Here is a 113,683-nt window from a genome sequence, read left to right on the forward strand (position 1 = left end):
TCGTCCATCGACAAGGCATAGCCGGTCAGGTGCAACAGCGAATAGTGCAGCATCGAGCCATGGCCGTTGGACAGCAGGAAACGGTCGCGGTTCGGCCATTTCGGATTGGTCGGATTGTGGCGGTAATGCCCACTCCACAGGGCAACTGCGATCTCGGCCATGCCCATCGGCATGCCAGGATGGCCGGAGTTAGCCTTTTGTACAGCGTCCATTGCCAGTGCGCGGATCGCATTGGCCATTTTGGTAGTCGGGAGCGTAGTTGTCATGGTGGTGTGGGTCAGTCGCGAGTTTGGGATTCGTGTGCAGCAGCGCGGACAGGCGGCCGGCCGCTTTTGTAGTCAACTATTTTACCAGACTGGGGGGCCGCAATTTAGAATTGCAGCGTACTGCCACGCCAACTCGCTATACTTTAGTGTCTGTTTATTCATTTTTTGCCCGTTCAGGAATTGCATGCCACGTTTTTACTGCCCCCAGCCGCTCGTCCCCGGCACCACCATCGCCCTGCCGGAAGCCGTCGCCCACCATATCGCCGTGGTGCGCCTGGCGCCGGGCGAACTGATTACGCTATTCAATGGCGAGGGCGGCGAAGTGCAGGCCAGCATCGTCTCGGTCGCCAAGCGCAGCGTGACCGCCGCCGTCCAGGCGCACATCGCGCGCGAGGTCGAACTGCCGTATGCCGTGACCCTGGCGCAGGCGTTGCCGGAAGCGTCGAAAATGGACTGGATCGTCGAAAAGGCAATCGAGCTGGGCGCCGCCGGCATCGTGCCGCTGGCGGCCCAGCGCTGCGTGGTGCGCCTGTCCGCCGAGCGGGCCGAAAAGAAACTGGCGCACTGGCAGGGCATCATCGTCTCGGCCTCGGAGCAAAGCGGACGCAACCGCCTGGCGCAGCTGGCGCCGCTGCAGGAGTTCAATCAGTGGAGCCGCCAGCAGGATCTGCACAAGCGCATCATATTGACGCCGCGCGCAACGCAGTCGCTGGCCGACTGGGCGCGCCACCAGCCGCCGAAGGCCGTCACGCTGATGGTGGGACCGGAAGGCGGCTTTACGGAGGCGGAAGAACAGGCGGCCATCGCGGCCGGCGCGATTGGCTTGGCCATGGGACCGCGCATCCTGCGCACGGAGACGGCGGGCTTGACGGCGCTGGCGACCCTGGGCGCTTTGTGGGGCGGCCTGTAAGCTTTCCTTGATTCAGATAAAAAAAACCGCCGGCTTGCACCGGCGGTTTGTCGATCAACTTGCACATTTGCATGTGCAAGCCTATTTCAAGTCGGATTAGAACTTGTAGTTGTACTCAGCAGTGAACTTCACGGCACGTGGCGACGTGTAGCTGATAACGCGACCGTAAGTTGGGCTCACGTTATAGTTACCACGAGCAACGTTGTAGGTTTCGTCGATGGTCTGTGCGGTTTGTTTGTTAAACAGGTTGAACACATCCATTTTCAACGCCAGGCCATTGACTTGCTGTGGACGGAACGTCACGTTGGCATCGAAACGGATATCCCATGGCAACTTGCCCGAGGTACCGCGTGGTGCTTCCTTGCCGTCGCAGTAGAAGTAAACCGAACCGTAGTTAGCAGCATCAGCTGGCAGGTCAGGACGGTTACCGAAGCAGCTGCGTGGACGACCCGATGCCAGCAAGGCATTGCCGCCAACACTCCACTGGTTGTTCAGCTCATAGTAACCGAATGCTTTGATCTGATGGGTGCGGTTGTTTGGCAGCAAGCCATCCGCGCCGTACATCAGCTCCATGTTATCCCAGGTCGAGGTCGCTGCAACGTCGGTCTGTGCATTGTCCGAACGGGTCTGACCTTCAGTATTACCGGTGCTACGCGACCACGTGTAGTTGACACGGCCATACCAGCCATTGCGCAGCGGATGTTCCGCAAACAGATCGATTGCCGTGTACGTACGCTTGGCCTTTTCGAAGCCCAGATCGGCAGCTTTCAGATCCACACGGGTGTAGTTCGATTGCGTACCTGCGAAATCGACCCAGAAGCTGTTATCGATACCAGGGTTGAACGAGGCGCAGTTAAAGCCGCCGTAGTTCGAGGTGTCGATCCCTTTGGCATCGGCGAAAGCATAGATCTGGCGATCATCGCAGAAGTCATCGATGGTTTGACGCAGCTTGCGATAAGTGACTTTCGCACCAAAGTTCAGATCTGGAGAGAACGCTTTTTCGAAACCGACCGTCAACTCATCCTGGTAGGTTGGCTTGAGGTCGATGGCGCTCAGGGTTTTGGCATCTTTTGCCTGGCCCAGCTCATTGTTCGTCGAAAATTCAGGCGTCAGGGCGGTCAGGCCCGTCGGACGACCGTACTGATCAGTACCGGTGTAGGTGAAGTACTGATTGGTGAACAGCGAACGGCTGGCGCCACGCACGGCCAGGTGAGTCGGAATCTGTACCGCATAACGGCCTGCGCTGCCGAATACTTTCAGCGTTGCATCGCCATTCACGTCCCAGGCAGCAGCAAAACGCGGCGACAACTGGTTCTTGATTTCCAGGAAGGTTTCACCGTCACCGTTTTTATTTTTAAACGATTCGCTACGCAGACCGACCGTCAGCAACAAATTCTTCGTTGCCTGGTAACGATCTTCCAGGTATTGGGCCGACTGATCCGAGTACGCGTTGGTCAGCGTGTTGTACAGTTGATTACCAACATAGTAACCTTGGGTACCATATCCGCCGCCGCTCGCTACCGGTACGCGATAGCCGCCACCGAAGTTGGTTGCCACCAGTGGATTGGCCACTTTGCCGTAGGTCCACTGACCGCCACCTGCCTGGACATCACCAGCATTCACGGACGACAGTTTGTTATTGTCAAAACCGCCGCGCAGCGTATGGTTGCCAAGTTTGTATTCCAAGTCGAAGCGACCGGACTTGATCTTGCTCTGCGCATCGTCGCCTGGTATGGTACCGAGCAACACTTGTGGGCTCGAATAGTTCAGTCCTGGCACCTGGTTGTTACTTGCCGCGACCACGCCAAAGATATCTGCTGGCGCGGTACCGACTGCGTCATAGCGATTCTTGTTTTTGGTGGTGCTTTCGCCATACACAGCCGTCACCGTCAGGTCATCGGTCAGATTGCCCGTGTAGCGCAAGATTTTCGATTCTGCGCCGACGTTTGGCGAGAAGGCAGCATCATTGCTGTAGTGCTGCGATGCCGTTTGCGCGCCGCGCACGCCGGTGCCGTAATTGTACGCATACAATTGACGATCCGATTTTCCTTCGTCACCGAGGAAGGTTGCTTCCACGCGGTGATTGTCGGTGATATTCCAGTCGAACTTGGCGATGTAGCGATCGATCGTGTCTTGATTCGATGCAAAGCCGGTAGCCGCGTTGGAAGCCGAGGTACGGGTGCCGTTGATGCGATCCCAGTCGGTTTTCTTGGTTTCAACCGCAGCGAACATGAACAGCTTGTCCTTGATGATCGGACCACCGACGTAAGCGCCGTAGGTCTTTTCAGTCTTGCTGTTTTCCGAGTTGCGACGGTACAGAGTGCCGTCGGTGGTAGCATTTTCCGTACGACCCGTTGTTGGGTAGTAGCTGTCGCGATATTTCGCACGCAGGCTGTCTGGTTCGATACTGACGCTGGCGCCAAATTCCCAGTTGTTAGTACCGCTCTTGGTCGTAATATTGACCACGCCACCGACCGAACGGCCGAACTCGGCGCCGAAGCCGCCGGTCAGAATTTGTGCCTGGGCGATTGCGCCGAATGGCAGCTCGGAAGCACCCAACTGCGTCAGCGGATTGGTAACAGGAAAACCATTGATGTAGTACGCGTTCTCGGAAGCACCGCCACCACCGAACGATGCACCGGCCGCATAGCGGGAATCGGCACGGGTCGTATTCGGGGCAAGCTGGATGATCGCGGCAACGTTCTGGGCGATCGGCAGACGCGCCAATTCACGCGCGGTGAACGTCGCGCCATTGTTCGAGCTCGATACGTCGATACGATTGCGGCGGCCGGTCACCTGCACCGCTTGCACGCCAGGAGCTGCCGCGCTGGCGAACGATGCATCCACGCCCTGGCCAACCAGGACATCTACTTCAACCGTTTTGCTGACCTGGCCATCACGGACCAGTTCCACGCGATAGTGGCCTGGTGGCAATGCGGTGGCGAAATAACGACCTGACGCATCCGGTACGACGGTACGCTTGGCGCCTGTATCGGTGTTCAACAGCACCACGGTACTGCCTGCTGCGGCCTCGACGTTACCGTAAATGTTACCGGCAGCGTTCGATTGCGCCATGGCGGCGGGAACTACCGCTGCGGTCAGCGTAGCAGCACCAAACGCGATCGACAGCGCGCGTACTAAAACAGTTTTTTTAAACATGGGTTTTCCTGATTATTATATTAAGTGTTATTGAGTGTCTCTGATAGAGAACTCTGGATAGTTAAGCACTAAATCATGTTCAATACGTTTTTATTTCCGGCTTTAGTTTTAAGTAAATTACATTCTCAATCCACACTCATAGTGCAGATCCCCAACCGAATAGGAACTAAAAATCCATTCGTTTAAGCAATACATAAAACCATATTCCCGGCAATAGTGTCAATACAAGTTAGGCCAAGCAGGCGCATAAACAACACAATTTTTTCGCAGATTTGAAAGTGAAAAACGGTCAGATTTGTTGCACCATTGCACTACTTTGGTGCGGTGCAAAAAACGAATAAGGATATCCAGAAACTAACCGATGCAAATAGGGCGCACCACAATAGGGAGCATGACTGCTGATCGTTAGAAATATCCTCGATGAGCAATGCAACATTTCCGTCATGCCAGAGCGCGGGAGGAAAGTTCGAAGCTGGGAGTCAGAGGGCGCCGGCGAGGCCATGCAGAGAGAAAGCAGACACGGAAGCAGAGAGGATGGTGTCGCATTTATACAACATTTGACTACTCTCATGCTTCCGTCTGGAGGCATTAATCCAACAAAAAATTATTATGCCGTTAGCGCGGCTTGATAATTGCGGCACTCGACATGCTATCTTCCAAGGCTCGCCTGGTCATTTTCAATACCCTGATTTCATTATCAGAGTTGATTTTTTCTAAGGCTAATTTCTGATTATTCTTTCTTGCAAAATCTTCCGTGGCATTTTTCCAGGCGATACTTTCTCCTTCTACGCCGCGCGCCAGTTCATCAGTTTCCGCCGCCATTCCCGCATAGACTTTTCCAATCAATAATGTCGCCCGATTGAATTCATCGTTATTCATTAATCGGAGTATTTCAGGCCTGATTGTTTTCTCCGGAGTTATGACATTGCGGAAATTGACAATATAACGACCGTAACACTCTGTCCAGGCATTAATACCTGAATTAACCTCGGCAACTTCTTCATTGGTGGTGGAGCGCGCAGGAATTTGCGGACGCGCGCAGTTGAATTTGGCATAGACAGCATTGCCGCCATCAAAGCTGTTGACGTAGTAAGCGATATCCGACCGATGCTTCTGACGCTCTTGCACCAGAGACAATGACTCAGCCGCCTCTGGATGCCCCTTTGCAACGGCTTGCTGAAGCCAGTAGGCCGCCTTGGTGATATCCTCTTGCGTGCCTTCACCGAATCCGTACATTTCACCGAGCTGAACCTGAGCATTAACATTGCCGGATTCCGCTAATTTGGTAAATATCTGAAAAGATTTGTAAAACTCCTTGTTTTCCCATAGCCTTTGCGCATCACTTAATTCATCTGCACTTGCTGCTCCAAAAGCGCCCAATAGCATCAACATTACCGTTATTTTTCTCATGTCGTTTCCCCGTAAAAATTATGATCAAACTCTAGTCAGCAGCCAGAAGCGATCGCCATTTTTGTCCATCAGACAGATGCTTCGTCACCGATCCTAAGACACAAATTTATTTTTTGCAATTTATAAATTTTGCCCAAAACACACACTTTCTCACTTCCCTCATGTCACGGCGGTCGATGACAATATTTCTTCGGCGAAATTTATAAATGGTAACGCTCGCTGTCGCAAAAAAACTGCAGGGCAGCGCCACGCTGGCTCATCCATCATCCTGCGGCAAGCTGTCAACCTGCGGCATTGACAGTACAGGTAAAATAGACGGTTGTCGTTGGTTGACGAATGCGATACGTCAGCAGGACGCGCTTTAACCATGGGGCCTAGATAGCCCCCTTACTCTGGAATGCATACCATGTTGCGACTCAACGAAGTAAAACTCCCCCTCGAACACGACGACGCGGCCCTGCCCGCCGCCATCCTGGCGCGCCTGGACATTCCGGCAGCCGACCTGATCGGCTACACCGTCTTCAAGCGCAGCTATGACGCCCGCAAGCGCAGCGCCGTGGTGCTGATCTATTCGCTGCATGTGGAAGTACGCGATGAAGCGTTTGTCCTGGCGCGCCTGGCGCATGACATCCACCTGATGCCGGCGCCCGACACCGACTACAAATTCGTCGCCGGCGGCCAGCAGCTGGCCGGCCACACCAGCGAACCGCGCCCGATCGTGATCGGCACCGGCCCGTGCGGCCTGTTCGTGGCGCTGATCCTGGCGCAGATGGGCTTGCGCCCGCTGATTCTCGAGCGCGGCAAGCAGGTGCGCGAACGCACCGTGGACACGTTTGGTTTCTGGCGCAAGCGCGAACTGAACCCGGAATCGAACGTGCAGTTCGGCGAGGGCGGCGCCGGCACCTTTTCGGACGGCAAGCTGTACAGCCAGATCAAGGATCCGAAACATTATGGCCGCAAGGTGCTGACGGAATTCGTCAAGGCCGGCGCGCCCGAAGAGATCATGTATGTGAGCAAGCCGCATATCGGCACCTTCCGCCTGGTCAAGATGGTGGAAGAGATGCGCGCCGAAATCGAGCGCCTGGGTGGCGAATACCGTTTTGGAAGCAAGGTGGTCGATATCGATATCGTGCCGGGTCCGGACGGCGGCCAGGTACGCGGCGTGGTGCTGGCCAGTGGCGAGACCATTGCCAGCAACCACGTGGCGCTGGCGATCGGCCACAGCGCGCGCGACACGTTTGAAATGCTGCACCGGCGCGGCGTGTATATCGAGGCAAAACCGTTTTCGATCGGTTTCCGCGTCGAGCACCCGCAGTCGCTGATCGACAGCTGCCGCTTCGGTCCCAGCGCCGGCCACCCGATCCTGGGCGCGGCCGACTACAAGCTGGTGCATCACGCCAGCAATGGCCGCTCGGTGTACAGCTTCTGCATGTGCCCAGGCGGCACGGTGGTGGCGGCGGCCTCGGAGCCGGGCCGCCTGGTGACCAACGGCATGAGCCAGTATTCGCGCAACGAGCGCAACGCCAACAGCGCCATCGTGGTCGGCATTACGCCCGCCGACTATCCCGGCGACCCGCTGGCCGGCATCGCGCTGCAGCGCGAGCTGGAAGAACGCGCGTTTGCCTTGGGCGGCGGCAACTACGATGCGCCGGGCCAGCTGGTGGGCGACTTCGTGGCCGGCCGCGCCTCGACCGAGTTCGGCAGCGTGGTGCCGTCGTACAAGCCGGCCGTGCACCTGACTGACCTGGCCAGCGCCCTGCCCGAGTATGCGATCACGGCCTTGCGCGAAGCGTTTCCCGCCTTTAACAAGCAGATCAAGGGCTATTACAAGGCCGACGCCGTGCTGACCGGGGTGGAAACGCGCACCTCGTCGCCGATCCGCATCAAGCGCCGCGACGACGACCTGCAAAGCCTGAACACGCGCGGCCTGTTCCCGGCCGGCGAAGGCGCCGGCTATGCCGGCGGCATCCTGTCGGCAGCCGTCGATGGCATCAAGGTGGCCGAAGCGGTGGCGCTGTCCATCGCGGCCGCCAAATAAAGCCGGCCGTCAGGCTGCCAACGGCAGCCTGACATGAATGTGGCAGCCGCTGGCGCGGTCGATGGCGCGCACCTGGCCGCCCAGCTGCTGCACGATGGTATGCACGATATGCATGCCCAGGCCAGAGCCGCCCTGGCCGCGCTTGGTGGTGAAGAATGGTTCGAACATGTGCTCGCGCACGGCGGGCGCCAGGCCGATGCCGTCATCGCAAAATTCCAGCGACAGCCACTGCCTGACACCCTCCGCTTCGACACCGGCGCGGATGGTAATCTGGCCCGGACCGCCGTGCGGATAACCGTGGCGGGCGCTGTTCATCAGCAGGTTCGACAGGATTTGCGACAATTTTCCGGACGCCAGGCGCACCCGGCAGGCGGGGTCGATGTCGAGTTGTACCCGCAAAGCCGATTTGCGCAGCTCGGGACTGTGCGCCGACACCAGGCCATGCACATAGTCGTACAGCACCAGGTCGGCCACATATTCGCTGGCCTGGTCCACCGCCAGTTGCTTGAAATTGCCGATCAGTTCGGCCGCCCGCGTCAGGTTGCGTTCGACCAGCGCGGCGGCGCCCGTCAGGGCCTGGGCGATGTCGATCAGCTCGGTACGGCTGACCTTCGGCGCCGACAGCATGCACACCAGCTGATCGGCATAGCTGCCCATGCTCGACGCCGCCGTCAGCGCCACGCCGATCGGTGTATTGACTTCGTGCGAGACGCCGGCCACCAGCGAACCGAGCGCCGCCATCTGTTCCTGCTCCAGCAGGCTGGCCTGGGCCGCCATCAGCGAGTCCGTACGCTGGCGCACGATGTCTTCCAGCTGGCGTGTGCGTTCCTGGTGCTGCAGCTCGGCCGCGCCACGGGCCGAAAAAATCGACAGCAGCAGCAGGGCCAGCAGCCGCTTGTCTTCATCGATGGGCCGCGTGTCGATGGCCGACAGGATGCCCAGCGTGCGTCCTTCCGTGTCGATCAGAGGCATGCCGACATAGCTCTCGGCGCCCATGTCGACCAGCATGGTATCGAGCGGAAAGCGGCGCTGGATGCCGTTGCCGTGAAAACACATGTCCTGGCAGGTCACGTCCTGGCAAGGCGTGTGCCGCAGGCTGTATTCGATATTGTCCTGGTAGCCATCGCCGCCCCACAGCGCCAGGGTGCGGATGGCTTCGCCGCCATCTTCCTGCCGGATCAGGCGGCCGGCGATCACATAGCGCACATCGAGCGCTTCGGCCAGCTCGCGCACCAGGATGCGCAGGAAATCGTCGCCGCGCGCATGCGCCGTCGAAGCGGTAATCGAGCGCAGCGCCGCTTCGGCCAGGGTGCGCCGCTGCGCCTGGTCAAACAGGGGTTCTTGCGAATTGACATCAAACAGCGGAATACTCATGCATGCTCCTGCACAGCCCGGCAAGCGACTCCTCCTCGCGGGCCAGCGAAGGCGGACCCTCGCTGATTGTACCTCCGGAAATTATCGAATAATACAGATCGCCGGAAATTTTTATAGCCAGCCGGAGCGCTTGAACAGGTAATACATATAGCCGCAGGCGCCGCACATCACGGCCACGGCGGCCGGATAGCCATAGTGCCAGTCCAGTTCCGGCATGTATTTGAAGTTCATGCCCCAGATGCCGGCAAAGGCGGTAAACACGGCAAAGATGGCCGCCCAGGCCGCCAGCTGCTTGTTCACTTCGCTCTCGTCGATGGCCACCATCGACAGGTTCACCTGAATCGCCGTGCTGATGGTGTCGCGGATCGAGTCGAGCGTGCCGTTGATGCGCGCCAGGTGGTCATGCACGTCGCGGAAATATTCCTGCGTGTCATGCGCCAGCGGCGGCACCCTGCCGCCGTGCAGCTTGCCGACCGCCTCCATCAGCGGCGCCACCACATGACGCAGCACCATCACCTTGCGTTTCAACTGGTACAGCCGTTCGATATTGACTCGTTCGGTGCCGGAATCGAACATGCGGTCTTCGATCGCCTCCAGCTCCGATTCGAGCGCATCGAGCACCGGAAAGTAACGGTCGACCACCGCATCCATCAGTGCATACAGCACGAAGGCCGAGCCCTGGCGCAGCAGGTGCGGTTCGCGCTCGGCGCGCGCGCGCACGCCGAGGAAACCCTGCGAGCTGTTGCTGCGCGACGACAGCACGTAATTGGCGCCAACAAAGATATCGACTTCGCCCAGCACCAGCTCGTCGCCGACCATTTCCACGGTTTTGACGACCGCAAACAGCGAATCGCCATATTCCTCGATCTTCGGGCGCTGGTGGCCGCGCTGCGCGTCTTCCACCGCCAGTTCGTGCAGGCAGAATTCGTGCTGCATCTGCTTCAGTTCGTCGGGCGTGGCGTCGAGCAGCGCGACCCACACGAAGCAATCGGGACGTTCCACGTAATCGCTGATATCGTCGATCGGCAAGTCGGCCAGTTTCTTGCCATCCTGGTAGGCCACACAGTTAATCAGCATACAATTCCACAGTTCAAGTTGACGCCGGACGACACAGTCCGGCAGGCGCCAGCTTACCCTATCGTTCGCCTGATTTGTGGGGTGTGGCGTGCAAAGTCGCCGAGGGGGGAGGGAAAGCGGACGCGGCGGAAGGCCGCGCCCGATGTACCGAGGTCAGTCTTCCTTGGCGCCGTCGATGCCCAGTTCCGAGATCTTGCGGGTGATGGTGTTGCGGCCGATGCCCAGGCGCACGGCGGCGTCGTTCTTGCGCCCATGCGTATGCTTGAGCGCCGTCTTGATCAGGGCCGACTCGAACTGGCGCCCCAGCACCGCCATCACTTCCTGCTGCCCTGCCCCCAGCATGCCGGCCGCCTGCAGTTCCAGCAAGCCGATCCAGCCTGGTGGCGCGCCATTGACCGGTGCCGCGGCGTCGAAGACCTGGCCGCCATGCGGCGCGCTGGCGGCCTGCGGCTCGCCGTGCGATTGCAGCGGCGCCGGCGGGTTGATCATGCCGGTCGACTCGCCCTGCCCTTGCGTCAGCTCCAGCGGCAGGTCCTTGATTTCCACCGTCTGGCCCGGCGCCATCACGGTGATCCAGTTGCACAGGTTTTCCAGCTGGCGCACGTTGCCGGGCAAGTCGAGACTGCTGAGGAACTGCATGGTCGGCTCGCTCATGCGCTTCGCTTCCACGCCCAGCTGGCGCGCGCTCTGCACCAGGAAGTGGCGCACCAGAATGGGGATATCTTCGCGCCGCTCCCTCAAACTGGGCAGGCGCAGGCGGATCACGTTCAGGCGGTGATACAAGTCTTCGCGGAACAGGCCGTCGCGCACGCGCTGCTCGAGGTTCTGGTGCGTGGCGGTAATCACGCGCACATTGGCCTTCATCGGCTGATGGCCGCCGACCCGGTAGAAATGCCCGTCCGACAGCACCCGCAGCAAGCGCGTCTGCAGGTCGAATGGCATGTCCCCGATTTCGTCCAAAAACAGAGTGCCGTTCTCGGCCTGCTCGAAGCGGCCGCGCCGTGTCGTCTGCGCGCCCGTAAACGCGCCCCGTTCGTGGCCGAACAGTTCCGATTCCAGCAAATCCTTCGGGATCGCCGCCGTGTTCAGGGCAATGAACGGCTGGGCCGCGCGCGGGCTGTGCTTGTGCAGCGCGCGCGCCACCAGTTCCTTGCCGGAACCGGACTCGCCGGTGATCAGCACCGTCACGTTCGATTGCGACAAACGGCCGATGGCGCGAAACACTTCCTGCATGGCCGGCGCCTGGCCGAGGATTTCCGGCGTTTCCGACGGCCCCGACTCGACGCTGGTCTCGCGCAGGCTTTCTTCCAGCGCGCGGCGTATCAGTTCGACGGCCTTGTCGATATCGAAAGGCTTGGCCAGGTATTCGAAGGCGCCGCCCTGGAAGGCCGCGACGGCCGAATCGAGGTCGGAAAAGGCGGTAATGATAATGACGGGCAATCCGGGAAAGCGCGTCTTGACCATTTGCAGCAGGTCGAGCCCTGACGCGCCCGGCATGCGGATGTCGGACACCAGCACTTGCGGCGTGTCGAACTCGAGCGCGGCAATGGCGTCGCGCGCATTGGCAAAGCTCTTGGTGGCCAGGTTTTCACGGGCCAGGGCTTTTTCCAGCACCCAGCGGATTGATTCGTCGTCGTCAACTATCCAGATTGGCTTCATTAGTGTGTGCGTCCCGCAATGGATTTCATGAGTGGGATACGACGGCAGGTGCTTCCCACGCTTATGGCAAAGGTAAAACGATCCTGAAATCGGTATATCCAGGCCGGCTTTCGCATTCGATCACGCCCAGGTGCTGTTGCACGAAGGTCTGTGCCAAGGTCAGTCCCAATCCGCTGCCGCCTTCCCGTCCCGATACCAGCGGGTAGAAAATCCGGTCACGGATCTGGGGTGCGATGCCCGGTCCATTGTCAATGATATGCAAGTCTAATGCCAGGCCGTAGCGGACCTTGGCCAACGTCACCTGGCGCGCCACGCGGGTCTTGAAAATCAGCTCCGCATCGCCCGCTTCGATCCGCTCGGACAAGGCTTGCGCCGCGTTATGGGCGATGTTCAGCACGGTCTGGATCAGCTGCTCCTTGTCGCCACGGAACTCGGGAATCGAGGCGTCATAGTCGCGCGAGATGGTCAGGCCGCTGGGAAACTCGGCCAGGATCAGGCTGCGCACGCGCTCGCACACTTCGTGGATATTCACGTCGCCGACGATGTGCGGCCGGCGGTGCGGCGCCAGCAGGCGGTCGACCAGGGTCTGCAGCCGGTCCGCTTCCTTGATGATCACCTGCGTGTATTCGCGCAATTCGAGCAGGTGCAGCGCCGGCAATTCGAGTTCGAGCAGCTGCGCCGCGCCGCGGATGCCGCCCAGCGGGTTCTTGATTTCATGCGCCAGGTTGCGGATCAGCTCCTTGTTGACCTGGCTCTGGTCGAGGATGCGCTCTTCGCGGTCCAGCTTGAGTTGCTGCACGTTTTCGCGCAGCTCGATCAGGATGCTGTCCTCGGGGCCGTCCAGCGCGCTGATGATGCTGTGCACGCGCAAGGGGTCGCGCCCCAGGCGCTCCAGGCTCAGGTCCTGGCGCAGGTCGGAAAACTTGTGTTCGCGGGCCTGGGCGCAGATGCCGGCCAGCTCCTCGGGATTGACGAACAACGCCGTCAGCTTTTGCCGCGACAGCGCCTTCAAGGAACTTTCCAGCAGGTTTTCCGCCGCCGCATTGGCGTAGCTGATGCGCCCGTCCATGTCGAGCACGATCACGGCCGAGGCCAGCAGGTCGAGTCCGGCCAGGTGCGGCGCACGGCGCGGGGGGGTATGGGCTTCGGTCATCGGATATTCGCAATCTCACGTTTGAGGGCCTCGACGTTTTGCTGCGTCCGGCCGAGGTTGTCTTTCAATTGGGCCACCCGTTCCTGGTACTTGGCATAGTTGCGCTCGTTGCCCTGGCGTTCAGGCTGGCCCTGGTTGAACTCTTGGCGTTGCGCGGCCAGCTTCTGCTCTTCGCTGCGCAGCTCGTCCTGCAGGATCTGGCGCCGGTCCAGGTCGCGCGCGCGTTGTTCGGCGCCATCGACGCGGGGAAAGTTGCCCGCGCCAGTGGCGGCAGCCGGATTGGCGGCCGGCGCGGAGGGCCTGGCGTTTGCTGCGGCCAGCGGCGCGCTCCTGCGCGGCGGCTCCGTCATGGCGCCGGGCAAATCGAGCAGCTTGCAGGCCGCGCTGTCGCGCTTGTCGGTATAGGTTTTATGGCCCTGGGCATCACTGCAGACATACAATTGCCCATGCGCCAAGCCGGCGGCGCCCAGCAGGGCCGCCGCCAGCGCCATCCTGTAATGCTTGTTCACTTTCCACTCCTGTCAGCTCTCACGGTACCGGGCGACTATACAACATCATGCCCGCGTGCCCATGAAAAAACGCGGGGAAGACCGAAAGCCTCACCCCGCGTTTTGATTGCTTGCCGGCAGTGTTGCCGGCATCACGCCATTACAGCGAGTAGTACATGTCGAACTCGGCAGGATGCGTGGTCATGCGCATGCGCTGTACGTCCTGCATTTTCAGTTCCAGGTAGGCATCGATCATCGAATCGCTGAACACGCCGCCACGGGTCAGGAACTCGCGGTCCTTGTCCAGTGCATCCAGGGCTTCTTCCAGCGAAGCGCAGACGGTAGGGATCAGTGCATCTTCCTCAGGCGGCAGATGGTACAGATCTTTCGAGGCGGCTTCGCCCGGATGGATCTTGTTGGCAACACCGTCCAGGCCGGCCATCAGCAACGCGGCGAAGCACAGGTATGGGTTGGCCAGTGGATCCGGGAAACGTGCTTCCACGCGGCGGCCTTTTGGATTGGCAACGTGTGGAATACGGATCGAAGCGGAACGGTTTTTCGCCGAGTACGCCAGTTTCACCGGTGCTTCGTAGCCTGGTACCAGGCGCTTGTACGAGTTGGTGCCCGGGTTGGTGATCGCGTTCAGTGCCTTGGCGTGCTTGATGATGCCGCCGATGTAGTACAGGGCGAAATCGGACAGGCCGGCATAGCCGTCGCCGGCGAACAGGTTCTTGCCATCTTTCCATACGGACTGGTGCACGTGCATGCCCGAACCGTTGTCGCCAACGATAGGTTTCGGCATGAAGGTGGCGGTCTTGCCGTAGCTGTGGGCCACGTTCCAGACCACGTATTTCAGGTTCTGCGTCCAGTCGGCGCGCTCGACCAGGGTCGAGAACTTGGTGCCGATTTCATTCTGGCCGGCGCCAGCGACTTCATGGTGGTGCACTTCGACCGGGATGCCCAGCGATTCGAGAATCAGGCACATTTCCGAACGCATGTCCTGGAAGCTGTCCACTGGTGGCACCGGGAAGTAGCCGCCCTTGACGGTAGGACGGTGGCCGCTGTTGCCGCCTTCGATGTCCTTGCCGGTCGACCACGAACCTTCGTCCGAACCGATCTTGACGAAGCAGCCCGACATGTCGATCTTCCAGCGCACGCTGTCGAAGATGAAGAATTCCGGCTCAGGGCCGAAGTAGGCGGTGTCGCCCATGCCCGACGATTTCAGGTAGGCCTCGGCGCGTTTCGCGATCGAGCGCGGGTCGCGGTCATAGCCCTTGCCATCCGACGGTTCGATCACGTCGCACTGCATGAACAGGGTGGTTTCTTCCATGAACGGGTCGATATTGGCGGTGCTTGGATCCGGCAGCAAAATCATGTCGGACGCTTCAATGCCCTTCCAGCCAGCGATCGAGGAGCCGTCAAAGGCGTGGCCCGATTCGAATTTGTCCATGTCGAAGTGCGACACGGGCACCGTTACGTGCTGCTCTTTACCACGGGTGTCGGCAAAGCGGAAATCAACGAATTTGACTTCGTTCTCTTCTACCATCTTCAAGACTTCTGCGGCTGTCATTGCCATGCGTATCTCCTAAATGAATGTGGGGTGAGCCGACCTGAATGCGTCTGGGCTGATGATGCTAAGCAAAGATTGCGTGCCACCAAAACTCACAGGAATCATAGCAGATTCCATGCCAGCTTTTAAGTCCCCAGGGCCGGCACGGGCAAACCATGGCTATCCCTGTGAAAGTTTGATCGACGTTAATTTATCGACATGTATTGCGCTAAATCAAAAATGCACTATGCAAGTGCGAAAAACAAATAATGCACCAATTTGTAGCGTTTACAACGAAAAATCTGAAAATGCCCGATTCTGGTGCAGTACGCAGGGTCGTTTGCGGTGCGCGTCCGGCGCACTATAATCATTTCCACCATTCCCTTACCTGGAGCCTGTCATGAGTACCCCCGCCGACATTCTGACTATTGCCCGCAGCCGCGCCAACGAGGGCACACCGTATGCCGGCGCCGTCACGCCGCAGGAAGCCTATGAGCTGCTGCAGCTCGACCCTGCCATCAAGCTGATCGACGTGCGCACCAATGCCGAGCGCGACTGGGTCGGCCGGGTCGATATCGCCGACACCCAGCACGGCGCGGTACAGTGGGCCACCTATCCGGGCGGCGTGCCCAATCCCGACTTCGTGCGGCAACTGGCCAACCAGGCCGGCCAGGACGACATCTTGCTGTTCCTGTGCCGTTCAGGCGTGCGCTCGCGCCACGCGGCCAAGCTGGCCACCGAACACGGCTACCCCAACAGCTACGACATCCTGGAAGGCTTTGAAGGCGACAAGGACGCCGATGGCCACCGCAAGGAAATCGGCGGCTGGTGCAAGGCCGGCCTGCCGTGGCTGGGCGCATAAAGACACACGCTGTTTGACATGACAGGCCACGCGCCGGCCTGAGACCGGTTACAACCATCCATGGCCGTTTGCAAAAGCGGCGCAAATTCTCCTTGCGAAATAGTACCTTATATAGTACAACGTAGAGGTGCGTCATGGATGCTTCCCACTTGCGGCAGATTAGCCTGCTGTTCTATGCGAACGGCAACGGCGGCGAACCGGTGCGCGACTGGCTCAAGAGCCTGCCCGCCCTTGAACGCCATGTGATCGGGCAAGACCTGATGCATGCACAGTGGCGCTGGCCGGTCGGCATGCCGCTGTGCCGGCACCTCGGCCAGGGATTGTGTGAAATTCGCAGCAGCCTGTCCGGCAACCGCATCGCCCGTGTATTGATCTGCCAGCATGGCGACTGCCTGGTGGCGCTGCACGGCTTTATCAAGAAAACCCGCACCACGCCCGACGACGACCTGGCGCTGGCCCGCAAACGATTGAAGGAACTGTGATGAACCACGCGCATCCCCATCTGGGCAGCAGCCTCGACGACTTCCTGAAAGAAGAAGGCATCTTCGAGCAGACGCAGACCCAGGCCATCAAGGAAGTCATCGCCTGGCAATTGACGCAGGCGATGCAGGAGCAATCGCTGTCGAAAACCCGCATGGCGGCCATGCTGCAGACCAGCCGTTCGCAGCTCGACCGCTTGCTCGACCCCACCAGCGACGTGACCCTGTCCACGCTGGAGCGGGCCGCCACGCTGGTCGGACGCAAGCTGTCGATTACTCTGGTATAGCCGCCACCGTCTGCTCGCCCATCAGGGTCAGGATACGCTTGCGCACGAAATTGATATGGCTGCGCAGGCCATACAAGCCATCGGCAAACGACAGCGGTATCGAGATCTGGTTGACCATTTCCTCGATCTCGTCGAGCCGTTGCAATTGCTCCGCATACACCTGCGCGCGGCGTGCTTCCGGCACATCTTCCAGCGCCTGCTCCACCGTGCGCAACTGCCCGTACCAGCGGTACACGCGCGAGCGGATGCGCCAGACATACAGCGGCGGCACCACGCGCGACAGCGGCAATATCAGCGCACCGAGCGCCACCACCAGCACCCACATGCGGTCGAAGAAATTGGCCAGCCAGAAGCTCATGTAGCGCTGCAACACCGGTGCGCCGTCCTTGTAGAATTTCAGCGCTTCCGGCGCCACCGGAATTTCCGTATAGCGCGCCGACGGAAACTGCCCCTGCTGCTGGAACCAGCCGGTGCCGCCATGGATGCTGGCTGCCGCCTGCACGAACAGGTCCACCAGCGCCGGATGCAGGTCCTCGCGCGCCACCAGCGTAGCGGTGGGCGCGATCAGATGATAGTCCTGCGCCGGGATATTGCGCCCCAGGTCGACAATGCCGCGCGGCAGCACCACATGGGTCAGGAAGGGCAAACGCCGCGTATAGGCTTCCGCCTGGGAAAAGTCGAACAGACGGATGCCTGGTGTCTGCAACAGCATCTGGATCAGCGGCGCTTCCGGCGCCGAGCTGAACACCAGCCCATCGATACGTCCTTCCAGCAGTTCCACCGTGGCCGGCGTGTTTTGCAGCGCACCCACCGTCAGTTCGTTCGGCTCGACGCCATTGACGGCCAGCAACTGGCGAAACAGGCCCGGCACACCCGTGCCTTCCGGCCCCAGGTTGATCTTCATCCCTTTAAGCTGCGTCAGCTCGGTGACCGCCTTGTCTTCGCGCAGGAACAGCCAGACCGGTTCCGTAAACAGGCTGCCGAGGGAAATCAGGCCATGGCGCTCGGCGTCCGCATGTTCGGTCGAGCCGCTTTGCACGAAGGCGATGTCGGTCGTGCCGGCGTTCAGGCGCTGCAGGTTTTCCTGCGAGCCCAGCGAGGGCTGCAAGCTGACCTTGATGCCGTGCTTGGCCAGGGTGGCCGCGTACTGCTTGCCGAACTCTTCGTAGGCGCTGTTGTCCTGTCCGGTCGACAGCCTGACCTGGCGCGGCGGCGCCGGATCGACCAGCCAGTAGGCCAGCGCGCAGACGGCCGCGATCAGCAACAAGGTGGGGCCGGCGGTGGCGAGAAAGTCGCGTACGGAAAAACGGCTGAACGCGAGGATTTTGGACATATGGTGGCGCATGGGTTTCATGGGGGGCTACCTTGCCAAGAAATGGGCAACTATGCAAGCTGCTTTCGCCTGCGCTACATTAGCAGTCTTGCCACTCACACGGAGCCATGCATGTTGAAAATCCTGGGAAAAGCCGCATCGATCAATGTCCGCAAAGTATTGTGGACCTGCGAGGAACTGAATCTGCCGTATGAACGCGAGGACTGGGGCAGCGGCTTCAAGGCGACCAGCGAGCCGGCCTTCCTGGCGCTCAATCCCAACGCGATGGTGCCGGTGCTGGTCGATGACGAGCTGGTGCTGTGGGAATCGAACGCCATCTGCCGCTATCTGTGTGCGAAGGAAAGTCGCGAGGACCTGCTGCCGGCGGCACCACGCGCGCGCGCCGAGGTGGAAAAATGGATGGACTGGCAGATGGGCGAGCTGAACAACTCCTGGCGCTATGCCTTCATGTCGCTGGTGCGGCACAGCCCCGCGCACCAGGATGCGGCGCTGCTGGCGGCCGGCATCGCCGGCTGGAACGCCATGATGGGTATCCTGGAACAGCAGTTGCAGCGCACCGGTGCATACGTATGCGGCGAGCGCTTCACCTTGGCCGATATCGTGCTGGGCCTGTCCGTCAAGCGCTGGCGGATGGCGCCGCTGCAGCATCCCGATTATCCGGCAATCGCCGCCTACCATGCGCGCCTGGCGCACAAGACGGCGGCGTTTGCGGGCTAATTGAACGACTGCTTGACCGGCAGTTTGTCTTCAGGTTTGTCTGCCTGATTGACCGGCGGCTTGTCTGCCTGCTTGACTGGCGGTTTCTCCGCCTGTTTGGCTGGCTGCTTGACTGGCGGTTTCTCCGCCTGTTTGATCGCCTGCTTGTCCACCGGCTTGGCCGCCGGTTTCTCCGCCTGTTTGACCGGCTGCTTGACCGGCGGTTTCTCCGCCTGCTTGGCTGGCTGCTTGACCGGCGGTTTGGCCGCCGGCGCCACCGGCTGTACGACCGGCGGTTTGACCACTGCATGGACCGGCGCGTCCGGGTCGATCAGCGGCATCAGGCTGGGCGCCAGCGAAACGAGCAACTGCACCGGCAAGGCGCTGGTGAAGTCGTAGTTTTTCGACTCCGGCCCGCGCACATAGGCTGTCATGCTGCCATAGAAACGCTCGCCGATATTGAAGACAAACGTGGCCGAGCGGTTCACATAGCGCGACTCGATCAGGCGGCCACCGGCGCCATACACGTCGAAGCGCTGGTCGCCGGTCCCCGTCTTGCCGCCGACCGGGATCGGCAGGCCGTCGGCGCCAACAAACGCGGTTTTCGCGCGCTTGGCGGTACCGTCCGAGCCCACCGCGCGGATCGCCCTGGCCACCGCGCGCGCCACGTCCGGCGACAGCACCTGCTCGGCCTTGACATTGGCGGCGCGCTTGACCATGGTGTCATAAGGCGTGTTGGCGGCAAAGTGCATGGAGTCGATGCGCACGCTCGGTTTGCGCACGCCGTCATTGATGATAATGCCCATCAATTCGGCCAGCGAAGCGGGACGATCGGCCGAGGCGCCCAGGGTGGTGGCAAACGACGGCACCAGGGAATCGAAGGGATAGCCCATCTTTTTCCACTGGCGATGGATCTCCAGGAAGCCTTCAACCTCCAGCAAGTCGGCGATGCGGCGGTCCTGGGCATGCTTGCGGTGCGTATTGAACAGCCATTTGTACACTTCCTGGCGCTGCTTTTCGCTGGCCGCCACCATCTGCGACAAGGTCGCGCCCTCGTTCTGGCGCAGGAAAGCCACCATCCACAATTCCAGCGGATGCACATTGGCCAGGTAGCCGCGGTCGGCCAGAGACCAGTTTTCCATCGCATACTGATCGTACATCTTCGCCACGCGCTCGGGCGGCACTTCGTTCTGCGACGGCAGGTTGACGTTCAGGAAGTCGGCGAACTCGGCACGCGTGCCTTTCGGATTGATGGTGCGGTAGATATTGGCCAGGCGCACCGGTGTCGGCCGTATGCTGGCCAGCAACACTTTTTCCTGCTCGTCGACGCTCTTGCCGCGGTACTTCTGGTAGAAGCGGTGCAGGAATTCGCGTCCTTCCTTGTCGGCAAAACGGCTCAGGTACTGGGCCCGGCGCGGATCGTCCGCGTCGGCCAGCAAGGAAGCCGAGGAATCGGGGCGCGAGAACATGTAATAGCGCGCCACGTCGCGCATCAGGCGCACGAACACCAGGTTGGTCGACTGTTGCAAGGCATGCTGCACCGTCATGATGCGGCTGTCGTCAAGCTTGGAGAAATTGCCGAAGTGATGCAGGCCGCCGCCCGTGAAGAAACCTTCGCCGGGGTTGCCCGAGTACTTGCGCTCCATCGCCGCTGCCAGCATGTCCGGCAGGTTGCGTGCTTCGCCCAACGGTTTTGACGACAGGTAAGCGATCCCCCACTGCGTCAGCATGTCCTTCGGATCGACGGCGATTTTCGACAGTTCGGCCGCCGGCAATTCCCTGTAGCGCTGCTGCAGCTGGTCGACGATGTCGAGGTAGCTGACCAGCGTGCGCAGCTTGGCGGTGGAGCCGAGATCGAGCTTGGCGCCTTCGTTGATGTCGAGCGGCTGGTCGAAGTTATCGGTCTGCACGCGCAGCAGGTTGGCCTGGTCGCCTTTTTGCAGCAAGGTAAAGCTGTACACCACATTGGCCGGGTCGCCATTGCCCAGCATGCCCTTGCCGGTCAGGCCGGCCGCTTTCGCCACTGCCGGATCGCGCAATTCGCGCAGCACTTTCGTCACCGCATTTTGCGCCTGCGCATCGAGCGTGCTGACCACTTTCAAATCGAGACGGTCGAGGTTGTACAGGCGCGGGTCGCCCAGCATGCCGGCCAGGTGATTGCGCACGGCATTCGAGGCCTTGCGCGTGACGAACGAGGTGGCCGCTTCGGACTGCACGCCGGACGCCGTCGACGGCCGCAATGGCTGGGCCATGGCGGCGTCGCGCAGCTGCGGCGTGATTACGCCGGCTTGCGCCAGCAGGCGCAAGTGGCTGTTGGTCAGCGCTTCGAGGTCGGCGCCGCCAGCCACCAGGTAATGCGAGGGACGGCGCTGCGCGATCAAGAGACTCAGCGCCTGCTTGTAGGCCAGCGCACTGCCCGGCTGGTCCAGTTTGGGATTGAGTTGCTGCTTGACCTCGTCGAAGTTGCGGCCATACCAGACCCACATGCCGTCGCCGATGCCGTTGACTTCGCCAAAGCCGCTTTTTGCCGACAGCGGCACGGTATTGAGGTAATTGACGACGATCTTGCGCCGCACGGCCATGGTGTTTTCGCCATCCTGGTACGAGCGCAGGCTGGCCGACAGCATCTGGAACAGCTTGTCCTTCATGGAGCTGGTGCGGCCGTCTTCCGAATGGCGGTATTTTTCGATCTGCGTGGCCAGGGTGCTGCCGCCGCCGCCGCGATGGCCGCCGACCATGTTCAGGCCCTTGTCCAGCACGGCCTTGCTCAGGCGATCCCACTCGATGGCAGGATTGCGCTCGGGCGTGCCCGGGTCGAGCAATTCGCGGTTCTCGATGAACAGCAGGCTTTGCACCAGCGCCGGCGGCGCTTCGGCAAAGCCATTGAAGGCGCGCTCGGGGTAGACGGCCGAAAACAGCGGCGCGGCGCGCCAGTCGAGAATGGTCAGGCCGGCGCGGCTTTTTTCGTGATAGGTGGCGAACACGCCCATGTCGGCCAGTTCCACCATCTTCGGCGACATGCGCGCCTGCGCCGTGACGGTATAGTCGCGCGCATTGAGCTTGCCGATAAAGTCGGGCAGGCTGGCGTAACCGAGCCGCTCGTCATAGGGTCCGTGCTGCGGATAACGTATCGCGCCGGCGGGGCTGGGGCCAGGCTCGACCTTGTAGGTCAGCTGGCGGCTCAGGCGGCTGAAAAATTCCGCCTGCAGTGCCGAGGTACGCACTTCGCGCACGACAAACCAGGCGATGCCGGCAATCAGGGCCAGCACGATCAGCAGGAAGATCGGCCACACGCGCGAACGGCGTTTCTTGCGCGGCGCGGCCGGCGGCGGCAGGTCGGCACCGGCTGCGGTTGCCGGGATCGTTTCCGGATCGGATGGAGGCCGTACTTGCGCATGGGCCAGGTTGTCGCCTGTGTCTTTCATGGGATGCTGGGGGTAGGTTGGGTAAGAGTGACGCGGATCAGGCGGCTACGGCAGATGCGGCCGGCGTGCTCTGCGCAAGATAAGACGGTGGCCAGGCGAGGCCGGTAACGATGCAGCTTGCTTGACATGATATCCAGACCGGTAAATCAACAATACGCCACAAAACGCCGCTTGCTTGGGTACGGTGGCGATGACGCGTAGTCCTGATCACCATTGCACCACATCGGCATGGCAAGGATGGACGAGCGCGCACAAAAATCTTTCTACGCTGAAGATTTTCGCAAAAAAACAACGACCGGACTGTACGCTTGCATACATAGCTGCAAGGCGGGCTGAACGCCGGCTGATGAAACGCCGGCGCCGGGCTGGCAGGGTTCAGATGGCGTGGTATTCGGCTTGCATGGTGTCGAGCGCCGCGCGCATCTCGGCAAAGGCGGCCAGCGCCTGCGCCGGCTCGCCTTTCACGCCCAGTTCGATATGGCGGCGCGTCTGCGCGTCGCCCACGCTGGGCAGGCTGAATACCTTGATCTGGGGATACTTCGCTTCCAGTTCCACCATCAGCGGCGTCAGCAAGGATTCGGCCGTTTCATACACCAGCAGCGCATGTTCCGCATGCGGCACCTGGTTGAACAGGTGGGCGTAATGCGTATCGAGCACCCATTCGATCATCGGCCACGACATGACGGGAAAACCGGGCACGAAATAATGCTCGCGCACGGCAAAGCCGGCAATCTTGTTGTACGGGTTCGGAATCAGCTCGGCGCCTTCGGCAAACTCGGCCATTTTCAAACGATGCAGGTTTTCCGGCGAGTCCAGGTCGACCGCCACGCCCGCTTCCGCGCCCATTTCCGTGATGCGCTGCTGGATGTTGCGCTTGCCTTGCGGATGCAATACCAGCGGCAGGCCCAGGGCGGTGGCCGCCGCCTGGCGCGTATGGTCGTCCGGGGTCGCGCCGATGCCGCCAAAGCACAGCACGATGTCGCCGCTGGCAAAAGTACGCTGGAGCAAGGCGACGATGCGCTCCGGCTCGTCACCCACATATTCCGCCCAGCTCAGCTGCAAGCCGCGCGCCTTGAGCAATTGCACCACTTTCGGGAAATGCTGGTCCGTGCGCTTGCCCGACAGGATTTCGTCGCCAATGATGATCAGTCCGATAGCCATGTCACTCCCTTGTTCGATTCGATATGATAATTGGTGTATCAGGCATCTGCCGCCGGCACGTCCTTCATGCCGCGCACGCCACGCAGCGCCGCCAGCGCCTCCAGGCAGTAGTACTGGAACCACAGGCCCGTGAAGATAAAGATCAGCACATACAGCCAGATGGCGAATCCCGCCAGGAACGGGAAGAACACCACCGACATCACGCCGCCCATCCACAGCATGCCGGGCACGGCGCCGGCCACGCCGGACACCAGGCCAATCACGAACAGCTGCGTGCGGCGGTCGCGCATGATGGCCTGGCGTTCTTCCACGCTGGCGTAGTCGGCCATGGCGTCATACGCCATCACGCGGTAGGTCAGCCAGCCCCACAGCACGGCCTGCCCCACCAGCGCCGCCGGCGGAAACGCATACAGCGGCAACATCACCAGCCAGGCGAGAATGAACAGCAAAAACGTGGCCAGCGAGGTGCCCACGCTGCCCAGCACGCTGCCGCCATGCTTGTGTTCCAGCTGCGGAAAATGCCGGCCGCCCACGTGGCGCGCAATCGCCGGCATGGCGAACAGGCCCATGAAGATCAGCGCCGTCAATATCATCAGCGGCAACAGCAGGAACATGGCGATCAGCGGCACGATCACCGATTTCAGCATGCCCAGGCCAAACGTGGCCAGCACGGCGCCGCTGGTGCGGAAGAAATCGTATTCGGCAAACCAGGCGTGCAGGCTGTCGATCAGCGGCTGCAGGCCGAACCACAGCAAGGCGCCCCACAACAGCAGCGACAGCACAAACGGCAGCGCGCTCAGCAACAGCATCTTGCCGTGCAACTGGGACAGCAGCGCGCGGCCATAGGAATTGATTACATTGCGCATCAGGGCGTCCCTTCATGTACGTCGTCAAACAAATCGGTGCGAGGCGCGATGATAGCAATAATCGACGACACACTGATGACAAAATGGTCGAGCGCGGTGGCGGCCGGCACGATAACGCGCCCCGTGGCGCATTCGCGGCCCATGCTCTACAATCTGTAGCTTTCATCGTCTTCATAAGGAAAGTCATGTCCATCACCACCACCGCCTCCGGCCTGCAATACACCGACACCGTGATCGGCGACGGCGCCGAAGCCAAGGCAGGCAACAATGTTGTCGTGCATTACACGGGCTGGCTGCAAAACGACGACGGCAGCGCCGGCGCGAAATTTGATTCCAGCAAGGACCGCAATGATCCATTCGAATTCCCGCTGGGCGCAGGCCGCGTCATCCAGGGCTGGGACGAAGGCGTGCAAGGCATGAAAATCGGCGGCAAGCGCCAGCTGATCATTCCTGCGGCACTGGGCTATGGCGCGCGCGGCGCCGGCGGCGTGATTCCACCGAACGCCACCCTGATTTTCGACGTCGAACTGCTGGGCGTGTAATTCCCCCCTTCAGCCGCACCCTGCGCCGCCTCTTCAGGCGGCGTTTTTTTTGAGGCGGCCCTCTAATGCGCCGCGCGGTTTTTTCACTATGATGTCAGGCACCGCGGCAGGCACGGTGGCCACTCCGCCGCAGCCGCCGCTTGACCGTTACCGTGATCCACCCAGCATTGAGGAGCCAACATGAGTTTACAAGAGCAATTCGACCAAGCCCAGCTCGATTCCAAGACCCTGTCCGAACGTCCGGACAATATGACCTTGCTGAAAATCTATGCCCTGTTCAAGCAGGCATCCAGCGGCGACGCCACCGGTGATCGCCCTGGCATGACCGATTTCGTCGGCCGCGCCAAGTTCGACGCCTGGGCCGCCCTGGCCGGCACCTCGAAAGAAGAGGCGCAACAGCAATATATCGACCTGATCGACGATTTGAAGGATTAAACCGGTCAAAAATGAGTGTAGAGCTCGCTTTTGGCGCCCAAATCGTCAAAAACTGCTGAAAAACTCTCGAATAACCACCAAAACAGGCGGTTAACGCAAAAGTGGCTACCAAATCGGTAGCCACTTTTTTATTGTTCAAATACTTAGTTTTTGGCCGCCGCCAGCGCCTGCGCGATCCAGCCATCGAACTCCTGCTGGTGGAACTTGATCCAGCCGGCCGTATGGCGGGCGATATCGGCCTGGGTGTTGGCACCGGTACGCATGCGCTCGTTTTGCGCATTGATGTCGGCGATCGGCAAGCGCATGATTTCAAACAGTTTCACGGCCGCCGGGTTTTTCTCGGCCCAGGCGCGGTTCACGACGATGCGCGTGGTGTTGACGGCAAAGCCATAATCGCTGCCATCGTCGAGACGGGTATTGGTCTTGTCCGGATTCGACGAGAACGGCACTTTCAGCCACACGACATCCTTGCCCGGCACCAGCACGCCACTGACCCAGTACGGCGTCCAGGTGTAGTACAGGATAGGCTCGCCACGCTTGTAGCGGCCGATGGTGTCGGCGATCAGCGCCGAATAACTGCCCTGCACATGCTGCACGGTCTCGCGCAGCTTGTAGGCGTCCATGTGGTTTTCAATCATCGCCTCGCAGCCCCAGCCCGGATTGCAACCGGTGAGGTCCGCCTTGCCGTCGCCGTCGTGGTCGAACAGCTTGGCCAGGGTCGGGTCGCGCAGCTGGTCGATATTGGTGATGTTGTACTTCTCGGCCGTCGCCTTGTCGATCAGATAGCCTTGCGCGGCCGGGCCCGCATACTGGCCGGTGCGCAGCAGCTTGGCGTCGCCACCCGCATTTTCGTAGTAATCCTTGTGCAGCGGGTCCCAGTGCACCGCCAGAAACGTCGCGTCGCCATTGGCGATCGCGATGTGCGCGGTCGGATATTCCACTTCCTTGATCGGCTGCATTTCGTAGCCCAGCTTTTCCAGCGCGCGCTCGACCAGCATGGTCTGGAAAGTTTCTTCCGCGATCGAGCTTTGCAAGGCTTGCACCTTGATGCCCTTGCCGGGCAGGCCGGCATCCGGCGTTTGCGCCATGGCCAGGCTGGTGCTCAGGGCCAGCGCGGCGATGCCGAGGAACGACAGCCACTGGAACTTGCGTTGCGATTTTTGCGTGATTTTGAAATGTTCAGTCTGATGCATGTAAATCCTTTCTTGTTATTGTTATTGAGTAGCGGTAGCCAGCGGGGCGGGTGCGGCGTCTTCCTTGCGCGCCGCATTGCCGCGCACCAGGCGCATCACGAAACCGGCCGGGCCCGTCTGGTACCAGTGGCGCACGCCGCGGCGGGGCTGGCCCATCGCTTGCGTCAAACGGTCCAGGGTGATGGCCAGCAACACGATGCCCAGGCCACCGACGGTCGCCAGGCCCATGTCCAGGCGGCCAATGCCGCGCAACACCATCTGGCCCAGGCCACCAACGGCAATCATCGAGGCGATCACCACCATCGACAGCGACAGCATCAGCGACTGGTTGATACCGGCCATGATGTTCGGCATGGCCAGCGGGAACTGCACGCGGGTCAGCAGTTGCCATGGCGAAGCGCCATAGGCGCGCGCCGCTTCGATCAGGTCGGGACGCACCTGGCGGATACCGAGATTGGTCAGGCGCACCAGCGGCGGCAAGGCGAAGATGATGGTGACGATCACGCCAGGCGCATTGCCGATACCAAACAGCATCACCACCGGCACCAGATACACAAAGGCGGGCGTGGTCTGCATAGCGTCCAGCAGCGGGCGCAGGATGTTTTGCGCGCGGTCGCTGCTGGCCAGGAAGATGCCCAGCGGCAAACCGATGATCATGCAGAACACCAGCGAGGTCAGCACCAGCGACAAGGTGATCATGGCTTCCGGCCAGATGCCCAGCATAGCCACCACCAGCAGCGCCAGCACGGTGCCGATCGCCAGGGTACGGCTGGTAAATTGCCACGCCAGCAGGCCGATGATGGCGATCACCGTCAGCGATGGCGCGGCCAGCAGCACGTCGCTGACACCAGTCAGGGTGGCGTCGATCGGCGCGCGCACGGCCTGGAAAAACGGACGGAAATTGGCCACCACCCAGCCCAGGCCCTGGTTGATCCAGGCTTCCAGCGGCAGCGAGCCATCAACAATCTGTGTCAGGTGAAAGCCGCCGGCGGCGTGCTCGGGCGTGACGGCCGGTGCGGCGGCGTCCAGCCACGAGGTATCGGTCGGCGCGGACGGCAGCCACGGATTGATCTGGGCCGCCTGTTCTACGACGGGTTCTACGGCAGTAACGTTAGCTGGATTCATGCTTGTCCTTTCTGTAATTGTGGCTCGGCAATGGCTGGCGTATCGCGGTCGAGGAACTTCAGCAAGGTGGTCTTGCTGATGGCGCCGCGGAAGCTGCCGTCGTTGGCCACCACAGGGACGGCGTAAGGCAGTTGCGCCACCTGGCCGAACAGGCCGGCGACGGGTTCATCGGCATTGATGGTCTGCACCTCGGGCAAATAGGCATGCGCCAGGCCCAGCGGGCCGACATGGCCGTCGAGCGCCGTGCGCAGCGAATCGGCCGACACCACGCCGAGAAACTTGCGCTGCGGGCTGACGACATAGGCGTAGGCGCGATCCTGCTCTTCCAGCATCGACAGCGCGGCGCGCGAACCGCGGGTGGGCGACTCGGACACCACGATCTGGCTCTTGCGGGCAATATCGCTGGCCTTGAAGACGGCCGCCGCATCGACGCCGCGCACGAAATTACGCACGTAATCGTTGGCGGGTTTACGCAGGATTTCTTCCGGCGTGCCCACTTGCACCACATGGCCATCCTTCATGATGGCGATGCGGTCGCCGATGCGCATCGCTTCGTCGAGATCATGCGAGATGAAGACGATGGTGCGGCGCTTGATCTGTTGCAGGCGCAGCAGTTCCGATTGCATTTCCGTGCGCATGATCGGATCGAGCGCGGAAAACGCCTCGTCCATCAGCAGAATGGAGGGATCGCAAGCCAGCGCGCGCGCCAGGCCCACGCGCTGCTGCATGCCGCCCGACAATTCGTCAGGGTAGCTGGCGCCGTAGCCGTCCAGGCCCACCTGTTCCAGTGCTTGCTGGGCCAGCGCATGGCGCTCGGCCTTGGGCATGCCGGCCAGTTCCATGCCGAAGGCGGTATTGTCGAGCACGGTAATTTGCGGCAGCAGCGCGAACGACTGGAACACCATGCTGATGTCCTTGCGGCGCAGCGCGCGCAACTGGGCGTCGGGCAAGGTATTGATGTCATTGCCGTCGATCAGGATGCGGCCGTCGGTCGGCTCGATCAGGCGGTTGAGCATGCGCACCAGGGTCGACTTGCCGGAACCGGACAGGCCCATGATGACGAAGATCTCGCCCGCTTCGATCGTAAAGGTGGCGTCGAATACGCCGATGGTGCAGTCGGTCTGGGCCAGGATATCCTGCTTGCTGGCGCCTTGACGGACCAGTGCCAGTGCTTCTTTCGGCTGGTCGCCGAACACTTTGAATACATGGTCGATGATGATTTGTTTTGCCACGTTGTGGTTCTCCCTCGATTTGACGAATGGAATGAAACCCTGCAGGCCACTAGCCTGCGGCGGGAATCAGCAAACCTTTTTACGTCGGCTAGGCACAGGCGCAAAAAGCGCACGGGAGCGACTGGAAAAAGGGGTGACACGTGTATGACCGGTGCATGGCGCTAGCCATGCCGGAGTGCCGTCTGCGCGCTGAAAGAGGCTGGGGTTCAGGACTGTCAGCGACGCGGGCGCCATGCAAAAACATGGCACCAAATGTATTTGATCCAAACAATCCGGATCAAACTTCTACTGGATGCGGGCGCCAGGCCCAAGGATTGTTTTACTGCCGAAGTGACTGCAGAATTTACTACCGAACATGCGGAGTTGACTGCGTTGCAGCCGGTATGACTGGGGGTTAGCTGTTGTAAATATGCGTCAAGTATAGCGCAAAAAGAGGCAAAAGTCCAATAGCTTTCCAAATTGAAATATGTTAGCAATGTTCGCCAACACACATAAGACGATGGAATGCGGGGAAAACCGGCGGCAAGACAGGGCTAACCGCCAGGCAACAAGTGTACTGTCTTTATCATCAAAAGCCAGCACCGGCAAGCATCAGGCCGCTTCAGTAAACACCTTGCGCATCTTGTCGGCGATCTTGCCTTCGATCATGGGCGCAAAGGCGCTGAGCATGAAACCGAGCTTCAGCGTGAGCTGGGCCTGGTCTTGCTCCAGGGTCAGCGCGCCATCGACGCCGCTGCGCTCGAAGCGCAACACATCGCCATCCCAGGCGCACGACAAATCATATTCCTGGGCCAGCTTGTCGGCCACCTGCTGCGCCGCCGCACGGGCTTTTTCCGCTGTCAGCTTATGTTGCTGAACTATATTTATATCCGCCATCAAACCTTCCTTTTCGTCAAAACGGGTAGTAGCAAGGCCGCCATGATACCAGCCGTCCCCCTTCTCTCACATCGTTTGCGCCGTATCAAACCCCGCAGCGCCGCGCAGGCCGACTATTCCAGTTCCAGCCGCCCCTGTCGTGGAGAGCCATCATGGACCAGAAAGTCATCGTGCCGGTCGAAGCCGTGCTGACCCAATGCGTTTCGCTGCCGGTCGGCTATGTGCCGACGCCGTCGGCGCCCTACCGCCAGCACCGCAAGCAGGCGCAACTGACCCTGCAGCCGGGGCCGCCGCGCCTGAATGAGCCCAGCGTGCGCAAAACCGCCGCCATCGCCGCCGGCGCGCGCGTGCTGATCTGGAAGCAGGACCCCTCGGTCAGCGAACTGGGCACGCGCAAGGCTTTCCTGCCGGGCCTGATCCTGGAAGGGCCGCACGATGCGCGCATCACGTTCGGCACCCCCGGCATCGCCCAGGTCAGCCCGAACGCCTTTGGCGACTTCATCGTCTCGCCCAATACCGACCAGTTCGACGCCGTGCATACCTTTGCCATCGTGCGCATGACCCTGACCATGTTCCAGCGCGCACTGGCGCTGGACGGCACGGCCGCGCCGCTGCCCTGGCAATGGAACAGCGCCAGCAATACCGATCCGCTGCGCGTGTTTCCGCACGGCTTGCCCAATGTCATGAACGCCTATTACAGCCGCCGGGAACAGGCGCTGAAATTCGGCGACTTCATTCCCAGCGGCGCCACCGAACGCGTGTACACCTGCCGTTCGCTCGATATTGTGTCGCATGAAACCGGCCACGCAGTGCTTGATGGCTTGAAACCGAACTGGCTGCTCAACAGCAACCCGCCGCAAACGGGGGGGCTGCATGAATCGTTCGGCGACCTGACGGCCATCTTCCTGGCCTTGTCGCAACTGGACCAGGTCGAAGCGGTGATCACGCAAACCAAGGCCGACCTGCACGACAAGACCTTCCTGGCCGACCTGGCCGAACAGTTCGGCCTGGCATTGGGCCGGCCCAACGGCTTGCGCAACGCCGACAACGACATCAAACTGTCGCAGGCGGGCACCGAGGTGCACGCCATCTCGCAGGTATTTACCGGCGCCATCTACGACATCCTGGCCGACATCTTCGACCATGAACGCCGGCCACAGCTGAAAGACGACGCGGCCGTGCTGCTGGCCTGCGGCGACTACCTGTGCAGCCTGGTGCTGCGCGCCCTGCTGGCCGCTCCCGGCCGCGCGGCCACCTACGCCGACGTGGCCAACCACATGCTGTCGCTGGCCCGGGCCGATGGCAAGGACGCCTACCTGGACTTTATCCGCAACAGTTTTACGGTGCGTGAAGTGCTCGGTGCGCAGCTCGATGGCGGCGAAAATGAGCTGCCGGGGTTTGCGCCAGCCGCCGAGGATGAAGACGGCGCCGTGCAGGACCGCCGCGCCTGCTGCGGCACCATGAACAACGCCCAGTACAGCGCGGCCGACCAGGCATTCGATGCGGAACGCGAGGCGCTGGCCGCATGGTGCCGCGACTATGGCCCGCGCCACGCTTGAGCCGGCAATCCGACCAACCACCACAGGAAACGACATGAAAATATCAGCAACCAGCAGCGGCGGCTTTGCCGGCCTGCGCGAGCACTACGAAATCGACACGCGCTCCCATCCCGCCGGCCAGGCGCTGGAGGCGGCGCTGGCCGGCTGCGGCTTTTTCACGGCGGCGCCCGCCAGCGACATGGCGCACGACAGCGAACCGCTGGGCGCCGATATTGCGCAATGGCGCATTACCGTCGAGGCCCCCGACAGCCAGCACACGATCACGTTTGCCGAAGATGGCGGTGCGGACAGTGCGCGCTGGCAAAACCTGGTGGCAAAAATCCGCGCCAGCACCTGAATTCATGTAAATCGTTGATCTCAATAAACACACGGCGCGATGGGTGTGGTTTTTTTGCCCATCTTCGCCGGCGCGTTTCCTGAACACGGCAACACTCCCCCTTGCAGAGCGTGGCGCGGCCAAAAAAATGAATTTGCTTATATGTATTGTATATAAAGCGGATTTGTGAGAAGTAGCGAATTGCCTTAAAATACGGTGCTTTGCTTTAGTATGCGCCGTTGAAGTTCCTGCAGGCGCTACAGCACCTCCCCATTTGATAGGACTGTTATGACCCACGTTGTCACCGAATCCTGCGTCGCCTGTCGTTACACCGATTGCGTCGATGTCTGCCCGGTAGATTGTTTCCGGGAAGGCCCGAATTTCCTGGCGATCGATCCGGACGAATGTATTGACTGCGCAGTGTGCGTGGCCGAATGCCCGGTGAACGCGATTTTCGCGGAAGAAGACGTGCCGGGCGACCAGCAGGCCTTCATCAAGATTAACGTCGACCTGGCGCGCAACTGGCCGTCGATCACCAAGACCAAGGCGGCCTTGCCGGAAGCCGAGGCCATGAAAGACGTCAAGGACAAGCTGCACCTGCTGGTCAAGTAACGGCAGCAGGCAAGCCCCAGGAAAAGCAGCGGAAACGCTGCTTTTTTTATTTTAAAAACATGGTTGCAGGACTGCCATGCAAGTGTGGCGCGATTGCAGACAGAAAGCCGCAAAGTGTGGCCCTGTGCGTGTTAAAGCACATTTTGCCCTCAACAAATGTCATAGAATTGGATTATGATATTTGAGCCGCATTGGCGCTTGGAATAAAACAAGGACTCTATATGCTTTACCAACTGCACGAACTGCAACGCTCTTTCCTCACTCCGGTGATGCAATGGGCAGACATGTCCTCCAAGTTATTTACCAACCCGGTTTCCCCTCTGGCCCATACCCCGTTTTCGCAACGCATCGCAGCCGGCTACGAGCTGATGTACCGCCTTGGCAAAGACTACGAAAAACCCCGTTTTGACATCAAATCCGTGCTCGTCAAAGGCGAGAGCGTCGACATCCACGAACACGTTGTCGTGACAAAGCCATTTTGTCGCCTGATCCACTTCAAAAAAGAGTCACCCGGTGTGCAACAGCCCAAAGTGCTGCTGGTTGCCCCCCTGTCCGGTCATCACTCGACCCTGCTGCGCGACACCGTGCGCGGCTTGCTGGCCGAACATGATGTCTACATCACCGACTGGACCGACGCGCGCATGGTGCCGTTGACCGAAGGCCCGTTCCACCTCGATGACTACATTTACTATGTGCAGGAATTCATCCGCCTGCTGGCGCCCGACCTGCACGTGATCTCGGTCTGTCAGCCGACCGTGCCGGTGCTGGCCGCCATCTCGCTGATGGCGACGGCAAAAGATCCGCACATGCCGAAAACCATGACCATGATGGGCGGCCCGATCGATCCGCGCCGCTCGCCGACGCAAGTGAACAACCTGGCGACTGAAAAGAAATTCTCGTGGTTTGAAAACACCGTGATCTACGCGGTGCCGCCGAACTACCCGGGCTTTGGCCGCAAGGTCTATCCGGGCTTCCTGCAGCACGCCGGCTTTATCGCCATGAACCCGGGCCGTCACGCGCAAAGCCACCGCGAGTTCTACATGCACCTGGTGACCGGCGACGACGAGCCGGCGGAAGGCCACCGCCAGTTCTACAACGAGTACAACGCGGTGCTGGACATGCCGGCCGAGTACTACCTGGAAACGATCAAAACCGTCTTCCAGGAATTCAGCCTGCCGATGGGCACATGGAAAGTGGGCGGCCAGCTGGTGCGTCCGCAAGACATCACCAACGTGGCGCTGTTTACCGTCGAAGGCGAGCTGGACGATATTTCCGGCGCCGGCCAGACGCAGGCCGCGCATGACCTGTGCAGCGGTATTCCGGCCGACATGCAGCAAGACTTCGTGGCGCCGAAATGCGGCCACTACGGCATTTTCTCGGGCCGCCGCTGGCGCGAGATCATTTGCCCGAAAATCGGCGAATTCATCCAGAAGCACGGCTGATCAGCCATGCCTCCTGAAAACGGCACGCCGGCGCACGCCAGCGTGCCGTTTTTTCATGCGCGCGCGGTTTCCAGCTTTACCGTCGGGTGCGTATTGACATAAATCTGCTCCACCCGCGGCTCGCCCGGCCCCGGCTTTTTCATCGCATAGCCGTTCACGGGTTGAGAGCGGTTCACCCACAGCGCGTAATACAGGTGGTCGGCGCGCGGATCGTCCGTATTCGGGTGGATCAATATCGTCAGGCCAAGGCTGTTCAATTGCAGCCACGGCACGATCACCGGCAACAGCTCATTGGTAAAGCCGAAGTAGAACGAGGGAGTGACATGCGGACCGCGCGGCTCGGTATTCCAGTCGCCCAGCTCGACGCTGAAGCGCTCGGCCGCCCATTTGCGTATCAGGGCCGCCTTCTGGAAACTGTCTTCATCGAAATAGATATGCGCGTGATAGCTCTCGATATCGGTGTACGCGCGCGGCGCGGCAGGCAAGTGCTCTTCGCCGGGGCGCACATTGGCCGGGCGCGGCGTGGGCGCCGTGTCTGTATGCTCGCCCCATGGACTCTTGCCGGACGCCGCTTTCAAGCGCGGCGCCTGGCGCGCATCCTGCGCCAGCGCCGTGCCCGCGAGGCCGGATGCGGCCAGTGCCGCCAGCAGGCCGCCACGGCGCAGCAGGCCACGCCGTTGCGGCGACAACAGATTGGCCCATTCCAGGTCGATGGTGTCGCGGCTGGCATTTGGCGCCGCGGCCTGATTCAGTTCTTGCATACGTCCACATCCTTTCAATCGCCATCAGCACAAGCAGCTCAGATTAAGGGATGGTCAAACAAACAAGAACGAATCGTTAAGCATGAGCTTATGCCAATTCTGAAGAGATGCCGCAGGGTCGTCTTCAGGGCGCGGGCGGCACGCCAGCCAGCGACTGGTCCAGGCGTTTCCAGTAATCGCGTTCCAGCCTGGCCAGGTCGACTTCGCGCGCGGCCTCGTTGAAGCGTTTTTGCTGCAGCGCGCCGCCCGCATCGCGCTTGAAGCAGACATGCACTGGGCGTTCCTTGAACACCGTATCGACAAAGGCGATGCGCTCGCGTTCGGCCTTGCTGAATTCCGGCCCCATCAGCAAGTGCTGCAGCACGTGGCGCTCGATGACGATCACGCGGTAACGCTTGATCAGCAGTTTTTTCAGATTGGTCGCATCGTTCAAGCCCTCTTCGGTGCTCAACTCGCCGCGCGCCACCATGGCGTCGAACTGCTCGCCATTCGCATAGCCGGCCACCGTGCCGACGCGCAACTTGCCCAGTTCCTGCAGGCTGGCGCCGGGCGGCCCATCCTCCTTCAGATAGGCCAGTACGCCGAGGGTATTGCCAACCGGGACAGAGAAGTGACAGAGCTTTTCCCGCTCGGGCGTGCGCCACACCGCCATGAAACCGGCGTAGCGCGGATTGCCGAGGCCAAACTGCATGGTCCGTTTCCAGGGAAAGTATTCGTATTTGACCAGGTAACCCATGCGCTCGAACACGGCGCTGACCATGGCGGCCGACATGCCGTCGGCCGGCAGCCTGGGCGACACGAACGGCGGCCAGTCATCGGCGGCAAAACGCACGATGCCGGTGGTCGGCGCCACCTGCGCCTGCAGGACAGGCGCGGCGCAGAAAGTGAGCAAGGACAAAACCACTGTCCGGAGAAAAGACATGTACTGCTCCTGTCACCCGGCGTATCAGTGGAAACGTGATGGCGTCAGGCAATACGGTCGGTTTTTGACGATAAACCATCGTCCCATACAATAACAATTTTTCAAAGTTGTTTATCGATAGTCATTAATTCCTGTTGGAAATAAAATACACGGTGAGTGCCGGCTATCCCTTGCGTCAGGCAGGTTTTTCACTTGTGCCGAGGCCAGATGGCCGATAATACGGTTTTACCGTATTGAAGATCGCCGTGCCGCACCCAGCTCCCACCTCCCTTGCCGACCAGATAGAAGACTTGCTGCCGCAAACGCAATGCACCAAATGCGGCTACAACGGCTGCCGACCGTATGCGGAAGCGATTGCCGCAGGCAGCGCCGACATCAACCAGTGCCCGCCCGGCGGCGCGCAAGGCATCGCGCTGCTGGCCAATTTACTGGGCAAAAAGGTCATTCCGCTCAATCCGGTCAACGGCCTGGAACGCCCCCGTTCGGTCGCCTACATCGATGAATCGCTGTGTATCGGCTGTACCCTGTGCATCCAGGCTTGCCCGGTCGACGCCATCGCCGGCGCGGCCAAGCAGATGCACACGGTGGTGACCAGCCTGTGCACCGGCTGCGACCTGTGCGTGGCACCCTGCCCGGTCGACTGCATCGTCATGTATCCGGTCAGCGGTGACGCCACCGGCTGGGATGCCTGGAGCCAGCTTGATGCCGATGACGCCCGCGCACGCCACGATGGGCGCACCGAACGGCTGCGCCGCGAAGCCGAGGAGAACGACGCGCGCCTGGCCGCCAAGGCCGTCTCGAAGATGCAGGAACTCAAGCAGGAAGTGCCCGTGACGACAGCCGAAATGGCAGAAAAAGAACGCAAGCGCGCCATTATCGCCGCCGCCATGGAACGGGCGCGCGCCAAGGCCGCCGCCGCCAGCGCCCCTCCCACCCCCGACACGCCGGAAAAAGACGCATGAACGCCGCCAAACGCCTGGAAATCTTCACGCGCTTTCGCGCCGCCAACCCTTCCCCGAAGACCGAACTCGAGTACACCACGCCGTTCGAGCTGCTGATCGCCGTGCTGTTGTCGGCGCAGGCGACCGATGTCTCGGTCAACAAGGCCACCCGCTTGCTGTATCCGGTCGCCAATACACCGGCTACGATACTGGCGCTGGGGGTCGATGAGCTGGCCAGTTATATCCGCACCATCGGCCTGTTCCGCACAAAAGCAAAAAACGTCATCGCCACCTGCCAGATCCTGCTCGAGCAGCATGGCGGCGAGGTGCCGCGCGACCGCGCCTCGCTGGAAGCCTTGCCCGGCGTGGGCCGCAAGACGGCCAATGTGGTGATGAATACGGCATTTGGCGAACTGACGATGGCGGTCGACACGCATATCTTCCGCGTCTCGAACCGCACCGGCATTGCACCGGGCAAGAATGTCGAGATCGTCGAGCAAAAATTGCTCAAATTCGTGCCCAGGGAATTTTTGCTCGATGCCCATCACTGGCTGATACTGCACGGCCGCTACACCTGCATCGCGCGCAAGCCGCAATGCTGGAATTGCATGATCGCCGACCTGTGCGATTACAAGGAAAAAACGGCCATGCCGGCGCTGACCTGAAAAAAACGGCCCATCGGGCCGCCTTGCGCATTACAGCAATACCATATTGTCGCGATGGATCAGCTCGTGGCCTTCGATAAAGCCGAGGATCGCCTCGATCTCATTGGACGGCTTGCGCATGATGCGGCGCGCTTCGCCGCTGGTGTAATTCGACAGGCCGCGCGCCACCGCCACGCCGGCCTCGTCGAGGCAGGTGATCACGGCGCCGCGGCCGAACTCGCCCTGCACCGCCACCACGCCGATCGGCAGCAGGGACTTGCCTTCCCGGCTCAGCTTTTGCACGGCGCCAGCATCGAGCACCACCGCGCCGGCCGTCTGCAGATGGTCGGCCATCCATTGCTTGCGCGCCGTCAATTGGCCCGTCTGCGCGCGCAATTCTGTGCCGATCGCTTCGCCTTGCGCCAGGCGGCTCAGCACGTCGCTGTCGCGGCCCCAAGCGATGATGGTGTGCGCGCCCGACTTGGCGGCGCGCTTGGCGGCCAGGATCTTGGTCAGCATGCCACCACGGCCCAGGCTGCTACCGGCGCCGCCGGCCATCGCCTCCAGGGCCGGGTCGCCCGCCACGCCCTGCGTGATCAGATAGGCGTTCGGGTCCTTGCGCGGATCGGCCGAGAACAGGCCGTGCTGGTCCGTCAAAATCACCAGCGCATCGGCTTCGATCAGGTTGGCCACCAAGGCACCGAGGGTGTCGTTGTCGCCGAACTTGATTTCATCGGTGACCACCGTGTCGTTTTCATTGATGATCGGCACCACGCCCAGGCGCAGCAAGGTGGTCAATGTCGAACGGGCGTTCAGGTAGCGTTCGCGGTCTGCCAGGTCGGCATGCGTCAGCAGCACTTGCGCCGTGCCCAGGCTGTGCGCGCGAAAACTGCTTTCGTAGATTTGCGCCAGGCCCATCTGGCCGACGGCGGCGCAGGCCTGCAATTCGTGGATATCGGTGGGGCGGCGCTCGAACCCCAGGCGCAACATGCCTTCGGCGATGGCGCCGGAGCTGACCAGCACCACTTCCTTGCCGAGGGCGCGCAAGCCGGCGATCTGCGCGGCCCAGCGCGCGATGGCGGCGTGGTCGAGGCCACGGCCGTCGTTGGTGACCAGCGAGGAGCCGACCTTGATGATGATGCGGGTAGCTTTTTGAATCACGGAATCCATGGAGGCTCTTATCTGTCAGCGCGCCGGACGCAGCAGCAGCAACACCAGCCCCGCCGCCAGTTCCATCGCGCACATGTACAACACCAAACCCTGGGGCAAGCCGAAGCTGATGGCCGCGAACAGGCGGCCGGCCGGCTGCGCCAGGACCAACATTGCAGTGATATCGCTGAAGACGGGCGTTTCGCCCTGCCGTGCCGCGAACAGCGCCAGGAACGCGGTAGCGCCCCACAGGCCGACATGCGTGGCGTAGAACTGGCTGTAGCCGTTCACGCCATTGAGAAAGATGCCCATGCCGGCCGCCATCTCATCGGCGAACAGCAGGCAGGCAAATACACCCAGCCCGTAGGCAGCGGTGATCAGCTGCAACACACGGCGCTGCCAGCCCAGCTTGCGCAGGGATGCCGCAGCGCCGGCCTGTACCGGCATCAAATGCTTAGTCCAGGATCTTGAAACGCGGATCGTCCGGGTCGATCGACGAGATGCCGCGTGCTTCTTCGGTCATCTGCGTTTCTTCGGCACGGCTTTCGCTGTGTTTCTTCTCTTCCAGGTGCTGGTAGATGGCATTGACCAGTTCCGGGCAACCCTGGTGGTTCAGCGCGGAGATCTCGAACACGGGACCTTTCCAGGCGAAACGCTTGAGGAAGTCCTTGACCAGCTTTTTACGGTCTTCTTCCGGCACCATGTCGAGCTTGTTCAGCACCAGCCAGCGCGGCTTGTCGACCAGCGACTCGTCGTACTTCTTCAGTTCCTTGACCAGCGCCTTGGCTTCCTTGACAGGATCGACATTGGTCTCGAACGGCGCCAGGTCGACGATGTGCAGCAGCAGACCGGTGCGTTGCAGATGGCGCAGGAATTGATGGCCCAGGCCCGCACCTTCGGAAGCACCTTCGATCAAGCCCGGAATATCGGCGATCACAAAGCTCTTCTCGTGCGACACGCGCACCACGCCCAGGTTCGGGTGCAGGGTGGTAAATGGGTAATCGGCAATTTTCGGGCGCGCGTTCGAGACGGCCGAAATAAAGGTCGACTTGCCGGCGTTTGGCATGCCCAGCAGGCCCACGTCGGCCAGCACCTTCAGTTCCAGGCGCAGTTCGCGGCGTTCGCCTTCCTTGCCCTCGCCCTTCTGGCGTGGGGCGCGGTTGGTCGAGGACTTGAAGTGGATATTGCCCCAGCCGCCTTCGCCGCCCTTGGCCAGCATTTCAATTTGACCGTGTTCGGTCAGGTCGGCCAGGATTTCACCGCTGGCGTGGTCGACGATCAGGGTGCCGACCGGCATGCGCAGGTGAATATCGTCAGCGCCCTTGCCATAGCAATCGGCGCCGCGGCCAGGCTCGCCATTGCGCGCCTTGTGCATTTTGGAGAAACGGAAATCGACGAGCGTATTGATATTGCGGTCGGCGACTGCCCAGATGGTGCCGCCCTTTCCGCCATCGCCGCCATCGGGACCGCCAAAAGGTCGGAATTTTTCACGGCAGAAAGAGGCACAGCCGTTGCCGCCATCGCCCGCGATGACTTCGATTTTTGCTTCGTCGATAAACTTCATAATTTTGCCGCCATAAAACTAAAAAGGCTCTACCTTGGGCAGAGCCTTTCGATTGAAGGCTTGCGCCTTACATCATGCGATTCCAGCGGGGCGAACTGGCGCCCCGGGCCGGAATTACGCTGGTACTGCTTCGTTTGCTACAACGGTCACGAATTGCTTCGAGCCAGCACCTTTGACAACGAACTTCACTTTGCCAGCGATCAACGCGAACAGAGTGTGGTCCTTGCCCATGCCTACGCCTTCGCCGGCGCGCACTGGGGTGCCGCGTTGACGAATGATGATGCCGCCGGCATTGATGGTTTGACCGCCGTAGACTTTGACGCCCAGACGTTTTGATTCTGAATCACGGCCATTTCGCGTTGTGCCGCCGCCTTTTTTGTGTGCCATTTAAGACTCCTTGATAGCTGATTAATTCAAACAGCGGCGATTAGCCGTTGATCGAAACGATTTGGATTTCGGTAAAATTCTGGCGATGGCCTTGATGCTTCTGGTAGTGCTTACGACGACGCATCTTGAAAATTTTGACCTTATCATGGCGACCATGCGCCACAACCGTAACCAGTACCGTTGCACCTTCGACCAATGGCGCACCAAATTTAATGGTGTCGCCCGCGCCTACTGCGAGAACTTGATCGATGGTGAGTTCGGAACCAATGTCTGCCGGTATCTGTTCTACTTTAAGTTTTTCGCCAGCGACAACTTTGTATTGTTTGCCACCGGTTTTTATGACCGCGTACATGATTTGAAACCTCATCAAATGTTGAAAGAATTTATCCCGCTGCCATGAAAAGCAAGCCGTGCACAACAGGGGGAACCAGCGATTATACACGGCCTGAGAAATCGCGTCAAAAACTATTCACAAAGCTTGATGATCGTGGTATGTCGACAACCTGGACACGATGTCAGGCCCGCGTTTCGATGATCGGAAAGTCAATCATTGTTCTGTTGCCATAGGCAAACGGCACGCAGGCGCAAGCCATGTCGTATAATCGCCGCACCCACAATCTATTGCAGGTTCGCCTTGTCTGACGCTCACAAACACGTTAACCAAAACACCATCGTGGAAACGATTGCCGCCGATATGGACGCAGTCAACACGGTGATCCGCCAAAAACTGCATTCCGATGTCATTCTGATCAACCAGATTGCCGAATACATCATCAGCGCAGGCGGAAAACGCATCCGCCCCGTGTTGATCTTGCTGGTCGCCAATGCCCATGCTTATCGCGGCACGGCGCACCATGAACTGGCGGCCGTGGTCGAATTCATCCATACCGCCACCCTGCTGCACGACGACGTGGTCGATGAATCGTCGATGCGCCGTGGCCGCCAGACGGCCAATGCGCTGTTCGGCAATGCCGCGTCGGTGCTGGTGGGCGACTTCCTGCACTCGCGCTCGTTCCAGCTGATGGTTGCACTGGACAATATGCGCGTGATGCAAATCCTGTCGGACGCCACCAACGTGATCGCCGAAGGCGAAGTGCTGCAGTTGCTCAACATGCACGATCCGGACGTCACGCAGGAAAGCTATCTGACCGTGATCCGCTCGAAGACGGCCAAGCTGTTCGAAGCCTCGGCCCAGCTGGGCGCCCTCATCGCCGGCGCCAGCGAAGCCGATATCGAAGCGGCCGCCGAATACGGCCGCTCGCTGGGCACCGCCTTCCAGCTGATCGACGACGTGCTCGACTATGCAGGCGACGCCGCCGAAATCGGCAAGAACGTGGGTGACGACTTGCGCGAAGGCAAACCGACCCTGCCGCTGATCTATCTGATGGAAAACGGCACGCCGGAACAGCGCGCGCTGGTACGCAGCTGCATCGAGCAGGGTGACGAACAGCATTTCGACGCCATCCTGGCGGCCGTCACCAGCAGTGGCGCGCTCGACTACACGCGCACGCAGGCGGAAATCGCGGCCCAGCGCGCCGCCGACGCCATCGCCGGCTGGCCCGACAGCGTGTACAAGCAATCGATGCTGCAACTGTGCTCGTTTGCCGTGGCCCGCAATCACTGATCGCGGTACGGCAGTCACTTGCAGAAACGGCGCCGATGGCGCCGTTTTTCATGCTGGCGGCAAAATCTCCCTGACCTTGTCGGCTGGCCGGCACAGGCGCACGCCCAGGTCCGTCACCACGAACGGACGGTTGATCAGTATCGGATGGGCCTGCATGGCGTCGAACAGCGCGTCGTCGCTCAACGTGCTATCGGCCAGTCCCAGCTCGTCATACAGGTTCCCCTTGTCGCGCATGGCGGCGCGCACACTCAAACCGGCGCGCGCGATCAGGTCGACCAGCTCGGCGCGCGCCGGTGGCTGTTTTACATAGTCAATAATGACCGGTTCGATGCCCGCATCGCGGATCAGCTGCAAGGTGGTGCGCGAAGTGCCGCAGGCGGTGTTGTGATAGATGGTGACGCTCATTTGTGCTCCTGTATGCCGATGCCGCCGATTATAAGTGAAGCGGCCACGCCGCCATGGCCTGCCAGCTTACGTAAGCTACCGTACCGACCAGCATGGGCAAATTCTCTACATTGATTTAAAAATCATGATGATCGGGATCCTATGGCACGCTCAAAACCTTTGAAAATCTTCGGCTGGACCCTGGCCACCCTGCTGGCGCTGATTCTTCTTGTCATCATTTTCATCCTCACCTTCGACTGGAACCGCTCCCGTCCCTATATCAACCGCAAGGTCTCGGAAAGCACGGGCCGCGAATTTGTCATCGGCGGCGACCTGCAAGTCAAATTCCACCAGGGACTCAAAACCGAAGCCGGCTGGCGCCGCTACGTGCCGCGCCCGACCATTACCGCCAACGATGTGCGCATGAGCAATCCGGACTGGGCCACGGCCGGTCCGCAGATGGCCAGTGCGCAGCGCATCGTCGTCTCGACCCATTTGCTGCCCTTGCTCGATCACCGCGTCGTGCTGACCGACCTGGCGCTGGACGCGCCGCAGATCGCCCTGCAGCGCCGCGCCGACGGCAGCAACAGCTGGACCCTGAAAGACAATGGTCCGTCGCAATGGGACGTGGAAATCCAGCGCATGGCGTTTGCCGCCGGCACCATCCGCTACCTGGACCAGGCCATCGCCCTGGACCTGAACGCCAAGGTCAGCTCGACCGCGCCGGACGCCACGCCAAATGATGCTCCGGCAGGTGACAAGGTGGAAAAATTCGGCATCGCATTCACCCTCGGCGGCACGTACAGAAAAGCGCCGGTCACCGGTGGCGGCAAGGCCGGCGCCGTGCTGTCGCTGACGGGCGACCATACCGTGTATCCGGTACAGGCCAACGCCGCCTCCGGCAAGAACAAGATCAGCGTCGACGGCACGCTGACCGACCCGCGCACCCTGTCCGGCATCGATTTACAGCTGAGCCTGGCCGGCGCCAGCATGGCCGACCTGTATCCGCTGACAGGCGTGCTGCTGCCGGAGACACCCGAGTACGCCACCAAGGGCCGGCTGCTGGGCAAGAAGGATGGCGAGACCTGGAACTGGACCTATGAAAAATTCAAGGGCAAGGTGGGCCAGAGCGACCTGGCCGGCACCCTGCAATACCTGCCGCGCAAGCCGCGCCCGCTGCTGCGCGGCGAACTGACCTCGCAGCAGTTGCGCCTGGAAGACCTGGGCCCGACCATCGGCGCGGAAAGCAACGCCAAGAAACAGGCACGCGGCAAGGTGGCCAACCAGCCGGCCGACAAGGCCTTGCCGGTGGAACAGTTCAACACGGCCAAATGGGATGCGCTCGATGCCGACGTGAAATTCACCGGCAAGAAACTGGTGCGCACGCACGATATCCCGTTCAACGATATCGTCGCGGAAATCCACATGAAAGATAAAGTGCTGAGCCTGACGCCGCTGAACTTCGGCATGGCCGGCGGCGACATCACCTCGAATATCACGCTGGACGGCCGCCAGAAAATCATCGCCGCGCAAGCCAAGGTGGCGGCCCGCCATCTGAAGATCCGCGAACTGTTCCCGAAACTGCAATCGATGCAGGCCAGCTTTGGTGAAGTCTATGCCGACGCGGCCCTGACCGGCCACGGCAATTCAGTGTCGTCCATGCTGGCCAGCGCCAACGGCGAACTGGCGGCCACTGTCAGCGAAGGCTCGGTCAGCCAGTTCATTCTGGAACTGGCCGGCCTGAACCTGGCCAACGCCGTGTTCGTGAAAGTGTTCGGCGACAAGCAGGTGCAGCTGAACTGCCTGGCCAGCGATTTCGCCGTCAGGAACGGCGTGGCCGACGTGCGCCGCTTCGTGCTCGACACCGACAATGCGGTGGTCAACGTGACCGGCAACGTCAGCCTGGCCAACGAAACCCTGGACCTCGACATCCGTCCGAAAACCAAGGGCGCCCGCGTGTTCTCGCTGCGCACGCCGCTGTACGCGCAAGGAACGTTCAAGGAACCGAAGGTCGGCCCGCAAAAAGGCCCGCTGGCCCTGAAAGCGGGCGCCGCCGTGGCCCTGGCCACCGTGGTCGCGCCGGTCGCCGCCATCCTGCCCCTGATCAACGTCGACCGCGCCCCCGACACCGACTGCGGCGCCGTGATGGCAGAAGCGAAGGCCGTGCGCAAGACGGCAAAGTCGCCGGCCACCAATGCGCCGGCGAAAAAAGTGACGGAAGCGGAAATCAAGAAGGCGCAACAGGAGAAAAAATAAGCTGCTTGACGCAGTCGCTTGAAACCCGCCCCCTCACCTGCTGTAATGAGCAAAGCAGGTCACGGGGTGTGGCTCAGCCTGGTAGAGCGCTGCGTTCGGGACGCAGAGGCCGGAGGTTCGAATCCTCTCACCCCGACCAATAACGTCTTTAAAAACAAATACTTAAAATATATTGCGGATGGTCGAGTACTACACTAACATGTGTAGTACAACAGTTAGGTTTAAGGCTTGGGAATTCTTACATTCCGGCGCGCCTTGGCCTAGCACTAGACCAATAAGAACAAGAATGACGTCTGCAAAGCAATCCCCTACTCCGCATCCATCTCGTACCGTCCCGATCGCTCACACGCTCGAATCTATCAAGGGCTACCCGGACAAGCTCAAGATCTACCTCATGGCCGCCAGCTCGTTCTGGCAGGTCAGGTTCTTCGACGGCAAAAGCACGATCAAACGCAGCACCAGTCAGACCGAAAAACGGGAGGCCATCAAGTACGCGATTTCGTTTTACGAGAGGCTTCTGATCAACAAGCACAACGGCGTTGCCGTCACCAAGAACACGCGCTTTGATGCGTGCGCTAAAAGCTTCATGGGCGCACAGGCCGCCCGCGTAACGCGCAAGGAAATGTCCGCTGAATGCCATCGCAACGATCAGTACTTCCTTGATGGCAAGGTTCTGCCAGAGTTTCGTGAACTGAACGTCGCGGATATCAACTACGACCGCTTACAAAAGTTTGTCGACAAGATCGGTGTAAGCCTTTCCGCTTCGTCAATCCAGCGCTATCTGGGCCTGATTCGGAAGATCCTCGATCATGCACAAAATCGCGACCTCCTCAAGTCGATCCCGAAGTTCCCCAAAATTCCAAAACGAGACGAACCTCGCGGCTGGTTTAATGCAAAGGAGTACGCCGCGCTCTTGGCAAGAGCTAAACAATTCATCGGGCATGAGGACGTTATCCGCGCTGCGCCAAAGCCCGGTCAAGCGCAAGGCACTGTTATTCGCAACTTGACGTTTACGGCGGAGCTGCCGCGCATGATCGAATTCATCGCGAACAGCTTTATCCGCCCTACCGACATTAAGAACATGCAGCACAAGCACGTGGAAGTCATCCGGGGCGATAATACATATCTGCGCCTGTCTCTGCCGGAAAGTAAAAAGCACAGCGATCCTATCGTCACCATGGAGCAGGCTGTACACGTTTACGAAGAACTGAAGGCGGACCGTGCCGAGTCCGAGCAAGCCGAGCCTGATGACTACGTCTTTATGCCGGAGCACGCCAACCGCGACACCGCATTGCGGCGTCTGCAGCAGCAGTTCAACTATCTGCTTGACGACCTGGGCTTCAAGACTGGCCCACGCGGCGAGGAACGCACGATCTATAGCCTGCGCCATACCTGCATCATGCACCGGCTTCTGGAAGGCGATAAGATCGATGTGCTGACGCTGGCCCGCAATGCGCGGACTTCCGTTGAGATGATCGAACGCTTTTACGCCAGCAAGCTTAACGGCGAAATGAACATCGAAGCCATTCAGTCCAAGCGTGAGAAAAGCAAGGGCCTGAAAATCGGCGATGGTAGTAAGGGGAATGTTCAGCTTCAAGTGCAAGGTAATAGCTTGGTGATGAATCTGCCGACCGCTAAGAACGCGCCGCTGAACTTGGGCTAGCCACAGACACACGGGGCGGCGCGGTTCGAGCTTTACACCTGGGTGCTGTCCGCACCTAGCTGCCCGCATCACCGAAGCCAGCAATTTGCAATGGTCGGACGTCGATTTCGACCGCAACACGATCTTGGTGCGTCGTCTCAAAAACGGCAACAACACACTTGCTTTGATGTCTAACGCATTGCGGGCCGTCATGGAACGTCGCTACACAACACGAACTAACAACTTCGTATTCCCGATGAAATGCGGCGACAAAAACGGCCTGTCGTCTTGGCTGAGAGATTTGGTAAAGCGTGCGGGCATATCGGAAGAAGGTGGCAAAATCACCAACCATACATTTCGGCATACAGCTGCGACTCGCCTACTCCGCTCAGGCATGGACATCACCATGGTGCAAAAATTCCTAGGCCATAAGCAAATCAGCGGCACGATGGTCTACCTGCACTCGCTACCGAGCGAAGTCGCAAAGCAAGCAAAAGCGGTATTCAACGGCAGTTAGCTATCGACAATGCGAACATATCCCTTTAATGCCGATCTACCCATAACGCTGAATAGCGTTATCGGTTTAGAGTTCATTAAAGCAAGGTTAGCTCGAATAGAGCACTCATCTTCATACCCCTTTATCGACGCTAGGTGCAACTTTGATCTTGCATTAACTGCTCAGGCTATCGCCCGGGAAAGGCAAGTACACCTTTTAGCCGCGAACAGGCGATCAGGGGTATTTCCGTTTTTTGACTCCACAGTTTTTACTCCGCCAAATACCATTCTGGATTAGCCCTAAACCGGGATAGCGTCGATGCTACAATCTCACGCTTGGTAGTCCGTACATGACGGCAACCAGGCTTTGGCAAGCCATCAAATTCCTCGATACCGTCATGTACCAGTCCCAAGATGCGCGCTGCCTCTTCGCTGTCGCTTACCGCCATCGCCCATGCCTCATAGGCTTCTGCAATGTGGTGATCAGCCCGTCGACCATTACGATTCTGGTAGGCTCTTTTCCACGTTTTGAAATATCTTGTTACTTCCGGAGGGTCAATTAATGGATTGGGCTTCGCATATTCGCGCCGCCACTTTTCAGCTTGCCAAGCATTGTCGATATCTTCCTCTATTTGTGTCCGCACAGAGGAGCTAAATCCCTCGTACGGACCTACTGCTTTTTTGAGCGACGATTCCGGCGTTTGATACCATTAAAGGCATTCTGGTTGGCAATACGCATTCCATCCTTTTCCTCTTCAGTCGCGTCACGACAATCATCGGGCGTAGGCAAACGACCATAAGCTTCAACAAAATCTTTCACCCAACCCGTTACCGGCTTGATTCCATAGCGTTTGTAATAACCTTTTTTCAAGTCCGGCTGTTCCGTTCCCGTAAATTCATTTTTCAATAGACGATCATAAGGATCGTCAGCCTTCTTATTAGTAAGCTTATCTTGCGATACTGATGGAATATTCTCGCTAGTATATTTTACATCGCCTGCTTTTTCATTCTTCATGTAATCATACTCCTCCAAGAAGGCATCCAGATTCTTATAGCCACGCTCTTTTGCTGCCGCCTCCATCGCATCAACATCCTCCACCAACCGCTCTTTCGAGACCAATTCAATTCCCTTCTTAACAGCATTAACTGCGTTTTCAAGAATGGCAAGAATTTCCCTTAGTATTGGTTCTTTATTCGTTACAAGATCGTCACCATCAACAAACGGGCCAATCAACTCGCTAGCTTGGCCCATAAAATCTTCGACAAGGCTTAATGCTTCTTCACAATCAGTAATATCCGACAACTTGTCAGCTTGCATATTATCTACTGAATTTTCAGTATCTTGAAGCTTGACCTCGATACCGTCATCATTACCTTCGAAGGTAGTGCTATTCACTACTGGAGTAGCATCTAACTCCTTAGCTGTATCTTCACTTGAAGCCGAACTAGTAGGTGCGGGAATGGTTGCATTATTGACATTTTTCGAGACATCCACTTCCATACTAGGTACTAGCGCGTCTAGTTCTGCTTGCCCGCTAATTGCGCCGACTGAATGTATTAAATTGTTACTCATATAGTATCTTTTAGTGTTTTAGAACTCCACTTAGGAGTCGTACAGCGGCCACTGATGGAACACATTCTATCGACAATATTTACCTTGTGAAATTGCCATAAATGCAAATTTTTAAAGTTGATTTTGGAATATTATTCTAATTAATTTTAAATTTATGAAATTAATCACTAGTGCTAACAAAATTATTGAAGCTTTCCACCCAAAAACTCTCATTTTAGTTTAGATTAATTAAGCTCAACGGTTATCCCTTTAAAATCAACAACTTAATTAACCAACCAATTTTGTCAGGTAGTCTCTTATTTGCAACACTTGATAGATGGAAGAGATTTCTTATCGAAAATCTATGCCATCGAATGGGCTTGATCCATCCAAAATGATCGCCCGACCTAACCGAACAAGTGAAGTCCAGGTGTTGAAATTCGTTACGAAAATTACCATATAGGAAGGCTTTTTCGTATGACATCCCACATCAACTATTTCAATTGCCAACTGACAAATCCCCTTTGCAAGGCCATATCAGGTCCAATTTGGTTTGTCGAATTATTTCTTTGCAAAAAAAACAAAAATACATTTTCTTCTTTACTGGCAATCTGTGTAACATTCCTTTTATCGGCATGTGGATATGCCGACATACCGGAATTAACTGCCGCGTAAATAGGTAGTCATAAAACCTGGCTGGTAACTGGGCGATCAGGGATAGTAAATATGTGGGTCAATTAAATTTGACTTAACTTCATGCTTACGGATTCCTGATCGAATCAAAACCGGCCTCAAGTGTTACCAGCGCTTGGGGCCACTTTATGGGAAAGTAAACGTGAAGATTTACACCATTAATGGCGTCTGTGGATCTGGTAAATCGCAGGCCGCAATAAATTACATAACAAGCAACTTACCTGCTGGACACAAGTACATCATCGCGCAGCCGACTATTCGGCTATGTCGAGAAACGGCAAATTTTTTTGTTGAACGTGGAATTGAATCCCACCTAATCACCAGTGAAGATCAACCGGGGTCAGCACAAAAAGCCTATAAACGAGCCATATCACGCGCAATACAGAACGATAAGGGATGCGTGATTATCACGACCCATCGCACATTTCTTGATGCCGAGATCGAACCGGAAAAACGCAAGCGCTTCAATATTTTTTTCGACGAGGTGCCGCAGGTAGACTCGACCACGTACCTAAATCTCAAGCATTCACACACGTCGTTCCTCGACAATTACGAAGTTACTCCGTGTGATGATAATGCTGAGCTTATGAACATCGGCATCAAGCCAGGCCATGCAACCATTGTCGATGGATACTTGGCTGCGGGACGCCAACGCAAGGACTTGCTGTATACGAACCCTGACCTTATTCGGTTTATGGAGACTAGCATGGACCGTAACCACGCAAACTACGTCAATCGGGCAAAGTGGATGCGTCGTGTCTCGCAAGAACATCAGTTGATCACGCACTCGATTTTGAAACCCGATGCTTTCCGCGACTGGAATAGCTGCCGCATTATGGGAGCTAACATCCAAGACTCGATGATGTACCAAATTTGGCCGACATACGGCGTGAACTTCAAGCCAGACCCTACTCACGAATTTCAGTTGAAGACAGACCACAATGACCTGCAAAACCGTCGGATCAGCATCCACTACTTCTGTGGCCGGTCTTGGTCGAAGTACACGCGTAATGAAGGCGGCCAAGCTGCACTTGATACATTGAACAAGGCCGTCAACGACCTGTTCGGGCAGCAGCCTAGCCTGCTGGTGGCCAACAACGACATTGACGACTTTGTCCTGCACAACAGCACACGCATCAGCAACATCTGTCACGGCATTAACGAGCATCGCGACAAGCACAACATCCTGTTCATGTCTGCACTGAATGATCTGCCCGCGCATTATGGTTTTCTGTCCAGGTGGCAAGGCATCGACACGACCATGCTTAAGAAGGCCAAGGGCATGGAAACGATGTATCAGGCGATTATGCGCACATCGCTACGCGACCAGACATCGACAGCAGCAGTCAAAATTGTCGTGCCCGACATCGACACAGCGAACTTCCTGGCCGATATGTTGCCGGGGGCTAAGGTCCATGCCATGGACGATATCTGCGATGCATGGGGACAGCCGCAGAAGACTCGCGGCCGCCCCAGAAAGGCACGGACGCTTACCAGCAAGGAACGCAACAGCAAATGCAGGGAACGAAAGAAGGCTCTCAAAAAGGCTCAGGCAGACTTATTGAGCAAGATAACGACGCAGTACCCAGATGGCGCTAACATTCCCGTTACGTGGCAAGAGTCGGTCTTTTCGATCAAGCACAACCTGACCAGCGGCATGACAGACTCGTGGGATGACATTCGCGACCTGATGCAAACGGCCAGCGAACAGCGTTATAACGATAAAGCTGACAACTCGCTAATCAACTTTGTGCGCTTCAAGGCAGATTCAGCTACTAAGGGTAAGGACGATATCGAATATGTGCATGGCATACAACTGGACTTTGACGGCGGCGCATTGGCGTGGATCGATGCGTCACAACTGTTCAGCGACATCAAGCACTTGACCTACAACTCGTTCAACAACGGTAAGAACGGCGACGTCAAGTTCCGCATTATGGTCCCGTTCGACGCGCCGGTCACATGCCAGCATGCCGAGTTGCTGTGGGACGTGTTCAAGGCCCGCATAGAGTCGGACGGCTACTATGTGGGCAACGATGCCAATAAAAGCAAGGGTAGAAATTCGGGGCTGGACATTAGCAAGCGGCCAGCCAATTCGTTTTACTACGCGCCGAGCAAAGCCGGTAAAAAGGAGCTGAGCTTTTTTGACACATCGCACTGGGATGGCCCGCTGCTTGATGTCGCCCATGCGCTTGAAAACTGGGTTCCCAAGCAGTCTGCCGAGTATCACGAAGTCGCGCCAGTAAGTAATGCTGGGCCAGCTTTACAAGGCATGCTAGCGGCCCTGAACAAGCGATGCGATTATGATGGAGAAGCCGAAGCGCAGAAGCGGCGAGAAATAAGAATCGAGAAAGCTGAACAAGAATGGCGTCTATCGCAGCAGCAAGCAGGTCAAGGCCACAGTGGCTTGTTTATATTTGCGTGGAGCTTGCTGAAAGCTGGACTGGACAAGTACGAAACCAAGCAGATCATGCTCCAGAATATGATTTACGCTAGGAGTCAAGCCGAACGCATGAGAGAGCTTGATGCGCAGATCGCATCGGCTATGAAATGGTATTAAACCAGTCGTAGTCTCCGGAGATTGAACTGAACACAAAAGGTCCGCATGGGCCTTTCTAATACTCCAAAATCGGGGCTGTGGCAAAACGCATTACCGCAGCCCGTATCACACGACTGCCGGAATTAACCCGGCAGTTCAAAAACCGCGTAGGCGACACGAGATCGATGCCTGGCTGCAAAAACAGGTCAGGCTAGTAGCACACCTCGCCCAAGCTAGAAAAAGCGCTGGTGTGACGAACTCGTCAATCCTTGGCGTGGCTCAACACAAGCCAGCTAGCCCATCGCTGTTGTGACTACATAGACAACAAAAATCCAGTTAAACAACGTTTTTATTGCCATTTGGAAATTTCTGACGCCCATTCTGCTATAATTTTTATAGCGATTTATGCTAGGCAAATTTTCTGCCTCGAAGCAAGCGCGCCAACGATTGTACCTACATAAGGGTGGCAATCTCCACTTCTAACAATTCGGAGCACAAATGAAATTCAAGCATGGAATCGGTCTATTTTTTGGAACAATCGTTACACTGGCAATTGCCGCTTGTGGTGGTGGTGCTGGAGGAGGACCGTCTGATCCAGTGGCGGTTTCGCCTGCCCCATCTGCACCAACAATCACACTGGCCTTGAGCCAATCAAAGATCAGCCTCGGTTCGACATCGACACTGACTTGGTCATCCACGAATGCGACATCATGTAGTGCATCAGGCGCATGGGTAGGGACCCAAACTGTCTCCGGCACCTCCGCGCAGACTCCGGCCTCATCAGGTACGACAACATATACATTGACATGCACTGGCGCTGGCGGTACTTCATATCAGTCGGTAGCATTGACCGTGCCAATCCCTGTGCAAAAATCGTCCTATGAAAACAAGATTGTTGCAGCAACATCACTCGGTCCTCAAACAATAGCATCGGGCGACGCCGTCGCGTTTGCGGATTTCTTTCAAGATGGTACGTACTCCATGATCACGCATACTTTGATATACAACAGTCAAGACCCGACTTCAGCAAATAAACTTGGCAGTATTCATTTCTGGAAAAAAATAAATGGAGTCTGGACCGATAATACGGCCTCTCTTCTTGCCGACACAACTGGCTGCTTGCATCCACGAAAGGCCATTGTTGCTGACTTTAATGGCGACGGAGCGCCTGATGTGTTCTTTGCCTGTCATGGCTTCGACGCACAGCCTTTCCTTGGTGAAAAACAACATATTCTGTTAAGTCAGCACGACGGAACGTATAAAAATAACACTCTACCTATTGTTTGCTTTTGCCACGGAGCCTCTGCCGCCGATGTGAATGGTGATGGATACCCCGACATTGCGGTTGTTGATCAATTCGTTGCTCGAACTCCAAATTTCTTGATAAACAATAAGGATGGTACATTCAAGCAGGATTTGACTCGTTTGCCGACTTCACTAATGGATCGTCAGATCTATTCTGCTGAACTCATCGATTTTGATAAAAGTGGAAAATTTGATCTCTGGCTTGCTGGCAATGAACCAAACGCGACGAAATTTCCGGTTAGCCCACTCTACACACAACTTCCGACTATCTATAAAAATGATGGCGCAGGTAGCTACATATCCAAAACTCCGGTAATTCTGCCAGGTGACACGCAAAATGGAGTTGCATTGGACATAAATTATATTAATGGGAACATATATCTCTTACGCACAAGCATTTATGATGCAGACACTACTTACAATACCACCGCGATACAAAAAATCTCCTACCCGTCCTTGGCATCGAGCACAATTTACACCCATTCTGGCCCATATCAAAAAAATGGAAATGCAAATTTGAGCGGCTGGGTGAATTGGATCATTCCATACCAAGGCAATATTATGAGCCTCAATGCAATGTACGATGTGTCGGTTCCTCAGTAACGAAGATGTTCCCGTAAAATATTTTTGCGGGAACTAACATGATTAATTGACGGTAGTTGCGACGCAAGATAGCGAGATCGATCACGAGTTATTCGATTTAATCTTTGCGGTGCCTGCGTCCAACACTTTTTTAGACTCACGATGCATCCTTGCATCGTCGATGCCACGCTCTTCTACCGATGGTGAACGTGCTAGCGCAAGCCGTTAGCCGCCTGTATCAAGCACTTCGAAAGCTTGTCGAAGTGCAGCAGCGCAGCCTGAGTAAGCTCAATTTGCTTACGGCGCGTGTCTTCCGTGTCGGACAGCATAATCCAGCCCTTCTCACGCATGGACTTGAGCCGACTGTGAACCGTAGCTGGTGAGCCAAATTCGTCTTTGGCCATCATGTCGCGGACAGACAGCCGCTGCTCATCCTGTCCAGCACGAGCAACGATAGCAAGAATACGTTCTTCTAGGGGATCAAGCGAAGGCAAGGACGGCAAACCACGTAACGCTTCAGCCAGTTGCAAGAAACGCATGTAGATGTCGGCAGGTCGTTTCGGGGTAGTCATTACTTCAGTCATTAAGTGGGGTTACTGCTACAAATTTTAGCACATCCCTCGTTTGTCGACGAACTCCAGCAGAAGTTGGCAAGAACGTTAACAGTCCCTTGGCCGTGTACACCACGATTAATGTCCCAACAAGATCACCGATGAACATTACGGCTAAGCCACTCGCTATGTACGGGTCGCCATGCATGGCAAACCATATATGGTGAAACATCGGACTGGCTATGGAGCAACCGGCAGCGCAAATGAGTAGGCGCTTTGGGGTGAGATTCGTCAACGAAGCGCGTAGGCCCAGTTTCTGCTGCGCGATTACGTAGACCAAGTACGGGCCTACTGCGCCCGCTATCGCGCCCATGGTGGCACGTAATGGATCACCTGGGAAATAGTACCAATAACATGCAAACCAGCCCGTAATGAGAAGCCCGACAGCACCCGCCCGACCGAACAGCAAGGTGCACACTAGTCGAGTGCCAGCGGGTAGGTAAATCCACCCTATGCCATTCAGGAACTCCGCTCTCATGAAGAACAGCTCGTTAGCGAGCATCATTAGCCCATGAATGGCAATTGTGCCAAGAATCAGGTAGAGATTCAGACGGAAAGGCGAAATATGCTGATTCATGTTCGATATGCCGGATGTCGCAAGAAAGGACATTGTAAGTGAGAAACACTTGGCACAACGAGGCGATGATTATTGTTCTGCAAGAAAGCTGCGTCGTACGCTAGTCATCAGGGTTGCGTGCGTCGCTCTAGCGGCTCTGAAGAAATGACGAAGATTTTGCCGTCACGGACGTATACTTGAACTGGTCCTGTACCCGCTGGAATTTTGATCATCTTCGTCTTGTTCGGCTTGCTCGCACCAACCTTACTGAAAGACGCGGTTTCAAGTTGCTTTTGTTGAATAATTTCGAAATATCGCATGGTTACTACTCCTTGTGGTATTTATTGAAAAACATTCGATAGCATCAACTATGATTCCTAAAGCCAACGATTTGTGCTATCGTTTCGAATTAATCATTTATCGGTTAATTGATATTCAAAAAAAGGGAATTTAGAATGCAAGTTGATATTTGGATATCTGAAAATGCTTATTCAATCCAATCGATTACAAAGTGGAGTGAAGCAGATCGTATTGACTACAAAGGACGTATCACTTCGCAGATTAACGCCGAATTGCTCAGGCCAGAAAACCTCGCGTTGATGAATGCTGGCCTCTTGCCATGCAAAGATCAAGCCATTGAATTACGATTTGATTGGTTTGTGGCTGACACGAATTTATCTCCCGAAAAATTGATGCGCCCATACATCTATGAGCACTTGAATGTTGCCGACCTCGACAACGCTGCCAAGTTCCTCATAGATCAACTACAAGGGGTAGTAATTGGGAACGATCGGCAAATTGTACGTCTTTTGATCGAAAAGCGAAGCATAGCCGACATAGACATGTTAGATAAGCGCCATCAGCCGACTAGACTTCGTCAAAAAATTCTTAACAATAAAGGAATCGATTTACTCCTGCTTCGAGTCAGAACAATGTTAAGCGCTCTCTAGTAGATCGAAACAACAAAGGCTAAAATAACAATGTGAGCAAGAAATTTTGCATTTCGCTGAGAGTTATGGGTAACTATCGGTGTGTATTGTAATAGTCAGCGAATGCCAAACTAGCCAGCATCGTTTGCGATTTAGATCGATTAATAGTTTCTATGCCAGTTCCACTGCAACTCGCTGCATATCATCATTGACATCAATGTAGCGCTGCGTAGTCGTAATATTTTGATGTCCTGCCAAAGCCATCAGCACTCGTACGCCGACGCCCTTACTAGCGAGATTTGTGATGAAAGTTCGGCGACCTGAATGACTGCTAGCGCCATCGATCCCTGCTTCCTTGTACAGGAAATAAAAATGTTGACACAGAGTATTGGCGCTAAAGGCCAGACGCTTCTGTGTGTAGAACAGAGGCATATCCCCTTCCACCCGCTTAAGCGTAGCGAGGTAGGTGGTAACTTCTTTTTGCAGACGTTCGTTTAAAAAGACTGTGCGCGCTCTGCTCCCTTTGGTCTGTTCTGGCAGCAAGCGAATTTCCGATCTAACGCGTCCATCCTCCGAGAGCACATCACCGATCAGCAGGGCTGCTACTTCGCCAACGCGCATACCGGCTAAATGCGTCATCAACAGCATTGCGCGATTTCTTGCTGCGTGCCGTTTAATTGCAATGAAAGCGAGAACACGTTTAAGCTCTTTCTCAGTGAGCGTTTTTGCTTGTGACATATTAAAATCTAATAATTTAATACTTCCAAGGATGCAGTCTTTGCTTTAAGAAATCAACCGAAACTCGATAACAAAAAAATATCTTTAATTTCAACAAGTTAGCCAGCAATGTAAGAATTTAGCAATTTTATTACATTTCAGAAAATTAACCAACTAAGATCAGTTAAAATAGATCTATGGTAGTCAAGAATGAATAACCGCCTTGCATCACTAAAAATCTCGGAGTGAAATTTAAAATTCCTGCGACCCACATTGATAATTTTTTTACCAATTCCCTTTGTCACCCTCGTTAACCTTGACCAGCATTCCAATTCCCGCAATTCTATTGGACTATACGAAAATATATCCGGTGAAGGCGGGAGCATGGCAATTGGCACGCACACACCGCCCTCCCATTTTCCCATTTTTCAGCGACGCAAGTCGCCACCGACTTGAAGGACTTGATCGTCGACATTTTACGTACAGGTACGGATTGGAGTGTTGGTGGCGATATGGAGAAGCTGGTGGAATCCGAGACTTACAAACTAAGCACCTAAAATCTCGCGCATTGCCGCAAAACTTGCGTAAACTTCGCCGTATCCACGATCATCAATAAGCTGCTTAATGTCGTGATCGTTGTTGTGGCGTATTAAATGTGCATGGGTAAATGCACTCTTAATATTTTTAATCTGCGTTGATTTACCTACTAAGATACCGGACCATTCAATTTTATCGTAAAACTTGTCAAACAGAATCTCATAGTCACCCCAATTCAAGGAATCAAGCACTGCACCAACACCTGCGATGTTGCCCAAATCAATAAGCTCTTTTCGTCCTCGGGTACGGTTCTTTGCATCAGAAGGAATAGCGCTGACGACACGGGCAACAGCTTCATCTGGCGCAGTGTCTCGTTCTAGATCCACACGCAACCGTATTCTTACTGCCTGCTCAATAACTTCAACAATATCCTTCAATTGTTTTTTCTGTTCGACAAATTCACTCGCAATTGGCCTCTTCAATGCTTCACGTATTAAATCAAGAGCAACAATAGGTAGGTCATTCTCAAAGCGTAACAATCCGTACTGCTCTAAATGGTGCGCATAAGTTTCTCTAAAATCGTCATTACACCAAAGATCAGCGTACGCTTGTGCCCCACCATTAGCAATATCTCTTAACATACGCTCCTCATCCGGAGAGACGCGCGCAAGATGCTCTAAGAACCAAGCCACTTGATTAAAAAGGTCTCTTTTCTTTTCCTTAAATGCTTTTTCAACGTCTTGTGCATTAATGGATTTACGATCAGTTCGATGGAGCGTGCTTTCATGTACTGCCGAACCTAAGCGCCTAAGAAGCAATGGATGTCCACCTACCAATTCGAATGCACGTGCGAGAGCAGGCTCTTGAAAGAGAAGTCCCATTCTCTCTCCGAGGCTGGAAAGAAGTGAATGTGCTTCTGGTGCTGGCATGGGACCTAGATATAGGCGTTGCGTCTCGTAAAGGGGGTTAGCTTGGCTAAGCAGTGAGCCTTGCTCCACTCCGGATGGATTGACTCCTCCAAGCACGTAAACAAATTCTTCAGGTGATTCTAAGCTACGTTTGATCCCCTGAAGAGCATTCCAAAAAACAAAAAAGTCTGTGCGCCAGTGACCGGAATCAATTAAATGTGGGTAAAAATGGTCACATTCGTCCAGGATAAGAACCAATCTGACATCGTCACGCCCGGCCTCTTTAGCCAACGCTTTAGCTGCCTTAAGCAGTGATCCAATGTCCTTTTCAAGTGCGACTGCTAATCGACGACTATCAGATTCCTTTTTTTGTATTGCGTCTGTAAGTCGCTCTGCTTTCGCATGCACTTTCGAACCACGTTTTGTTGCAAATCGCTGTAATTTTCCTTGCCATGCTGCAATTGCGTCTGCAGCTGCATCCCACCACCGACCACCCTTCAGCCGAGTAGAGTTGCCAATAAGAAACGCCGTAACGCCGATCGCTGACTCATCCTGTTCAATCAGGTCTTCAAGTCGCCCGAGGAGAGAGCTCTTGCCGATTTTTCGAAGTCCAAAAATGGCAAACGGATTACCAAGGAGAATTTTAGTAAATAGTTCATTTACTACAACTTCCCTGCCGAAAAATTCACTAGGCTCTCGAACTGGTTCGGCCTCTGCAAAATAATCACGGCGCCACAGTGAAGCACTGAGCAATTGGTACATCAGATCAACTGACGGTATTTTCGACACGTTTTCCGTATGAATGACGATGGCGGTCGCCTTATTTTTCTGGGCCCAGGCTGCACAAAATGCCTCTGCACGTGGGGCATTTGCGGCGACAAAACGAATCGTCATATCAAGCCGGTCAACCAGCTTTACTGGAGGCTCTGCTTTGAGTGTGCGTTGGTGGAAATCATCCGGATATCCATTCCCAATTACGAAATATTCATGCCCAAGCCCAAAATGCTCAGCGGTCGCTGCGAACGGCTTGACAACAGCTACCCAGAGGTTCGGACCGGTTTCGCGGAACCAATTGATTTGAAAGCATGAGGAAAATAACTCTAAAGCCGCGGTAGCGGAGTCTTTCGTAACTTGCGTGGCGGAGTCAAAAGCCGACTGCGCTTCGTGATGCAAAATTATCGCCATGGCAAAAATATATGAGTTGGATCAGACTGTCACTCTACACGATACGGTAACGCCGCAGTGCTTTCAATTCAGAAATTGTTAGCCATTTTTTTGAGGGGGGGCGATGACGCGCAAGAGAATACATATTAACTGCTCGTAAATTTCCATAGCTGTAAGGAGCGGTGAGTGTCGGACCTAATTAGTCGCAGCCAGAAATGGCTACCTGGAACGCGTACCGGAAATGGATTGGAGCCGAGGACTACGCAGCCCGGAAACGACTACGCCCAATCGCATGAGCGGGCGTTGCGTGACGATGTTCTTTGTAGTCTAGGGCGGAATCGAACCACCGACACAAGGATTTTCAATCCTATTGTCGGTTCAACCGACAAGTATCTTGGTGAGAATTTTTCATTGCAAAACAATCATTAAATTGTTGATTTTATATCAACAAAAGCGCATTATCCTTTCCGTGAACAACTACTAAGGATGGCAAATATGTCCCTGCTGAACAGCTTGAAAATCGTTACCGCAAAACGCCCTGCCCCTGTCTCGCCAATCGCACGTCGCCGCGATATGCTGATCGCGAAACTGAATGAACAGGTCGCTTACGCCCAAGCCCAGCAAGACGGCGGCGTGTACGCGCCAACGCGTAGTCGCAAAGTCACCGATCAGGAATCGGGAGAAAGCAAGCGCCTTGAGATGCCAAAGCGTGTCAAGCCTTGGTGGTTTACCGATGACAACGGCAAGCTGTGCCTGGTCGTCAAGTATGGCACTAAGCCGCTGGAACTGGCGAAGGGTAAAGTGGCTATCGAGCTGTCCGCGCAAGCTGACCTGATTCCGACGCTGGAAACGCTGAAAGCTGCTGTAACTGCTGGCGAGTTGGACGCCCATATCGAATTGATGAGCGGCGCGCTGCGCAAAGGCTTCGTGAAGAAGTGATCGACCGTCAGCTGCTGTAGTGTTACATTTTCAGCAGCCGGTCAGTGTAGTACAGCAGTGTAGTACTCGACCATAAGAGCCAGTGTTTATGCGGTATCCGTATTAAATCCGCATTCTTCGGGACGCAGAGGCCGGAGGTTCGAATCCTCTCACCCCGACCACGTCAATTTGCACGTCCCTATTGCAAAGCTGCGTGTACATTACAGTTAAGCAAGGTTTATCGAATCGCCTTGCTCACGTCAAAATCCCCGCTAACATGAGTCCAGTCCTTACTAAAACCCTGCCATGACCATCCGCCTGAAACTGTTGAACCTGCTTTTCTTCAGCCTGTTTTGCTCGGCAGCCAATGCCGCCGATTGCCTGAAATATGAACCCGATACCGTGGCCATGAGCGGCACCTTGCATAGGGCAACGTTTCCTGGCCGCCCCAACTTTGAAAGTATCGCCGACGGCGATGAAGCTGAAACCGGCTTTTACCTGACGCTCAAGCAGGCTATCTGCACGCAAGGCAATGGCGACCCGGAGCGTGAGCCGCACAAGGACGTGCGGGAAATCCAGCTGGTGCTGACGCCGGCGCAGTACGCCACGCTCAGGCCGCAATTGGGCAGGCAGGTCCAGTTGCGCGGCAAGTTGTTCTCCGGTTTTACCGGCCATCATCACGCTGACGTCTTGCTTCGGGTAGCGCAGTAATCAAGCACCTCAGCGGCCTCATGGTCGAGCACGCGCACATACATCAGTCCAGCGATATATGACGCGGCTCAGGAGTGGTTCGTGGTAAGCGGGCTCAGGTAATCGTCATCGCCGACCTTCTCCAGCCACACCACGTTCACGCCATCAAGCGCCTCCTGGATCGCCATATGCGTCATGGCGGTGCTGGCCGTGGCGCCGTGCCAGTGCTTGTGGCCGGGCGGGCACCAGATCACGTCGCCGGCGCGAATTTCCACCTTGGCCTCGCCTTCACACTGGGTCCAGCCGCAACCCGAGGTAACGATCAGGGTCTGGCCCAGCGGATGCGTATGCCAGGCCGAGCGCGCGCCCGGCTCGAAGGTGACGCTGGCCACCGACACGCGCGACGGCGCGGGGGCGCTGTTGAGCATGTCGATCCGCACAGTGCCGGTGAAAAACTGCTCGGGTCCTTTGCTTGACGGCTGCGAGCCGACTCTTTTGAGTTGCATGGCTATTCCTTGAACGTGGTGAATGACGCAGCCACTATAGGCGCGCCACGCTCATGCGCATACCCGTGCATGAATCAATAGCGACATGAGCTGCCGTCATGAATCATGACCTCACACGCGCAGCGCATCGAGCACCACGGTGAACACCAGCGAGGGTTGCCGGCGGCTAGAGTAGTACAGATGGTAGCCGGGAAAGGTAGGGCTCCAGTCCTGCAGGACCGGCAGCAAGCGCCCCGCCGCGACATGCGCGACCACCAGGTCTTCCGGCACCCAGGCCAGGCCGTGGCCTTCCAATGCGGCTTGCACTTTTTGCGGCGTGGTATTGAAAATGCACTGGCCATCGACGCGCACGTCCAGCCGCTGGCCCTCCTTCATGAATTCCCAGGACGACAGATTGTCATAGGTGGGCAGGCGCAGATTGATGCAGCGGTGTGCCGCCAGGTCGTGCGGCACGCGTGGCGCTGCGCGCTGCGCCAGGTAAGCGGGCGAGCCGACCACCACCATGCGCAAATCGTCCGAGATGCGCACGGCGATCATGTCCTGCGCCACCTGGTCGCCCAGGCGCACGCCGGCGTCATAGCGCTGCGCGACGATATCGATCAGGCCATACTCGATATTGAGCTCCACTTTGATATCGGGATAGCGCGCCAGCAGCGGCGAAATCTTCGGCCACACGACCGTGCTGGCGGCATGGTCGTGGGTCGTGATGCGGATCGTGCCGGCCGGCTTTTCACGGGTTTCCGTCAGGCGCGTGACGCTGGCCGCGATGCCCTCGTAGTGCGACTCGATCGACGCAAACAGGCGCTCGCCCGCCTCGGTCGGCGACACGCCGCGCGTGCTGCGTGACAGCAGCCGCACGTTCAACTGCGTTTCGAGCCGGCGGATGGTGTGGCTGAGCGCCGATTGCGACACCCCCAGCTGCAGCGCGGCGCGCGTAAAACTGCGCTCGCGCGCGACCATCACAAACGCCTGCAGGTAATTGAAGTCGATTTTATCCATGACGGTGACGGCCCCTTGATTGCGTTGCGACGCTGCCCTGCATCGGATCGATAAAGGTACGCAACTTCGGCGTGACGGAATATAGCGTGCAACGAGCGAGCGTGGCAATTGAAACGCTCACTGCGGTGAACATCAAGACCGCGCAACAAGCAAGCTCGTGAACTGATCCTTACCTTGACGTGGCTGCTTGAAGCGCTTCCCGCCGCCTGTTGTAATGAACTCAGCCGGAACGAACTGCACGCGGAGAGCAACATCAAGCACGGCTCTCTCCAGCTCGCTACGGTTATCACCCTATTGCCTACAACATTCAGAGAAGGTATCCAGGCCATGATCAATCCTCCGCCAAGACAAGCCAGCAGTAAAAAGAAATTCTATGTCCAAGGTCTGTTCATCGGCTTTCTGCCGGCTCTGACTTTTTTGTTGCTTCTCTTTGATAAACCGACTGAACTATTGGAGATATTCACGGGTATTTCGTTGCCTGATTTTAATGACAGGCCCCTGAAATTCCCGCTTGCATTTCTCGCCTTGAGTCTCTTTTTCTGGGCATCATTCAAACTGTACAAATCAGGCAGAATCACGATCGGTGAGCAGTGCGGACTGGTATTTATTGCGACAATCATTTTCGCGGTGTGGTTCTGGATTTTTTTAATACAGCTGGGAAAAGCCATGAGAGGCATGGTCTGGTAATAGCGTGAAAGAAGGGCTGAGATGATTACTTTCATGATCTCATCGCACCGAAAGCGTACTGGCAAGGAGAACAGCAATGCGACCAGGGATTCAGGTGGATCAAAGCATAAGGGCCACATCCAGCGCCAAACGAACAAGGGGCCGGCGCCAACAAAACAAGGTCGATGAAAAGACCATCAGCAGTCTGACATGGGGACTGACGATCATCTCATCCATAAGTCTTATGTTGACGCTGCTTGGTTATGGCGTCGCGATGGCTGTTGAAACAACGTTTGGCCTGCCACACCAGGCAGTCTACTCGTCCGTACTGGATCTGATCGGCCTATCGGTCTATGCCCTGATTTCCCTGATTCTGGAAATCGACAAGATCCGATGGTGGTCCATATTTGAACAGTTTTGGAAACACAGTCTTTTCGTGGCGGCATGCATCTTCTTTTTCGTTTGCTGCGTGATTTATCTAAGAACACGCCAAGCTCGAACACTTGCCCGCATCCACCGTTTTTGGCACTCTTTCAAACCTACGATACAGGGTGACTCCATCAGCAAGTCATTGGCAAAAGGGGCAATCGGCTCAATCCTGTTCGGTGGATTCATGTTATTTCTTCCATCCCTGATAGTAGGCGCGCTCCTGTTCATCGTGATGTTGATTTCAATAGTCCCCATCTTTGGATCACAACTGGGGACACTATACTTCTTGAAATTTGTAATTACTCCAACCACTTGTGAACCTGTCAGGTCGAGTACAGCCCTGCAGCCGTTGCTATCGGCACCACGTAAAAAGAATGCGCCGACGGTGTCAACCGCCAATTGCGTAGCGCTTTTCAAGGATAAGACCAGGGTAGCAATTGGCCGGGTGGTGGTCTCGACACCTGCTGCAATCGTATTGTTCGAGCCGGTCAGCGGTTCGACTTGGCGGGTACCGATCGGTGAGCTGACTATATTGCCTGTCGCTCATGTCCCACCGCTCAACAAACCTTAGATAAACGTTAGCAAGCAAAGGCTGGCAATACCCTGCCCCTTGCCGTTCGGGGCTTACCCGCTTACACCAGCCCGGTCAGATAATACGTGGCAATCACCAAAAACACGATCGCCGTCTTGATCAGGGTAATGCCGAAAATATCGCGGTACGACTGCCGGTGCGTCAGCCCCGTCACGGCCAGCAGGGTGATCACGGCGCCGTTGTGCGGCAGGGTGTCCATGCCGCCGCTGGCCATGGCCACCACGCGGTGCATCACTTCGAGCGGAATGTTGGCTTGCTGGGCGGCGGCGATAAAGCTGTCGGACATGGCGGCCAGGGCGATGCTCATGCCGCCCGAGGCGGAACCGGTGATGCCGGCCAGGGTGGTCACGGAGACGGCCGCGTTGACCAGCGGGTCGGGCACGCTGCGCAGGGCGTCGCGCACCACGATAAAGCCGGGCAGCGCGGCGATCACGCCGCCGAAACCGTATTCGGAAGCCGTGTTCATGGCCGCGAGCAAGGCGCCACCGACCGCGCCCTTGGTGCCTTCGGCAAAGCCGTCCTTGATGCGCTTGAAGGCGGTGGCACAGACCAGCAAGATCCCCAGCAACAAGGCGCCCTCCACTGCCCAGATGCCGACCACGGCATTGATCGAGGTCGTCACGGGCGCGTGCAGGCCCGGCAGCTCGCTGCTGGTGATGACGTGGCTGGCGCCATACCAGAGCGGAATCCAGTGGCTCAGCAAAAAGTTCGCCACGCCGACCAGCACCAGCGGCGCCACCGACAGCAGCGGCGACGGCAGGCTGGCCGGGTCGGCCGAAGCCACTGGCTGGGTATCGGTGCCATAGCCTTCGCCGCTGGCCATCACCGAGCGGCGCCGCCATTCCAGGTAAGCCAGGCCGGCCACCACCGTCAGCACGGCGCCGATGGTGCCCAGCCACGGTGCTGCCCAGCCGGTGGTTTGAAAGAAAGTGGTGGGGATGATGTTCTGGATCTGCGGCGTGCCGGGCAAGGTATCCATGGTGAAGGTAAATGCGCCCAGGGCGATGGCGCCCGGCATCAGGCGCTTGGGGATATTGCTCTGGCGGTAGAGCTCGGCCGCGAACGGATAGACGGCGAACACCACCACGAACAGCGACACGCCGCCATAGGTCAGCGCGCCGCACACAGCGACGATCACGGCATTGGCGCGCGAGCGGCCGATATAGCGGATGGCGGCCACCACGATGGACTGCGAAAAGCCCGACATTTCGATCAGCTTGCCGAACACGGCGCCCAGCAGGAAGACGGGGAAATACAGCTTGATAAAGCCCACCATCTTTTCCATGAAGATGCCGCTGAACACGGGCGCCACCGCCGACGCATCGGTCAGCAGCACGGCGCCCAGGGCGGCCACGGGGGCAAACAGGATCACGCTGTAGCCGCGGTAGGCTGCCAGCATCAGAAAGGCCAGGGCGGCCAGGACGATCAGGAAAGACATGTCGGTCGGACCTTTAGCAAAAGTAATCGATTCATAAACATGCCAAAACTATCATGACTTGGATCAATTTCCTATTGGCAATGTCAATTTATCCGCGCCTGCCACTTTTTTTCACGGCGGACGTCAGGTTTTGCGCGCCTGATGCGTCTTCCTTCCATGGGCGCCGATCCGGGCGCCAGCCACCTCTGGAGAACCACGCCATGCACCAGCCCACTCTTCCCTCCACCCCGCCGGCTGACCCCGCATGAAGGACGGCTTGCGCCAGTCGATGGCCTGGCTGCACACCTGGGTCGGGCTGAGCTGCGGCTGGCTGCTGTGCGCGATTTTCTTTACCGGCACGGTCAGCGTGTTTCGCGAACCGATCACGCGCTGGATGGAAGCGCGGCCCTTGCTGTCCGATACCACCACCGGCGCGCCGCTGGCGCTGGACGCGGCCATCCGGCATTTATCAGCCACCGCGCCCAAGGCCAGCTTCTGGCGCCTGGACCTGCCCAGGCAGCCGGGCGACGCGCTGCAGCTGGTGTCAAGAGGCGGCAAGGGCAACCAGCAGGCGGCGCTGCACCCGCAGACCGGCGAACTGCTGCCCGGACCCTGGGGCCGCAAGACCGAAGGCGGCCGGCACTTCATGAGCTTTCACTACACCTTGCATGGGGGCGTGCCGGGCTACTGGCTGGTGGGCTGGATCGCCATGTGCGCGCTGGCGGCGCTGGTGTCGGGCGTGATCGTACACCGGCGCATCTTTGCCGACTTCTTTACGTTTCGCCCGCGCAAAGGGCAACGCTCCTGGCTCGACGCGCATAACGCCAGCGCCGTGTTTACCTTGCCCTTTTTGCTGATGATCGTCTACACGGGAGTGGCGTTTTTCTACAGCAGCTACATGCCCTGGCCGCTGCAAACGGCCTATGGCGGCGATGAACCCTACGCCCGCTACCAGCAGGAACTGGCGCACGACACGGCGCCGCCGGTTGCCAGGAAACGCTCGGGCACGCCGGCGCAACTGCTGCCGCTGGCGCCCATGCTGGCTTCGGCGCAGCTGCTGCTGGGCAAGCCAGTGACCATGGTGCTGGTGCAGCAGCCGGGCGACCTGCAAGCGACGGTGCGCGTGTTCGCGAACGCCGAGGTGGGCAGCCATGGCGGCACCATCCTGCAGGCGCCCGGCATCGTCACGTTCGATGGCGTCAGCGGCGCCGTGCTGCAGGTGCAGCGGCCCGAGCCGCCCGCCGGTTTTGCCAGCGAACAGGTGCATCACGTGATGGAAGCGCTGCACGTGGCGCGCTTCGGCGGCTGGCCGATCAAATGGCTGTACTTTATCAGCGGCCTGCTGGGCACCGTGATGGTGGCGACCGGCGCCAATCTGTTCATGGTCAAGCGGCGCCGCAAAAGCGCACTGGAATTCGGCGCCGCCACCGGCGCCGTGTATCGCGTGATCGAAGCGTTCAGCGTGGCGGCCATGGCCGGCATCTGCATCGCCTCGATCGGCTATTTGTGGGGCAACCGTTTGCTGCCGGCCGAACTGGCGCAGCGCGACATATGGGAAATCCGCGTCTTCCTGTGGCTATGGGCGGCCACCCTGCTGCATGCGCTGCTGCGCTCGCCTGGGCGCGCCTGGGTCGAGCAATTTGCCGCGGCGGCCGCGCTATGCCTGGCGCTGCCGCTGCTGAACCAGGCCACCACCGGCCAGCAGCTGTGGCGCTATGCGCTGGCCGGCGACGCCATGCGCTTTGGCGTGGAACTGACGGCGCTGGCGCTGGGGGTGGCCTTCGCCGGCTGCGCCTGGCGCATTCACCGAGTCTGGCAAGACAAGGCGGCTGTGAAACCGGTGCCGAGGGAGGCTCGCGCATGAGCAAACCGGCCAAAGGCAAGATGGGCGCCGCCTGGCGCTGGAGCATCGCCAGCCGCGTGCTGGCCGCCGCGCTGGGCGGCTATGCGCTGGCAGCCTTGCTGTCGTCCGCGCTGGCGCTGCTGCTGCCGCGCGTCTCGAACGCCTCGCGCGCCGACTCGGTCTTGATCGCCAGCCTGCTCAGTTTTGCGGTGTACACGGTGGCGGCGCTGTGGGTGTTTCACGCGCGCAGCGCCAGCCGGGCGTGGGCCGGACTGGGACTGTGGGCGCTGGCGTCGGGGATGATGATACTGGCCCTGCGAGCGGGGAGTTAGGACCGCAAAAACTCGCGCAGCGCGGCGCCAAATGCCGCAGGCGCTTCGACGTTCGACAGATGCGAAGCGTCCAGGGTGGCCAGGCGGGCACCCGCGATCGCCTGCCGCAGCTCGTGCGCGTCGTTGACGGTGGTGACGGGGTCATGCTCGCCGGCGATGACCAGTGTGGGCACCGTGATGGCCGCTACTTGCGCACGCAGGTCGGCCTGCGCCAGCGCCTCGCAGCAGGCGGCGTAGCCACCCGCATCCTGCCGGCGCAATGTATCGACCATGCGCGCCACGGTGGCCGTTTCGCGCGCGATAAACGGCGCGGTAAACCAGCGCCCGGCCGCGCCATCGGCCACCGCATCCATGCCTTCGCTGCGCACCAGCGCGGCGCGCCCCTGCCAGCCCTCGACGCTGCCGATGCGCGCCGCCGTATTGGCCAGCACCAGGGCAGTCAGGCGCTGCGGATGGTGGATGGCCAGCCATTGCCCGACCAGCCCGCCCATCGAGATGCCGCAGAAAGCGGCGCGTTCGATCTGCAGATGGTCCAGCAGCGCGATCACGTCGAGTCCCAGCCGGTCGATGCCGAACGGTGCATCGCTGGTGCCGGACAGGCCATGGCCACGCGTATCGTGGCGCACCACAAAAAAGTCCCCGGCCAGCGCATCGGCCTGGGCATCCCACATGCTCAAGTCCGTGCCCAGCGAATTGCACAGCACCACGCAAGGACGCGCGCGATCGCCATCCAGGCGGTAATGCAGGGAGCTTCCGTCGACGATCAAGGGCGGCTGCATGGGTTCTCCTTACGCCGTCGCGCGGGGACGCTCGACCAGCGCCGTGGGCAGCGCGGCGCTGTCGCGGCTCAGGTGGAAATCGAAGTCGATCGAGGCATACGGCTGGTCCAGGCGCAGTGCGTCGAGTTGGGCAGGATCACCGATGCGGGTGATGGCCGGCACCAGGCCGTCACGGGTGGCAAACGCGAAGTCGTCCCACAGATAGGCGTCGCCATCGATATTGATCTGCGTGGTGAGCTTGCGGTGACCGTCGGCACTGATAAAGAAATGGATGTGCGCGGGGCGCTGGCCGTGGCGGCCCAGCAGATTCAATAACTGCTGAGTGGTGCCGTCCGGCGGGCAGCCATAGCCGACCGGCAGGATGCTGCGGAACTGGTAGCGGCCCTGTTCGTCGGCGACGATGGTGCGGCGCAGGTTGAAATGCGATTGGCTTTGGTCGAAGAACGAGTAATTGCCCATCAGGTTCGCATGCCACACTTCGACCTGGGCGCCCGGCGCCGGCCGGCCGTCGGCGTCGAACACGGTGCCTTGCATGAACAGCACTTCGGCGCGGTCGCTTTCGCTGCCGTCATCGAGGCGCGCGAAGCCCACGCTCTCCGGTGCGCCGGCCACATACAGCGGCCCTTCGATGGTGCGCGGCGTGGCGCCTGACAGGCCAGCCTTCGCTTCCGCCTCGTCGGCGCGCAGGTCGAGAAAATGTTCGAGTCCCATGCCCGCCGCCAGCAGGCCCAGTTCATTCGCAGCGCCTGCGGCTGCCATATACGAGATGCCGCTCCACACTTCGTTCGGCGTCAGGTCCAGGTCTTCGATGGTCTTGCACAAGTCGCCCAGCAGGCGCACCACCACCTGCTGCACGCGCGGATTGGCCGGCTTGTCGGCCGCTTCCACGATCCACTTCTTGACGAGGGTATCGATTTCGGTATGGTTCATTTGATGTCTCCGTTGATGGTGATGATGGTGATAAAAGGCCTGCGAAAAAAATCAGGAATCGTCGTCGCGGATCGCGGACGGATGGCGGCACAGCGGCATCACTTCGATCTGCATGTAGGGGAACAGCGGCAGCGATGTGAGCAGGGTGTGCAGTTCGTCCACGCTGGCCACGTCGAAGATGCTGACGTTGGCGTAGTGGCCGGCGATGCGCCACAGGTGGCGCCATTTGCCCTCCTGCTGCAGGCGCTGCGCCAGTTCTCTTTCGGTCTGTTTCAGTTGCGTCGCCCGCGCCTCGGGCATCTCCAGCGGCAGGTTTACGGTCATGCGTACATGGAATAACATGGATTCTCCTTATTTGCGCCGCATTGCCTGCAGCTTGTCGGTGTCGATCTCCACGCCCAGCCCCGGCCCGGTCGGCACCTGCAGCATGAAGTCGCGGTAGACCAGCGGCTCGCGCAGCAGTTCCTGGGTCAGCAGCAAGGGGCCGAACAATTCGGTGCCCCAGGCCAGTTCGGCAAAAGTGGAACACACATGCGCGGTGGCGGCCGTGCCGATGCCGCCTTCGAGCATGGTGCCGCCGTACAGGCCCACGCCGGCCAGGCGCGCCACGGTGGCCACTTCCAGCGCCGGCAGCAGGCCGCCGGACTGGGTGATTTTTACCGCATACACGTCGGCGGCGTCCGCACGCGCCAGCGCCAGCGCATCGTCGGGGCCATGCAAGGCTTCGTCGGCCATGATGGCCACGTCGAAGCGCTGTTTCAGGCGCGCCAGGGCGCCATGGTTGCCGGCCTTGACGGGCTGCTCGATCAGGTCGACGCCGCCCGCTTCCAGCGCCGCGATGCCGCGCACGGCGTCCATCTCGCTCCAGGCCTGGTTGACGTCGACCCGCACGCTGGCCCGTTCGCCCAGCGCCCGCTTGATTTCCAGTACATGGGCCACGTCGTCCATCACGCCACGCAGGCCGATCTTCAATTTGAAGATGCGGTGGCGGCGCAGTTCCAGCATCTGCTCGGCTTCGGCGATGTCTTTCGCCGTATCGCCGCTGGCCAGGGTCCAGGCCACCGGCAGTTCGTCGCGCACCCGGCCGCCCAGCAATTCGGACAGCGGCACGCCCAGCCTGCGCGCCTGGGCGTCGAGCAAGGCGGTTTCGATCGCACACTTGGCGAAGCGGTTGCCCTGTATCGCCTTGCGTATCTTGGCCATCGCGCGCGCCACCTGGCTCGCCTCCATGCCCAGCAGCAGCGGCGCGAAATAGGTATCGATATTGGTCTTGATGCTCTCCGGGCTTTCCTCGCCATAGGCCAGGCCGCCGATGGTGGTCGCCTCGCCCCAGCCTTCGATGCCGTCGGCGCAGCGCACGCGCACCAGCACCAGGGTTTGCGTATGCATGGTGGCGACCGACAATTTGTGGGGCCGGATGGTCGGCACATCCACCAGGAAGGTCTCGATATATTGAATCATATTTATTCCGTATAATTTTGAGCAGCCATGCCACGATATTCCCCGGCATCTGCCGTGTCCAACACTGTTTTGGTATGAAATCGATACCTGGAAGGTATGAAAAGGAAAAAACATGGAACTACGTCATTTGCGCTACTTCGTCGCGGTGGCCGAAGAAAGGAATGTCACGCGCGCCGCCGCGCGCCTGCACATGGCGCAGCCGCCATTGAGCCGGCAAATGCAGCAGCTGGAGGAAATGCTGGGCGTGGCGCTGTTTGAAAAAGGGTCGCGCCCGCTGGCGCTGACCGAAGCCGGCAGCTTCTTCCTGGCCCATGCGCGGCCCCTGCTGGACCAGGTGCGCGACCTGAAAGCCATGACGCAGCGTATCGGCAAGCTCGAACGCACGCTGGCGATCGGTTTTGTCGCGTCCACCTTGTACGGCCAGCTGCCCGATATCGTGCACCACTACAGCGAACTGCATCCCGAGGTGGACGTCAGCCTGCACGAGATGACCACCATGGAACAGCTGGCGGCGCTCAAAGATGGCCGCATCGACGTGGGTTTCGGCCGACTGACGGGCGAAGACGCCAGCATCCGCCGCATCCTGCTGCGCGAAGAGCGGCTGGTGGTGGCGCTGCCGCCCGGCCACCGGCTGGCCGCCAGCGGCGCCGGCCTGCGCCTGACCGACCTGCTGCACGACACGCTGCTGGTCTATCCGAAGGCGCCCCGGCCCAGCTTTGCCGACCAGGTGCTGGCCATGTTCAGCGCCGGCCATTTGACGCCGGGCCGCGTGACGGAGGTGCGCGAACTGCAGATTTCACTGGGCCTGGTGGCGGCCGGCCAGGGCATTGCCATCGTGCCGGAAAGCGTGCAGGCCATGCACCACCGCAGCGTGGTCTATCGCCCGCTGGAGGACACGCATGCGTATTCGCCCATCCTGTTCAGCGTGCGCCAGATGGACCACTCACCGGAACTGGCAGACATGCTGGCCGCCGTGTACGCGATCTACGACGAGCAGGGCGTCGCGCATGTGAAGGAAAGCCTACGCGGCGTCGACCAGTAATTCCGGCCGCAACGCGCGGATGCGCAACTCGGTGAAATAGCCGCCGGCCTCGTTGTAGCGCAGGTAGTGGCGGCCGCAATTCAGGCAGCGCGCCACCTGGCTGCGGTTGGCCGGATAGTAGCGCGGCGCGATCGGCGCATCGGGACTGTCGTCGCGCGTGCCCTGCGGGTGATATTCCTTGAAACTCGGCTCGTCGTAGGCGTCAACGACCAGCGTACCCACTTCCTCGAAGCGGTCCAGCTCCAGCGAGGTGGGCAAACGCTGCCAGGCGTCGAGCGGCACGGCGCAGCAGCTGCACGGTTGCGTGATGCCGGCCGAGGTGGCGGCCAGTGTGGACAAGGTAGCAAAATCAATCAGTGACATGTATTTTCTTTCAAATGGCGGGACAAACGGCATTGCCCGCGCCGAAACCGCGCACCACATCGGCCATCTGTTTCGATATCGATTGCACGGCGCGGCGGTGGCCCTGCACCAGCTCGTCGTAGCCGGCACCCGTCTTTTCATTGGCCACCGTGCGACAGGTGACGACCTTGTTGCTGGCCAGCTCGCGCACGCTCCAGACGGCGTCGATCAGCGCATACTGGTTCATCACCGATTCGAAGCGCTGCACATTGGTGCTGATGCGGTACACCGGCAGCTTGTCCGGATACGGCGTGCGGAACACGTCGATCGCGCCCAGGTCAGCCGTGACGGCGGTCGACAGCGCCTGGCCGATCTCGCCGGCCAGCGGACCGGCCCAGCGCTGCTGCTCCAGCAGTTCGATGCGGCCCGACGGCGCCGTCACCACGAACTGGTTGCGGCTGACCTGCTGCGGCACGCTGACGGCCAGCATCTCGACATAGTATTGAACCGGCTTGGCCGGCTGCAGGTTCGACTGGCCGCCGCCGGACAGCGTATAGAAATGCTCGGGCTGCGGCGTGGAGCAGGCGCCCAGCAGCACGGTGGCCGCCAGCATGGCAAAAATCGTCTTCATTTCTTGTCATCTCCTTGTTTGCCACGGATCAGCGACTCCGGGTGGCGTTCCAGGTAATCGGTCAGGGCGTTGAGCGACTGCAGGGTTTGCGTCAGCTGCTGCAAGGCCTGGCGCACATCGGACTGCAGCGGCGAATCCTTTTGCAGTACCTGTTCGGCCGTACCAAAGGTATTTTTTGCCGCCGTCAGGGTACCGCGCATTTCCGGCACCACCTGGCTGTCGAGCTGCTTGAACAGCGCATTGGCTTGCCGGATGGTGGCGTTCAGATTATTGCCGATGTCGGCAAACGGAACCTGGTCGAGCTTCCTGGCGATGCTGGCCACCTGCGTCTGCAATTCGTCGAGCGTGTTCGGCACCGTCGGCACTTCCAGCGGATACTTGCTGGTGTCGAGCGCCACCTTGGCCGCTTTCGGGAAGAAGTCGAGCGCGATATACAGCTGGCTGGTGAGCAGGTTGCCGGTGCGCAGCTGGGCCCGCAAGCCACGGCTGACCATGCGCTCGAGCATCTGGTGGCTGCTGGAGCCTTCCGCATCGGCCACCGCCGTCTGGAAGCGCATGCCCAGGCGCGCCGGATACAGGTTCACGGTGACGGGCATGCGGAAGTTCTTCCTGACCGGATCGAATTCGATGCCCACCGAGCGTACTTCACCGAGCACGATGCCGCGGAAGTCCACCGTGGCGCCAGGCTGCAGGCCGCGCAGCGACTGGTCGAAATAAAACACCGTGGTGATGGCCTCGCCGTCCGGTGCGCGCATGGCGCTGGCCTCGTCGGGGGCCAGGCGGAAGTTGGTGTTGGCCGGCGCGGGCAGTTCGGGCTTGCGGCCGTTTTCCGCCTCGAAGGCGATGCCGCCCACCAGCAGCGCCGCCAGCGATTGCGTGTTCAGCTTGAAGCCGTTCGAGTCCAGGCGCACATCGACGCCGCTGGCATGCCACCAGCGCGCGTTCTTGCCGACGAACTGGTCGTACGGCGCATTGACGAACACCGTCATGGAAATGCCGTTGCCGTCCTTGTCCAGGCTGAAGCTGACCACCTTGCCCACGCGCAGGCGGTGGAAGAACACGGGCGAACCCACGTCGACCGAACCGAGGCTTTCCGCATGCAGGGTAAACAATTTCCCCTTCTGGTCGCCATCGACGGCGGGCGGACTTTCCAGACCCGTGAAGCTGTCCTTCTTGGCCTCGGACTTGCCCGTATCGACGCCGATATACGCGCCCGACAGCAAGGTGCCCAGGCCCGTCACGCCGCTGGCGCCGATCTGCGGACGCACCACCCAGAAGCGCGAATCGGCGGTGGCGAAGCGGCGTGCCTCCTTGCTCATTTCGATGGTCACCAGCACGCGGCTCAGGTCCTCGCCCAGGTTGATGGCGCGCACCTGGCCGATATCGACATCCTTGTACTTGACCTTGGTCTTGCCTGGTTCGAGCCCCTCGGCGCTCTTGAAGCTGACGGTCACCGTCGGCCCCTGGTCGAGGATGGACTTGGCGGCCAGGCCGGCGCCGATCAGCGCGGCCAGCAGCGGGATCAGCCACACCAGCGACGGCAGCCAGCGGCTGGCCTTGTCCACGTCCGGTTCCGGCAATTGCCGCGTATCGGGCGCGCGTACGCCCTCTTCCTTGTCAGACATGATGCTCTCCAATTGCCAGGTTTTTTACAGCGGGTTGATGCGGTTTGGCGGCCTCGTCGACCGGGTCCCAGATCAGGCGCGGATCGAACTGCATCGACGCCAGCATGGTCAGCACCACCACCGCGCCAAAGGCCAGCGCGCCCGGGCCGGCCGTGATCACGGCCAGCGCGTCGAAGCGCACCAGCGCCACCGTCAGGGTCACGACGAAAATATCGAGCATCGACCAGCGGCCGATGAATTCGACCATGCGGTACAGTTTTGTGCGCTGCTCCGGGCGCCAGCGCGAACGGCGCTGCGCCGTGAACGCCAGCAGCGCCAGGGTCGCCAGTTTCAGCATGGGCACCACCACGCTGGCGATAAAGATAATGATGGCCAGGCCTTTCGAGCCGCTGGTCCAGAAGAACACCACGCCGCTCATGATGGTGTCGTCTTCCACACCAAACAGCGAGTGGGTATACATCACGGGCAGCAGGTTGGCGGGGATATACAGGATGGCGGCCGCGATCAAGAGCGCCCAGGTGCGGTTGATGCTGTCCGGATGGCGTCCATGCAAGGTGGCGCCGCAGCGCACGCAATGCGGATGCCTGGCCGTGCCGCCAGGTGGCGCCACCAGGCCGCAGCTGTGGCAGGGTAGCAGCGCGTCACCGGGCTCGAAACTTTTGTAGCGGATGCCGGGCAAGGCCTGCCGCGCCAGGTCGTCGCCCGCGTTCCACAGCGCCTTCGGGTCGAACGAGACGACGATCGCCAGCATCATGGTCAGCGCGCCAAAGGCGAACAGGCCGGGGCGCGGCACCACCGTGGCGAGACTGGTCATCTTGATCACGGTGATCAGGATGCCGATCATCAGCACTTCCGTCATGCCCCAGGCGCGCGCCGTCTGCACCGCGCGCAGCACCAGGCTGAAGCCGGGCACTTTCACGCCCAGCCGCAGGCCCAGCGATACATACAGCAGGGAGCCCAGTTCGATGGCGGGAAACAGCATGGTAAACAGGAACACCATGGTGGCCACCACCTGCATCTGCTCGTGCCACAGCACGCGGATGGCACCCAGCAGGGTGGCGCTGGAGGTCAGGCCATTGACGTCGAGTTCGACGATGGGGAAGAACTGGGCGATCAGGAAGATGAAGGCGGCGCCCAGGGTCAGCGCCACCACGCGATTCAGGTCGGCCGACGTGCCGCGGTAGAGCACCGAGCGGCAACGCACGCAGCGCGCCTTTTCACGCGGACGCAACGGGCGCTTTCGGTACAGCACGCCGCATTCATGACAGCTGATCAGGTCGTATCTGAGCACAGTGTGTAGTTTGCCGGCACGCGGTGCGCGACTTTCCCATATCAATGCCAGCTATCATATTACAAACAGGCATTCTTCTGCGCCCCGTCGTGTCTACCGTTCGCGCAATAGCGCCTCCACCGAACGGGCGATGGCCAGGATGCGCGCGTCCCTGCCGTTCAGGCCGCAGATGGACAGGCCCACCGGCAGTTCCCCTTTGTCATGGCACGGCAGCGACAAGGCGCAGCCATCGAGGAAATTGATCACGCTGGCATTGCGCAGCACCAGGCCATTGGTGGCAAAGAAGGTCGCATCGTCGGCCTCCAGCGCCGCCACTTCCGGCGCGACGATGGCCACGCTGGGCATCAGCCAGGCGTCGTACGGCGCCAGCCTTTGCTGCGCGATGGCGCGCAAATGCGCGCGCGCGTCGAGCAGGTCCAGGTACTCGGCCGCGCCCTGCTGCTGGCCGCGCCGGATGCGGGCCGCCACGCGCTGGTCGTACTGCGCGCCGCGCGCTTCGAGCAGCTCGCGGTGCCAGTGCCACGCTTCGGCCGCCACCAGGCCGCCGCCGCCATTGATGGCCGGCAGCTGCAGCAGTTCGGGAAAATCGAACTGTTCCACCAGCGCGCCGGCCGCGCGCAACTGCGCCAGCGCGGCATCGAAGGCCTGCCGCACCTGCGCATCGACGCCGGCGCCCACAAAATCAGCGGTATAGCCGAAGCGCAGGCCGGCCAGCCTGGGCGCCTCGGTGGACAGCTCCTGGTCGGACAGCGCCGCATGCAGGATGGCGCAGCAATCGACGCTGTTGGCGATCGGGCCGGCCGAGTCCAGCGAACGTGACAGCGGCACCGTGCCCGCCAGCGGCACGGTCGCCGCCGTCGGCTTGAAGCCCGTCAGGCCGCAGAACGCGGACGGAATGCGGATCGAGCCGCCCGTATCCGTGCCCAGCGCGCCGGCCGCCATCTGCAGCGCCACCGTCACGGCGCCGCCCGAGGTGGAGCCACCGGCCACCCGGCGCTCGTCGTGCGGATTGCGCGGCGTGCCGTAATGGGGATTGAGACCCAGGCCGGAAAACGCGAATTCGCTCATGTTGCTGCGGCCCAGCAGCACGGCGCCGGCCGCCCGCAGCCGCGCCACCGCCACGGCGTCGCTGGCGGCCGGCGGCGCGTCGGTCAGCGCCAGGGACGCCGCGCTGCTGACCTGGCCGCGCACGTCGAACAGGTCCTTGATCGAAATCGGGATGCCGGCCAATGGCGACGCCACCACGCCGGCGGCGCGCAGCGCATCGCTGGCGCGCGCTTCTTTCAAAGCCTGTTCGCCGTCCAGGCTGACATAGGCATGGCCGCCCTCGGCACGGTGCGCTTCGGCGCGCGCCAGCATCGCTTGCGTGAGCGCCACGCTGGTGAGGCGTTCCGCGGCAAGGTCTGCCGCCAGTTCACGGATTGTCTTTGTCATCTCTTATCCTTCCACGGGCAGGGTTTGCACCGCATAGCGATGCCGCAGGCGGCGCTGCAAGGCTGGATCATACAGCTCCAGCTCAAAGGCGTCGCCATGGCCCATCTCGCCGATGATGGGCTGGGTGCCGCAGAACATGGCGCTGCCGACCGGCAGCGTGGCTTGTCCCGTGTAGCGCCTGATCAAATCGTCCGGCGCCAGCATGCGCGTCACCAGCCCTTCCTGGTACAGCGCGGGGGCGCCATCGCGCTCGCGCCACGCGCGCATCTGCAACTGATCCCAGTGGCCGGCCACGTCCTCGTGGCGCCACAGGGTAGCGCCCACCGGTTTGCCGCACATCTGTTTCGACACCGTCACGCCATAGCTTTCCACCTTGCGGTCGGTATGGTCGGAGCCGATGCCGACCAGCAGGCCCAATGGCGTCGAGAACAGCACGAATTCGGCCTCGCCCGAGGAGTCCGTGCCCGGCACTTCGATGGCGGCGTCGCTTGAGAGCAGCGCGGCCGCCACGCGGTAAAAAGTCGGCACGCTTTTCGGGCGCGCCACGCCGATCGCTTCCAGTTCGGCGATATGGTGTTCGACCATGGCCGCGTCGCGGCCGGTCCAGCCGGCGATGATCAGCTGGTCGATGTCAAAAGTCACGGGGCCGTGGCCGGCCAGTGTAAAGTGCAGTGTCGTCATGTCATTCCTCCAGTGGGCCACGGCCCGTCTCACGCGCGGCATAGACGGCCGCGCCGGTGACCAGCAGCGCGGCGGCCACATACAGCGACACGGCCACGGTGCTCGCATACGAGCGGTACAGGCTGGCGATGATCAGCGGTGCAAAGCCGCCGCCGATCACGCCGGCCAGGGTGTAGGCCAGCGAGGACCCCGCATAGCGCACCCGGGTCGGGAACTGCTCGATCACGAACGCGGCCTGCGGGCCGTACATGATGGCGTGGATGACCAGGCCCACCACCACGGCGATGACGATGGCGGCCGGACTGGCCGTGTCGAGCAGGGTGAAGAAGGCAAACGCCCACACCAGGCCCAGCACGGCGCCCAGCGCATACACGGGGCGCCGGCCGATACGGTCCGACAGCGCGCCGAACAGCGGTACAGCCAATGCGTTGCAGGCGGTGCCGATCATGATGGCCGTCAGGGCCAGGGTCGACGACAGGTGCAGTACGGTCGTCACATAGGTCAGCGTAAACACCACCACCAGCGCATACAGCACGTCCGAGCCGATGCGCACGCCGCCGGCGATCAGCAGGCGGCGCCAGTAGAGGCGCAGCACATCGCCGATCGGCGCTTCCGCTTTCGCATCCTGCTGGTCCAGTTCCTTGAACAGGGGCGTCTCTTCGATGCCGCTGCGTATCCACATGCCGAACACCACCAGCAGCAGGCTGGCGACAAACGGAATGCGCCAGCCCCAGGCCATAAAGTCCTCATGCGGCAGCAGGTAGGTGATCAGGCCGATGCAGCCGGTCGCCAGCAGGGTGCCGAACGACGGCCCGACCTGGGTCCACGAAGCATTGCGCCCGCGCTTGTCCGGTGCGCCATGTTCGACCGAGATCAGCACGGCGCCGGCCCATTCGCCGCCGAGGGCGATGCCCTGCACGAAGCGCAGCGCCACCAGCAGAACCGGGCTCCAGATGCCGGCCGTTTCATAAGTCGGCAACAGGCCCATCAGGCCGGTCGTCACGCCCATCAGCATCAGGGTCACCACCAGCACGAAGCGGCGTCCCAGCTTGTCGCCCAGGTGGCCGAAGATCACGCCGCCGATGGGACGCGACACATAACCGACCGCATAGGTGGAAAACGCCAGGATGGTGCCCGTCAGCGGGTCGAACGACGGGAAGAACAGGTGGTTGAAGATCAGCGCCGCCATGGTGTTGTAGACCGTGAAGTCATACCATTCCAGGGTGGTGCCGACCATGCTGGCCGTGGCCAGGCGGCCGGTCTTGGCCTTCCCGGCGGCGGCCGGGGCGGCGTGTGTATCGCTTGCCGTGGTAAATGTCGTCATTGCCTACCTCTCGTCAGTTTTTTATTGCAGCTCCGGCGCGCGGTGCGGTGCCGCGCGCCGTGGTCTGTGTCTCGTTTTATCGGTGCAGCGACAGCCGTTTTCTTACGCAGCCCGCAGGTCGGTGTCGCGCAGCTGCCACGACAACTGCAAGATGGCCGCCTCCTCAGGATCGAGGCCCAGCGCCGCGCTGGCCTGGGTCACCGCCGCCACGGCCGCGCTTTCGGACGAGGCGTCGATCAGGAACAGCGGATCGAGCACGCGGCCCTCCTTCCGCTCGGCCGGCAAGGGGCCGGACAGGTTGGCATCGGGCGTCAGCAGGCGCGCATATATCACGCCGTCGAGCTGCAGCAGCGCGCGGCCCAATTCTGCCACCCTGGCCACCGCCGCGCCGTCCTGGCCGATGGCACTGGCGCCCAGGCGCAGCACGGCCAGCCAGGCGCCCGTGCCGGCACCGGCTTCGGCCTCGATCGCGCACACGCGGCGCATCGGGTCGCGCATGCGCTCCAGGTTGGTCAATGACCACGGCGTCTGCTGGCCGAAAGCCTTGAAGTAGTCCGGCGTCTGGAAGGCATTGAGCGACGTGGTGCGGTACAGGCCCAGGTATTTGCGCGGACCGCGCACGCTCTGGTAGCGCGTGCCGCTGACGAAACCGGGGATGCGCACGCGTTCTTCCACGTGTTCGCGGTCGTACCAGCGGTTGAAATCGAGTTCGTGTTCCGGGTCGGCGCTGGTCCAGACAAACAGGATGCCGGGCAAGGTAGGGGTGGAAGTGGTCATGATAATCCGTTCGATGGTGGGTGCAGTCCCAGAATAGGGGGCGGCCCAGCGCATGGCAAACGGGTTATTCTGAACGCGACTGATAAGTTTTTCTTGTGGCTGGCCCGCTCACCCCATAAGCGTCGCCAAGTCCCAGCGTAAACCTGGCCGCCTCCTCGCATGCCAGCATGGCCACCAGCTGGATCGCTTCAGTCGTCAGGTCCTCGCTGTAGCTGATCACGATGCGCTGCGGCGCCAGTACGCTGGCGCACGGGATCAGCGCGATATGGCCCTGCTCGATCTCTTCGCGCAGGGGCGCCAGCGGCAGCACGGCGATGCCGAAGCCCGCTTTCACCAGGCGCACGATGGCCGAAATCGAGCTGACGCAATGCACCCGGCCCAGCTGCACGCCCTCGTCCTGGCACAGGGCCTTCAAGGCCGAATGCGGCTGCGAGCCGCGGTTCATGGTGATGATGGGGTGCTGCGCCAGTTGCGTCACGGTGAATGGCGTGCCGGTATCGGGCCAGTCGGCCTTTCTACCCGCCCAGCCCATGGCGATGGCGCCGCTGCCGGTGCTGCGGATATGGTCGCCCGTCAGCATGTCGGTCTGCAGCGCGATATCGAGTTCGCCCTGCTGCAGTTGCTCGTGCAGGCGGCGCGTCGATTCGGACGTCAGCTGGATCTCGATGCCGGGGTAGCGTTCCTGCACCCGCTGCAGGAACGGAATCAGCCAGGTGTGGACGATGGTTTCGATCACGCCGATGCGCACTTCGCCCGTGATGTGCGACGGCGAGGAATTGGCCGCATACATGTCGCGGCACAGTTCCAGCATGCGTTCGGCATAGCCGAGCAGGTTGCGCCCGGCGAAGGTCAGGCGGATTTCACGCGCGTCGCGGTCGAACAGGCGCGTGCCGAAGTCCTGCTCCAGCGAGGCGATGCGGTTCGAGATGGCCGCCTGCGTGATATGCAGCTTGTCGGCCGCCGTACGGAAACTGCCCAGCCGCGCGGCCCAGACAAACGCTTCGAGAAAACGGGTATTCAATTTGGCTCTTCAATCAATGAGGTTCTTCTTCACGGGTGGTGAGTTCGCCCCATTGTATGCCAAAGCACGGCCCTATTTCGCTGCCAGGAAGTCCAGCAGGGCCAGCGCCACGCTGCCCAGCAACAGCAGCACAGCCAGCACACGCATGAAGCCAAAGCTGCTGCGCGTACCGTGCTGGTGTTCCAGCCAGGCCGTCCACAGGCAGCACAGTCCCAATAGTCCCGACAGCAGGGCATACATCGCAAGATTGCTCATGGGTTCACGCGATCAGTGCGCCGATGACAATTTCATCAACACCAGTCCGGCGGCGATCAGGGCCACCGCACAGACGCGCGCCACGCTCAGCTGCTCGCCCAGAAAGACGATGCCGACCACGAAGGCGCCGATGGCGCCGATACCGGTCCAGATGGCATACGCCGTCCCCAGCGGAATGGTTTTCATCGCCATCGACAGCAGCGCAAAACTGGCGATCATCATCACCAGCGTGACGCTGGACGCCCACGGCTTCGTGAAGCCCTCGGACAGCTTCATCGAGTATGCCCACACCACTTCAAACAAACCCGCTACCAGCAAGAACAACCAGGCCATCGCACTTCTCCTTGTACCGGGCCGTCCCGGAAAACATTCCCGATCCCGGGGGAGGTCGTCCTCCTGCTCAAAAGATGGTGCCATTCTAGTTCAGTCATTTTTATAATACAACTGTTATGTTAAAAAGAATGAACATCCATGCCCTGGACGATCCACGCCAGGCCACAGGGTACGCATGCTATGATTTATGCCCTCTCCGGACGATCGACACGATGCCAAAAATTGTAGACCACGAAGCGCGCAAGGCGGAAATCAGCCGCATGATACTGCGCGCGATTGCCAAGCAGGGCATCAACAATGTCACCGTGCGCAGCATTGCAAAGGAAGGCGGCGTGAGCAGCGGCACACTGGCGCACTATTTCAGCGACAAGAACGAGATGATCAATTTTGCGATCGAAGCGCTCACCGAGGGCGTGTACGTACGCATCGGGCAGAGGATGGCGGCCTGCCGCACCGCAATGGAGAAGATCAGGGTCATCGTCGACGAGCACCTGCCCTCGCCCGCCGAGGAGTCGATGGCCATGATTTCACTGGCCTTCTGGAGCAGCGCCGTCCACGATGCGGCACTGGCCGAGCGTTTTGTGCAGATCTACGATCGCTGGCGCGGCTACCTGGAGCGCCACCTGCGCGAAGCGGTCAAGCTGGGCGAAATCGCCCCCGTGGCCAGCATCAAGGATGAAGTCGACCTGATCGTCGCCCTGACGGACGGTTTCCTGGTTTCCTACACCCTCAATCCACAGCATTTTTCAGCCGCGCGCCGCGCCAGGATGACCGAGCAGATTTTTGCGCGCCTGACTGCCTGAGACCCTGGCCTTACTTCGCTGCCAGGAAGTCCAGCAGGGTCAATGCAACGATCTTGCTGGCACGGCGCAAATCCTCCAGCGCCAGCCGCTCGTCGGCCTTTTTCGCATTCGACTCGGGCACCGTGCGCGGACCTGCGCCATACAGCACGGCGGGAATGCCATGCTCGCCGTACAGGCGCGCGTCCGCATACAGCGGCGTGCCCTGCGCGGGAATGGTCTCGCCCAGAACCGCCAGCGCATTCTTCTGCAGATTGGCCACCAGCTGTTCCGAGCCCGGCAAGGGCCGCAGCGCATGCGACAGCAGCAGCCGGCGGATCTCGATGCGGATGCCCGGCTCGCCCTGCACGGCGTCCTCGATCAGCGCGCGCACCTGCGCTTCGACCGCCACCGGGTCCTCTTCGGGAATCATGCGGCGGTCCATCTTCATGGTGACCTTGCCCGGCACCACATTGGTATTGGTGCCGCCGTCGATGCGGCCCACCAGCATGGTCGGCGAGTCGATGCCGGGCACGGTCGATTTGATTTTTTTCAGCTCGGGCAGCTGGCCGTAGAGGGCGTTCAGGATCTTGCTGGCCGCCTGCAGCGCATCGACGCCGGTTTCCGGCATGGCGCCGTGACCGGACTTGCCGTGCACCGTGATTTCCAGCTGCAGGCAGGCGTTATGGGCCGTGACGATGTTGTAGCTGAAGCCGGCCGCGATGACGAAATCGGGCTTGGTCAATTTTTGCTCGAGCAGCCAGCCCGGGCCCAGCAGGCCGCCGAATTCCTCGTCATACGTAAAGTGCAATTCCAGCTGGCCTTGCAAGGGAATGCCCAGCGCCTCCAACGCGCGCGTGGCAAACACATAGGTGGCGAAATCGCTTTTCGAGACGGCCGCCGCGCGCCCGTACAGGTAGCCGTCAACCACTTGCGCGCCATAAGGCGGATAGGTCCAGTTGTCGCCGGGCGGCACCACGTCGCCGTGGGCGTTCAGGGCCACGGTGGGGCCACCGGCCGCGTACGGCCGGCGCACGATCAGGTTGGTGATGCTTTGCATGCCATACGCCTCGACCTGCTCGCTGGGTACCGCATGCTGCTCGGCCTCCCAGCCGTAGGCTTCCAGCAGTTGCGCCACCCTGGCCGCATGCGGCGCGTTATTGCCCGGCGGCGTGTCGGTGGGCACTTGCACCACCTGTTGCAGGAAAGCGACTTCCTCGTCGAAGTGGGCGTCGATCCAGGCCGTGATTTGTTGTTCTTGCGTGCTCATTTTGTTCCTTGCAGTGTCTGTTGCAGCCAGGCGCCCAGCTCCGTGCGCTCGGCGTCCGTCATATTGGTCAGGTTGCCGATCGGCATGGCTTTCAGCTCGATGGCCTGCTTGTAGATCTGCGCCGCATGCTGGCGGATTTCCGTTTCATTATCGAGCATCATGCCGGCCGGCGCCGTGGCAAAGCCCGCTTGCGTGGGTTTCGCCGAATGGCAGGTGGCGCAGCGCTGGGCAATGATGGCATGCACGGACTTGAATTGCGCGGCCTGGTCGACCACCGGCGCGGCGGCAATGGCCACCGGCGCCTTGGGCGCGATCGCCACCGCCACGCCCACCAGCAGTGCCACGCCGAGGGCCGGATAGCGCCATTCGACGCGGCCCTTGTGGCGCAGGTTGAAGAAGTGGCGGATAGCCACGCCGGCCGCCATGATCAGCGCCAGCACCAGCCAGGCGTGATCGTTACGGTAGGTCATCGCATAGTGGTTGCTGATCATGATGAACAGCACCGGCAAGGTAAAGTAATTGTTGTGGACGCTGCGCTGCTTGGCCTTCAAGCCGTGTTTCGGGTCGGGCAGCTTGCCGGCCGCCATCGCTTCGACCATCTTGCGCTGGCCGGGTATGATCAGCATCAGCACATTGGCCACCATGATGGTGCCGATCATGGCGCCCACGTGGATGTAGGCGGCGCGTCCGCTGAGCAAATGCGTCAGCGCATAGGCGGTGGCCACGATCAGCCCGAACACCACCACGCCGAACCACAGTTCATGTTTGGCCAAGGGCGAGCGGCACAGCAGGTCGTACACGGTCCAGCCGATCACCAGAGTGGCGATGCCGATGCCGATCGCCTGGCCGCTCGACAGATCGGCGACGGACTTGTCGATCATCATGGCCTGCGCGTTGAAGTAATACGCGATGGTGAGCAAGGCAAAGCCCGACAGCCAGGTCGAATACGCTTCCCACTTGAACCAGTGCAGTTCTTTCGGCAGTTCGGCGGGCGCCACCAGGTATTTTTGCGGGTTGTAGAAGCCGCCGCCATGCACGGCCCACAGTTCGCCCGACACGCCCTTCTTTGCCAGCTCGGAGCCGGGCGCCGGTGGGCGGATGGAATTGTCGAGCCAGACGAAATAGAAGGAAGCGCCGATCCAGGCGATGCCGGTAATCACGTGCAACCAGCGGACGATCAGGTTCAGCCATTCAAGGCCGTAAGGGATCAGGTAGGCAAACACTTCCATATTATTCCTTGAGTTATTGCTGGAGCTACGGCAGAACCAATATTCGTGCCAATTTACACAAGATAGCCGGATTCATCGCCCGCCACATGAAAAATATCGTATATTTGACATATCCGAATCGATATACAACCCAGCCACCGCCCATGTCCAGCCTGCCGCAACACCTCGACCTGCACCTGATCCGCATCCTGTACCTGCTGCTGGTGGAGAAGAATGTCTCGCGCGTGGCGCTCAAACTGAACCAGCCGCAGCCGTCGATTTCCGCCTCGCTGCGCAAGCTGCGCGAGCTGACGGGCGACCCGCTGCTGGTGCGCGGCGCGCGCGGCATGGTGCCGACCCAGCATGGCGAAAGCCTGCTCAATCCCGCCAAGCGCATCCTGGACCAGACGGAAAGCCTGTTCGTGCGCAAGACGCCGTTCGTGGCGCAGGAAGAGGCGCGCACCTTCCATATCGCCGCGCCCGACTACCTGGACAGCCAGTTCCTGCCCAATGTGGTGGCGCTGCTGCGGCGCGGTTCGCCGAAAAGCCGCGTGGTGCTGCACAGCCTGGGGCCGGGCATCGACCATATCCGCCAGCTGTCCGACGGCGGCCTGGACCTGGTGATCGCCAACTGGGACGAGCCGCCCGCCCATCTGCACATCTCGAAACTGTTCGAAGATCCCATCATCTGCGCCATGCATGCGGAAAACGCCTATGCGCGCCGCACCGCCAGCGACGCGATGACGCTCGATGATTACCTGAGCCTGCCCCATGTGGCGCCCTCGCCCATGATGCCCGGCTACCACGGCGTGATCGACTCCTTCCTGGAACGGCAAAACCTGCAGCGCAATGTGGTGGTGGAATCGGCCTACTTCGGCCTGATCCCGTATATGCTGACGCAGACCGACCTGGTGCTGACCACCGGCCGCCAGTTCATGCGCTTCTATGAAAAGACCCTGCCGCTGAAAACCTATACCGTGCCGCTGAAATTTCCGCCGATGCGTTTTTACCAGCTGTGGCACCAGCGCGTGCACCAGGCGCCCGAACACAAATGGCTGCGCGACCAGGTCAGCGCGGCCGCCAAGGAGCTCATCAAGAGATAAGCCTTATCAGCGCGCGCATATAACGCACGCGGCCCCCCGGCGCTATCATCACCGCTTGCATGATTGGATACCCATGACTTCCCTTTCCGACCTGAACGCCAGCAGCGCCGAACAGTTTGTCCAGCAGCTGCACGGCATCTACGAACACTCGCCCTGGATCGCGCAGCGCGCGGCAGGCGCCCGGCCATTCGCCAGCCTGACGGCCCTCAAGCGCGAACTGCAGCGGGTGCTGGGCCTGGCCTCGCCCGACGAACAGCTGGGCCTGATCCGTGCCCACCCGGAACTGGCCGGCAAGGCCGCGATTGCCGGCCAGCTGACGGCCGAGTCCACGCGCGAGCAGGCGAAATCCGGCCTGCACCTGTGCAGCGCGGAAGAATTTTCCACTTTGCAGCGCCTGAACGCCGACTACAACGCCAAGTTCGGCTTCCCCTTTATTCTGGCCGTGAAAGGCCCGACCGGCGAAGGCCTGACGCGCCAGGACATCATCACCACCTTTGCGCGGCGCCTGAAAAACCGCCGGCCCGACGAGCTTGCCGAATCGCTGCGCCAGATCAAGCGCATTGCCGAACTGCGCCTGAACGACCTGCTCGATGTCCGCCTGACCTTTGGCCCGGCCATCATGCGCCACTGCGAGGCCCTGGCTGCGCACAGCGACAGCATCTACAACCTGACCTGCGCCTACATGACGCCGGCCCACCAGCAGACGGCCGCGCAACTGGCGGCCTGGATGCGGGAGGCCGGCATGCAGGTGACGGTTGACGCGGTCGGCAATGTGGTGGGCCGTCATGAGTCGCATGTGCCGGGCGCGAAGACCCTGATGACGGGCTCGCACTACGACACCGTGCGCAATGGCGGCAAATACGATGGCCGGCTCGGCATCGTGCTGCCGATCGCCGTGGTGCGCCACCTGCATGAACAGGGCGAACAACTGCCCTTCCACTTCGAAATCGTCGGCTTTGCCGAAGAAGAAGGCGTGCGCTTCAAGAGCACGTTTTTGGGCAGCACGGCCGTGACGGGCAAGTTCGACCTGTCCTTGCTGGAGCAGCGCGACGCCGATGGCGTGAGCATGCGCGACGCCCTGGGCGCGGCCGGCCATGACGCAACCAGGATCGGCGCCATCGCGCGCGATCCCGCCGACCTGCTCGGCTATGTGGAAGTGCATATCGAGCAGGGACCGGTGCTGCTGGAACGCGACTTGCCGCTGGGCGTGGTGACGGCAATTGCCGGCAGCTCGCGCTACCTGGTCAGGCTTGATGGCATGGCCAGCCATGCCGGCACCACGCCGATGACCATGCGACGCGACGCGGCCAGCGCCGCCGCCGAGATCATCCTGCTGGTCGAGCAGCGCTGCAACCAGGGCGAAGCGCTGGTCGGCACCGTCGGCCAGCTGAACGTGCCGAATGGCTCCGTCAACGTGATCGCCGGCGCCTGCCAGCTGTCGCTCGATATCCGCGCCGCCAGCGACGCGGTGCGCCAGGCTGCCGTCGACGATATCCTGGATGGCATCGCCGCCATCTGCGCGCGGCGCCAGATCGACGTCGGCCTCGAACTGCTGCTGTCGGCCAGTGCGGCGCCGTGCGCGCCATGGCTGATGACACAGCTGGAATCGGCGGTTGCCGCCGTCGACGTTGTGCCTTACAGCTTGCTGTCCGGCGCCGGCCACGACGCCATGGCGATGGCCGCCATCACCGACGTGGCCATGTTGTTTACACGCTGCGGCAATGGCGGCATCAGCCACAATCCGCTGGAAACCATGACGGCCGATGACGCCGATATCGCGGCGCAGGCGCTGCTGCATTTCCTGCGTAACTTCCAGCCAAAAGTTTAAAGATGCTGCTGGCGCCACAGCGCCAGTTCTTCGGCGACATGGCTGATCAAGGGCGCCCAGCCACCGATGGCCGGCTGGCGCAACAGCCGCATGGCCGGATACCACGGCGTATCGAGGCGGCCACTGAACCAGCGCCAGTCCGGCAGGTAGTCGGGCAGCAGCAGCCAGCACGGTTTACCGAGGGCACCAGCCAGGTGGACCACGGCCGTATCGACGCTGATCACCAGATCGAGGTTGGCGATCAGCGCGGCCGTGTCGGCCATATCGCCCAGCGCCGCACCGCCGGCGGCCAGGGTGATGGCGGTCGACACATCGTTCTCGCCCGCGCCCTTTTGCAGGCTGACAAATTGAATACCATCCACCGCCGCCAGCGGCGCCAGCGCATCGAGCGAGGCCAGCGACCGCGCCTCGTCGTTTTCAAATTGCGCATTGCCCTTCCAGGCCAGCCCCACGCGCAGCCTGGCTGGCGGCAAACGGCCGGCCCAGTCCTGCACCGCCAGCGTCTGCGCACGCAGATAGGCGGCGGATGACGGTATGGTGTCAAGGGTGGTGCCACACAGGCCGGGCAAGCTCAATATCGGCGCCCAATAATCCCAGCCTTCGGCTGGTATGGCTGCGCCGATCGCCAGCACGGTATCGACATCGACGAGGGTCTGCAATAGCGCCTGCAGCGGCGCATGGCACAGGATGGAGACGCGCACGGCGCCAAGCTGGCGCAGCACGGCCACATAGCGGCACAGCAGCAGCATGTCGCCCATGCCCGCCTCGGGACAGATCAGGATGGCTTTGCCGGCCAGCGCCTCACCGTGCCAGCGGGGAAAACGAAAATAGTCGCCAAACGCGGTCGGCTGCGGACGCGCTTCGAGCATCCGCCAGCCTTCAGGCAACCGGCCCTGGCGCAGCAGCAGATAGGCCAGGTTGTAGCGCGCATTGGCATAATCACCATCGAGTTCGATGGCATGGCGGTGGCAACGTTCGGCCTGGGTCTCGCGCTGCAGGGAGGCCAGCAGCGCGCCGAGATTGGACCAGGCCGACGGCAGTTCCGGCGCCAGCGCCAGCACGCGCCGCATCAGTCGCTCAGCCTCCAGCGGACGGCGCAGCCGCATCAACAGCGCCCCGAGGTTTTGCAGCAAATGCACGTCGTCGGGCGTTTGCGCGAGCGCCCGCAGATAATAACTTTCCGCTTCCTCGAACCAGCCCTCCTGCTCGCGCATCCAGGCCAGGTTAGCCAGCGCAAACACGTTGCATGGGTCCGACTGCAAGGCCAGCTGGAAGGCCGTTTCGGCCCCTGGCGCATCGCCGGCGGCCAGCCGCTCGCCGCCGCGCAGGGCGTGCGCGGCGGCGAGCGGCAAGATGGCGTCAGGTGAAATCATGGTGCCAGCATAGCACCGCCAGAGTTACACGGCCACCGCCCGCTCCAGCATCGCCAGCAGCAGCACATTGCAGCCCGCTTCCAGGTGGCCAGGTTTGGCGTCCTCGATTTCATTGTGGCTGATGCCGTCCTTGCAGGGCACGAAGATCATGCCGGCCGGCGCCAGGCGGGCCGCATAGATGGCGTCATGGCCCGCGCCCGAGACCACGTCCATCACGGAATAACCGAGTTGCTCGGTGGCGTTGCGCACGGCGCCCACGCAGTCGGGGTGGAACGGCGTCGGCGCAAAATACGATACCTGTTCGAGGGTGATGGCCAGGCCGGTTGTGGCCTGCGTGCGGCCGATAAAAGCGCGGATATCGGCATCCATGGTGTCGAGCAGCTCGTCATTCACATTGCGCAGGTCGATGCTGAATTTCACTTCGCCAGGGATCACATTGCGGCTGTTCGGGAACACCTGCACCATGCCGACCGTGCCGCGGCCATATGGCGGATAGCGGTGGGCAATCGCGACGACTTCCTGCATGATGCCGGTGGCCACCTGCAGCGCATCGCGGCGCAGGCCCATCGGCGTGGGACCCGCATGCGCCTCCATGCCGTTGACGGTGCAGTCGTACCAGCGCAGGCCCATCACGGCCGGCACCACGCCGATGACTTTATCGGCGTCTTCCAGCACGGGCCCTTGCTCGATATGGGTTTCAAAATAAGCGCCGATCGGATGGTCGCCCGGCACCTGCGGGCCTTTGTAGCCGATGCGCTCGAGCTCTTCGCCGACCGTCTTGCCTTCGGTGTCCTTTGCCGCGTAAGCCGTTTCCAAAGAAAACGCGCCGCAGAAGACGCCCGAGCCCATCATCACCGGCACGAAACGCGAACCCTCTTCATTGGTCCAGAAGGCCACTTCGATCGGCGCCTGGGTCCTGATCTTCAGGTCGTTCAGGGTGCGCACCACTTCCAGTCCCGCCAGCACGCCGTAGTTGCCGTCGAACTTGCCGCCGGTAGGCTGGGTGTCGATATGGCTGCCCGTCATCACCGGTGGCAAGGTATTGTCCACGCCGTCGCGGCGCATGAAGACATTGCCGATCTGGTCGATGGTAATGCTCATGCCGGCCTCGCGGCCCCAGCGCACCACCAGGTCGCGGCCCTGCTTGTCGAGGTCCGTCAGCGCCAGGCGCTTGACGCCGCCTTTTGCCGTCGCGCCGATCTGCGCCAGTTCCATCAGGGAGTCCCACAGGCGTTCGCCGTTGATACGCAGTTCAGTCATAGTCAACTCCTTCGTTATACGGTGGTGGCGGAAAAAGCCGGGCGTTCGATATAGCGCCCCGCCCCTTCCACCGCCATCAGTTCACCCTTGTGGAACACCACCTTGCCGGCGGCAATCGTGGTGACGGGAATGCCGCGCACGGTGCGCCCTTCGAAGACATTGAAGCCGCCCTTGGCAAACTGGGTGGCGGCCGAAATCGTGCGCGTGCCTTGCGGGTCCCACAGCACGATATCGGCGTCGCTACCTGGAGCGATCACGCCCTTGCGCGGATAGATATTGAAGATCTGCGCCGCATTGGTCGAGGACACCTTGACGAATTCGGACGGCGTGAGCGTGCCGGAATTGACGCCCGCATCCCACACCACGGCCATGCGTTCCTCGACGCCGCCGCAGCCGTTCGGAATGCGCGTGAAGTCGTCCTTGCCGGCCGCTTTCTGATCAAAGCAGAAGGTGCAGTGGTCGGTGGCGGTGGTGTGCAGGTTGCCGCTTTGCAGGCCGTGCCACAGCGCCGCCTGATGGTGCTTGCCGCGAAACGGCGGACTCATGACGTGGCCGGCCACGTAGTCGAAATCGTCGCTCTGGTACACGCTGTCGTCGATCACCAAATGGCCGGCCAGCGCCTCGCCATACACGCGCTGACCGTTGGCACGGGCGCGGGTAATCGCGTCGAGCGATTCGGCGCAAGAGACATGAACGATATACACCGGGGTATTCAAGACATTGGCGATCGCGATGGCGCGGTTGGCCGCTTCGGCCTCCACCGCCGGCGGGCGCGACAGCGGGTGCGCCTGCGGCCCCGTAATGCCTTTTTTCAGCAGGTCCTGCTGCAGCTGGTAGACCAGTTCGCCGTTCTCCGCATGCACGGTGGGAAGGGCGCCCAGCTCCAGCGAGCGGGTAAAGCTTTTGATCAGCGTCTCGTCGTCTGCCATGATGGCGTTCTTGTAGGCCATGAAGTGCTTGAAGCTGTTCACGCCATGCTCGCGCACGAGCAGGCCCATCTCTTCATGTACCTGCTCGCTCCACCAGGTGATCGCCACGTGAAAGGTATAGTCGCCGGCCGACTTGGCCGACCACGCGCGCCACTGGTGATAGGCCTCGATCAGCGACTGCTTCGGCGCGGGGATGACGAAGTCCATGATGGTGGTGGTGCCACCGGCCAGGCCGGCCGCCGTGCCCGTGAAAAAGTCGTCCGAGGTCACCGTGCCCATGAAGGGCAGGTTCATGTGCGTATGCGTGTCGATCCCACCCGGCATCACGTACAGGCCGGCCGCGTCGATGATGGTGGCCCCGGCAGGGACAGCAAGATTGTCACCGACGGCGGCGATCAGATCGCCTTCGATCAGCACATCGGCACGAAAGGCCCGGTCGGCATTGACGACGGTGCCGCCGCGTATCAGTGTAGTCATTCTTGTCTCCTCTTATGGTCGAACCGATCAGGCCAGCGGCGCTTGCGACAAGCGCGCCGGCGCCTTGCCCTTCATCATGACGCCGTAGACCACGGCGGCAATCGCCACGCCGACAAACCAGGCGTAGGTGTAAATCGTCTTGAATGCTTCGCCGACACCCGGAAACGCGGCGGGGAAAGCGGCGTTCAGGAAGCCCGGAATATTCGGCGCCACGGCGATGACAAAGGCGACCAGCGCGGCCATGTTCCAGCCATTGCCGTACGAGTACACGCCATCGTCGCGGTACAGCTGCTTCACGTCGAGCTCGGTCTTGCGCACGAAATAATAGTCGACGATCAGGATGCCGGCGATGGGGCCCAGCAGCGCCGAGTAGCCGATCAGCCAGGTGAAGATATAGCCCTGCGTCGATTCGAGCACCTTCCACGGCATCATCACGATGGCGATAAAGGCCGTGATATAGCCGCCCATCTTGTACGACACCTGCTTGGGCGCCAGCGAGGAAAAATCATACGCCGGGCCCACCAGGTTGGCCGCCAGGTTGACGCTGACGGTGTCGATCAGGAGGATGATCAGGGCGATCAGCACGGCGGCGCCCGTCATGCGGCTGGCCAGGTCGACCGGGTCCCAGATGGCCTTGCCGTACATGACGACCGAGCCGGCGGTCACGATCACGGCCAGCATGGCCAGCAAACCCATCGGCACCGGCAGCCCCACCGACTGGCCGATGATCTGGTCGCGCTGGGTCTTGGCAAAGCGCGTGAAGTCGGGAATGTTCAGCGCCAGCGTGGCCCAGAAGCCCACCATGGCGGTCAGCGACGGCCAGAACACGACCCAGAACTGGCCGGCCTTCTTGCCGCCTTCGATGAATTGCGACGGTTGATCGAGCAGGCTGCCGACGCCGCCGGCCTTGCTGTGCACCCAGTACAGCAGCACGAAGCAGATCAGGATTTTCAAGGGCGCGGTATACGTTTCCAGTTTGCGGATCGCCTCCATGCCATGCAGGATGTAGTAGAACTGGATGGCCCAGAACGCCAGGAAGCACAGCAGCTGGCTGCCGTTGATGCCCAGGCCCGCGATCTTCTCGCCGCCCAGTTCATGGCCCAGCAGCACGCCCATCAGGGTGTAGATCATCTGGCCGCCGAACCAGGTCTGGATGCCGTACCAGCCGCAGGCGACAATCGCGCGCATCAGCGCCGGCAGGCGTGCGCCGGTGGTGCCGAACGAGGAGCGCGCCAGCACCGCGTACGGGATGCCGTACTTGGTGCCGGCATGGCCGATCAGCAGCATCGGCAGCAGCACGATGGCGTTCGCCAGGAACACCGTCAGCACGGCCTGGTAGCCGGACATGCCGCTGTCGATCAGGCTGGCCGACAGGGTGTAGGCGGGAATGCACATCACCATGCCGACCCACAGCGCGGCGAAGTGATACCAGCGCCAGGTACGTTGGGCGGCCGTGGTGGGCGCCAGATCTTCATTCCATAGCTGCGTGTTGCCTGAATAGTCGTGGTTCACAGGTAGACTCCATCGGTAGCGGGATACGGCAAAGGGGAACTGCGGCAAGGGAACTGCATCAAGCAATCGAGCTTACCGCAATCAGCAGGGAATGTTTATATATTAAACACACGCAAAAAGCATGCCCTACGCCGTTTCCAACACCGCCCGCGGGTTTCGTGGATCCTGGGTCCAGTTCATGTATGGCTTGCCCGTGGTCTGCGGCACCATCGTGATGCAGCCCTGCACCGGACAGGTGATTTCGCACAGATTGCAGCCCACGCATTCTTCCTTGATCACCTCGTAAGTGCGCGTGCCGGCCGCGTCGATCAGCTGCGCAATCGACTGGTGCGAAGTGTCTTCGCAGGCCACGTAGCACTTGCCGCATTTGATGCAGTCGTCCTGGTTGATCTGCGCGATCACCTGGTAGTTCATGTCCAGGTATTTCCAGTCGGTCGTGTTGGCCACGGCCTTGCCTGAAAAATCGCTGATGCGCTCATAGCCCTTCTCGTCCATCCAGCGCGACAGGCCGTCCTTCATCTCGTCGACGATGCGAAAACCATGCAGCATGGCGGCGGTGCAGACCTGCACGCAACCGGCGCCCAGCGCCAGGAATTCCGCCGCGTCGCGCCAGTTGCCGATGCCGCCGATGCCGGAAATCGGCAGGCCATGCGTGAGCGGATCGCGGGCGATTTCGGCCACCATGTTCAGCGCGATCGGTTTGACGGCCGCGCCGCAATAGCCGCCGTGGGTGCTGGCGCCGCCGACAATCGGCAAGGCCACCATGCGGTCCAGGTCCAGCGAGGTGATCGAGTTGATGGTGTTGATCAGGGATACCGCGTCGGCGCCGCCCGCCTTGGCCGCGCGGGCCGGCATGCGCACGTCGGTGATATTCGGCGTGAGCTTGACGATCACCGGCAGGCGGCTGTGCTTCTTGCACCAGGCGGTGACCATCTGCACATACTCGGGCACCTGGCCCACGGCCGCGCCCATGCCCCGTTCCGGCATGCCGTGCGGGCAGCCGAAATTGAGCTCGATGCCGTCCGCGCCGGTCGCTTCCACCTTGGGCAGGATATCGGCCCAGTAGTGCTCTTCGCACGGCAGCATCAGCGAGACGATCATGGCGCGGTCGGGCCAGTCTTTTTTCACCTGCGTAATTTCGCGCAGGTTGATCTCCAGCGAACGGTCGGTGATCAGTTCGATATTGTTGAAGCCCACTACTTCACGGTTCTTGCCGTACAGGGCGGAATAGCGCGACGAGACATTGACGGCGGCCGGGTCTTCACCGAGGGTTTTCCACACCACGCCGCCCCACCCCGCTTCAAACGCGCGCACCACGTTGTAGGCCTTGTCGGTCGGTGGCGCGGAGGCCAGCCAGAAAGGATTCGGCGCCTTGATGCCGCAAAATTCGATGCTGAGATCAGCCATTATGCAGCCTCCACTTTATTCAAGATATCGGAATGGATGGCCAGTGCGGCCAGCTTGCCATGCTGCACGGCTTGCACCGTCAGGTCCTGCCCCGGCGCCACGCAGTCGCCGCCCGCATAGATGCCGGGCAGCACGGTGCGAAAACCCGCGTCAACAAAGATCTTGTCGCCTTCGCGGCGCAAGAGCGCCGCCATCGGATCGACCAGCACCTGCGTGTCGAAACTCTGGCCGATGGCCTTGAAGATGGCGTCGGCCGCCACGTCCAAGGTTTCGCCGGTGCCGGTCAAACGCGTGCCGTCCAGCGCTGTCTTTTCAAAGCGCATGCCGGCCACCTTGCCTTCTGCGTCCAGCAGCACCTGCTGCGGCTGGGCCCAGGTCAGCATGCGCACCTGGTTGGCCTTGGCGATCTCCTGCTCATGGTGGGTGGCCGTCATGGCGTCGAAGCCGCGGCGGTACACCAGCGTGACTTCCTCGGCGCCCAGGCGCTGGACCTGCACCGCCATGTCAATCGCCGTATTGCCGGCGCCGATGACGATGGCGCGCTTCGGCACGGGCAGCGCGGCCAGGTCGTCGGCCTGGCGCAGCGCGCTGATATAGTCGACCGCCGCCAAGAGGCCCGGCGCCTCTTCGCCCGTCAGCCCCAGCTTGCGGCTGGCACCCAGGCCCAGGCCCAGGAACACGGCGTCGTACTGCGCATGCAGCTCGCGCAGCTGCAGGTTGTCGCCCAGCACCTGGCACCATCGAATGGTGATGCCGCCAATACCGAGCAGGAATTCGACTTCCTTCTGCGCGAAGTTATCCGTCAGCTTGTATTTGGCGATGCCGTATTCATTCAGCCCGCCCGCCTTGCTTTCCTTTTCAAAGATCACCACGTCATGGCCCAGCATGGCCAGGCGGTGCGCGCAGGAAAGGCCGGCCGGCCCGGCGCCGACGACGGCGATGGTCTTGCCGGTGGCGGCCGCCCGCTTGAACGGATGACTGGCAAACCGCATGTGGTCGACCGCATAGCGCTGCAGCAGGCCGATTTTCACGGGCTGGCCTTCGGCGTCGTGGTTGCGCACGCAGACGTCCTCGCACAAGATCTCGGTCGGGCAGACGCGGGCGCAGCTGCCGCCCAGGATATTGCTTTTCAAAATACCGGCCGCAGCGCCATTGATATTCTTGTCGTGGATATTGCGGATAAAGCTGGCCACATCGATTTCGGAAGGGCAGATGCGGCTGCAGGGCGCATCGTAGCAATACAGGCAGCGCGCGCTTTCGATGGCCGCCTGGCGCGCCGTCAAGGGCGGCGCCAGGTCCGTAAAGTGGCCGGACAGTTCGGCACTGGGCAAGGCCGCATGCGGCAAATAATTCAGGGATTCGATCATCACGCTTTCCTCTTGTTAGCTACGGTAAATGGTGGGTGACGCCCTTACTTCATCTGGGGAAAAGCAAATTCCACACCAGCACTTGCCGTGTTCGGCCAGCGCTGCATCACGGCCTTGTGGCGCGTGTAGAAGCGCACGCCTTCCGGGCCATACGCATGGTGGTCGCCGAACATGCTGCGCTTCCAGCCGCCGAAACTGTTGAAGGCCATCGGCACCGGCAGCGGCACGTTGACGCCGACCATGCCGACCTGGATCTGGCGCACGAATTCGCGCGCCACGCCGCCGTCGCGCGTATAGATCGCCACGCCATTGCCATACTCGTTGGCGTTGATGAGGTCCACCGCATGCACCACGTCGGGCGCGCGCAGCACGCACAGCACCGGGCCGAAAATCTCTTCCTTGTAGATGCTCATGTCGGGCGTGACGTGGTCGAACAAGGTGCCGCCAACGAAGAAGCCGTTCTCGCGCCCCGCCACCACATGGTTGCGGCCATCGACCACCAGAGTCGCGCCCTGCTCCACGCCTTCGCCTATCAGTTTTTCGATGCGCTGCTTGGCGGCACTCGACACGACCGGGCCCATTTCCGCACCATGCTCCATGCCGTCGCGCACTTTCAGTGCGGCCGTGCGCGTTGCCAGTGCAGTGACCAGTTTGTCGCCCGCGTCGCCGACCGCCACCACCACGGAAATGGCCATGCAGCGCTCGCCGGCCGAACCGTAGGCCGCGCCGATCAGCGCGTCGACCGTCATGTCCATGTCGGCATCGGGCATCACCACCATATGGTTTTTCGCGCCGCCCAGGGCCTGCACGCGCTTGCCGCTGGCGCTGCCGCGCGCATAGATATATTCGGCAATCGGCGTCGATCCCACAAAGCTGATCGCCTGCACCACCGGGTGGTCAAGCAAGGCGTCCACCGTCACTTTATCGCCCTGCACCACGTTGAAAACGCCATCGGGCAAGCCCGCTTCTTTCAGCAGCCTGGCATGCAGCAAGGACGCCGACGGATCGCGCTCGGACGGTTTCAATACAAAGGTATTGCCGCAGGCGATGGCGACCGGGAACATCCACATCGGCACCATCACGGGGAAGTTGAATGGCGTGATGCCGGCCACCACGCCCAGCGCCTGGCGCATTGACCAGGCGTCGATACCGCGCGAAATCTGGTCCGTGAATTCGCCTTTCAACAGTTGTGGAATACCGACGGCAAATTCCACCATCTCGATGCCGCGCGCCACTTCGCCCTGGGCGTCGGCAAAGGTCTTGCCGTGTTCACGCGTCAGCATGGCGGCAAATTCATCGGTGTGCTGCTGGCACAACTGCAGGTAGCGAAACAGCACCCTGGCACGCGTCAGCGGCGGCGTGGCGGACCACGACGGAAAGGCGGCGGCGGCGGCCTGCACGGCCGTGTCGACATCTTCCGCAGTGCCCAGCGCCACGCGGGCCACCGGCTCGCCCAGGGCGGGGTTGTAGACGTCGCCGTAACTGCCACTTTTTGTGTCGACCTTGGCGCCGTTGATGTAATGGGTGATGGTGTCGAGATCGTTCATGATGCTCCTTAGTCGAGATTTTTCAACACGGTGGCCAGCTTGCCGAACAGCTCGTCGATATGCTGTTTTTCCAGCACCAGCGGTGGCGACAGCGCGATGATGTCGCCGGTGGTGCGTATCAGCACGCCGTCGGCAAAGGCCTGCTTGAAGGCGGCAAAGGCGCGCGTGCCGGGCTTGCCGGCGATGGGATCGAGCTCGATGCCGGCGATCAGGCCGATGCTGCGCAGGTCGATCACATGCGGCAGCCCTTTCAATGAGTGGACCGCATCCTGCCAGTAGGCCTGCATGCTTTTCGCGTGGCCCAGGATGTCCTGTTCCTCGAACACCTGCAGGGTCGCCAGCGAGGCGGCGCAGGCCAGCGGGTGGCCGGAATAGGTGTAGCCATGGAACAGCTCGATGCCGGGCGGCGCGTCCATGTAGGCGTCGTGGATATATTGTTTGCTGAACACGGCGCCCATCGGCACCATGCCGTTGGTGAGACCCTTGGCGGTGGTCATCAGGTCCGGCTCGACCTCGAAATAATCGGCCGCGAACGGCGTCGTCATGCGCCCAAAGCCGGTGATCACTTCGTCGAAGATCAGCAGGATGCCGTGCTTGGTGCACAGTTCGCGCAGGCGCTTCAAGTAACCCTTGGGCGGAATCAGCACGCCGGTGGAGCCGGCCACCGGTTCGACGATGACGGCGGCAATCGTCGAGGCGTCATGCAGGGCGACGATGCGTTCCAGTTCGTCGGCCAAGTGGGTGCCGTATTCGGGTTCGCCCACCGTGTAGGCGTTCTTTTCCAGGTTGTGGGTGTGCGGCAAATGGTCCACGCCGGCCAGCATGGGGCCGAAGGTCTTGCGGTTGCCGGCGATGCCGCCGACGGAAATGCCGCCAAAGCCAACACCGTGATAACCGCGCTCGCGGCCGATCAAACGCGTGCGCCCGCCCTCGCCGCGCGCCTTGTGGTAGGCCAGCGCGATTTTCAGGGCCGTGTCGACGGCTTCGGAACCGGAATTGGTATAGAACACGTGGCCGAATTTATGGCCCGTGTAGTCCATCAGTTTTTCCGCCAGCTCGAAGGCGGCCGGATGGCCCATCTGGAAGGTGGGCGCGAAGTCGAGCTGGCCCACCATGTCGCGGATGGCGCCGACGATCTTCGGCTGCGCATGGCCGCAAGGCACGCACCACAGGCCGGCCGTGCCGTCGAGGATGCTGTTGCCGTCGACGTCCTTGTAGTACATGCCTTCGGCCGACACCAGCAGGCGCGGATTGGCCTTGAAGTCGCGGTTATTGGTAAACGGCATCCAGAATGCCGACATCGATTCCGGCCTTGCCGTGTGGCTCAATTCGCTCATGAAACTCTCCCAGGAATGCTGACATGCCGCCAAACATTGTTTTTGACGGTGCGTAAAATAATTTACCAGTTGGCAAAAAGCTGATGTAATAATAGGCAGGCCAGCGTCGATAAGCACAGATACACAAACAGCAAAAAACCCCAACCGTACAGGTCATAAAACCACTACAGTTTTTGTGCAGGCAGCATAAGGAGCCACCTTGAAGCACAACGAAGAGGCGGAGCAAGTGCCGGAAGCCGCAATGGAAACAGGGAGCGGCTGGCCGGTGCTGGAAATCGGCCGCCACAAGAAAGGCGGGCTGGTCGAGCAGATCGTGATCGCCATCAGCGTGATGGTGGGCAGCCGCGCCTTGCGCATCGGCACCCGCATGCCGTCGGTGCGCCAGTTTGCCAAATGCAATGGCGTCTCGACCTTCACCGTGGTCGAGTCGTATGACCGGCTGGTCAACCTGGGCCTGCTGTCCTCGCGGCGCGGCTCCGGCTATTTCGTGGCGCGCCACGACGTGGCGGGATCGCCACACACTGCCGCCCACGCCAGCGCCAGTCCGAGCGCCATCGACGCCCTCACGCCGGATCTGTATTCGGGCGTCTCCGAAGCGCTGCCGGTGGGCGCCGGCTGGCTGCCGCCGGAAATGTATGGCGAGGCCACCATCCTCGACGCCGTGCGCCAGGCCATGCGCATTCCGGCCAGCCGGCTGCGCGGCTACGGCCATCCGCTGGGCTTTGCCTCGCTGCGCCAGCACCTGGCCAGCACTTTGTCGGAAGAACTGTTCCAGGTCGAACCGGACCAGGTATTGCTGACGCACGGCGCCACCCACGGCTTTGACCTGATCCTGCGCAGCCTGACCAAGCCGGGCGACACGGTGCTGGTGGAAGACCCCGGCTACAGCAATCTGCAGTCGCTGATACGCCACCACGGCTGCATTCCGGTCGGCATCCCGCGCGGCGAAGCGGGCCTCGATCTCGATGTACTGGCGGAAGTGGCCGCACGCACGCAGCCGAAGATCATGTTCGTCAACACCGTGCTGCAGAACCCGCTCGGCACCTCGCTCAGCCAGGCGCAAGCGCACCGGCTGCTGGCGCTGGCCGAGCAGTTCGATTTCTGGCTGGTGGAAGACGATATCTACCGCGAACTGGCCGCGCGCGGCGAGGCGTCGCTGGCGGCGATGGACGGCTTGCGCCGCGTGATCCGCGTCGGCAGCTTTTCCAAGACCCTGTCGCCGGTGCTGCGCGTGGGCTCGATCTGCGCCTCGCCGTCGCTGGTGGCCGAACTGGTGCGCGTAAAAATGCTGGCCGGGCTGACCACCTCGGAAATCAATGAGCGCGCGGTGCTGCACGCGGTCTCGGCGCGGCCCTACAAGCGCATGATCGAGCGGCTGGTGGCGCAGCTCGACGCGGGGCGCGAGCGCAGCATCGACTGCCTGGCGCAGGCCGGCATGGCGCCTGTGGCGCGTCCGCGCGGCGGCATGTTCGTCAGCGCCGGCTGGCCCGACATTCAAACGCCGCAGTGGAACGGCAAGCTGGTGGCCGACCTGGCCCTGAAGGCGGGCATTTTGCTGTCGCCGAATGAATTTTTCATGCTGCGTGCACCCGAAACCGTGTGGTTCCGCTTCAACGTCGCCTACACCGATAGCCCAGTGCTGCAGGCATTCCTGCAATCGATACGCCCACGCTAAAGACCCTACCATGGCCAGCGACAAATCCCCTGCCCCGCAGCTGAAAAGCGCCAGCGGCCGGCGCATGCAAAACCGCGACCGCCTGGAAAGCGACATCCTGCGCCAGGCCGTGCGCGTGTTCGCCGAAAGCGGCTACGAAGGCGCGGCTATCGCCACCATCGCCGAACGGGCCGGGCTGTCGAAGCAGAACCTGATGTATTACTTTCCCACCAAGCAGCAGCTGTACCAGCGCGTGCTCGACGATGTGCTCGACGACTGGCTGGCGCGCATGGACCTGCTGGCCAACCCGGAGGACGAACCGCGCGACGTGCTGCGCGCCTATATCAGTGCCAAGCTGCGCTTTTCACGCGAACAGCCGTGGGCCTCGCGCGTGTATGCGCTCGAAGTGATCAATGGCGCGCCGCTGTACGGCGAACAGATACGCGAACGGGTGGTGCCGCTGCTGCGCAAGGACATCGCCGTGTTCGAGCAATGGATAACGGCCGGCAAGATCGCGCCCGTCAATGCCACCCACCTGATGTTTGCCATCTGGGCCATGACGCAGTCGTATGCGGATTTTTCGGCGCAGATGGCGCTGGTGCTGGAACGCAAGCAGCTGCTGCGCCAGGACTTCGACGACGCCGAACAGCTGATCACGCGGATGGTGCTGGCGGCCGTGGCCGTGCCGGTAAACTCGACCGGCGAAAAAAAACCGCCGTGACCGGCGGTTTGTGAAACAGGCGGCGCAGGCTTACGCCGCGGCCTTGTGCTTGCGGCGGCGCACGGCGAAACCGACCAGGCCCAGGCCGGCCAGCAGCATGGCGTAGGTGCCTGGTTCCGGTACCGGCGAGACGGCGGCCGCGAAACCGGTCACGTCAGTCGCCTGGAAGGCGGTGCCAGCGTCAGCGTGCAGGGTGGTGCTCGACGCCCAGTTGCCGACCACGGCGCTGCCGTGGATATCGCCGCCGCTGCTGGTAACAGTTGCCAGAGGCGCCAGGACGGTACCATACAGTGCTACACTGCTGAAATCCAGCGTGGTTGCTTCATAGAAGTTGTATAGCACATTGTAGTTGCCGAAACTGCCACCGCCCTGCATCTTGACATTGGTGCCGCTAACATTCAGGATCAGCGTTTCTTTCGCGCTCAGATTGGCGAAATTGAAGTAGTTCACCGCAGCCAGATCGGTCGACTTGATATCGAATACCTGCACGTTACCGCTGCCGCCGGTCAGCGTCATGCCGCCGTACTGCACCGTCGTGGCACCCGTCTTTGCAACTGCAGCCAGCGCCGTCGAGGTGCTTTTCATCGTCGTCGACAAGTCGGCGAACGAGACCGGCGAAGTGCTCGATTTGGTGGCGGTATCCAAGCCGGTATTGCTCGTGATATTCGTGGTGCCGCCAGCATAATAGCTGCCGTTCTGGATCGAGCCGGAGTTGTAACTGAGGTTGCCACCGACCACCAGCGCGTATCCCGAGCTACCGAATGCATCCTTATTGTTTTTATTTACCGTGTAACTGGCAGCGTTCATATCCTTGCCGACCAGTAACGAGCCTTGAACCTCGGCGCCGGTCGGATTGAAGTTACCAAGCGAATACAGGTTGGCGCCACCGATATTGATCTCGACAACACCCGCCCGGGCCGCGCCTGCTGCCAAGGCGGTGGACAGGATCAACAGCGCAGGCAATTTCGACAAGGTTTTCATTTTATTTCCAAAATTAACATTAACTTACCTCAAGGATATCATATTTACGCCTTTTTACTTGTCTCAAAAATAGATTACTTGTACTAAATAAACAACAAATATTTTCCGGAGAGCAACTCTATCAGTATCCGCCACCAGCAGGCCAGCCGCGAATGCGCTCAATGAAATTCCCAAGGAACAATATTCCAGTGATAGCATGGCGCGCTCAATACTGACAGAGGACAGGCATGAAACAGTTACCATTGCTGCGCCAGGCGGCCTGCGCGGCGCTTATCACCCTGGCGTCGGCGGCGCAGGCGCAAACCGTGGGCATGATCGAGAACCAGCCCCTGAGCGAAACCTGGCTCAACGCGGGTTTTTACTCGTACCACTTTCAGCGCGACAAGAACCTGAATGACGGCAATCCGGGCCTGGGCGCCGAATACCGTTTTTCCACCGTGGCGTCGGCCACGGCAGGCCGCTTCTACAATAGCGACCGCGCCTATTCGAATTACCTCGGCGTGTACTACCAGCCCTTCCATGTCGGCCCGCTGCGCGTGGGCGCCGTGATCGGCGGCTTCAACGGCTACCCGAAGATGCGCGATGGCGGCTGGTTCCCGGCCCTGATCCCCACCGTCAGCTATGAATACCAGCGCGTCGGCGTGAATATCGCCATCGTGCCGTCCTACAAGGACCGCCTGTACGGCGCACTGAGCTTCCAGCTGAAACTGAAGGTCTTCGAGTAAACGTTTTATCCTGTCCTGCCGTCGCTCATGCCGGCGATTCTGCCATTCGTCGCAGCCTTGATGCCAGCCAACAAGCTGCCCGCTATAGTGCAGTCATCGCCAGGCCATCAGATGGCCGCAGGCACTCGACAACGACAGGAGAACGGCATGAAAGACATCAATTCGGCACCGGGCAATGCAGACTTCGACAGTTTCTGGCAGGGCTTGTGCGGCCTGGCGCGCCAGGGCGTCGACGCCGTGGGCGCCATGTCCTGGCCCATGCTGCTGGCCTGCGCCATCGGCCTGGCCCTGTTCATCACCATCCTGCCGCTGGTGCTGACCCTGTTCCTGATCTTCCTGCTGGTCAAATGGGCCAGCAACAGCGGCGGCTTCGGCTGGAATAAAAAAGCCGCGGCGCAACAACCGCCGCAATAAAGGGCAAGGGAATCATTCTTGCCGGGCTGGCAAGGGTAGCTTATAGTGGCATGGACCGCGTGGCATGGAACGCCGCGCGCCATCCATGATCGAAGCTACTCCATCCCCGTTACAGGAGTGTTCCCATGAGCATCACCGCAAAAGCCACCAAGGCCACCACCATCCCCTGCCTGCGCTACCACGATGCGCCGGCCGCCATCGCCTGGCTGTGCCAGGCACTGGGCTTTGAAAAGCAGCTGGTGGTGCCCGACAACGACGGCGGCATCGCCCATGCCCAGCTCAGTTTCGGCAACGGCATGATCATGCTCGGCTCCGTCACCGACAGCGAATACGGCCGTTTGATGCGCCAGCCGCGTGAACTGGACGGCGCCAATACGCAAAGCTGCTACCTGGTGGTCGACGACGCCGACAGCGTCTATCGGCGCGCCGTCGAAGCCGGCGCCGAGATCGTGCTCGATATCAAGGATGAAGAATACGGCGGGCGCGGCTTTACCTGCCGCGATCCCGAAGGCCATGTCTGGAGCCTGGGCACTTACGACCCATGGTGAAACGGAGAACCATGATCATCAGCATTTCCGCCGCCGGCCTGGTCTTGCTCGGCGGCTTCCTGGCCACTCCCGCGCTGGTCGACAAGAACATCAACCAGGTCTACCCCATCACCGCCCCGGCGCCATCAAAGCAGGCCCAGTCGCTGCACCGCAGCCTGTGGATTGCCGACCTGCACGCGGACAGCCTGCTGTGGCAGCGCGACCTGAACCAGGCGGGCGGACGCGGCCACGTGGACTTTCCGCGCCTGGCGCAAGGCAATGTGGCGCTGCAGGCCTTTTCGGTGGTGACGAAAACCCCGCGCAAGATGAATATCGACCGCAACGACGGCGACAGCGACAACATCACGGCGCTGGTGATGGCGCAGGGCTTGCCGCCGGCCACCTGGAACAGCCTGCTGGCACGCGCGCTGTACCAGGCCAAGGAATTGCACCAGCTGGCCGGCGCCAGCGAAGGCAGCATGCGCGTGATCGGCAGCCGCGCCCAGTTGCGCGCTTTTATTGCCGCGCGCGACAAGGACCAAAAACTGATGGCCGGCTGGCTGACCCTGGAAGGCGCGCATGCGCTCGAGGGTAAACTCGACAATCTGGATGCCCTGTACCGCGCCGGCTACCGCATGGCCGCGCCCACGCATTTTTTCGATACCGAACTGTCGGGCTCGCAGCACGGCATGCAAAAAGGCGGCCTGACGCCCCTGGGGCGCGACTGGCTGCGCGCCATGGAGCAGCGCAAGATGATCGTCGACCTGGCGCATGCGTCGGGCCCCACCATCGATGAGGTACTGACATTGGCAAAACGGCCCGTGATGGTGTCGCACACGGGCGTGCGCGGCACCTGCGCCAACGGGCGCAACCTGAGCGACGCGCAACTGAAACGCATCGCCGCGCAAGGCGGCCTGGTGGGCATCGGCTTCTGGAGCACGGCCGTCTGCGGCAAGGATGTGCAAGCCATCGCGCGCGCCATCAAGCATGCGGTGTCGGTGATGGGCGTGGAGCACGTGGCCTACGGCTCGGACTTCGACGGCGCCGTCACCACCGCCATCGATGCGGCCGGCCTGCCGCGCTTGACGCAGGCGCTGCTGGACGCGGGATTATCGCCGGCGCAGATACGCCGCATCGCCGGTGAAAACGTGCGTGATTTCCTGCTGAAGAATCTTCCCGACGACGACGCTTAAGCGAGCGCCGCGATCAGGGCCTGGTCCGCCACCTGGCGCGGCTGGATTTGGATCAGCTTGCTGTACAGCGGCGGCAGTGCCTGGCACAGCGCCAGCAAGTCGCTGTGCGCCATGCCTGGCCGCACATACTGGAATTGGGCCGGATTGTTTTCCGGCAGAGCGCCTTCCATGGTCGAGCCGTAGGCGCCCAGGGTCATGAAACTGGCGGCACTGTCGTCGAGTCCGCCGGACAACACAAAAGTGCCGTGCTTGGGATGGCCCAGATAGCGCTTGCATTCCTCCTGCTGCGCGCTGTCCTTTCCCACCATCAACTCATGGCGCAGCTGCGCATACTGGCGCGTGCATTCCATAAAGGGCGTGCGTATCAGCGACTGCGATTGCTGGCCCGGCAGGCACAGCAGCAAGTTGCCGAAGGAGTCGAGCAAGGCGGCCGCCTCGCCCGCGCCGCCATTGCGGCGGTCCTGCGCCATCGCGGCGAGCAGGAACGGCGCCAGGCCGGCGCCAGGCGCATGCGGCGCGCCGCGGTATTTCAAGGCATCGGGATAGCGCTGGCGCAAGGCGCGCACCACCGCATGGTCGTCCGGCAAGGTGGCCGGATCGCAGGCCGGGTGCTCGTCACCGGCATGCAGCAGCTGCATCACCTGCGACGCCATCGATTCGAACACCAGCGTGCACAGCGCCTGCGTGGCTTCGTTGATGCTCTTGCCGATAAAAAAAGATTTCGGTGCCGCGCCCGAGGCGGCGCGCGCATACGGCGTGGCACCACGCACGGCCGGATAGCAAAAACTGCCGCCGGCCTGCGCCCGTAGCGATACCGGCAAGGCCGTGAAGGTGGCGGCGCCATCGTAATTGATGCCCGCATTGCCATCGGATGCCGCCACCACCACATTGAAGCCGGCCGCCAGGATGGCGCCGGTGCACATGCAGCAGGGGTCGAGCGAGGTGACGAGGGTCAGTTCCTGCGGTGGCGGCAAGGCGGCGCCTGCGGCCACTTGCGCAAAATACCAGTCGATCAATTGGCGTTCGCCATGCGCGGTGGGGTCCAGCACCAGGCCGTCCTGCACCACATTGTTGTGCATCGATTGCAGCACATTGCCAAAGCCGTCGAGCAGCACGCCGCCGACACCGAAGGTGCCCTGGGTCTTGGCCGCCAGGGCCTCGGCCGCGGCGATCGCCACGGCGGCCTGGATGTCGATGGTTTTGTTCAAATTGCGTTTATTTCATGTCCAGGTCGGAACTGCCGAAACCATGCGGCAGCAGCCAGCCCGCCGTCACTTCCATGATATCGTTGTTCAGGTTGGTCAGTATCACCGGCAGGTCGGCGCCGCCCAGCTCGAACATCACCTGGCGGCAGGCGCCGCACGGCGAAATCGGTTGCGCCGTATCGCCGGTGACGGCCAGTTTGGCAAAGTCGCCCGGTTTGCAGCCATGCGCGATGGCGCTGAAAAACGCCGTGCGCTCGGCGCAGTTGCACAGGCCATAAGCGGCGTTTTCCACGTTACAGCCCCGGAACACGCGGCCATCCTTGCACAGCAGCGCCGCGCCCACCCTGAAACGCGAGTATGGCGCATACGCCAGTTCGCGGCCGGCGTTGGCTTCGGCGATCAGTTCTTCATTGTTCATTTATTACCTTTGAAAGCGTTACTGCGGGGGTCAGACCCTCAATGCCGCAAACTCAGCGGCTTGCGCTAACGGCCGAGGGGGTCTGGCCCCAGATTTTATTTTACGGACGAATGGTACGATAAATCACCGGCTTGGCCGTCAACGCCACCGGGCTGATCTCGTACGCCGCCTGGATTTCCTTCACGGCCTGCTGCGCCGCCGCTTCCGTGCGCGCGTGCACCATCGCCAGAGGCTGGCCGGCGGCGACCTGCTCGCCCAGGCCGACCAGTTCGCTCAAGCCGACGGCAAAGTCGATCACATCGGTCGGACGGCGGCGGCCACCGCCCAGCGACACCACGGCCAGGCCGATGGCGCGGCAGTCGCGCACATGGGCAAAGCCGGCCGACAGCGCCGGCGCCGGCACCACGAACGGCGCCAGCTCCAGGTGCTTGTCCGGGTTCTCGACCAGATCGGCCGGGCCGCCCAGGGCCGACACCATGCGCGCAAAACGCTCGGCCGCCGCACCCGAGGCCAGCACCGCTTCGAGCTGGGCGCGCGCTTCCTCTTCGGTCGCGGCCAGGCCGCCGAGCACCAGCATTTCGGCGCACAGCGCCAGGGTCACTTCATGCAGGCGCGCCGGGCGCGAACGGCCCGTCAGGTAATCCATGGCGCCGCGCACTTCCAGCGCATTGCCGGCGTACGGCGCCAGCGATTCATTCATGTCGGTCAAAATGGCCGAGGTTTGCATGCCGGCGCCATTGCCGACGGCAACGATGCTCTCGGCCAATTCCACCGATTTGTCGTAGGTCGGCATAAAGGCGCCCGTACCCACCTTGACGTCCATCACCAGCGCATCGAGGCCGGCCGACAGTTTTTTAGACAGGATCGAACCGGTGATCATGGCCACCGATTCCACCGTGGCGGTCACGTCGCGGATGCTGTAGAAACGCTTGTCGGCCGGCGCCAGCTGCGCCGTCTGGCCGATGATGGCCACGCCGATCTCCTGCACCACCTTGCGGAACAATTCATTGTCCGGCACGGTGCAGTAACCGGGAATGGCGTCGAATTTGTCCAGCGTGCCGCCCGTGTGGCCCAGGCCGCGGCCCGAGATCATCGGCACATAGCCGCCGCAAGCGGCGATCATCGGCCCCAGCAGCAAGGACACCACGTCGCCCACGCCACCGGTCGAATGCTTGTCGACCACCGGGCCGGGCAGGTTCAGCGAGCGCCAGTCCAGCACGTGGCCGGAGTCGCGCATGGCCAGGGTGAACGCCACGCGCTCGTCCATGTTCATGTCATTGAAAAACACCGCCATGCCCAGCGCGGCCACCTGGCCTTCGCTGACGCTGCCATCCGTAATGCCGCGCACGAAAAACTGGATTTCCTCGGCGCTCAGCACGCCCTTGTCGCGCTTCTTGCGGATGATTTCCTGGGTTAGAAACATGGATATTCCAATCTGAAAATGAAGACGCGTTTACAGCACATTGACGCCATTGGCCAGCGGCGCGACACCCAGGTGATGGGCCAGGGTCTGGCCGATATCGGAGAAGCTCTCGGAAATGCCGAGCGCGCGCGGCGCCACGCCGGGGCCGAAGAAGATCATCGGGATATGTTCGCGCGTATGGTCGGAACCGTGCCAGGTCGGATCGCAGCCATGGTCGGCGGTGATCACCACCAGGTCGCCCGGTTTCAGCTTGGCCATGAACTCGGGCAGGCGGGCATCCATTTCGCGCAGTGCGTCGGCATAGCCTTCGGTATTGCGGCGGTGGCCGAAGGCCTGGTCGAAGTCGACGAAGTTCACGAACGTCAGCGACTTGTCCTGCACTTCATCGGCGGTTTTGAGCAGCGCTTCGAACAGTGCCATATTGTCGACGCCTTTCACCACGCGCGAGATACCTTTCGTGGCGAAAATATCGCTGATCTTGCCCAGGCCCACCACTTCGCCGCCGGCGTTTTTCACGTGGTCGAGCAGGGTCGGCGCGGGCGGCGCGACGGCGTAGTCGTGGCGGTTGCTGGTGCGCGTGTAGTTGCCGTTGCTGCCGGTAAAAGGGCGCGCGATCACGCGGCCGATATTGTACGGCTCGACCAATTTGAAGGCCATTTCGCACACTGCGTACAGGCGATCGAGGCCGAACGATTCTTCGTGCGCGGCGATCTGCATCACCGAGTCGCCCGAGGTGTAGATGATCAACTTGCCGGTGGCGACGTGCTCGTCGCCATGCTTGTTGATGATGTCGGTGCCGGAAGCGTGGCAGTCGCCGAGGAAACCGGGCACGCCCGACATCGCTTTCAATTTGTCGGTCAGGTCTTGCGGGAACGATGGCGTGGTGCGGGGGAAATATCCCCAGTCGAATTCGACCGGCACGCCGGCGATTTCCCAGTGGCCGCTTTGCGTGTCCTTGCCGGTCGAGCGCTCGCGCGCGGCGCCATAGGCGCCGGTAAAACCGTCGCGCTGGTCGAAGCCGGTGGCCCATTCGCCGCTGGCCAGGTGGGCGGCGGCGCCCAGGCCCAGGCGCTCCATGTTCGGCAGTTTCAAGGTCTTGCCGCTTTTGGCGACCGTGCTGGCGATATGGCCAAAGGTATTGGCGCCTGCGTCGCCGTACTTGGCGGCGTCTGGCGTCGCGCCCAGGCCAAAGGAATCAAGCAGGAGGATAAATGCGCGTGACATGATAAGGCTCGCTTTAGGATGATGCGGATAGTGTAGGCCGGATCGTCCGGCCCTGCCGCGCGGCAGCCTCGTGGGCGCAGGCCGCGCGGTGGTGGAAATACTGTTTAAGCCTGCGGTTTTGCGGCGACGCCGGCCAGGAAAGCGAGGATCAGCTTGACCAGGTCTTTCGCGCCGATGGCCGCATATTTCAGGGTCTGCTCGTGCGACAGCGCGAATGGCGACATGCCTTCGGCCAGGTTGGTGATGACGGACACGCCCACCACTTTCAGGTCGCAATGGCGGGCCGACACGACTTCCGGCACTACCGACATGCCGACCGTGTCGGCGCCCAGGCGGGCCATCATGCGGATCTCGGCAGCCGTCTCGAAGTTCGGGCCCGGATACGCCACGAACACGCCTTCATGCAGCGTGATGCCGTTGGCGGCAGCCGTGTCTTTCACCTGCTGGCGCAGCTCGGCGTCATAGGCGTTGGCCATGCTGAAGAAGCGCGGGCCGAAACGGTCGTCGTTCGGGCCGACCATCGGGGTGCCCGGCAGCAGGTTGATATGGTCGCTGATGGCCACCAGGCTGCCGGCGTCCACTTCAGGGCGCAGGGAACCGGCGGCATTGGTGACGAACAGCATTTCGCAGCCCAGCAGTTTCAGGGTACGGATGGCGCTGGTCATCACGCCCATGCCGTAGCCTTCGTAGAAATGGCCGCGGCCTTTCATGCACACCACCGCCACGCCCGACAGGGTGCCGACCACCAGTTCGCCGGCATGGCCGTGCACGGTGCTGATCGGGAAGCCCGGCAGTTCGTCGAAGCTGATGCTGACGGCGTCCGTCATCTGCTCGGCCAATACGCCCAAGCCCGAGCCGAGTATCATCGCCACGCGCGGCTTGAAATTTTCTGGGGCGCGGGCGCGGATGATTTCGGCGGCGTGGAAAGGGGCGTTATTCGACATGATGGTCCTCGTGATTGATGAGTTGGTCTGCGGATCGGTGTTGGATCTTTTGCTTGAATCCTGCAGCAGGCGTGGTAGGCGCGATTCTGTACAGGACTATCGACATGCGGTTGGGTGCTATCAGGCGCCACTATGCATCAAGCGCAATATGTATGGCAAATACCATTTTTCTTGCGCATTTATACAAAAGATATATAAATGGCCGGCATTATAAAGCAGCGGGCCCGGCCCTGCCAGCAATGGGGGCAGACTGCGATTGACAGCCTTAAAACAAAAGTTTAATCTTGCGGACAATTGTTTATTCCAGGCCCGCCGTGACCGACCTTTCCAAAAAAGACCAGCTGTATGCGCTGATACGCAGCAATCCCTTTATTTCGCAGCAGGAACTGGCGACCGAACTGGGTTTGTCCCGTTCGGCCGTGGCCGGCCATATCGCCGGCCTGATCCGCGAACGCCGCCTGCTGGGCCGCGCCTATGTGCTGCCCGACAGCCGGCCCGTGCTGTGCCTGGGCGCCGCCAACCTGGACCGCAAGATGCGCACCCTGGCCGCCTTGCAGATGGGCACCTCGAACCCTGTGCGCTCGACCGAGGTATTTGGCGGCGTGGGCCGCAATATCGCGGAAAACCTGGCCCGCTTGGGCTTGCCGGTGGCACTGTTGACAGCGCTGGGCGACGATGCGGCCGGCCACGCGCTGCAAACCCATGCGGAAGACGCCGGCATCGACATGCGCGGCAGCTTGCACCTGGCCAATACCGGCAGCGGCACTTATACGGCCGTGCTCGACGAACACGGCGAAATGCTGCTGGCGATGGCCAATATGCAGCTGTATGAACAGCTGACGCCGGCCTTTCTGCACAGCCGCCAGCCGCAGCGCGCGCAAGCGGCGCTGACCGTCTGCGACCTGAATCTTGGCATGGAGAGCGTGGCCTTTCTGCTGGACGAAGCAAGGGCGGCCGAGGAGAACGCCGCACCGCTGGTGATCGTGGCCGTCTCGCAGCCGAAGATGGCGCACCTGCCGCAAGACCTGGCGGGCTTGCAGCTGCTGATCCTGAACCGTGGCGAGCTGGAAACGCGTGTCGCGCGCGCCCTGCCGACCGACGAGGCGCTGCGTGATGCCTGCCACGAAGTGCTGCGCCAGGGTGTGCGCCAGTTGATCGTCACGCTGGGCGCACACGGCGTGTTGTTCAGCGATGGCGCAGGAGCGGACGCAAGCATGGCCCACCTGCCCGCCCTGGCCGTCGACGCGATCGATGTCACCGGCGCCGGCGACGCCTTTTCCGCCGCCGTCTGCTGGTCGCTGTATCACGACAGCAATGATTTACGACTGGCATGCCGGCGCGGCCTGAAGCTGGCCGCCATGACCCTGGCCTCCAGCGCCACCGTGTCAACCCTGATTTCCGCCAGCGTCCTCGACGATATCGAAGACGGCCCTATTCCCCTTGATTGACAGGATAAACAGCATGACCCAACTACATCACTCCCTTTTGTTCTCGCAAGAAGTGCTGGACGCGCGCGCGGCCGGCAAGGCCATCGTGGCGCTGGAATCGACCATCATTTCGCACGGCATGCCGTATCCGCAAAACGTGGAGATGGCGCGCGAAGTGGAACAAATCATCCGTGACGGCGGCGCCGTGCCGGCCACCATCGCCATTATCGACGGCAGGATCTGCATCGGCTTGTCGCCCGAGCAGCTGGAACTGCTGGGCACCTCGCCCGACGCCATGAAGGTCAGCCGCCGCGACCTGCCGTTCGTGCTGTCGCAAAAGAAACTCGGCGCCACCACGGTGGCCGCCACCATGATCTGCGCCGAGCTGGCCGGCATCAGTGTGTTTGTGACCGGCGGCATCGGCGGCGTGCACCGCGGCGCGGAAACCAGCTTCGATATTTCGGCCGACCTGCAGGAACTGGCGCAGACCTCGGTGGCGGTGGTGTGCGCCGGCGTGAAATCGATCCTCGATATCGGCCTGACCCTGGAATACCTGGAAACCCATGGCGTGCCCGTCATCAGCGTGGGCCAGGAAGGCTTTCCCGCCTTCTTTACGCGCGAAAGCGGCTTCCAGGCCGATTTCCGCCTCGACAGCGCCGGCGAGCAAGCGGCTTTTATTGCCACCAAATGGCAGCTGGGCTTGAAGGGCGGCGTGGTGGTCAGCAATCCGGTGCCGGCCGCGCAGGCAATGCCGAAGGAAGAAATCGACGCCATCACCACCCAGGCCCTGCAGGAAGCGGACGCCGGCGGCGTGACCGGCAAGCAGGTCACGCCGTTCCTGCTGTCGCGCATCAAGCAGCTGACCGATGGCCGCAGCCTGGCCACCAATATCGCGCTCGTCAAACACAATGCCCAGGTCGGCACCAAGCTCGCCATTGCCATGCAGGCGGTGCTGCCCCGATAATAGGACTGCTGTAAAGAAACGCGCAGGTGCCGACCGGCCCGCGCGTTGTTCCCTCCAGGCATCACGCACGCCAAGGAAAGCATGTCCATCGATCTGAAACAGTTAAAGTATTTTCTCGCCGTCGCCGAGGAGAAAAGCTTCAGCCGCGCAGCCGAGCGCCTGCATATCTCGCAGCCGCCCTTGAGCCAGCAGATCATGAAACTGGAAAACGAACTGGGCGTGCGCCTGTTTGCGCGCACCACCCGCACCTTCGAACTGACGGTGGCGGGCAAGGCCCTGATGCACGAGGCGGCCGACCTGCTGGGGAAGATGCGCATGACCATCGATACCATCCGCCAGATCGACCGTGGCGAAGTGGGCCGCTTGCGGGTCGGCATCGTCGGCTCGGCCATGTGGGGCCCGATCCCCAGCCTGCTGGAACAATTCCAGTCCAAATTTCCCCGCGTTACCTGGACCATCCATGAACTGGGGCCGACGGTGCAATACGAAGCGCTGCGCAGCAAGCAGATCGACGTCGGCTTCTGGCGCGAACCCAAGCTCAACGACGATGACCTGCGCCACGACAATCTGCGCCAGGAACTGTGCTTCCGTGAAAATGTCTGCGTGGCCGTCAACGAACACCACCGGCTGGCCAAGAGCGCGTCCATCGAACTGATCGATATCGCCGACGAACCGATGCTGAGCCTGGCGCTGGACAAGTCCGCCTTTCCCCGCTACCTGGTGCAATGCTGCGTCAATGCCGGCTTCGAGCCGATGATTTTCCAGGAAGCCAACGAACCGCAAACCCTGTTGGCCATGGTGGGCGTCGGCCTGGGCGTGACCCTGGTGCCGGAAACCACCAGCCGCATCGGCTGGCCCGGCGTGGTGTTCCTGCCGATCAAGACCAATCCGCCATCGGCCAATCTGTATATCAGCTACACCACGCTCGACGACGCGCCCGTGGTACGCGCCTTTCTGAATATCCTCAACCCGCCGGCCGCCTGATGTTGCCTTGGATTTATATCCGATACATATAAATCCATAAACAAAAACGTATTTGCCATACATATCGGCCATGATGCATAGTGGTTCGAACGCCTAAGGCGAACTGTTGCATACGCATCACACCCTGGTCACAACAACCGCAGCGAACAGCAACTTTCTTCTGCGATACGGTGCAATGTTGATAAGGAACCATCGATTCTTGCAGGCGTAACAGGCTAAATCGGCCCCAAATTTTCTGTTTGCCCTATAAAAAATATACAATATCGATCTTCCAGGAGCCAATTCATGAAACTTACACAATTTAGTTTGACGATCGCAGCCGCTTTTCTGGCTGCTCAAGCGTCCGCGGCTAACCCAAAATTGGGTGTCGTGTATGACGCGGGCGGCAAGTTCGACAAGTCGTTCAACCAATCCGCTTTCGAAGGCGCCGAGCGCTTCAAAAAAGACACCGGCATTTCCTTTATCGAAGTACAGGCTTCCAGCGATACGCAAGCCGAGCAAGTCATGCGCGGCCTGGCCCGCAAGAAACTCGACATGATCGCCGCGATCGGTTTTGCCCAGACGCAAGCCGTGCAAAAGGTCGCCAAGGAATTTCCCAATGTGAAATTCGTGCTGATCGACGGCCAGGCCGCTGGCGCCAACGTCAACTCGGTGGTGTTCAAGGAAGAAGAAGGCTCCTACCTGGTGGGCGTGGCGGCTGCCATGGCCAGCAAGAGCAAGAAAATCGGTTTTATCGGCGGCATCGATATTCCACTGATCCGCAACTTTGCCTGCGGTT

The 113,683-nt window shown here is 60.4% G+C and carries 107 protein-coding genes and 1 tRNA gene (2 of these 108 running past the window's edge); 42 read left to right on the top strand and 66 right to left on the bottom strand.

Annotated features, from left to right (window positions below):
- Positions 1-266, bottom strand: the 5' end (the start) of a protein-coding gene (tkt, locus tag Q8L25_RS29815) for a transketolase (RefSeq protein ID WP_308922834.1). Its footprint begins 1,732 nt before the window's first position; only the first 266 of its 1,998 coding nucleotides appear in the window; it begins with the start codon at positions 264-266; its stop codon lies beyond the left edge, outside the window.
- 184 nt (positions 267-450) lie between these two features.
- Between tkt and Q8L25_RS29820 the strand changes: the two genes are divergently transcribed.
- A complete protein-coding gene (locus Q8L25_RS29820) occupies positions 451-1,176 on the top strand; it encodes a 16S rRNA (uracil(1498)-N(3))-methyltransferase (RefSeq protein WP_308922835.1) in 726 nt (241 codons plus the stop codon).
- Positions 1,177-1,272: 96 nt separating this feature from the next.
- On the opposite strand, the gene Q8L25_RS29825 is transcribed toward Q8L25_RS29820, so the two are convergent.
- The gene (locus Q8L25_RS29825) at positions 1,273-4,335 is read right to left on the bottom strand and encodes a carboxypeptidase regulatory-like domain-containing protein (protein ID WP_308922836.1); all 3,063 of its coding nucleotides are present in this window, start codon (positions 4,333-4,335) and stop codon (positions 1,273-1,275) included.
- A gap of 615 nt (positions 4,336-4,950) precedes the next feature.
- Positions 4,951-5,745: a hypothetical protein gene (locus tag Q8L25_RS29830; RefSeq protein ID WP_308922837.1), complete on the bottom strand. Its 795-nt coding sequence runs from the start codon at positions 5,743-5,745 to the stop codon at positions 4,951-4,953.
- A 406-nt stretch (positions 5,746-6,151) separates the two neighbouring features.
- Between Q8L25_RS29830 and Q8L25_RS29835 the strand changes: the two genes are divergently transcribed.
- Positions 6,152-7,783, top strand: coding sequence for an NAD(P)/FAD-dependent oxidoreductase (locus tag Q8L25_RS29835; RefSeq protein WP_308922838.1), 1,632 nt, complete (start codon positions 6,152-6,154; stop codon positions 7,781-7,783).
- Between the two features lie 9 nt (positions 7,784-7,792).
- Here the strand turns inward: Q8L25_RS29835 and Q8L25_RS29840 are convergent, their stop codons facing one another.
- The 6 genes from Q8L25_RS29840 to glnA form a co-directional block, all read right to left on the bottom strand.
- Entirely contained in the window at positions 7,793-9,157 is a 1,365-nt protein-coding gene (locus tag Q8L25_RS29840) for a GAF domain-containing sensor histidine kinase (protein WP_308922839.1), read from the bottom strand.
- Positions 9,158-9,268: 111 nt separating this feature from the next.
- Positions 9,269-10,234: a magnesium/cobalt transporter CorA gene (gene corA / locus Q8L25_RS29845; protein WP_308922840.1), complete on the bottom strand. Its 966-nt coding sequence runs from the start codon at positions 10,232-10,234 to the stop codon at positions 9,269-9,271.
- A gap of 153 nt (positions 10,235-10,387) precedes the next feature.
- Entirely contained in the window at positions 10,388-11,893 is a 1,506-nt protein-coding gene (gene ntrC, locus Q8L25_RS29850; protein ID WP_308922841.1) for a nitrogen regulation protein NR(I), read from the bottom strand.
- 61 nt (positions 11,894-11,954) lie between these two features.
- Positions 11,955-13,046: a nitrogen regulation protein NR(II) gene (gene glnL, locus Q8L25_RS29855; protein ID WP_308922842.1), complete on the bottom strand. Its 1,092-nt coding sequence runs from the start codon at positions 13,044-13,046 to the stop codon at positions 11,955-11,957.
- Entirely contained in the window at positions 13,043-13,555 is a 513-nt protein-coding gene (locus Q8L25_RS29860; RefSeq protein WP_308922843.1) for a DUF4124 domain-containing protein, read from the bottom strand. Before Q8L25_RS29860 ends, glnL begins: the two co-directional genes overlap by 4 nt.
- 139 nt (positions 13,556-13,694) lie before the next feature.
- The gene (gene glnA, locus Q8L25_RS29865) at positions 13,695-15,110 is read right to left on the bottom strand and encodes a type I glutamate--ammonia ligase (RefSeq protein ID WP_065307351.1); all 1,416 of its coding nucleotides are present in this window, start codon (positions 15,108-15,110) and stop codon (positions 13,695-13,697) included.
- Between the two features lie 373 nt (positions 15,111-15,483).
- On the opposite strand from glnA, the gene Q8L25_RS29870 reads away from it, so the two are divergent.
- The 3 genes from Q8L25_RS29870 (at position 15,484) to Q8L25_RS29880 (ending at position 16,711) form a co-directional block, all read left to right on the top strand.
- Positions 15,484-15,945, top strand: a complete 462-nt coding sequence (locus tag Q8L25_RS29870; protein ID WP_308922844.1) for a rhodanese-like domain-containing protein — start codon at positions 15,484-15,486, stop codon at positions 15,943-15,945.
- A gap of 134 nt (positions 15,946-16,079) precedes the next feature.
- On the top strand, positions 16,080-16,427 hold the full coding sequence (locus Q8L25_RS29875; protein ID WP_308922845.1) for a type II toxin-antitoxin system RelE/ParE family toxin: 348 nt from the start codon (positions 16,080-16,082) through the stop codon (positions 16,425-16,427).
- Complete coding sequence (locus Q8L25_RS29880; RefSeq protein ID WP_308922846.1) at positions 16,427-16,711, top strand: Fis family transcriptional regulator; 285 nt, start codon at positions 16,427-16,429, stop codon at positions 16,709-16,711. Before Q8L25_RS29875 ends, Q8L25_RS29880 begins: the two co-directional genes overlap by 1 nt.
- Here the strand turns inward: Q8L25_RS29880 and Q8L25_RS29885 are convergent.
- Entirely contained in the window at positions 16,698-18,044 is a 1,347-nt protein-coding gene (locus tag Q8L25_RS29885; RefSeq protein ID WP_308922847.1) for a TAXI family TRAP transporter solute-binding subunit, read from the bottom strand. The genes Q8L25_RS29880 and Q8L25_RS29885 overlap by 14 nt on opposite strands.
- 111 nt (positions 18,045-18,155) lie before the next feature.
- On the opposite strand from Q8L25_RS29885, the gene Q8L25_RS29890 reads away from it, so the two are divergent.
- A complete protein-coding gene (locus Q8L25_RS29890; protein WP_308922848.1) occupies positions 18,156-18,761 on the top strand; it encodes a glutathione S-transferase N-terminal domain-containing protein in 606 nt (201 codons plus the stop codon).
- On the opposite strand, the gene Q8L25_RS29895 is transcribed toward Q8L25_RS29890, so the two are convergent.
- From Q8L25_RS29895 to Q8L25_RS29905, 3 genes are all read right to left on the bottom strand, one after another.
- On the bottom strand, positions 18,758-22,165 hold the full coding sequence (locus Q8L25_RS29895; RefSeq protein ID WP_308922849.1) for a transglycosylase domain-containing protein: 3,408 nt from the start codon (positions 22,163-22,165) through the stop codon (positions 18,758-18,760). The genes Q8L25_RS29890 and Q8L25_RS29895 overlap by 4 nt on opposite strands.
- Before the next feature lie 375 nt (positions 22,166-22,540).
- Complete coding sequence (locus tag Q8L25_RS29900) at positions 22,541-23,326, bottom strand: molybdopterin-binding protein (protein ID WP_308922850.1); 786 nt, start codon at positions 23,324-23,326, stop codon at positions 22,541-22,543.
- 38 nt (positions 23,327-23,364) lie between these two features.
- Entirely contained in the window at positions 23,365-24,192 is an 828-nt protein-coding gene (locus Q8L25_RS29905) for an EI24 domain-containing protein (protein ID WP_308922851.1), read from the bottom strand.
- A gap of 185 nt (positions 24,193-24,377) precedes the next feature.
- Here Q8L25_RS29905 and Q8L25_RS29910 point away from each other — a divergent pair, with 185 nt between their 5' ends.
- Together Q8L25_RS29910 and Q8L25_RS29915 are read left to right on the top strand one after the other, a co-directional pair.
- Entirely contained in the window at positions 24,378-24,734 is a 357-nt protein-coding gene (locus tag Q8L25_RS29910) for an FKBP-type peptidyl-prolyl cis-trans isomerase (RefSeq protein ID WP_308922852.1), read from the top strand.
- 180 nt (positions 24,735-24,914) lie between these two features.
- Positions 24,915-25,169, top strand: a complete 255-nt coding sequence (locus tag Q8L25_RS29915) for an acyl-CoA-binding protein (RefSeq protein ID WP_308922853.1) — start codon at positions 24,915-24,917, stop codon at positions 25,167-25,169.
- 143 nt (positions 25,170-25,312) lie between these two features.
- Here the strand turns inward: Q8L25_RS29915 and proX are convergent, their stop codons facing one another.
- The 4 genes from proX to Q8L25_RS29935 form a co-directional block, all read right to left on the bottom strand.
- Positions 25,313-26,362 (bottom strand): glycine betaine/L-proline ABC transporter substrate-binding protein ProX, encoded by a 1,050-nt coding sequence (proX, locus tag Q8L25_RS29920; protein ID WP_308922854.1) that lies wholly within the window; start codon positions 26,360-26,362, stop codon positions 25,313-25,315.
- Between the two features lie 21 nt (positions 26,363-26,383).
- Positions 26,384-27,487, bottom strand: coding sequence for a glycine betaine/L-proline ABC transporter permease ProW (gene proW / locus Q8L25_RS29925; RefSeq protein ID WP_308922855.1), 1,104 nt, complete (start codon positions 27,485-27,487; stop codon positions 26,384-26,386).
- Positions 27,484-28,719: a glycine betaine/L-proline ABC transporter ATP-binding protein ProV gene (gene proV, locus Q8L25_RS29930; protein WP_308922856.1), complete on the bottom strand. Its 1,236-nt coding sequence runs from the start codon at positions 28,717-28,719 to the stop codon at positions 27,484-27,486. The genes proW and proV overlap by 4 nt, the downstream gene beginning before the upstream one ends.
- Before the next feature lie 591 nt (positions 28,720-29,310).
- Positions 29,311-29,595 (bottom strand): polyhydroxyalkanoic acid system family protein, encoded by a 285-nt coding sequence (locus Q8L25_RS29935; RefSeq protein ID WP_308922857.1) that lies wholly within the window; start codon positions 29,593-29,595, stop codon positions 29,311-29,313.
- A 152-nt stretch (positions 29,596-29,747) separates the two neighbouring features.
- Between Q8L25_RS29935 and Q8L25_RS29940 the strand changes: the two genes are divergently transcribed.
- The 4 genes from Q8L25_RS29940 to Q8L25_RS29955 all read left to right on the top strand — a co-directional run bounded on the left by Q8L25_RS29940 (position 29,748) and on the right by Q8L25_RS29955 (position 33,524).
- Positions 29,748-31,154 carry a hypothetical protein gene (locus Q8L25_RS29940; RefSeq protein WP_308922858.1) on the top strand — a complete coding sequence of 469 codons (1,407 nt, stop codon included), beginning with the start codon at positions 29,748-29,750 and terminating at the stop codon, positions 31,152-31,154.
- Positions 31,155-31,188: 34 nt separating this feature from the next.
- On the top strand, positions 31,189-31,491 hold the full coding sequence (locus Q8L25_RS29945; RefSeq protein WP_308922859.1) for a protealysin inhibitor emfourin: 303 nt from the start codon (positions 31,189-31,191) through the stop codon (positions 31,489-31,491).
- Between the two features lie 267 nt (positions 31,492-31,758).
- A complete protein-coding gene (fdxA, locus tag Q8L25_RS29950) occupies positions 31,759-32,082 on the top strand; it encodes a ferredoxin FdxA (protein WP_308922860.1) in 324 nt (107 codons plus the stop codon).
- A 221-nt stretch (positions 32,083-32,303) separates the two neighbouring features.
- Positions 32,304-33,524 carry a polyhydroxyalkanoate depolymerase gene (locus tag Q8L25_RS29955; protein WP_308922861.1) on the top strand — a complete coding sequence of 407 codons (1,221 nt, stop codon included), beginning with the start codon at positions 32,304-32,306 and terminating at the stop codon, positions 33,522-33,524.
- 53 nt (positions 33,525-33,577) lie between these two features.
- Here the strand turns inward: Q8L25_RS29955 and Q8L25_RS29960 are convergent, their stop codons facing one another.
- Both Q8L25_RS29960 and Q8L25_RS29965 read right to left on the bottom strand, forming a co-directional pair.
- Positions 33,578-34,285 (bottom strand): DOPA 4,5-dioxygenase family protein, encoded by a 708-nt coding sequence (locus Q8L25_RS29960; RefSeq protein WP_308922862.1) that lies wholly within the window; start codon positions 34,283-34,285, stop codon positions 33,578-33,580.
- 124 nt (positions 34,286-34,409) lie between these two features.
- Positions 34,410-35,207 (bottom strand): transporter substrate-binding domain-containing protein, encoded by a 798-nt coding sequence (locus tag Q8L25_RS29965; protein ID WP_308922863.1) that lies wholly within the window; start codon positions 35,205-35,207, stop codon positions 34,410-34,412.
- 239 nt (positions 35,208-35,446) lie between these two features.
- Between Q8L25_RS29965 and rsxB the strand changes: the two genes are divergently transcribed.
- Complete coding sequence (gene rsxB, locus Q8L25_RS29970; RefSeq protein ID WP_374694333.1) at positions 35,447-36,169, top strand: electron transport complex subunit RsxB; 723 nt, start codon at positions 35,447-35,449, stop codon at positions 36,167-36,169.
- Positions 36,166-36,813, top strand: a complete 648-nt coding sequence (nth, locus tag Q8L25_RS29975; protein ID WP_308922865.1) for an endonuclease III — start codon at positions 36,166-36,168, stop codon at positions 36,811-36,813. Before rsxB ends, nth begins: the two co-directional genes overlap by 4 nt.
- 30 nt (positions 36,814-36,843) lie before the next feature.
- On the opposite strand, the gene proB is transcribed toward nth, so the two are convergent.
- From proB to rplU, 5 genes are all read right to left on the bottom strand, one after another.
- Positions 36,844-37,962: a glutamate 5-kinase gene (gene proB, locus Q8L25_RS29980; protein ID WP_308922866.1), complete on the bottom strand. Its 1,119-nt coding sequence runs from the start codon at positions 37,960-37,962 to the stop codon at positions 36,844-36,846.
- Positions 37,963-37,977: 15 nt separating this feature from the next.
- Complete coding sequence (locus tag Q8L25_RS29985; RefSeq protein WP_308925824.1) at positions 37,978-38,388, bottom strand: hypothetical protein; 411 nt, start codon at positions 38,386-38,388, stop codon at positions 37,978-37,980.
- 7 nt (positions 38,389-38,395) lie between these two features.
- Complete coding sequence (gene obgE / locus Q8L25_RS29990; RefSeq protein WP_308922867.1) at positions 38,396-39,505, bottom strand: GTPase ObgE; 1,110 nt, start codon at positions 39,503-39,505, stop codon at positions 38,396-38,398.
- A 114-nt stretch (positions 39,506-39,619) separates the two neighbouring features.
- On the bottom strand, positions 39,620-39,892 hold the full coding sequence (gene rpmA / locus Q8L25_RS29995) for a 50S ribosomal protein L27 (protein WP_094445744.1): 273 nt from the start codon (positions 39,890-39,892) through the stop codon (positions 39,620-39,622).
- 40 nt (positions 39,893-39,932) lie between these two features.
- Positions 39,933-40,244: a 50S ribosomal protein L21 gene (gene rplU / locus Q8L25_RS30000; RefSeq protein WP_054268134.1), complete on the bottom strand. Its 312-nt coding sequence runs from the start codon at positions 40,242-40,244 to the stop codon at positions 39,933-39,935.
- Positions 40,245-40,586: 342 nt separating this feature from the next.
- Here rplU and ispB point away from each other — a divergent pair, with 342 nt between their 5' ends.
- Positions 40,587-41,516, top strand: coding sequence for an octaprenyl diphosphate synthase (gene ispB, locus Q8L25_RS30005; protein WP_374694334.1), 930 nt, complete (start codon positions 40,587-40,589; stop codon positions 41,514-41,516).
- A gap of 48 nt (positions 41,517-41,564) precedes the next feature.
- Here ispB and arsC read toward each other — a convergent pair whose 3' ends face one another.
- Entirely contained in the window at positions 41,565-41,921 is a 357-nt protein-coding gene (gene arsC, locus Q8L25_RS30010) for an arsenate reductase (glutaredoxin) (protein WP_308922869.1), read from the bottom strand.
- 141 nt (positions 41,922-42,062) lie between these two features.
- Between arsC and Q8L25_RS30015 the strand changes: the two genes are divergently transcribed.
- From Q8L25_RS30015 to Q8L25_RS30030, 4 genes are all read left to right on the top strand, one after another.
- Complete coding sequence (locus tag Q8L25_RS30015; RefSeq protein ID WP_308922870.1) at positions 42,063-44,156, top strand: AsmA family protein; 2,094 nt, start codon at positions 42,063-42,065, stop codon at positions 44,154-44,156.
- Positions 44,157-44,218: 62 nt separating this feature from the next.
- Positions 44,219-44,295, top strand: a tRNA-Pro gene (locus tag Q8L25_RS30020).
- Positions 44,296-44,442: 147 nt separating this feature from the next.
- Positions 44,443-45,819, top strand: a complete 1,377-nt coding sequence (locus tag Q8L25_RS30025) for a hypothetical protein (RefSeq protein WP_308922871.1) — start codon at positions 44,443-44,445, stop codon at positions 45,817-45,819.
- Between the two features lie 85 nt (positions 45,820-45,904).
- A complete protein-coding gene (locus tag Q8L25_RS30030; RefSeq protein ID WP_374694216.1) occupies positions 45,905-46,315 on the top strand; it encodes a tyrosine-type recombinase/integrase in 411 nt (136 codons plus the stop codon).
- A gap of 247 nt (positions 46,316-46,562) precedes the next feature.
- On the opposite strand, the gene Q8L25_RS30035 is transcribed toward Q8L25_RS30030, so the two are convergent.
- Positions 46,563-46,937: a hypothetical protein gene (locus Q8L25_RS30035; protein ID WP_308922872.1), complete on the bottom strand. Its 375-nt coding sequence runs from the start codon at positions 46,935-46,937 to the stop codon at positions 46,563-46,565.
- Between the two features lie 26 nt (positions 46,938-46,963).
- Entirely contained in the window at positions 46,964-47,866 is a 903-nt protein-coding gene (locus Q8L25_RS30040) for a hypothetical protein (protein ID WP_308922873.1), read from the bottom strand.
- Between the two features lie 814 nt (positions 47,867-48,680).
- On the opposite strand from Q8L25_RS30040, the gene Q8L25_RS30045 reads away from it, so the two are divergent.
- Positions 48,681-51,098, top strand: a complete 2,418-nt coding sequence (locus Q8L25_RS30045) for a DEAD/DEAH box helicase family protein (RefSeq protein WP_308922874.1) — start codon at positions 48,681-48,683, stop codon at positions 51,096-51,098.
- A gap of 477 nt (positions 51,099-51,575) precedes the next feature.
- Positions 51,576-52,985 (top strand): VCBS repeat-containing protein, encoded by a 1,410-nt coding sequence (locus Q8L25_RS30050; protein ID WP_308922875.1) that lies wholly within the window; start codon positions 51,576-51,578, stop codon positions 52,983-52,985.
- A 191-nt stretch (positions 52,986-53,176) separates the two neighbouring features.
- Here Q8L25_RS30050 and Q8L25_RS30055 read toward each other — a convergent pair whose 3' ends face one another.
- From Q8L25_RS30055 to Q8L25_RS30065, 3 genes are all read right to left on the bottom strand, one after another.
- On the bottom strand, positions 53,177-53,536 hold the full coding sequence (locus Q8L25_RS30055; protein ID WP_308922876.1) for a winged helix-turn-helix domain-containing protein: 360 nt from the start codon (positions 53,534-53,536) through the stop codon (positions 53,177-53,179).
- Between the two features lie 4 nt (positions 53,537-53,540).
- Positions 53,541-54,152: a hypothetical protein gene (locus Q8L25_RS30060; protein ID WP_308922877.1), complete on the bottom strand. Its 612-nt coding sequence runs from the start codon at positions 54,150-54,152 to the stop codon at positions 53,541-53,543.
- Positions 54,153-54,259: 107 nt separating this feature from the next.
- Entirely contained in the window at positions 54,260-54,451 is a 192-nt protein-coding gene (locus Q8L25_RS30065; protein WP_308922878.1) for a hypothetical protein, read from the bottom strand.
- Between the two features lie 135 nt (positions 54,452-54,586).
- Here Q8L25_RS30065 and Q8L25_RS30070 point away from each other — a divergent pair, with 135 nt between their 5' ends.
- Complete coding sequence (locus Q8L25_RS30070; RefSeq protein WP_308922879.1) at positions 54,587-55,081, top strand: RusA family crossover junction endodeoxyribonuclease; 495 nt, start codon at positions 54,587-54,589, stop codon at positions 55,079-55,081.
- A gap of 150 nt (positions 55,082-55,231) precedes the next feature.
- Here Q8L25_RS30070 and Q8L25_RS30075 read toward each other — a convergent pair whose 3' ends face one another.
- Both Q8L25_RS30075 and Q8L25_RS30080 read right to left on the bottom strand, forming a co-directional pair.
- A complete protein-coding gene (locus Q8L25_RS30075) occupies positions 55,232-55,798 on the bottom strand; it encodes a site-specific integrase (protein ID WP_308922880.1) in 567 nt (188 codons plus the stop codon).
- A gap of 524 nt (positions 55,799-56,322) precedes the next feature.
- Positions 56,323-58,395 (bottom strand): hypothetical protein, encoded by a 2,073-nt coding sequence (locus Q8L25_RS30080; RefSeq protein WP_308922881.1) that lies wholly within the window; start codon positions 58,393-58,395, stop codon positions 56,323-56,325.
- A 486-nt stretch (positions 58,396-58,881) separates the two neighbouring features.
- Between Q8L25_RS30080 and Q8L25_RS30085 the strand changes: the two genes are divergently transcribed.
- On the top strand, positions 58,882-59,325 hold the full coding sequence (locus tag Q8L25_RS30085; RefSeq protein WP_308922882.1) for a DUF6641 family protein: 444 nt from the start codon (positions 58,882-58,884) through the stop codon (positions 59,323-59,325).
- Positions 59,326-59,610: 285 nt separating this feature from the next.
- Positions 59,611-60,015, top strand: a complete 405-nt coding sequence (locus Q8L25_RS30090; RefSeq protein ID WP_308922883.1) for a DUF4431 domain-containing protein — start codon at positions 59,611-59,613, stop codon at positions 60,013-60,015.
- 68 nt (positions 60,016-60,083) lie between these two features.
- Here the strand turns inward: Q8L25_RS30090 and Q8L25_RS30095 are convergent, their stop codons facing one another.
- Positions 60,084-60,500, bottom strand: a complete 417-nt coding sequence (locus Q8L25_RS30095) for a cupin domain-containing protein (RefSeq protein ID WP_308922884.1) — start codon at positions 60,498-60,500, stop codon at positions 60,084-60,086.
- Between the two features lie 111 nt (positions 60,501-60,611).
- The gene (locus tag Q8L25_RS30100) at positions 60,612-61,499 is read right to left on the bottom strand and encodes a LysR family transcriptional regulator (protein ID WP_308922885.1); all 888 of its coding nucleotides are present in this window, start codon (positions 61,497-61,499) and stop codon (positions 60,612-60,614) included.
- Positions 61,500-61,673: 174 nt separating this feature from the next.
- Between Q8L25_RS30100 and Q8L25_RS30105 the strand changes: the two genes are divergently transcribed.
- Complete coding sequence (locus tag Q8L25_RS30105) at positions 61,674-62,186, top strand: hypothetical protein (protein ID WP_308922886.1); 513 nt, start codon at positions 61,674-61,676, stop codon at positions 62,184-62,186.
- A 76-nt stretch (positions 62,187-62,262) separates the two neighbouring features.
- On the top strand, positions 62,263-63,165 hold the full coding sequence (locus Q8L25_RS30110) for a hypothetical protein (RefSeq protein ID WP_308922887.1): 903 nt from the start codon (positions 62,263-62,265) through the stop codon (positions 63,163-63,165).
- A gap of 61 nt (positions 63,166-63,226) precedes the next feature.
- On the opposite strand, the gene Q8L25_RS30115 is transcribed toward Q8L25_RS30110, so the two are convergent.
- A complete protein-coding gene (locus Q8L25_RS30115; protein ID WP_308922888.1) occupies positions 63,227-64,624 on the bottom strand; it encodes a GntP family permease in 1,398 nt (465 codons plus the stop codon).
- Between the two features lie 244 nt (positions 64,625-64,868).
- On the opposite strand from Q8L25_RS30115, the gene Q8L25_RS30120 reads away from it, so the two are divergent.
- Positions 64,869-66,467 (top strand): PepSY-associated TM helix domain-containing protein, encoded by a 1,599-nt coding sequence (locus tag Q8L25_RS30120; protein ID WP_308922889.1) that lies wholly within the window; start codon positions 64,869-64,871, stop codon positions 66,465-66,467.
- On the top strand, positions 66,464-66,778 hold the full coding sequence (locus Q8L25_RS30125; protein ID WP_308922890.1) for an iron transporter: 315 nt from the start codon (positions 66,464-66,466) through the stop codon (positions 66,776-66,778). The genes Q8L25_RS30120 and Q8L25_RS30125 overlap by 4 nt, the downstream gene beginning before the upstream one ends.
- On the opposite strand, the gene pcaD is transcribed toward Q8L25_RS30125, so the two are convergent.
- The 4 genes from pcaD to Q8L25_RS30145 are packed head-to-tail and all read right to left on the bottom strand — an operon-like array spanning position 66,775 to position 69,948.
- A complete protein-coding gene (gene pcaD, locus Q8L25_RS30130) occupies positions 66,775-67,557 on the bottom strand; it encodes a 3-oxoadipate enol-lactonase (RefSeq protein WP_308922891.1) in 783 nt (260 codons plus the stop codon). The genes Q8L25_RS30125 and pcaD overlap by 4 nt on opposite strands.
- A gap of 9 nt (positions 67,558-67,566) precedes the next feature.
- Positions 67,567-68,487 (bottom strand): catechol 1,2-dioxygenase, encoded by a 921-nt coding sequence (gene catA / locus Q8L25_RS30135; RefSeq protein WP_308922892.1) that lies wholly within the window; start codon positions 68,485-68,487, stop codon positions 67,567-67,569.
- Between the two features lie 51 nt (positions 68,488-68,538).
- Positions 68,539-68,829 (bottom strand): muconolactone Delta-isomerase, encoded by a 291-nt coding sequence (gene catC / locus Q8L25_RS30140; protein ID WP_308922893.1) that lies wholly within the window; start codon positions 68,827-68,829, stop codon positions 68,539-68,541.
- A gap of 9 nt (positions 68,830-68,838) precedes the next feature.
- Entirely contained in the window at positions 68,839-69,948 is a 1,110-nt protein-coding gene (locus Q8L25_RS30145; RefSeq protein ID WP_308922894.1) for a muconate/chloromuconate family cycloisomerase, read from the bottom strand.
- 112 nt (positions 69,949-70,060) lie between these two features.
- Here Q8L25_RS30145 and Q8L25_RS30150 point away from each other — a divergent pair, with 112 nt between their 5' ends.
- Entirely contained in the window at positions 70,061-70,990 is a 930-nt protein-coding gene (locus tag Q8L25_RS30150; RefSeq protein WP_308922895.1) for a LysR family transcriptional regulator, read from the top strand.
- Here the strand turns inward: Q8L25_RS30150 and Q8L25_RS30155 are convergent.
- The 11 genes from Q8L25_RS30155 to Q8L25_RS30205 form a co-directional block, all read right to left on the bottom strand.
- Positions 70,970-71,353 carry a hypothetical protein gene (locus Q8L25_RS30155; RefSeq protein WP_308922896.1) on the bottom strand — a complete coding sequence of 128 codons (384 nt, stop codon included), beginning with the start codon at positions 71,351-71,353 and terminating at the stop codon, positions 70,970-70,972. The genes Q8L25_RS30150 and Q8L25_RS30155 overlap by 21 nt on opposite strands.
- 10 nt (positions 71,354-71,363) lie before the next feature.
- A complete protein-coding gene (locus Q8L25_RS30160) occupies positions 71,364-71,963 on the bottom strand; it encodes a PqiC family protein (protein ID WP_308922897.1) in 600 nt (199 codons plus the stop codon).
- A complete protein-coding gene (locus Q8L25_RS30165; protein ID WP_308922898.1) occupies positions 71,960-73,588 on the bottom strand; it encodes an MlaD family protein in 1,629 nt (542 codons plus the stop codon). The genes Q8L25_RS30160 and Q8L25_RS30165 overlap by 4 nt, the downstream gene beginning before the upstream one ends.
- Positions 73,581-74,840, bottom strand: a complete 1,260-nt coding sequence (locus tag Q8L25_RS30170) for a paraquat-inducible protein A (RefSeq protein ID WP_374694217.1) — start codon at positions 74,838-74,840, stop codon at positions 73,581-73,583. The genes Q8L25_RS30165 and Q8L25_RS30170 overlap by 8 nt, the downstream gene beginning before the upstream one ends.
- A 132-nt stretch (positions 74,841-74,972) precedes the next feature.
- Positions 74,973-76,313, bottom strand: coding sequence for an amidase (locus tag Q8L25_RS30175; RefSeq protein WP_308922900.1), 1,341 nt, complete (start codon positions 76,311-76,313; stop codon positions 74,973-74,975).
- A gap of 3 nt (positions 76,314-76,316) precedes the next feature.
- On the bottom strand, positions 76,317-76,994 hold the full coding sequence (locus Q8L25_RS30180; RefSeq protein ID WP_308922901.1) for a DUF2848 domain-containing protein: 678 nt from the start codon (positions 76,992-76,994) through the stop codon (positions 76,317-76,319).
- Position 76,995: 1 nt separating this feature from the next.
- Entirely contained in the window at positions 76,996-78,318 is a 1,323-nt protein-coding gene (locus Q8L25_RS30185; protein WP_308922902.1) for an MFS transporter, read from the bottom strand.
- 102 nt (positions 78,319-78,420) lie between these two features.
- Positions 78,421-79,095, bottom strand: coding sequence for a DUF4286 family protein (locus Q8L25_RS30190; RefSeq protein ID WP_308922903.1), 675 nt, complete (start codon positions 79,093-79,095; stop codon positions 78,421-78,423).
- A gap of 64 nt (positions 79,096-79,159) precedes the next feature.
- Positions 79,160-80,116 carry a LysR family transcriptional regulator gene (locus Q8L25_RS30195; RefSeq protein WP_308922904.1) on the bottom strand — a complete coding sequence of 319 codons (957 nt, stop codon included), beginning with the start codon at positions 80,114-80,116 and terminating at the stop codon, positions 79,160-79,162.
- Between the two features lie 72 nt (positions 80,117-80,188).
- A complete protein-coding gene (locus Q8L25_RS30200) occupies positions 80,189-80,371 on the bottom strand; it encodes a hypothetical protein (RefSeq protein WP_308922905.1) in 183 nt (60 codons plus the stop codon).
- Between the two features lie 12 nt (positions 80,372-80,383).
- Positions 80,384-80,704 (bottom strand): multidrug efflux SMR transporter, encoded by a 321-nt coding sequence (locus Q8L25_RS30205; RefSeq protein WP_308922906.1) that lies wholly within the window; start codon positions 80,702-80,704, stop codon positions 80,384-80,386.
- Positions 80,705-80,916: 212 nt separating this feature from the next.
- Between Q8L25_RS30205 and Q8L25_RS30210 the strand changes: the two genes are divergently transcribed.
- A complete protein-coding gene (locus Q8L25_RS30210; protein WP_308922907.1) occupies positions 80,917-81,507 on the top strand; it encodes a TetR family transcriptional regulator C-terminal domain-containing protein in 591 nt (196 codons plus the stop codon).
- 10 nt (positions 81,508-81,517) lie between these two features.
- Here the strand turns inward: Q8L25_RS30210 and Q8L25_RS30215 are convergent, their stop codons facing one another.
- On the bottom strand, positions 81,518-82,753 hold the full coding sequence (locus tag Q8L25_RS30215; RefSeq protein WP_308922908.1) for a M20/M25/M40 family metallo-hydrolase: 1,236 nt from the start codon (positions 82,751-82,753) through the stop codon (positions 81,518-81,520).
- Positions 82,750-83,982, bottom strand: a complete 1,233-nt coding sequence (locus tag Q8L25_RS30220; RefSeq protein WP_308922909.1) for a urate hydroxylase PuuD — start codon at positions 83,980-83,982, stop codon at positions 82,750-82,752. The genes Q8L25_RS30215 and Q8L25_RS30220 overlap by 4 nt, the downstream gene beginning before the upstream one ends.
- A 143-nt stretch (positions 83,983-84,125) precedes the next feature.
- Here Q8L25_RS30220 and Q8L25_RS30225 point away from each other — a divergent pair, with 143 nt between their 5' ends.
- Positions 84,126-85,064: a LysR substrate-binding domain-containing protein gene (locus tag Q8L25_RS30225; RefSeq protein WP_308922910.1), complete on the top strand. Its 939-nt coding sequence runs from the start codon at positions 84,126-84,128 to the stop codon at positions 85,062-85,064.
- 73 nt (positions 85,065-85,137) lie between these two features.
- On the top strand, positions 85,138-86,892 hold the full coding sequence (locus Q8L25_RS30230; protein ID WP_308922911.1) for an allantoate amidohydrolase: 1,755 nt from the start codon (positions 85,138-85,140) through the stop codon (positions 86,890-86,892).
- Here Q8L25_RS30230 and Q8L25_RS30235 read toward each other — a convergent pair.
- The 8 genes from Q8L25_RS30235 to Q8L25_RS30270 form a co-directional block, all read right to left on the bottom strand.
- On the bottom strand, positions 86,889-88,265 hold the full coding sequence (locus Q8L25_RS30235) for a tetratricopeptide repeat protein (protein WP_308922912.1): 1,377 nt from the start codon (positions 88,263-88,265) through the stop codon (positions 86,889-86,891). The genes Q8L25_RS30230 and Q8L25_RS30235 overlap by 4 nt on opposite strands.
- Positions 88,266-88,289: 24 nt before the next feature.
- On the bottom strand, positions 88,290-89,525 hold the full coding sequence (locus Q8L25_RS30240; RefSeq protein WP_308922913.1) for a Zn-dependent hydrolase: 1,236 nt from the start codon (positions 89,523-89,525) through the stop codon (positions 88,290-88,292).
- A gap of 14 nt (positions 89,526-89,539) precedes the next feature.
- Positions 89,540-90,931, bottom strand: a complete 1,392-nt coding sequence (hydA, locus tag Q8L25_RS30245) for a dihydropyrimidinase (RefSeq protein ID WP_308922914.1) — start codon at positions 90,929-90,931, stop codon at positions 89,540-89,542.
- 27 nt (positions 90,932-90,958) lie between these two features.
- A complete protein-coding gene (locus tag Q8L25_RS30250; RefSeq protein WP_308922915.1) occupies positions 90,959-92,443 on the bottom strand; it encodes an NCS1 family nucleobase:cation symporter-1 in 1,485 nt (494 codons plus the stop codon).
- A 126-nt stretch (positions 92,444-92,569) separates the two neighbouring features.
- A complete protein-coding gene (gene preA, locus Q8L25_RS30255; RefSeq protein ID WP_308922916.1) occupies positions 92,570-93,850 on the bottom strand; it encodes an NAD-dependent dihydropyrimidine dehydrogenase subunit PreA in 1,281 nt (426 codons plus the stop codon).
- Positions 93,850-95,217 (bottom strand): NAD(P)-dependent oxidoreductase, encoded by a 1,368-nt coding sequence (locus tag Q8L25_RS30260; protein WP_308922917.1) that lies wholly within the window; start codon positions 95,215-95,217, stop codon positions 93,850-93,852. The genes preA and Q8L25_RS30260 overlap by 1 nt, the downstream gene beginning before the upstream one ends.
- A 44-nt stretch (positions 95,218-95,261) precedes the next feature.
- On the bottom strand, positions 95,262-96,764 hold the full coding sequence (locus Q8L25_RS30265; protein WP_308922918.1) for a CoA-acylating methylmalonate-semialdehyde dehydrogenase: 1,503 nt from the start codon (positions 96,762-96,764) through the stop codon (positions 95,262-95,264).
- 8 nt (positions 96,765-96,772) lie between these two features.
- A complete protein-coding gene (locus Q8L25_RS30270) occupies positions 96,773-98,101 on the bottom strand; it encodes an aspartate aminotransferase family protein (protein WP_308922919.1) in 1,329 nt (442 codons plus the stop codon).
- A 241-nt stretch (positions 98,102-98,342) separates the two neighbouring features.
- Between Q8L25_RS30270 and Q8L25_RS30275 the strand changes: the two genes are divergently transcribed.
- A complete protein-coding gene (locus tag Q8L25_RS30275) occupies positions 98,343-99,776 on the top strand; it encodes a PLP-dependent aminotransferase family protein (protein WP_308925826.1) in 1,434 nt (477 codons plus the stop codon).
- 10 nt (positions 99,777-99,786) lie between these two features.
- Complete coding sequence (locus Q8L25_RS30280; protein WP_308922920.1) at positions 99,787-100,476, top strand: TetR/AcrR family transcriptional regulator; 690 nt, start codon at positions 99,787-99,789, stop codon at positions 100,474-100,476.
- A gap of 30 nt (positions 100,477-100,506) precedes the next feature.
- Here Q8L25_RS30280 and Q8L25_RS30285 read toward each other — a convergent pair whose 3' ends face one another.
- Positions 100,507-101,457, bottom strand: a complete 951-nt coding sequence (locus Q8L25_RS30285) for an FxDxF family PEP-CTERM protein (RefSeq protein ID WP_308922921.1) — start codon at positions 101,455-101,457, stop codon at positions 100,507-100,509.
- A gap of 227 nt (positions 101,458-101,684) precedes the next feature.
- Between Q8L25_RS30285 and Q8L25_RS30290 the strand changes: the two genes are divergently transcribed.
- The 4 genes from Q8L25_RS30290 to Q8L25_RS30305 all read left to right on the top strand — a co-directional run bounded on the left by Q8L25_RS30290 (position 101,685) and on the right by Q8L25_RS30305 (position 104,316).
- Complete coding sequence (locus Q8L25_RS30290) at positions 101,685-102,182, top strand: hypothetical protein (protein ID WP_308922922.1); 498 nt, start codon at positions 101,685-101,687, stop codon at positions 102,180-102,182.
- 147 nt (positions 102,183-102,329) lie between these two features.
- On the top strand, positions 102,330-102,596 hold the full coding sequence (locus tag Q8L25_RS30295) for a hypothetical protein (protein WP_308922923.1): 267 nt from the start codon (positions 102,330-102,332) through the stop codon (positions 102,594-102,596).
- A 125-nt stretch (positions 102,597-102,721) separates the two neighbouring features.
- The gene (locus Q8L25_RS30300; RefSeq protein ID WP_308922924.1) at positions 102,722-103,144 is read left to right on the top strand and encodes a VOC family protein; all 423 of its coding nucleotides are present in this window, start codon (positions 102,722-102,724) and stop codon (positions 103,142-103,144) included.
- Between the two features lie 11 nt (positions 103,145-103,155).
- Positions 103,156-104,316 carry a membrane dipeptidase gene (locus Q8L25_RS30305; protein WP_308922925.1) on the top strand — a complete coding sequence of 387 codons (1,161 nt, stop codon included), beginning with the start codon at positions 103,156-103,158 and terminating at the stop codon, positions 104,314-104,316.
- Here Q8L25_RS30305 and Q8L25_RS30310 read toward each other — a convergent pair.
- The 5 genes from Q8L25_RS30310 to xapA all read right to left on the bottom strand — a co-directional run bounded on the left by Q8L25_RS30310 (position 104,313) and on the right by xapA (position 109,530).
- Positions 104,313-105,524: a nucleoside deaminase gene (locus Q8L25_RS30310; RefSeq protein WP_308922926.1), complete on the bottom strand. Its 1,212-nt coding sequence runs from the start codon at positions 105,522-105,524 to the stop codon at positions 104,313-104,315. The genes Q8L25_RS30305 and Q8L25_RS30310 overlap by 4 nt on opposite strands.
- Positions 105,525-105,531: 7 nt before the next feature.
- Positions 105,532-105,939, bottom strand: a complete 408-nt coding sequence (locus Q8L25_RS30315) for a cytidine deaminase (RefSeq protein ID WP_308922927.1) — start codon at positions 105,937-105,939, stop codon at positions 105,532-105,534.
- Positions 105,940-106,039: 100 nt separating this feature from the next.
- Complete coding sequence (gene deoA / locus Q8L25_RS30320; protein WP_308922928.1) at positions 106,040-107,362, bottom strand: thymidine phosphorylase; 1,323 nt, start codon at positions 107,360-107,362, stop codon at positions 106,040-106,042.
- A gap of 30 nt (positions 107,363-107,392) precedes the next feature.
- Positions 107,393-108,586, bottom strand: coding sequence for a phosphopentomutase (locus Q8L25_RS30325; protein ID WP_308922929.1), 1,194 nt, complete (start codon positions 108,584-108,586; stop codon positions 107,393-107,395).
- Between the two features lie 104 nt (positions 108,587-108,690).
- Positions 108,691-109,530, bottom strand: coding sequence for a xanthosine phosphorylase (gene xapA / locus Q8L25_RS30330; RefSeq protein ID WP_308922930.1), 840 nt, complete (start codon positions 109,528-109,530; stop codon positions 108,691-108,693).
- A 314-nt stretch (positions 109,531-109,844) separates the two neighbouring features.
- Here xapA and Q8L25_RS30335 point away from each other — a divergent pair, with 314 nt between their 5' ends.
- From Q8L25_RS30335 to Q8L25_RS30350, 4 genes are all read left to right on the top strand, one after another.
- Positions 109,845-110,978, top strand: coding sequence for a carbohydrate kinase (locus Q8L25_RS30335; protein ID WP_308922931.1), 1,134 nt, complete (start codon positions 109,845-109,847; stop codon positions 110,976-110,978).
- 13 nt (positions 110,979-110,991) lie between these two features.
- The gene (locus tag Q8L25_RS30340; protein ID WP_308922932.1) at positions 110,992-111,921 is read left to right on the top strand and encodes a pseudouridine-5'-phosphate glycosidase; all 930 of its coding nucleotides are present in this window, start codon (positions 110,992-110,994) and stop codon (positions 111,919-111,921) included.
- Positions 111,922-112,002: 81 nt separating this feature from the next.
- Positions 112,003-112,905: a LysR family transcriptional regulator gene (locus tag Q8L25_RS30345; RefSeq protein WP_308922933.1), complete on the top strand. Its 903-nt coding sequence runs from the start codon at positions 112,003-112,005 to the stop codon at positions 112,903-112,905.
- 285 nt (positions 112,906-113,190) lie between these two features.
- On the top strand, positions 113,191-113,683 hold the 5' portion of the coding sequence (locus Q8L25_RS30350; RefSeq protein WP_308922934.1) for a BMP family ABC transporter substrate-binding protein. It continues 503 nt past the right edge of the window; only the first 493 of its 996 coding nucleotides appear in the window; its start codon is at positions 113,191-113,193; its stop codon lies off the right edge, out of view.

The sequence above is a fragment of the Janthinobacterium sp. J1-1 genome (assembly GCF_030944405.1).
Taxonomy (GTDB): domain Bacteria; phylum Pseudomonadota; class Gammaproteobacteria; order Burkholderiales; family Burkholderiaceae_D; genus Janthinobacterium.

What these genes read in the sequence shown, in the direction of transcription:
- Q8L25_RS29820 (WP_308922835.1), top strand. Translation starts at nt 451, where the DNA reads ATGCCACGTTTTTACTGCCCCCAGCCGCTCGTCCCCGGCACCACCATC.
- Q8L25_RS29825 (WP_308922836.1), bottom strand. Translation starts at nt 4,335, where the DNA reads ATGTTTAAAAAAACTGTTTTAGTACGCGCGCTGTCGATCGCGTTTGGT.
- Q8L25_RS29830 (WP_308922837.1), bottom strand. Translation starts at nt 5,745, where the DNA reads ATGAGAAAAATAACGGTAATGTTGATGCTATTGGGCGCTTTTGGAGCA.
- Q8L25_RS29835 (WP_308922838.1), top strand. Translation starts at nt 6,152, where the DNA reads ATGTTGCGACTCAACGAAGTAAAACTCCCCCTCGAACACGACGACGCG.
- Q8L25_RS29840 (WP_308922839.1), bottom strand. Translation starts at nt 9,157, where the DNA reads ATGAGTATTCCGCTGTTTGATGTCAATTCGCAAGAACCCCTGTTTGAC.
- corA (WP_308922840.1), bottom strand. Translation starts at nt 10,234, where the DNA reads ATGCTGATTAACTGTGTGGCCTACCAGGATGGCAAGAAACTGGCCGAC.
- ntrC (WP_308922841.1), bottom strand. Translation starts at nt 11,893, where the DNA reads ATGAAGCCAATCTGGATAGTTGACGACGACGAATCAATCCGCTGGGTG.
- glnL (WP_308922842.1), bottom strand. Translation starts at nt 13,046, where the DNA reads ATGACCGAAGCCCATACCCCCCCGCGCCGTGCGCCGCACCTGGCCGGA.
- glnA (WP_065307351.1), bottom strand. Translation starts at nt 15,110, where the DNA reads ATGGCAATGACAGCCGCAGAAGTCTTGAAGATGGTAGAAGAGAACGAA.
- Q8L25_RS29870 (WP_308922844.1), top strand. Translation starts at nt 15,484, where the DNA reads ATGAGTACCCCCGCCGACATTCTGACTATTGCCCGCAGCCGCGCCAAC.
- Q8L25_RS29875 (WP_308922845.1), top strand. Translation starts at nt 16,080, where the DNA reads ATGGATGCTTCCCACTTGCGGCAGATTAGCCTGCTGTTCTATGCGAAC.
- Q8L25_RS29880 (WP_308922846.1), top strand. Translation starts at nt 16,427, where the DNA reads ATGAACCACGCGCATCCCCATCTGGGCAGCAGCCTCGACGACTTCCTG.
- Q8L25_RS29885 (WP_308922847.1), bottom strand. Translation starts at nt 18,044, where the DNA reads ATGTCCAAAATCCTCGCGTTCAGCCGTTTTTCCGTACGCGACTTTCTC.
- Q8L25_RS29890 (WP_308922848.1), top strand. Translation starts at nt 18,156, where the DNA reads ATGTTGAAAATCCTGGGAAAAGCCGCATCGATCAATGTCCGCAAAGTA.
- Q8L25_RS29895 (WP_308922849.1), bottom strand. Translation starts at nt 22,165, where the DNA reads ATGAAAGACACAGGCGACAACCTGGCCCATGCGCAAGTACGGCCTCCA.
- Q8L25_RS29900 (WP_308922850.1), bottom strand. Translation starts at nt 23,326, where the DNA reads ATGGCTATCGGACTGATCATCATTGGCGACGAAATCCTGTCGGGCAAG.
- Q8L25_RS29905 (WP_308922851.1), bottom strand. Translation starts at nt 24,192, where the DNA reads ATGCGCAATGTAATCAATTCCTATGGCCGCGCGCTGCTGTCCCAGTTG.
- Q8L25_RS29910 (WP_308922852.1), top strand. Translation starts at nt 24,378, where the DNA reads ATGTCCATCACCACCACCGCCTCCGGCCTGCAATACACCGACACCGTG.
- Q8L25_RS29915 (WP_308922853.1), top strand. Translation starts at nt 24,915, where the DNA reads ATGAGTTTACAAGAGCAATTCGACCAAGCCCAGCTCGATTCCAAGACC.
- proX (WP_308922854.1), bottom strand. Translation starts at nt 26,362, where the DNA reads ATGCATCAGACTGAACATTTCAAAATCACGCAAAAATCGCAACGCAAG.
- proW (WP_308922855.1), bottom strand. Translation starts at nt 27,487, where the DNA reads ATGAATCCAGCTAACGTTACTGCCGTAGAACCCGTCGTAGAACAGGCG.
- Q8L25_RS29935 (WP_308922857.1), bottom strand. Translation starts at nt 29,595, where the DNA reads ATGGCGGATATAAATATAGTTCAGCAACATAAGCTGACAGCGGAAAAA.
- Q8L25_RS29940 (WP_308922858.1), top strand. Translation starts at nt 29,748, where the DNA reads ATGGACCAGAAAGTCATCGTGCCGGTCGAAGCCGTGCTGACCCAATGC.
- Q8L25_RS29945 (WP_308922859.1), top strand. Translation starts at nt 31,189, where the DNA reads ATGAAAATATCAGCAACCAGCAGCGGCGGCTTTGCCGGCCTGCGCGAG.
- fdxA (WP_308922860.1), top strand. Translation starts at nt 31,759, where the DNA reads ATGACCCACGTTGTCACCGAATCCTGCGTCGCCTGTCGTTACACCGAT.
- Q8L25_RS29955 (WP_308922861.1), top strand. Translation starts at nt 32,304, where the DNA reads ATGCTTTACCAACTGCACGAACTGCAACGCTCTTTCCTCACTCCGGTG.
- Q8L25_RS29960 (WP_308922862.1), bottom strand. Translation starts at nt 34,285, where the DNA reads ATGCAAGAACTGAATCAGGCCGCGGCGCCAAATGCCAGCCGCGACACC.
- Q8L25_RS29965 (WP_308922863.1), bottom strand. Translation starts at nt 35,207, where the DNA reads ATGTCTTTTCTCCGGACAGTGGTTTTGTCCTTGCTCACTTTCTGCGCC.
- nth (WP_308922865.1), top strand. Translation starts at nt 36,166, where the DNA reads ATGAACGCCGCCAAACGCCTGGAAATCTTCACGCGCTTTCGCGCCGCC.
- proB (WP_308922866.1), bottom strand. Translation starts at nt 37,962, where the DNA reads ATGGATTCCGTGATTCAAAAAGCTACCCGCATCATCATCAAGGTCGGC.
- Q8L25_RS29985 (WP_308925824.1), bottom strand. Translation starts at nt 38,388, where the DNA reads ATGCCGGTACAGGCCGGCGCTGCGGCATCCCTGCGCAAGCTGGGCTGG.
- obgE (WP_308922867.1), bottom strand. Translation starts at nt 39,505, where the DNA reads ATGAAGTTTATCGACGAAGCAAAAATCGAAGTCATCGCGGGCGATGGC.
- rpmA (WP_094445744.1), bottom strand. Translation starts at nt 39,892, where the DNA reads ATGGCACACAAAAAAGGCGGCGGCACAACGCGAAATGGCCGTGATTCA.
- rplU (WP_054268134.1), bottom strand. Translation starts at nt 40,244, where the DNA reads ATGTACGCGGTCATAAAAACCGGTGGCAAACAATACAAAGTTGTCGCT.
- ispB (WP_374694334.1), top strand. Translation starts at nt 40,587, where the DNA reads ATGGACGCAGTCAACACGGTGATCCGCCAAAAACTGCATTCCGATGTC.
- arsC (WP_308922869.1), bottom strand. Translation starts at nt 41,921, where the DNA reads ATGAGCGTCACCATCTATCACAACACCGCCTGCGGCACTTCGCGCACC.
- Q8L25_RS30015 (WP_308922870.1), top strand. Translation starts at nt 42,063, where the DNA reads ATGGCACGCTCAAAACCTTTGAAAATCTTCGGCTGGACCCTGGCCACC.
- Q8L25_RS30025 (WP_308922871.1), top strand. Translation starts at nt 44,443, where the DNA reads ATGACGTCTGCAAAGCAATCCCCTACTCCGCATCCATCTCGTACCGTC.
- Q8L25_RS30040 (WP_308922873.1), bottom strand. Translation starts at nt 47,866, where the DNA reads ATGAGTAACAATTTAATACATTCAGTCGGCGCAATTAGCGGGCAAGCA.
- Q8L25_RS30050 (WP_308922875.1), top strand. Translation starts at nt 51,576, where the DNA reads ATGAAATTCAAGCATGGAATCGGTCTATTTTTTGGAACAATCGTTACA.
- Q8L25_RS30055 (WP_308922876.1), bottom strand. Translation starts at nt 53,536, where the DNA reads ATGACTACCCCGAAACGACCTGCCGACATCTACATGCGTTTCTTGCAA.
- Q8L25_RS30060 (WP_308922877.1), bottom strand. Translation starts at nt 54,152, where the DNA reads ATGAATCAGCATATTTCGCCTTTCCGTCTGAATCTCTACCTGATTCTT.
- Q8L25_RS30065 (WP_308922878.1), bottom strand. Translation starts at nt 54,451, where the DNA reads ATGCGATATTTCGAAATTATTCAACAAAAGCAACTTGAAACCGCGTCT.
- Q8L25_RS30070 (WP_308922879.1), top strand. Translation starts at nt 54,587, where the DNA reads ATGCAAGTTGATATTTGGATATCTGAAAATGCTTATTCAATCCAATCG.
- Q8L25_RS30075 (WP_308922880.1), bottom strand. Translation starts at nt 55,798, where the DNA reads ATGTCACAAGCAAAAACGCTCACTGAGAAAGAGCTTAAACGTGTTCTC.
- Q8L25_RS30085 (WP_308922882.1), top strand. Translation starts at nt 58,882, where the DNA reads ATGTCCCTGCTGAACAGCTTGAAAATCGTTACCGCAAAACGCCCTGCC.
- Q8L25_RS30090 (WP_308922883.1), top strand. Translation starts at nt 59,611, where the DNA reads ATGACCATCCGCCTGAAACTGTTGAACCTGCTTTTCTTCAGCCTGTTT.
- Q8L25_RS30095 (WP_308922884.1), bottom strand. Translation starts at nt 60,500, where the DNA reads ATGCAACTCAAAAGAGTCGGCTCGCAGCCGTCAAGCAAAGGACCCGAG.
- Q8L25_RS30100 (WP_308922885.1), bottom strand. Translation starts at nt 61,499, where the DNA reads ATGGATAAAATCGACTTCAATTACCTGCAGGCGTTTGTGATGGTCGCG.
- Q8L25_RS30110 (WP_308922887.1), top strand. Translation starts at nt 62,263, where the DNA reads ATGCGACCAGGGATTCAGGTGGATCAAAGCATAAGGGCCACATCCAGC.
- Q8L25_RS30115 (WP_308922888.1), bottom strand. Translation starts at nt 64,624, where the DNA reads ATGTCTTTCCTGATCGTCCTGGCCGCCCTGGCCTTTCTGATGCTGGCA.
- Q8L25_RS30120 (WP_308922889.1), top strand. Translation starts at nt 64,869, where the DNA reads ATGAAGGACGGCTTGCGCCAGTCGATGGCCTGGCTGCACACCTGGGTC.
- Q8L25_RS30125 (WP_308922890.1), top strand. Translation starts at nt 66,464, where the DNA reads ATGAGCAAACCGGCCAAAGGCAAGATGGGCGCCGCCTGGCGCTGGAGC.
- pcaD (WP_308922891.1), bottom strand. Translation starts at nt 67,557, where the DNA reads ATGCAGCCGCCCTTGATCGTCGACGGAAGCTCCCTGCATTACCGCCTG.
- catA (WP_308922892.1), bottom strand. Translation starts at nt 68,487, where the DNA reads ATGAACCATACCGAAATCGATACCCTCGTCAAGAAGTGGATCGTGGAA.
- catC (WP_308922893.1), bottom strand. Translation starts at nt 68,829, where the DNA reads ATGTTATTCCATGTACGCATGACCGTAAACCTGCCGCTGGAGATGCCC.
- Q8L25_RS30145 (WP_308922894.1), bottom strand. Translation starts at nt 69,948, where the DNA reads ATGATTCAATATATCGAGACCTTCCTGGTGGATGTGCCGACCATCCGG.
- Q8L25_RS30150 (WP_308922895.1), top strand. Translation starts at nt 70,061, where the DNA reads ATGGAACTACGTCATTTGCGCTACTTCGTCGCGGTGGCCGAAGAAAGG.
- Q8L25_RS30155 (WP_308922896.1), bottom strand. Translation starts at nt 71,353, where the DNA reads ATGTCACTGATTGATTTTGCTACCTTGTCCACACTGGCCGCCACCTCG.
- Q8L25_RS30160 (WP_308922897.1), bottom strand. Translation starts at nt 71,963, where the DNA reads ATGAAGACGATTTTTGCCATGCTGGCGGCCACCGTGCTGCTGGGCGCC.
- Q8L25_RS30165 (WP_308922898.1), bottom strand. Translation starts at nt 73,588, where the DNA reads ATGTCTGACAAGGAAGAGGGCGTACGCGCGCCCGATACGCGGCAATTG.
- Q8L25_RS30175 (WP_308922900.1), bottom strand. Translation starts at nt 76,313, where the DNA reads ATGACAAAGACAATCCGTGAACTGGCGGCAGACCTTGCCGCGGAACGC.
- Q8L25_RS30180 (WP_308922901.1), bottom strand. Translation starts at nt 76,994, where the DNA reads ATGACGACACTGCACTTTACACTGGCCGGCCACGGCCCCGTGACTTTT.
- Q8L25_RS30185 (WP_308922902.1), bottom strand. Translation starts at nt 78,318, where the DNA reads ATGACGACATTTACCACGGCAAGCGATACACACGCCGCCCCGGCCGCC.
- Q8L25_RS30190 (WP_308922903.1), bottom strand. Translation starts at nt 79,095, where the DNA reads ATGACCACTTCCACCCCTACCTTGCCCGGCATCCTGTTTGTCTGGACC.
- Q8L25_RS30200 (WP_308922905.1), bottom strand. Translation starts at nt 80,371, where the DNA reads ATGAGCAATCTTGCGATGTATGCCCTGCTGTCGGGACTATTGGGACTG.
- Q8L25_RS30205 (WP_308922906.1), bottom strand. Translation starts at nt 80,704, where the DNA reads ATGGCCTGGTTGTTCTTGCTGGTAGCGGGTTTGTTTGAAGTGGTGTGG.
- Q8L25_RS30210 (WP_308922907.1), top strand. Translation starts at nt 80,917, where the DNA reads ATGCCAAAAATTGTAGACCACGAAGCGCGCAAGGCGGAAATCAGCCGC.
- Q8L25_RS30215 (WP_308922908.1), bottom strand. Translation starts at nt 82,753, where the DNA reads ATGAGCACGCAAGAACAACAAATCACGGCCTGGATCGACGCCCACTTC.
- Q8L25_RS30220 (WP_308922909.1), bottom strand. Translation starts at nt 83,982, where the DNA reads ATGGAAGTGTTTGCCTACCTGATCCCTTACGGCCTTGAATGGCTGAAC.
- Q8L25_RS30225 (WP_308922910.1), top strand. Translation starts at nt 84,126, where the DNA reads ATGTCCAGCCTGCCGCAACACCTCGACCTGCACCTGATCCGCATCCTG.
- Q8L25_RS30230 (WP_308922911.1), top strand. Translation starts at nt 85,138, where the DNA reads ATGACTTCCCTTTCCGACCTGAACGCCAGCAGCGCCGAACAGTTTGTC.
- Q8L25_RS30235 (WP_308922912.1), bottom strand. Translation starts at nt 88,265, where the DNA reads ATGATTTCACCTGACGCCATCTTGCCGCTCGCCGCCGCGCACGCCCTG.
- Q8L25_RS30240 (WP_308922913.1), bottom strand. Translation starts at nt 89,525, where the DNA reads ATGACTGAACTGCGTATCAACGGCGAACGCCTGTGGGACTCCCTGATG.
- hydA (WP_308922914.1), bottom strand. Translation starts at nt 90,931, where the DNA reads ATGACTACACTGATACGCGGCGGCACCGTCGTCAATGCCGACCGGGCC.
- preA (WP_308922916.1), bottom strand. Translation starts at nt 93,850, where the DNA reads ATGGCTGATCTCAGCATCGAATTTTGCGGCATCAAGGCGCCGAATCCT.
- Q8L25_RS30260 (WP_308922917.1), bottom strand. Translation starts at nt 95,217, where the DNA reads ATGATCGAATCCCTGAATTATTTGCCGCATGCGGCCTTGCCCAGTGCC.
- Q8L25_RS30265 (WP_308922918.1), bottom strand. Translation starts at nt 96,764, where the DNA reads ATGAACGATCTCGACACCATCACCCATTACATCAACGGCGCCAAGGTC.
- Q8L25_RS30270 (WP_308922919.1), bottom strand. Translation starts at nt 98,101, where the DNA reads ATGAGCGAATTGAGCCACACGGCAAGGCCGGAATCGATGTCGGCATTC.
- Q8L25_RS30275 (WP_308925826.1), top strand. Translation starts at nt 98,343, where the DNA reads ATGGAAACAGGGAGCGGCTGGCCGGTGCTGGAAATCGGCCGCCACAAG.
- Q8L25_RS30280 (WP_308922920.1), top strand. Translation starts at nt 99,787, where the DNA reads ATGGCCAGCGACAAATCCCCTGCCCCGCAGCTGAAAAGCGCCAGCGGC.
- Q8L25_RS30285 (WP_308922921.1), bottom strand. Translation starts at nt 101,457, where the DNA reads ATGAAAACCTTGTCGAAATTGCCTGCGCTGTTGATCCTGTCCACCGCC.
- Q8L25_RS30290 (WP_308922922.1), top strand. Translation starts at nt 101,685, where the DNA reads ATGAAACAGTTACCATTGCTGCGCCAGGCGGCCTGCGCGGCGCTTATC.
- Q8L25_RS30295 (WP_308922923.1), top strand. Translation starts at nt 102,330, where the DNA reads ATGAAAGACATCAATTCGGCACCGGGCAATGCAGACTTCGACAGTTTC.
- Q8L25_RS30300 (WP_308922924.1), top strand. Translation starts at nt 102,722, where the DNA reads ATGAGCATCACCGCAAAAGCCACCAAGGCCACCACCATCCCCTGCCTG.
- Q8L25_RS30305 (WP_308922925.1), top strand. Translation starts at nt 103,156, where the DNA reads ATGATCATCAGCATTTCCGCCGCCGGCCTGGTCTTGCTCGGCGGCTTC.
- Q8L25_RS30315 (WP_308922927.1), bottom strand. Translation starts at nt 105,939, where the DNA reads ATGAACAATGAAGAACTGATCGCCGAAGCCAACGCCGGCCGCGAACTG.
- deoA (WP_308922928.1), bottom strand. Translation starts at nt 107,362, where the DNA reads ATGTTTCTAACCCAGGAAATCATCCGCAAGAAGCGCGACAAGGGCGTG.
- Q8L25_RS30325 (WP_308922929.1), bottom strand. Translation starts at nt 108,586, where the DNA reads ATGTCACGCGCATTTATCCTCCTGCTTGATTCCTTTGGCCTGGGCGCG.
- xapA (WP_308922930.1), bottom strand. Translation starts at nt 109,530, where the DNA reads ATGTCGAATAACGCCCCTTTCCACGCCGCCGAAATCATCCGCGCCCGC.
- Q8L25_RS30340 (WP_308922932.1), top strand. Translation starts at nt 110,992, where the DNA reads ATGACCCAACTACATCACTCCCTTTTGTTCTCGCAAGAAGTGCTGGAC.
- Q8L25_RS30345 (WP_308922933.1), top strand. Translation starts at nt 112,003, where the DNA reads ATGTCCATCGATCTGAAACAGTTAAAGTATTTTCTCGCCGTCGCCGAG.